General features: G+C 59.6%; 89 protein-coding genes (2 of these 89 only partly in view). 42 read left to right on the top strand and 47 right to left on the bottom strand.

The genetic code is table 11. The features are described from left to right. Positions 1–160 carry the 3' portion of a DUF4442 domain-containing protein gene (locus tag J3364_RS02005; protein ID WP_349556272.1) on the top strand. It extends 398 nt beyond the left edge of the window, so the window shows 160 of its 558 coding nt (coding positions 399–558); its start codon lies beyond the left edge, outside the window; it ends in the stop codon at positions 158–160. A 200-nt stretch (positions 161–360) separates the two neighbouring features. Here J3364_RS02005 and recQ read toward each other — a convergent pair whose 3' ends face one another. Further along, positions 361–2,205: a DNA helicase RecQ gene (gene recQ, locus J3364_RS02000; protein ID WP_349556270.1), complete on the bottom strand. Its 1,845-nt coding sequence runs from the start codon at positions 2,203–2,205 to the stop codon at positions 361–363. A gap of 234 nt (positions 2,206–2,439) precedes the next feature. On the opposite strand from recQ, the gene J3364_RS01995 reads away from it, so the two are divergent. Genes J3364_RS01995 through J3364_RS01980 form a run of 4 tightly spaced genes read left to right on the top strand, consistent with a single transcriptional unit; the run spans position 2,440 to position 5,212 of the window. Further along, positions 2,440–3,633, top strand: a complete 1,194-nt coding sequence (locus tag J3364_RS01995) for a 1-acyl-sn-glycerol-3-phosphate acyltransferase (RefSeq protein WP_123634520.1) — start codon at positions 2,440–2,442, stop codon at positions 3,631–3,633. Between the two features lie 7 nt (positions 3,634–3,640). Next, on the top strand, positions 3,641–4,291 hold the full coding sequence (locus tag J3364_RS01990; RefSeq protein ID WP_349556268.1) for an acyl carrier protein phosphodiesterase: 651 nt from the start codon (positions 3,641–3,643) through the stop codon (positions 4,289–4,291). Between the two features lie 22 nt (positions 4,292–4,313). Further along, positions 4,314–4,979, top strand: a complete 666-nt coding sequence (locus J3364_RS01985) for an alpha/beta hydrolase (RefSeq protein ID WP_349556266.1) — start codon at positions 4,314–4,316, stop codon at positions 4,977–4,979. Between the two features lie 29 nt (positions 4,980–5,008). Further along, positions 5,009–5,212, top strand: a complete 204-nt coding sequence (locus tag J3364_RS01980; RefSeq protein ID WP_123634523.1) for a hypothetical protein — start codon at positions 5,009–5,011, stop codon at positions 5,210–5,212. Here J3364_RS01980 and J3364_RS01975 read toward each other — a convergent pair. Further along, positions 5,165–6,613, bottom strand: coding sequence for a TrkH family potassium uptake protein (locus J3364_RS01975; RefSeq protein ID WP_349556263.1), 1,449 nt, complete (start codon positions 6,611–6,613; stop codon positions 5,165–5,167). The two genes, J3364_RS01980 and J3364_RS01975, sit on opposite strands and share 48 nt — an antisense overlap. Before the next feature lie 252 nt (positions 6,614–6,865). Here J3364_RS01975 and J3364_RS01970 point away from each other — a divergent pair, with 252 nt between their 5' ends. Further along, positions 6,866–7,612: a DUF1223 domain-containing protein gene (locus tag J3364_RS01970; RefSeq protein WP_349556262.1), complete on the top strand. Its 747-nt coding sequence runs from the start codon at positions 6,866–6,868 to the stop codon at positions 7,610–7,612. Positions 7,613–7,622: 10 nt separating this feature from the next. On the opposite strand, the gene J3364_RS01965 is transcribed toward J3364_RS01970, so the two are convergent. The 3 genes from J3364_RS01965 to J3364_RS01955 all read right to left on the bottom strand — a co-directional run bounded on the left by J3364_RS01965 (position 7,623) and on the right by J3364_RS01955 (position 10,367). Continuing rightward, positions 7,623–8,162, bottom strand: a complete 540-nt coding sequence (locus J3364_RS01965) for a hypothetical protein (protein ID WP_349556260.1) — start codon at positions 8,160–8,162, stop codon at positions 7,623–7,625. A gap of 198 nt (positions 8,163–8,360) precedes the next feature. Then, on the bottom strand, positions 8,361–9,230 hold the full coding sequence (locus J3364_RS01960) for a diacylglycerol/lipid kinase family protein (RefSeq protein ID WP_349556258.1): 870 nt from the start codon (positions 9,228–9,230) through the stop codon (positions 8,361–8,363). Between the two features lie 111 nt (positions 9,231–9,341). Then, positions 9,342–10,367 (bottom strand): adenosine deaminase, encoded by a 1,026-nt coding sequence (locus J3364_RS01955; protein WP_349556256.1) that lies wholly within the window; start codon positions 10,365–10,367, stop codon positions 9,342–9,344. Positions 10,368–10,596: 229 nt separating this feature from the next. Between J3364_RS01955 and J3364_RS01950 the strand changes: the two genes are divergently transcribed. Continuing rightward, on the top strand, positions 10,597–12,231 hold the full coding sequence (locus tag J3364_RS01950; RefSeq protein ID WP_349556255.1) for a M28 family metallopeptidase: 1,635 nt from the start codon (positions 10,597–10,599) through the stop codon (positions 12,229–12,231). A gap of 78 nt (positions 12,232–12,309) precedes the next feature. Here J3364_RS01950 and J3364_RS01945 read toward each other — a convergent pair whose 3' ends face one another. The 7 genes from J3364_RS01945 to proA form a co-directional block, all read right to left on the bottom strand. Then, positions 12,310–13,977: a phosphoethanolamine transferase gene (locus tag J3364_RS01945; RefSeq protein ID WP_349556254.1), complete on the bottom strand. Its 1,668-nt coding sequence runs from the start codon at positions 13,975–13,977 to the stop codon at positions 12,310–12,312. A gap of 39 nt (positions 13,978–14,016) precedes the next feature. Further along, complete coding sequence (locus tag J3364_RS01940) at positions 14,017–15,780, bottom strand: ArnT family glycosyltransferase (RefSeq protein ID WP_349556253.1); 1,764 nt, start codon at positions 15,778–15,780, stop codon at positions 14,017–14,019. Positions 15,781–15,786: 6 nt separating this feature from the next. Further along, the gene (locus tag J3364_RS01935; protein ID WP_349556251.1) at positions 15,787–16,428 is read right to left on the bottom strand and encodes a TVP38/TMEM64 family protein; all 642 of its coding nucleotides are present in this window, start codon (positions 16,426–16,428) and stop codon (positions 15,787–15,789) included. 29 nt (positions 16,429–16,457) lie between these two features. Further along, positions 16,458–17,192 (bottom strand): glycosyltransferase family 2 protein, encoded by a 735-nt coding sequence (locus J3364_RS01930; RefSeq protein WP_349556249.1) that lies wholly within the window; start codon positions 17,190–17,192, stop codon positions 16,458–16,460. A gap of 285 nt (positions 17,193–17,477) precedes the next feature. After that, positions 17,478–17,948: a DUF1499 domain-containing protein gene (locus J3364_RS01925; RefSeq protein WP_349556247.1), complete on the bottom strand. Its 471-nt coding sequence runs from the start codon at positions 17,946–17,948 to the stop codon at positions 17,478–17,480. A gap of 285 nt (positions 17,949–18,233) precedes the next feature. After that, positions 18,234–19,292: a type I restriction enzyme HsdR N-terminal domain-containing protein gene (locus tag J3364_RS01920; RefSeq protein ID WP_349556246.1), complete on the bottom strand. Its 1,059-nt coding sequence runs from the start codon at positions 19,290–19,292 to the stop codon at positions 18,234–18,236. A 314-nt stretch (positions 19,293–19,606) separates the two neighbouring features. Beyond that, entirely contained in the window at positions 19,607–24,865 is a 5,259-nt protein-coding gene (proA, locus tag J3364_RS01915; RefSeq protein WP_349556244.1) for an anti-phage protein ProA, read from the bottom strand. A 428-nt stretch (positions 24,866–25,293) separates the two neighbouring features. On the opposite strand from proA, the gene J3364_RS01910 reads away from it, so the two are divergent. Beyond that, positions 25,294–26,016, top strand: coding sequence for an ion transporter (locus tag J3364_RS01910; RefSeq protein WP_349556242.1), 723 nt, complete (start codon positions 25,294–25,296; stop codon positions 26,014–26,016). 138 nt (positions 26,017–26,154) lie between these two features. Here the strand turns inward: J3364_RS01910 and J3364_RS01905 are convergent, their stop codons facing one another. The 3 genes from J3364_RS01905 to J3364_RS01895 form a co-directional block, all read right to left on the bottom strand. Next, entirely contained in the window at positions 26,155–26,727 is a 573-nt protein-coding gene (locus J3364_RS01905) for an NADPH-dependent FMN reductase (RefSeq protein ID WP_349556240.1), read from the bottom strand. Between the two features lie 81 nt (positions 26,728–26,808). Next, complete coding sequence (gene ycaC, locus J3364_RS01900; protein WP_349556238.1) at positions 26,809–27,429, bottom strand: isochorismate family cysteine hydrolase YcaC; 621 nt, start codon at positions 27,427–27,429, stop codon at positions 26,809–26,811. Between the two features lie 75 nt (positions 27,430–27,504). After that, positions 27,505–28,374 carry a pirin family protein gene (locus tag J3364_RS01895; RefSeq protein ID WP_349556237.1) on the bottom strand — a complete coding sequence of 290 codons (870 nt, stop codon included), beginning with the start codon at positions 28,372–28,374 and terminating at the stop codon, positions 27,505–27,507. Between the two features lie 114 nt (positions 28,375–28,488). Between J3364_RS01895 and J3364_RS01890 the strand changes: the two genes are divergently transcribed. Then, positions 28,489–29,412: a LysR substrate-binding domain-containing protein gene (locus J3364_RS01890; protein ID WP_349556235.1), complete on the top strand. Its 924-nt coding sequence runs from the start codon at positions 28,489–28,491 to the stop codon at positions 29,410–29,412. Positions 29,413–29,442: 30 nt separating this feature from the next. Here J3364_RS01890 and J3364_RS01885 read toward each other — a convergent pair whose 3' ends face one another. From J3364_RS01885 to J3364_RS01860, 6 genes are all read right to left on the bottom strand, one after another. After that, on the bottom strand, positions 29,443–29,901 hold the full coding sequence (locus tag J3364_RS01885) for an AtaL-like protein (protein WP_349556233.1): 459 nt from the start codon (positions 29,899–29,901) through the stop codon (positions 29,443–29,445). Then, the gene (locus J3364_RS01880) at positions 29,891–31,093 is read right to left on the bottom strand and encodes a low temperature requirement protein A (protein WP_349556232.1); all 1,203 of its coding nucleotides are present in this window, start codon (positions 31,091–31,093) and stop codon (positions 29,891–29,893) included. The genes J3364_RS01885 and J3364_RS01880 overlap by 11 nt, the downstream gene beginning before the upstream one ends. A 162-nt stretch (positions 31,094–31,255) precedes the next feature. Next, positions 31,256–32,122, bottom strand: coding sequence for an HAD-IC family P-type ATPase (locus tag J3364_RS01875; protein WP_349556230.1), 867 nt, complete (start codon positions 32,120–32,122; stop codon positions 31,256–31,258). 323 nt (positions 32,123–32,445) lie between these two features. Beyond that, complete coding sequence (locus J3364_RS01870; RefSeq protein WP_349556229.1) at positions 32,446–33,363, bottom strand: pirin family protein; 918 nt, start codon at positions 33,361–33,363, stop codon at positions 32,446–32,448. 273 nt (positions 33,364–33,636) lie between these two features. Then, complete coding sequence (locus J3364_RS01865) at positions 33,637–35,103, bottom strand: malate:quinone oxidoreductase (RefSeq protein ID WP_349556228.1); 1,467 nt, start codon at positions 35,101–35,103, stop codon at positions 33,637–33,639. A gap of 199 nt (positions 35,104–35,302) precedes the next feature. Continuing rightward, positions 35,303–36,211 carry a LysR family transcriptional regulator gene (locus J3364_RS01860; protein ID WP_349556226.1) on the bottom strand — a complete coding sequence of 303 codons (909 nt, stop codon included), beginning with the start codon at positions 36,209–36,211 and terminating at the stop codon, positions 35,303–35,305. A 162-nt stretch (positions 36,212–36,373) separates the two neighbouring features. Between J3364_RS01860 and J3364_RS01855 the strand changes: the two genes are divergently transcribed. Together J3364_RS01855 and J3364_RS01850 are read left to right on the top strand one after the other, a co-directional pair. After that, on the top strand, positions 36,374–37,456 hold the full coding sequence (locus J3364_RS01855; RefSeq protein WP_349556224.1) for an alkene reductase: 1,083 nt from the start codon (positions 36,374–36,376) through the stop codon (positions 37,454–37,456). A gap of 55 nt (positions 37,457–37,511) precedes the next feature. Continuing rightward, a complete protein-coding gene (locus J3364_RS01850) occupies positions 37,512–37,841 on the top strand; it encodes a putative quinol monooxygenase (RefSeq protein WP_349556223.1) in 330 nt (109 codons plus the stop codon). Positions 37,842–37,966: 125 nt separating this feature from the next. Here the strand turns inward: J3364_RS01850 and J3364_RS01845 are convergent, their stop codons facing one another. The 9 genes from J3364_RS01845 to gbcB form a co-directional block, all read right to left on the bottom strand. Then, a complete protein-coding gene (locus tag J3364_RS01845; RefSeq protein WP_349556221.1) occupies positions 37,967–39,577 on the bottom strand; it encodes a BCCT family transporter in 1,611 nt (536 codons plus the stop codon). Positions 39,578–39,822: 245 nt separating this feature from the next. After that, positions 39,823–40,608, bottom strand: coding sequence for an electron transfer flavoprotein subunit beta (etfB, locus tag J3364_RS01840; protein WP_349556219.1), 786 nt, complete (start codon positions 40,606–40,608; stop codon positions 39,823–39,825). Next, entirely contained in the window at positions 40,598–41,899 is a 1,302-nt protein-coding gene (etfA, locus tag J3364_RS01835; RefSeq protein WP_349556217.1) for an electron transfer flavoprotein subunit alpha, read from the bottom strand. Before etfA ends, etfB begins: the two co-directional genes overlap by 11 nt. Further along, complete coding sequence (locus J3364_RS01830) at positions 41,899–43,845, bottom strand: (Fe-S)-binding protein (RefSeq protein ID WP_349556215.1); 1,947 nt, start codon at positions 43,843–43,845, stop codon at positions 41,899–41,901. Before J3364_RS01830 ends, etfA begins: the two co-directional genes overlap by 1 nt. Positions 43,846–43,898: 53 nt before the next feature. After that, complete coding sequence (dgcA, locus tag J3364_RS01825; protein WP_349556213.1) at positions 43,899–45,962, bottom strand: dimethylglycine demethylation protein DgcA; 2,064 nt, start codon at positions 45,960–45,962, stop codon at positions 43,899–43,901. 132 nt (positions 45,963–46,094) lie between these two features. Then, positions 46,095–46,646, bottom strand: a complete 552-nt coding sequence (locus J3364_RS01820; protein WP_349556211.1) for a DUF5943 domain-containing protein — start codon at positions 46,644–46,646, stop codon at positions 46,095–46,097. A gap of 2 nt (positions 46,647–46,648) precedes the next feature. Beyond that, the gene (locus J3364_RS01815) at positions 46,649–47,626 is read right to left on the bottom strand and encodes a dipeptidase (RefSeq protein ID WP_349556209.1); all 978 of its coding nucleotides are present in this window, start codon (positions 47,624–47,626) and stop codon (positions 46,649–46,651) included. 216 nt (positions 47,627–47,842) lie between these two features. Continuing rightward, positions 47,843–48,985, bottom strand: a complete 1,143-nt coding sequence (gbdR, locus tag J3364_RS01810; protein WP_349556207.1) for a choline metabolism transcriptional regulator GbdR — start codon at positions 48,983–48,985, stop codon at positions 47,843–47,845. Positions 48,986–49,417: 432 nt separating this feature from the next. Beyond that, a complete protein-coding gene (gene gbcB, locus J3364_RS01805; protein WP_349556205.1) occupies positions 49,418–50,545 on the bottom strand; it encodes a glycine betaine monooxygenase reductase subunit in 1,128 nt (375 codons plus the stop codon). Between the two features lie 291 nt (positions 50,546–50,836). Here gbcB and gbca point away from each other — a divergent pair, with 291 nt between their 5' ends. Beyond that, on the top strand, positions 50,837–52,108 hold the full coding sequence (gene gbca, locus J3364_RS01800) for a glycine betaine monooxygenase oxygenase subunit (RefSeq protein WP_349556203.1): 1,272 nt from the start codon (positions 50,837–50,839) through the stop codon (positions 52,106–52,108). Between the two features lie 165 nt (positions 52,109–52,273). On the opposite strand, the gene fdhA is transcribed toward gbca, so the two are convergent. Beyond that, complete coding sequence (gene fdhA, locus J3364_RS01795; protein ID WP_349556201.1) at positions 52,274–53,473, bottom strand: formaldehyde dehydrogenase, glutathione-independent; 1,200 nt, start codon at positions 53,471–53,473, stop codon at positions 52,274–52,276. A gap of 144 nt (positions 53,474–53,617) precedes the next feature. Between fdhA and J3364_RS01790 the strand changes: the two genes are divergently transcribed. The 8 genes from J3364_RS01790 (at position 53,618) to purU (ending at position 64,095) form a co-directional block, all read left to right on the top strand. After that, a complete protein-coding gene (locus tag J3364_RS01790) occupies positions 53,618–54,652 on the top strand; it encodes a GlxA family transcriptional regulator (protein WP_349556199.1) in 1,035 nt (344 codons plus the stop codon). Between the two features lie 196 nt (positions 54,653–54,848). Further along, complete coding sequence (glyA, locus tag J3364_RS01785; RefSeq protein ID WP_349556198.1) at positions 54,849–56,111, top strand: serine hydroxymethyltransferase; 1,263 nt, start codon at positions 54,849–54,851, stop codon at positions 56,109–56,111. A gap of 84 nt (positions 56,112–56,195) precedes the next feature. Beyond that, complete coding sequence (locus J3364_RS01780) at positions 56,196–57,578, top strand: L-serine ammonia-lyase (protein WP_349556196.1); 1,383 nt, start codon at positions 56,196–56,198, stop codon at positions 57,576–57,578. Between the two features lie 219 nt (positions 57,579–57,797). Beyond that, on the top strand, positions 57,798–59,051 hold the full coding sequence (locus J3364_RS01775; protein ID WP_349556195.1) for a sarcosine oxidase subunit beta family protein: 1,254 nt from the start codon (positions 57,798–57,800) through the stop codon (positions 59,049–59,051). Between the two features lie 13 nt (positions 59,052–59,064). Further along, positions 59,065–59,367, top strand: a complete 303-nt coding sequence (locus tag J3364_RS01770; protein ID WP_349556193.1) for a sarcosine oxidase subunit delta — start codon at positions 59,065–59,067, stop codon at positions 59,365–59,367. 10 nt (positions 59,368–59,377) lie between these two features. Next, positions 59,378–62,398 (top strand): sarcosine oxidase subunit alpha, encoded by a 3,021-nt coding sequence (locus J3364_RS01765; RefSeq protein ID WP_349556191.1) that lies wholly within the window; start codon positions 59,378–59,380, stop codon positions 62,396–62,398. A 49-nt stretch (positions 62,399–62,447) separates the two neighbouring features. After that, positions 62,448–63,110, top strand: a complete 663-nt coding sequence (locus J3364_RS01760; protein ID WP_349556776.1) for a sarcosine oxidase subunit gamma — start codon at positions 62,448–62,450, stop codon at positions 63,108–63,110. Positions 63,111–63,228: 118 nt separating this feature from the next. Continuing rightward, positions 63,229–64,095, top strand: coding sequence for a formyltetrahydrofolate deformylase (purU, locus tag J3364_RS01755; protein WP_349556189.1), 867 nt, complete (start codon positions 63,229–63,231; stop codon positions 64,093–64,095). 30 nt (positions 64,096–64,125) lie between these two features. Here purU and J3364_RS01750 read toward each other — a convergent pair whose 3' ends face one another. The 4 genes from J3364_RS01750 to J3364_RS01735 form a co-directional block, all read right to left on the bottom strand. After that, complete coding sequence (locus J3364_RS01750; RefSeq protein ID WP_349556187.1) at positions 64,126–64,704, bottom strand: peroxidase-related enzyme; 579 nt, start codon at positions 64,702–64,704, stop codon at positions 64,126–64,128. Between the two features lie 38 nt (positions 64,705–64,742). Next, complete coding sequence (locus J3364_RS01745) at positions 64,743–65,897, bottom strand: alcohol dehydrogenase catalytic domain-containing protein (protein ID WP_349556186.1); 1,155 nt, start codon at positions 65,895–65,897, stop codon at positions 64,743–64,745. A 41-nt stretch (positions 65,898–65,938) separates the two neighbouring features. Continuing rightward, on the bottom strand, positions 65,939–66,106 hold the full coding sequence (locus tag J3364_RS01740; protein WP_349556185.1) for a hypothetical protein: 168 nt from the start codon (positions 66,104–66,106) through the stop codon (positions 65,939–65,941). A 95-nt stretch (positions 66,107–66,201) separates the two neighbouring features. Beyond that, on the bottom strand, positions 66,202–67,383 hold the full coding sequence (locus J3364_RS01735; RefSeq protein WP_349556184.1) for an NnrS family protein: 1,182 nt from the start codon (positions 67,381–67,383) through the stop codon (positions 66,202–66,204). Positions 67,384–67,500: 117 nt separating this feature from the next. On the opposite strand from J3364_RS01735, the gene J3364_RS01730 reads away from it, so the two are divergent. After that, complete coding sequence (locus J3364_RS01730; RefSeq protein ID WP_349556182.1) at positions 67,501–67,875, top strand: SirB2 family protein; 375 nt, start codon at positions 67,501–67,503, stop codon at positions 67,873–67,875. 61 nt (positions 67,876–67,936) lie between these two features. On the opposite strand, the gene J3364_RS01725 is transcribed toward J3364_RS01730, so the two are convergent. From J3364_RS01725 to J3364_RS01715, 3 genes are all read right to left on the bottom strand, one after another. Next, entirely contained in the window at positions 67,937–70,606 is a 2,670-nt protein-coding gene (locus tag J3364_RS01725) for a nitrate/nitrite transporter (RefSeq protein ID WP_349556180.1), read from the bottom strand. Between the two features lie 353 nt (positions 70,607–70,959). After that, positions 70,960–71,613, bottom strand: coding sequence for a two-component system response regulator NarL (gene narL, locus J3364_RS01720; protein ID WP_349556178.1), 654 nt, complete (start codon positions 71,611–71,613; stop codon positions 70,960–70,962). Positions 71,614–71,667: 54 nt separating this feature from the next. Further along, positions 71,668–73,530, bottom strand: a complete 1,863-nt coding sequence (locus J3364_RS01715; RefSeq protein WP_349556177.1) for a histidine kinase — start codon at positions 73,528–73,530, stop codon at positions 71,668–71,670. Positions 73,531–73,769: 239 nt separating this feature from the next. On the opposite strand from J3364_RS01715, the gene J3364_RS01710 reads away from it, so the two are divergent. The 11 genes from J3364_RS01710 (at position 73,770) to J3364_RS01660 (ending at position 86,317) form a co-directional block, all read left to right on the top strand. After that, a complete protein-coding gene (locus J3364_RS01710) occupies positions 73,770–75,053 on the top strand; it encodes an MFS transporter (protein ID WP_349556175.1) in 1,284 nt (427 codons plus the stop codon). Positions 75,054–75,142: 89 nt separating this feature from the next. Continuing rightward, positions 75,143–78,892: a nitrate reductase subunit alpha gene (locus tag J3364_RS01705; protein WP_349556173.1), complete on the top strand. Its 3,750-nt coding sequence runs from the start codon at positions 75,143–75,145 to the stop codon at positions 78,890–78,892. Continuing rightward, the gene (gene narH / locus J3364_RS01700; RefSeq protein WP_349556171.1) at positions 78,889–80,448 is read left to right on the top strand and encodes a nitrate reductase subunit beta; all 1,560 of its coding nucleotides are present in this window, start codon (positions 78,889–78,891) and stop codon (positions 80,446–80,448) included. Before J3364_RS01705 ends, narH begins: the two co-directional genes overlap by 4 nt. A 10-nt stretch (positions 80,449–80,458) precedes the next feature. Further along, positions 80,459–81,199, top strand: coding sequence for a nitrate reductase molybdenum cofactor assembly chaperone (gene narJ, locus J3364_RS01695; protein ID WP_349556169.1), 741 nt, complete (start codon positions 80,459–80,461; stop codon positions 81,197–81,199). A 17-nt stretch (positions 81,200–81,216) separates the two neighbouring features. Then, positions 81,217–81,894, top strand: a complete 678-nt coding sequence (narI, locus tag J3364_RS01690; RefSeq protein ID WP_349556167.1) for a respiratory nitrate reductase subunit gamma — start codon at positions 81,217–81,219, stop codon at positions 81,892–81,894. 51 nt (positions 81,895–81,945) lie between these two features. After that, a complete protein-coding gene (locus J3364_RS01685; RefSeq protein ID WP_349556165.1) occupies positions 81,946–82,755 on the top strand; it encodes a peptidylprolyl isomerase in 810 nt (269 codons plus the stop codon). A gap of 171 nt (positions 82,756–82,926) precedes the next feature. After that, complete coding sequence (moaB, locus tag J3364_RS01680; RefSeq protein ID WP_349556163.1) at positions 82,927–83,490, top strand: molybdenum cofactor biosynthesis protein B; 564 nt, start codon at positions 82,927–82,929, stop codon at positions 83,488–83,490. After that, positions 83,490–84,755: a molybdopterin molybdotransferase MoeA gene (locus J3364_RS01675; RefSeq protein WP_349556161.1), complete on the top strand. Its 1,266-nt coding sequence runs from the start codon at positions 83,490–83,492 to the stop codon at positions 84,753–84,755. Before moaB ends, J3364_RS01675 begins: the two co-directional genes overlap by 1 nt. Beyond that, positions 84,721–85,461 (top strand): Crp/Fnr family transcriptional regulator, encoded by a 741-nt coding sequence (locus J3364_RS01670; protein ID WP_349556159.1) that lies wholly within the window; start codon positions 84,721–84,723, stop codon positions 85,459–85,461. The genes J3364_RS01675 and J3364_RS01670 overlap by 35 nt, the downstream gene beginning before the upstream one ends. A 33-nt stretch (positions 85,462–85,494) precedes the next feature. Continuing rightward, on the top strand, positions 85,495–85,923 hold the full coding sequence (locus J3364_RS01665) for a putative zinc-binding protein (protein ID WP_349556157.1): 429 nt from the start codon (positions 85,495–85,497) through the stop codon (positions 85,921–85,923). Then, positions 85,916–86,317, top strand: a complete 402-nt coding sequence (locus J3364_RS01660; protein WP_349556155.1) for a ribonucleotide reductase subunit alpha — start codon at positions 85,916–85,918, stop codon at positions 86,315–86,317. The genes J3364_RS01665 and J3364_RS01660 overlap by 8 nt, the downstream gene beginning before the upstream one ends. Positions 86,318–86,488: 171 nt before the next feature. Here the strand turns inward: J3364_RS01660 and moaA are convergent, their stop codons facing one another. The 3 genes from moaA to J3364_RS01645 all read right to left on the bottom strand — a co-directional run bounded on the left by moaA (position 86,489) and on the right by J3364_RS01645 (position 88,756). Further along, on the bottom strand, positions 86,489–87,490 hold the full coding sequence (moaA, locus tag J3364_RS01655) for a GTP 3',8-cyclase MoaA (RefSeq protein ID WP_349556153.1): 1,002 nt from the start codon (positions 87,488–87,490) through the stop codon (positions 86,489–86,491). A 9-nt stretch (positions 87,491–87,499) separates the two neighbouring features. Further along, on the bottom strand, positions 87,500–87,757 hold the full coding sequence (locus J3364_RS01650; protein ID WP_349556151.1) for a MoaD/ThiS family protein: 258 nt from the start codon (positions 87,755–87,757) through the stop codon (positions 87,500–87,502). A 195-nt stretch (positions 87,758–87,952) separates the two neighbouring features. Further along, positions 87,953–88,756, bottom strand: a complete 804-nt coding sequence (locus J3364_RS01645; RefSeq protein ID WP_349556149.1) for a cation diffusion facilitator family transporter — start codon at positions 88,754–88,756, stop codon at positions 87,953–87,955. A 360-nt stretch (positions 88,757–89,116) separates the two neighbouring features. Between J3364_RS01645 and J3364_RS01640 the strand changes: the two genes are divergently transcribed. From J3364_RS01640 to J3364_RS01630, 3 genes are all read left to right on the top strand, one after another. Continuing rightward, entirely contained in the window at positions 89,117–90,700 is a 1,584-nt protein-coding gene (locus tag J3364_RS01640; protein WP_349556147.1) for an FMN-binding glutamate synthase family protein, read from the top strand. A gap of 85 nt (positions 90,701–90,785) precedes the next feature. Then, entirely contained in the window at positions 90,786–92,558 is a 1,773-nt protein-coding gene (locus tag J3364_RS01635) for a thiamine pyrophosphate-requiring protein (protein ID WP_349556145.1), read from the top strand. A gap of 88 nt (positions 92,559–92,646) precedes the next feature. Then, a complete protein-coding gene (locus J3364_RS01630) occupies positions 92,647–93,840 on the top strand; it encodes a pyridoxal phosphate-dependent aminotransferase (protein ID WP_349556143.1) in 1,194 nt (397 codons plus the stop codon). Between the two features lie 170 nt (positions 93,841–94,010). On the opposite strand, the gene J3364_RS01625 is transcribed toward J3364_RS01630, so the two are convergent. The 3 genes from J3364_RS01625 to J3364_RS01615 form a co-directional block, all read right to left on the bottom strand. Next, a complete protein-coding gene (locus J3364_RS01625) occupies positions 94,011–95,024 on the bottom strand; it encodes a zinc-dependent alcohol dehydrogenase family protein (protein ID WP_349556141.1) in 1,014 nt (337 codons plus the stop codon). A gap of 256 nt (positions 95,025–95,280) precedes the next feature. After that, positions 95,281–98,910 (bottom strand): bifunctional proline dehydrogenase/L-glutamate gamma-semialdehyde dehydrogenase PutA, encoded by a 3,630-nt coding sequence (putA, locus tag J3364_RS01620; RefSeq protein WP_349556139.1) that lies wholly within the window; start codon positions 98,908–98,910, stop codon positions 95,281–95,283. Positions 98,911–99,103: 193 nt separating this feature from the next. Beyond that, positions 99,104–102,601, bottom strand: coding sequence for an NAD-glutamate dehydrogenase (locus J3364_RS01615; protein ID WP_349556137.1), 3,498 nt, complete (start codon positions 102,599–102,601; stop codon positions 99,104–99,106). Positions 102,602–102,847: 246 nt separating this feature from the next. On the opposite strand from J3364_RS01615, the gene J3364_RS01610 reads away from it, so the two are divergent. The 3 genes from J3364_RS01610 to choxAB all read left to right on the top strand — a co-directional run bounded on the left by J3364_RS01610 (position 102,848) and on the right by choxAB (position 106,782). Then, positions 102,848–103,291, top strand: a complete 444-nt coding sequence (locus J3364_RS01610) for an Lrp/AsnC ligand binding domain-containing protein (RefSeq protein ID WP_123636554.1) — start codon at positions 102,848–102,850, stop codon at positions 103,289–103,291. Between the two features lie 328 nt (positions 103,292–103,619). After that, the gene (locus J3364_RS01605) at positions 103,620–105,113 is read left to right on the top strand and encodes a flavin-containing monooxygenase (RefSeq protein WP_349556134.1); all 1,494 of its coding nucleotides are present in this window, start codon (positions 103,620–103,622) and stop codon (positions 105,111–105,113) included. A 7-nt stretch (positions 105,114–105,120) separates the two neighbouring features. Continuing rightward, positions 105,121–106,782 carry a cholesterol oxidase gene (choxAB, locus tag J3364_RS01600; protein ID WP_349556132.1) on the top strand — a complete coding sequence of 554 codons (1,662 nt, stop codon included), beginning with the start codon at positions 105,121–105,123 and terminating at the stop codon, positions 106,780–106,782. A 30-nt stretch (positions 106,783–106,812) separates the two neighbouring features. Here choxAB and J3364_RS01595 read toward each other — a convergent pair whose 3' ends face one another. Beyond that, positions 106,813–107,730, bottom strand: a complete 918-nt coding sequence (locus tag J3364_RS01595; RefSeq protein WP_349556131.1) for a LysR family transcriptional regulator — start codon at positions 107,728–107,730, stop codon at positions 106,813–106,815. A 133-nt stretch (positions 107,731–107,863) separates the two neighbouring features. On the opposite strand from J3364_RS01595, the gene J3364_RS01590 reads away from it, so the two are divergent. From J3364_RS01590 to J3364_RS01575, 4 genes are all read left to right on the top strand, one after another. Next, positions 107,864–109,321 carry an NAD-dependent succinate-semialdehyde dehydrogenase gene (locus J3364_RS01590; protein ID WP_502882469.1) on the top strand — a complete coding sequence of 486 codons (1,458 nt, stop codon included), beginning with the start codon at positions 107,864–107,866 and terminating at the stop codon, positions 109,319–109,321. Positions 109,322–109,348: 27 nt separating this feature from the next. After that, positions 109,349–110,626, top strand: a complete 1,278-nt coding sequence (gene gabT / locus J3364_RS01585; RefSeq protein WP_349556129.1) for a 4-aminobutyrate--2-oxoglutarate transaminase — start codon at positions 109,349–109,351, stop codon at positions 110,624–110,626. Between the two features lie 316 nt (positions 110,627–110,942). Next, positions 110,943–112,226, top strand: a complete 1,284-nt coding sequence (locus J3364_RS01580) for an NAD(P)/FAD-dependent oxidoreductase (RefSeq protein ID WP_349556127.1) — start codon at positions 110,943–110,945, stop codon at positions 112,224–112,226. Between the two features lie 187 nt (positions 112,227–112,413). Then, positions 112,414–113,928, top strand: coding sequence for a Na+/H+ antiporter NhaC family protein (locus J3364_RS01575; protein WP_349556126.1), 1,515 nt, complete (start codon positions 112,414–112,416; stop codon positions 113,926–113,928). A gap of 504 nt (positions 113,929–114,432) precedes the next feature. Here the strand turns inward: J3364_RS01575 and J3364_RS01570 are convergent. Further along, positions 114,433–115,164, bottom strand: a complete 732-nt coding sequence (locus J3364_RS01570) for a glutamine amidotransferase-related protein (RefSeq protein ID WP_349556124.1) — start codon at positions 115,162–115,164, stop codon at positions 114,433–114,435. 51 nt (positions 115,165–115,215) lie between these two features. Next, on the bottom strand, positions 115,216–115,343 hold the 3' portion of the coding sequence (locus tag J3364_RS01565; RefSeq protein ID WP_349556123.1) for a glutamine synthetase family protein. The gene runs 1,222 nt beyond the window's last position; the window shows 128 of its 1,350 coding nt (coding positions 1,223–1,350); its start codon lies beyond the right edge, outside the window; it ends in the stop codon at positions 115,216–115,218.

The following is a 115,343-nucleotide window of genomic DNA, read 5'->3' as shown; positions in this document are numbered from 1 at the left end:
CACACGCCAAGCGATCCAGGCGGATGCGGACACCACCGGCCGGGCGGCCTTTACGCTGGAAGGCGAACTGAAAGACGAATCCGGCACCCTGGTCGCCCGTTCAGTAGCGCATTACCGGGTGCGCAAGAAAGGATTTGAGCAAGCCATTGGTCACCCGTAGGTTGGGCTGACGCAGGAAGCCCAACAGGCGTTTTCGCAAAAACGAAGCCAGTGCCCGACGGTTGTGGCCAGTCGCCAGAAATGGATGGTGCCTCAGAGCGGCGCGCAATCCGGAAATATTGAGATGCCTGGACATGATTTGTTGGGCTTCCTGCGTCAGCCCAACCTACAGTCAGCCCACGCAGGATTGCCAGGTAAAGCTCAGTCCAGCGTCCCAAGCACCTCTAAAAACTTCTCGCCGTATTTTTCCAGCTTCGCGGCGCCGATACCGCTGATTTCGCCCATGGCCTCAAGATCCCGGGGCTTCTGGTCCAGCATGGCGAGCAGGGTGGCATCGTGGAAGATCACGTAAGGAGGGACGCCCTGTTCGTCGGCCAGCTCCTTGCGGCGGGCGCGGAGTTTTTCCCAGCCATCGGGATCGCTGACCACCAGCTGGCGTTTGCTGCCACTGGCGCTGCCTTTGCTGGTTTTCTTGCGTTCCGGATCTTGGCGCAGCCAGACCGTTTCTTCGCCCCGCAGAAGAGGGCGGCAGTGTTCGGTCAGGCTGAGCGCGCCGTAGCCTTCGGCATCCGCCTGCAACGAGCCATTGGCCACCAATTGCCGGAACACGCTCTTCCATTGCCGGGCTGACATATCGGCGCCAATGCCAAAGGTGCTGACCTTGTCGTGCCCCATGCTGCGGATGCGTTCGTTATCGGCACCGCGCAGCACGTCGATCAGGTAGTTGACGCCGAATCGCTGGCCGGTACGGAACACGCAGGACAGCGCTTTCTGCACGGCCACTGTGGCGTCCCAGGTTTTCGGCGGCTCAAGGCAGGTGTCGCAGTTACCGCAAGGGTCCGGCAGTTCATCGCCGAAGTAGCGCAGCAGAACCTGACGGCGGCAGTCCACCACCTCACAGAGCCCCAGCATCGCATCCAGCTTCTGACGCTCGACGCGCTTGAACTGATCGTTGCCCGGCGAGGACTCCAGCATTTGCCGCAGTTTGATCACATCTTGCAGGCCGTAGACCATCCAGGCATTGGAAGGCGCGCCATCTCGTCCCGCGCGGCCGGTTTCCTGGTAATAGGCTTCGATGCTTTTGGGCAGATCGAGGTGGGCGACAAATCTCACGTCGGGTTTATCGATCCCCATGCCAAAGGCGATGGTGGCGACAATGATGATGCCGTCTTCCCGCAGGAATCGCTCCTGGTGCGCGGCTCGCGTATCCGCCGGCAAACCTGCGTGGTAGGGCAGTGCCGCATAGCCCTTGTCGCTCAGCATCTTGGCAGTAGCTTCCACCTTGTTGCGCGACAGGCAATAGACGATTCCGGAGTCGCCCTGATGTTCCTCTTTAATAAATGCCAATAACTGTTTGTTGGCATTGTCTTTCTCAGCGATTCGATACTGGATGTTGGGTCGATCGAAGCTGCTGACGAAGTGACGGGCGTCGGTCAGATGCAGACGCTCGGCGATTTCCTTGCGGGTGCGCTCATCCGCCGTGGCGGTCAGGGCGATCCGGGGAACAGCCGGGAATTCCCGCTCCAGCATGTCCAGGGACAGGTAGTCTTCCCGGAAGTCATGACCCCACTGGGACACACAGTGCGCTTCATCGATGGCGAACAGGGACAGCGGCGCCTGGTGCAATAACTGCTGCATGCGCGGCTGGAGCAACCGTTCCGGCGCGCAGTAGAGCAGGTCAAGTTCTCCCTGGACCAGCGCATTCTCGATATCCCGGGCTTCGTCCGGCCACTGGGTGGAATTCAGGAAGGCAGCGCGAATTCCGGCCTGGTTCAATGCGGCCACCTGATCCTGCATCAGTGCGATCAGCGGAGATATGACAATGCCCACACCCGGCCTCACCACGGCCGGCACCTGGTAACAAAGCGATTTACCGCCGCCGGTGGGCATCAGTACCAGGGCGTCTTCGCCCTGCAGCAACGCCTCGACCACGTCGCCCTGGAGCGGCCGGAAATCCTCGAAACCGAAGGTGTCGTGCAGCACCGTCTGGGCACGGGCTTTGAGGCTTTCGGGATCGGTGGCCGGTGGCGTTTCGGTCAGGGTCATAAAGTTTCTGGGCGGCAGATGAATGGAAGGCGAGCAGGATACCAGAGACGGGGCCTTTTTCTCACCGTCGGGGACGGTACAATGTCGCCCTTTGATCTGGCGCGGTAGAATGGCGCCACCTAAACTTGCCGACAGGCCTTTGACTCGGCGACCTGAACGTCGCTCACCCAAGGCCTTGGCATGGATGGGCATAGCCAACGGTTATCGCCCCAAAAAATATCCAACAAGGACACCATGCAGGATTTTGATGCAATTCGGCCGTACCGGGATGATGAAACCCCGGATGCCATCAGCCGCCTGGTCAACGACCCGGAGTTCCTGACGCTTATCGGCCGCTTCAAGGCGCCCACCATGACCCGTCTCGCGCCCGCGGTGACCCGCTTCTGGATCAGCCGCTGGCTGAAGCGCGAGTTCGGCAGTGTGGATTCCATTGGCAGCCTGCAGGCTCGCCTTAACCCCCTCGTGGGTCAACTGATCGAGAGAACCACCACCCGGCTCAGTCATTCCGGACTTGAAGGGCTGGATAAGGACACGGCCTACGTGTTCATTTCCAACCATCGGGACATTGTATTCGATCCCATGGTGGTCAATTACCTGCTACATGAGAACAAGCAGCAGACCACGCGCATCGCCATCGGCGACAACCTGCTCCAGAACCGGCTGTTTGCCGAGATGATGCGACTCAACAAGAGTTTCGTGGTCAAGCGCAACATGTCGAGCCCGCGGGAGATGCGGGACGCCTACCAGACGCTGTCGGCGTTCATCCATCATTCGATCGAGGACAACCAGAGCATCTGGATCGCCCAGCGTGAAGGGCGCGCAAAGGATGGCCTGGACCTGACGGATCCGGCGATCATCAAGATGTTCTACATGAGCCAGAAGAAGTCCGGCATCAGCTTTGCCGAATCGATGAACCGACTTCGCATCGTGCCGGTTTCCATCGCCTACGAATACGACCCCTGCGATGTGCCCAAGGCGCGCGAGCTGGAGGCTCGTGCCCGCACCGGCTCCTACCAGAAGCACGCCGATGAGGACACCGATCAGATCGTGCAGGGCCTGACCGGATTCAAGGGCCATGTGCACGTGCATTTCGGGGCGCCCATCAGCGACTCGCCGGATTCGGCGAAAGAACTGGCCGCGCGCATCGATGAGGACATGCATCGCCATTACCACCTGCACGCCTCCAATCTCATCGCCTACGACATGAGCCAGGTGAACCAGCTCAGTCATCAGACGGAACCCCAGGTCCCGGAAACCATCGAAACAGCAGAGGCCTGGTCACCGGCGGATATCGAAGCCGCGCGGTCTGAACTGGAGCGGCGCCTGGGTGCCGTGGACCGGGCATTACATCCTTTCCTGCTGGCGATGTACGCCAACCCGGTGAACAGTATGCTGAAAGCCCTGGCGCCGCCGCTGACAGACGGCTGATCCGGTCATGAACCACCTCGCGCACCTGTTTCTGGCCCAGCCGACAACGCCCTCACGCGTCGGCAATCTGCTGGGGGATTTCGCCCGGGGTGTGGATACCGAGGCGCTGTCGGCGCCGGTTCGTCATGGCTTGCAGAATCACTGGACGGTGGACGCCTACACCGACCAGCATCCGGAGGTCCGGGCCTCCAAGGCCCTGTTCTCGTCACGCCGTCGGCGTTTTGCGGGCATTGCGCTGGATGTTCTGTACGACCATTTCCTGATTCGCCACTGGGGCACCTTCGCGGCGATCGATTTCGACGCCTTTGTGGCCGGGGCCTACGCCGACCTGGAAGCCGGCGAGCACCTGATGCCGTCCCATATGGCGACGGTGGTCGGACGGATGATTCGTCACGACTGGTTTGATGCCTACCGGAATCTGGAGCAGGTGGGTTTCGCGCTGGACCGGATTGCCGGCCGCATCCGCTTTGCCAATCGCTTTGACGGTGTCATCGAAGAGATCCGGGCCCATGATGAAGAACTGGAGCGCCATTTCCTGGAGTTCATGCCCGAGCTGATTGCCCACGTGCAAAGCCGCCAGACGGAAACACCGATTGAATCCACCGCAGGTGAGCCCTGGCACTGGATTCGATACACTGCCGACGATTCCCAATCCTGAAAACAGACGCTGTGAGGTAATTGTGACCACACTCAAGACCATTGAACTCGAAACCCGGCCGAATCCCGATGCCGCCGTCATCTGGCTGCACGGCCTGGGTGCCAGCGGCCACGATTTCGAACCGGTTGTGCCGGAACTGCGGCTGCCGCAGGACGCCGGTATCCGGTTTATCTTTCCTCACGCGCCCAACCTGCCGGTGACCATCAACGGCGGCATGCACATGCCGGCCTGGTACGACATCAAGGCAATGGACATCGACCGCACCGTTGATGAAGCGCAGCTGCGCAAATCCGCCGATGCGATCGTGGAGTTGATCGAGCAGGAGATCGCCCGGGGCATCGACAGCAAGCGGATCGTCATCGCCGGCTTCTCGCAGGGCGGGGCGGTGGCCTATGAAGTGGGGCTGAGCTATGACAAGCCACTGGCAGGTATTCTGGGCCTGTCCACCTATTTCGCGACCGCCCAGTCCATCAAACCGTCCGAGGCCAATCGAGGCATCCCCATCCGGATCTACCACGGCACCCACGATCCGATGGTGCCCGAAAGCCTGGGCAAAAAGAGCGTACAGACCCTGCAGGACATGGGCTACGACGTCAGCTACGAAACCTATCCGATGGACCACAGCGTCTGTCTGGAGGAAATCCTGGATATCGGTCAGTTCCTCAGCAAGCACCTTAACCTGGGCTGATTGCCGTGTTTTTTCGCCGACGTTCTAGAATGACGCCACAAAAAGTGATTGTGCGCGTCACCATCCTGGCGCTGCTGATCATGCTGGCGTCGGCGATTTCCAAGGGCGTGCTGTTTCATTCGGTGCTGGCGCCGGACGAGACCGGCCGCCAGCCGATTGAGAAGGCATCCGCGGACAAGGCGGTGTCAGGTTCGCCAGAAAGCCGGCGAGAAGAGGATAATCACGCTCAGTAGCTCCAGACGCCCCAGGATCATGCCGGCGCTGAGAATCCACTTGGCGGCGTCCGGCAGGGACGCGAAATTGCCGGCGGGTCCGATCACCGGGCCAAGGCCTGGCCCCACATTCGTTAGCGCCGTAATGGACGCGGTCAACGCCGTGGTGAGGTCCACGTTCATCAGCGACAGGCACAGCGTCATCACCGCCATACACATCAGGAACACAAAGACGTAGGCAATCATCGACGCGATGATCTCGTCACTCACCGCCCGCCCGTTAAAGTTCCGGGTCAGCACCGCGCGAGGGTGCAACAGGCGCCGGAACTGCTCCCGCAATACCATGAACGACAGCTGGAAGCGGAAGATCTTCATGCCGCCGCTGGTCGAGCCGGAACAGCCGCCGATAAAGGTCAGGAAGAAAAACGCCACGCTGGTGAACGAGCCCCACTGCAGGTAATCCTCCGAAGCGTAGCCGGTGGTGGTCACGATCGACGTTACGTTGAACAGGGCGGACACGAACAGGTCCACCGGATGCTCCTCGTGCATCCAGAGCCGGTAAACCGTCATCACCAGCGCCGCCACCACCAGTAGCCCCAGGAACGCCCGCACCTGCTGGTCGCGGAACAGGACCCAGTGCTGGCCATGCAGCTCCCGCACGAACAGGAAGAACGGCATGCTGCCCAGAGCCATAAAGATCGAGGATTCGAACAGGATCAGGTTGGAATCGAACTGGCCCATCGACTGATCGGAGGTGGAGTAGCCCCCGGTCGAAATCGTGGTAAAGGCATGGTTCACGGCATTGAACAGACTCATGCCGGAAGCCCAGTAAATGAGGATGCAGGCCAGCGTCAGACCACAGTAGACAAACAGCAGGCCGCGACTCAGGCTCTTCATCCGCGGCAGCGCTTTTTCCGTCCACTCCGACGATTCCGTCGCGAACAGGCGCATACCACCAATCCCCAGGAAAGGCAGGACGGCCACGAACATGCCGATGATCCCGATGCCGCCGATCCACTGGATGATCGAACGCCACAGCAGGATGTCCGGCGACATGGCGTCCAGGCCACTCAGCACCGTGGAGCCGGTCGTGGTGATGCCCGAGAAACTCTCGAAAATGGCATCTGTCATCGACAGGTCCAGGTTGCTGTAATACAAGGGCAGGGCGCACAGGATAGAGATGATCAACCAGCTGCTGACGGTCAGCACGAACATGTACCGGGGCTGGAGGCGATGCGAACGGTTGCGGGTCAGCAGAATGCCGATGACGGCTGCCGCGAGGACACCGATGGCCGGATAGGTAAATGCGGTCGTGTTGGCGCTGGCATCACCCAGAAACAGCACGGCAGGAATGGCCATGAAGATGCTGAGCAGCACCATCATGATGCTAACGATATAGGTAACGGGAGACAGGTTTCTCATTCAGAACAACGTCATTCCATGAACGGCCGGCCGGTCGCGATGCGCGAAGGGTACCTTCAAGCGCCGCGAAAGGCGAATGTTGTCATAATCCTAGTCAATAAGGGAGGCCATGACCGCTGTTTTCATGTTTTCCATCGAAACTGACCGGCAACAGGTTTCCGGGGAACCATCCCGGTCTCTGTGACTCGAACCAGAAACATACGGTACACACCGCTTCGCCCGGCAGAAATGACAACGTTCGAGGCCACCGCCATGCCATTGTCCCGACGCGTTTTAATCCAGGGTTTCCTGGTTCCTGTTCTTGCCTTCAGTCTCTCCAGCGCCGTGGTCGCGGAGCCGGTTAAACGCTGGGAAAGTGGTTCTGAATCAACGGATACCATTGAACTCTTCACGTCCGAAGGCTGCAGCAGCTGCCCGCCAGCAGACCGCTGGCTGTCATCCCTGAAATCCAGGCCCGGTGTGTTCCAGTCCTTCATCCCGCTGGCTTTCCATGTGGATTACTGGGACTACATCGGCTGGAAGGATCGTCTGGCCGATCCGGCCTTCAGTGCTCGCCAGCGGGATTATGTGGTCGCAGGGGATGTCAGCCAGGCCTATACGCCGGGCATCGTCGTTAACAGCCACGAATGGCGTGACTGGTTTCAGGGGCACCGTGATTGGCAGTCCACGCCAGCCAATGTAGGCAAGATGACCGCCACACTGGACGGTCAGGAGCGGCTGACGGTGGCGTACGCGGGGTATCAGCCGGGGCAACGGCTCAATGTGGCCTATCTCGGGATGGGGATGAAGTCCGAAGTGAAAGCCGGAGAAAACCGGGGCCGCGAGTTGACCCACGATTTTGTGGTGCTGGGTGTGGCTCACCCGGAAGGCGGGTCACCGTGGTCGGTCACCTTGCCGCCCAGGCCCCAGGCCGGGCAGGCACGCACCGCGCTGGCTGTCTGGGTGTCACCGCCGGACAGCCCGGAAATCGTCCAGGCTGTCGGCGGCTATCTGGATTGATGGCGTCGGCTTACATCGGCAGACGATCGGCTTTGTCCAGGAATGCCCGGGCCTCATCCGGAAGTACCTTGACGTCGAGGTGACTGTCGACGCGGGATGACCGCATGCGCACTTCGACAGGGCTGCTCTGACTGGCAATATACTGCAGCGTCGATTCATCCAGGTTGGCCACGCCGTATTCAGTGTGGGCACACCCGTAATCATTGCAGGTCATGTCCGCGCCCTGCCAGGTCAGCGGCAGGGTGACCGGCTCGCCGTTCCGGCTGAATTGCAGCTGGTCCCAACGTTTCCAGTCTTCGGAATTGACCAGCAGGTTGATCTGATAGGCCTTCTGGCCGCTCTGTTTATCGATAGACGCGGCGAAGAAGTAGTCGGATGGCGACGGAAAGCCGGTAAAGGGCTGATCGTACAGCTCCGAAGTGACGAGGATCTGGTCCTGGAGGTCATCCGTCGCGTATTTGACCGAGATGCCATCGGTCGTGGTGGTGGCACATCCGGTAAGCAGGCCTGCAGTCAGCAAACCCAGGCCTAACAGCGTGTTGCGTTTCATTCGTCGTTCCCTCTCTGTCTTGCAGACATCGCCTACATTATACGGCGCGCGCCGGCTCACAGACGATGGTTGAAAGTGCTCATGTAAGAGACGCTATGCTCGCGCGACCCGACGTTTTATTGAAGTGGCGAATTCGACATAAAAGGTGTCAGAAATGCCAAACCGAACCCGCAAATCTCATTGGCGGTCGTGAAACGCTCAGGTCGATACCACCTGTTCACAGATCACGTTCAGGCAGCCGGGTTGGCAGGTCACATCCAGTGGTGTTTTGCCGGCCACGTCACCGTCGGCCGTAACGGTCTTGGGCTTGCGGGTGACCACGCGGCACCAGGGGCTTTTCAAGTGCACGACCGTATCGGTGTGCCCGGGCGAGCGACGCAGGATACGCACTCTCAGGAAGGTGAGCAAAAGCCGGAGCAACGATCGGGGTTTGACGGCGACAATATCCAGCTGGCCATCGTTGGCGGAGGCTTCAGGAATCTCATTGCCGCCGCCAAAAAACGCCCCGGTTGCTACCGCGATCGATAACCAGCGCCCGGCGACGGTGCCGTTCTCACACTCGATAATGGCCCGGAAACCCCGTTTGTCCGTCACCCGGCGCAGTAATGTGGCAACGTAACTGAAGCGCCCCAGGAGCCGCTTGGTCTGACCGGACGATTCCCGCACCGGCCAGGTTCCCAGACCGATGTGGGCGACATTCAGAAAAATCTGGTCGTCAAAACGGGCCACATCCAGCCAATGCGTTTTACCGCTGGCTATCAGTTCACACAGGGCGACCGGATCTTCGGGCAACCCCAGATTGCGGGCGAAATCATTGGCGGTCCCGGAGGGCAGGATGCCGAGGGTGGCACCGGTGTCCAGGCACAGGGCGGCGGCGCGGTTGACCGAGCCATCACCACCGGCGGCCAGCACCCGGTCACCGGATTGCACCCGCTGCATCCACCCCTGATCCTCCAGGTCGCAGGTTTCCAATCCGGTCACGCCCACGTCGGTGAGCCGTTGAGACCAGAAATCGGCACCGCGCTGGCCGTCGCCCGCCTTGGGATTGGCTATTAACCAGGTCGTCATGGTGTCCTTACCCTCACTGGCCGGGATCGTCTGAAGTGGTACCCATCCTTTATAGAGGAGCCGGCCCCTGGACGCCATATCCACGACAGGGACGCCGGCTTCGTGGAAGGATCAGTGACCGGTGTGGGCCTGCCAGACGGCTTCGACCCGGGCCAGCGCCGCCTGCTTGTCGGCGTCGCTCAACCAGCTCCCTTCAAAGCTGTTTCGTGCCAGTTGCACGACTTGCCCGGGCGTCAGGTGAAGATGCTCGATCATGGCGTGGAAGTTGGCGTTGACGTAGCCGCCGAAGTAGGCGGGATCGTCTGAGTTCAGCGTGACGTGCAACCCTTTTTCCAGCATGGTTGGCAAGGGATGATCATCCAGCGTGTCGACGACGCATAGCCGGAGGTTGGACAGGGGGCAGACCGTCAGTGTGAGGCCTTTCTCGACAATCAGCGCCGTGAGCTGTTCGTCTTCCAGGGCCCGGTTACCGTGGTCTATGCGTTGAATTTCCAGTTGCTTGATGGCCTGCCAGACGTAATCGGGCGGGCCTTCCTCCCCGGCATGGGCGGTGACCTTGAGCCCCAGGTCCCGGCAACGTTTGAACACCCGCTCGAACTTCTCCGGCGGATGGCCCATTTCCGAGGAATCGAGTCCGATGCCATCGATTCGGTCGAGGTAAGGTGTTGCCAGCTCCAGCGTCTCGAAAGCACTGTCTTCACTCAGGTGACGCAGGAACGAAAGAATCAGACGGAAGCTGATCCCCAACTTGTCACGCCCATCGCACAGTGCCTTGTAGATGCCATTGAACTGGATCTCGAAGGCGATGCCCCGTTCCAGGTGGGCCTGAGGATCGAAGAACACTTCGGTATGGATGACGTTATCGGCCTGGCAATGCTCGAGATAGGCCCAGGTCAGGTCGTAGAAATCCTGTTCGGTCAGCAGAACCGACATCCCGCTGTAGTAGAGATCCAGGAATTCCTGCAGGTTGTTGAACTGGTAGGCCTGGCGCAACGCCGCTTCGTCCGGGTAGGGAAGGCTCACACCGTTGCGGCGGGCGAGGGCGAACATCAACTCCGGCTCCAGGCTCCCTTCCAGGTGCATATGGAGCTCCGCCTTGGGCAGTTTGTCGGCGAGGGCGAGAGTGGACTCGGTCATACCATTTCCTTGAAAGCAATTTTCGAAAACCTTATCACAGTCGCTCAAGCCGCGTCCCAGCGGGCTCGGACGCTGATTAGCCGATGCCATGTGAATGTTTAATTTTTGCACTCGGCCATTTGCGTCTACGCTTTTTTAACAGCACCGAAGGACGTAGTGGTGCCAGCGCGGCAAGGGAGGCCTTGCGCTGCCCTTGCCGGGATAAAAACTCCGAGGAATGGAGAAAAAAATGAAACTGGCTATATCGAATGTGGCCCTGGGACTGGGGTCATGTCTTCTTGCTTTCAACTTGCAGGCAGCGCCTCAGCTGCCGATCGATCAACCCTCCACTAGCGACCTGCTGAACCGCTTCTGGAGCCCGGATCACCTGGGTTTCTTTGAATGTCGCGCCGGCATATTGAACAGCACGCCGTTTGGGCTGCCACGCTGCATGCAGGTGGAGAACATCAAGTATCACGAGCAGATGTTGTACAGCATCGCCCAGGCCAACGACGGCAATCGGGCGGCCGGTCTGCCTGGCTACCAGTCGTCCGTGGACTATGTGAAGTCCACGTTGGAAAGCGCGGGTTACGATGTGACCGTACAGACGTTCCCGTTCACCGCGTTCTATCCCGAAGCCGACGGCGAACTGGCCGCAACGGCGCCGACGCCCGAGAGCTATGTCTGGGAGGAGGACTTCAACTACCTGTCGCAGACCGAACCTGGCAACGTGAATGGCCCCGTCGTTCCGGTTGATCTGGACCTGGGCGCGGGGAACGCGTCGACCAGTGGCTGTGAGCCTGCGGATTTCGCAGGCTTCCCGGCAGGGGCCATCGCGCTGGTGCAACGAGGCGCCTGCAACTTCGGCCTCAAGGCCGAGAACGCCGCAAACGCCGGCGCCGTTGGCGTAATCATCTTCAATCAGGGCGACACGGAAGATCGAACCGGTCTGATCAGCGCCACCCTGGGTGAAGACTATTCCGGCGGTATTCCTGTGTTCTTTGCAACTTACGACAACGGCGTAGCCTGGGCCCAGACCGACGGCCTGGAACTGAACATGGTCGCCAACGTCGTGCGAGAGCAAACCGAAACCTACAACGTCGTGACCAATTCCCGGCGCGGTGATTCGGATAACGTCGTGATGGTTGGTGCCCACCTGGACTCGGTCTACGACGGTGCTGGCATCAATGATAACGGCTCTGGGTCTTCGGCGCTGTTGGAGTTGGCGCTGCAAATGAAACGGGCGCATCCGCGTAATCAGGTTCGCTTTGCCTGGTGGGGCGCGGAAGAAGCCGGTCTGGTGGGGTCGACTTACTACGTCGACAGCCTGTCGGACGAGGAAAAAGGGCGCATCAAGGCGTACCTGAACTTCGACATGATCGCCTCGCCCAACTTCGCCTACTTCATCTACGACGGCGATGGTTCGGACTTTGGTCTTGAGGGACCGCCCGGATCGGCTGCCATCGAAGGTCTGTTTGAGGAGTACTTCAGTCTCCGCGGACTGCCGTCCGAGGGCACGGAAATCGATTTCCGCTCTGATTACGCGGCTTACTTCGACAACGGCATTGCCTTCGGTGGCCTGTTCACCGGCGCGGAAGTGCTGAAGACACAGGAGCAGGCCGACAAATTCGGCGGCGAGGCGGATGTGGCGTTCGACCCCTGCTATCACGCCGCCTGCGACGACATCACCAATCTCGATGACGAGGCGTTTGAAATCAACGCCGATGCCGTCGCCTTCGTGACCAGTTGGCTTTCCCTGTCGACGCGCCTGATCGATGACGAGATCGAAGCCGCTGAGTCCTCAGAAAGCACCCTGGGAGCCCGGGCACTGTCGGTTGAACAGGCTCACGACGTCACCCACTGGGGGAATCACTGGATTAAGTAATTCTGGAGGATGTATCAAACGAGGGGCGCCTGTTTAGGCGCCCCTGTTTTTCTTTCGTCTGTACGTTTTCCGGTGGGTCTAATCGGACTGAGAGGGGGCCGATGACGCGTCTTTCTGCTCCCACTCTTCCGGTACCAGGGATGATTGAAGAATATCCAGCTTGGGTTTGTAGACGTCCGTGCGAACTTCAAGCATCCCCAGGATGGTATGGAAAACGTTGTCCTGGGAGAACCGGTCATCCTGGTGCTGCCGCAGCTTGGCGATGTCCACACTGTCGTAGCTGCTGCCAAACCACATGACGGCCGGCACATGCTTCTGCTCATCCGGTGCGATCATGTACGGCAATCCATGCAGGTAAACGTCATATTCTCCCAGGGATTCACCATGGTCGCTGAGGTAGAACATGGCCGTTTCAAATTCAGGCGTGTAACGCTTCAGGACGCCAATCACCTGGTCCAGAAAGTAGTCCGTGTACAAAATGGCATTGTCATAAGCATTAATGATTTCTTCCTGACTGCATTCCTCGAGCTGACTCGTTTTACAGACGGGCGTATACCGCTCAAATTCCTTGGGATAACGCTTGTAATAGGCTGGCCCGTGATTCCCCATCTGGTGCAGCACGATAAAAATGTCGCCCTTGGGGTGATTGCGGATGTAATCGTCCAGTCCGGTCAACATTCCGGTATCCCGGCATTCCTCGCCGCTGCACTCCGGGTTCAAGTCGGACGATTTATAACTGTGGTATTCGACCCGGTCGGCCACGCCTTTTGAGCTGGAGTTGTTGTCCAGCCACAGGACGTTCGCGCCCGACTTGGCCAGCACATCCAGTGCATTGGACGTGCTGTCCGCTTTTTCTTCGGAATAGTGATCCCTGTCCAACTCGGAAAACATGCAGGGCACCGAGACCTGCGTGGACGTTCCGCAAGACCAGAAATTACTGAAGTTGACCAGGTTTTCCTCTTTCTCAAGGAAGGGATTGGTGTCCCTCTTGTACCCGTTGAGCGAGAAATGATCGGCCCGTGCTGTTTCACCCACGACCATGATCACCAGCTCACGGTCCTGATCTTCCGGCGGAATGTGGGCATCGTCGCCAATCGATGCAAATGCCCGGGGAGCGGTTTCAACATAGCGCCCGGCAAATTTGATCGTCGAGTAGATGTAGAACGTGGGGTTGGCGTAGTAACGAAGAATCTTGTGCTCGCGGAAAAAAGACGCGTAATAGTTGCCCAGGCTGACAATCAACACGGCGGCCAAGGCCAGCGATCCGCCGAACATCTTGGCTGAAGACAGAAGATCCTTCTTGAAGGGCACCGGCTTGATTTGTACCCGCCAGACGAACAGGGACGGCAGGACGCCCATCAGAACCACATAGGCCACCAATCGCCAGGAAAACAGATCGCCGGCTTCGTCGACATTGGTGTGCACGACATTACTGAGCATGTCGGCATCGATCACAACGTTGTAGCTGTCCATGAAATAGGCGGCAAAGGACGACAGCATCAGCAACAGGATCAGAATAGGGCGGGTACTTCGTCCAAAGCAGACCAGCGACAGCAGCAATACCAGTGCGGCCGTGAACACGACGGCAATCGACGCAAGAAAGGGCGCTGTGGACCAGTCCAGCGGATAGACCTTGGTAATGTTGGCAAAGAACTGCTGATTGCCAACCAGCATCAGGAAAACCGAAACCAGCAGGATCAACTGGAACTTGGTCATCGTTGGCGAGAAAAGCCTGGAACGCGCCATAAATACCCTCGTCTGAAAATCTAGGTTCGTGCGGCTTCGCTAGTCCAGCCATCGACCCGGGTTGGGTGTGGTGAATACTTTGCGCTTGTCCGGATTGGGCGCCGGACAGGTCGGCGTCATCGCATCCCGCGACAGCAATATCCACGTTTCACTGTGCGCCACTCCCATGGATTCGCCGTCCTGCATTCGGAAGCAGTCCAGTTTTTCGCGACTTGAAACCAGCACATAACGGTGTTCGGCAGCTTTCATCCACTGCCAGGCGGTTCGTTCCTGAACCTGGGGAGGGTTGAAATAGCCAAACTGCGTCACGTCCATTTTAGAGAACAAGATGAACTGTTCCTTAAATTCGATGAGCCCAAGTTCCGCATCGGGTTCACCAGCGACGGTACTCTCCACATTGGCAAGCACATTTCGGGGCGTACGGAACGGTTCGAGCACCGAATAGCCCCAGGTCGACAGCAGCGCCCATGTCAGCGACATTGCAACCAGCAGGCGCAAAAGTGCGTGTTGCTTGCGCAGGAAAAACAACGAGAGCAGCCAGATCAGACCGGCCACAATCAACACGCTGCCTGCTTCGTGCAGCTGCCCAAGATCCTTGGTGTAATCCGCAGCTTTCTCGACCAGTCTGGGTAGATTGCACCAGGCCAGCACGCCGACCGTGATCAGCACGACCCCAAGCAGCGCCTGCAAGCCACCCATCAGGGGGCGGAACCAGCGTGCGAGCGGGTATCCGGTGTACATCACCGACAGGGACAAGGCGAACATCGGCAATGCCGGCAGAATATAAACGCCTCGTTTGCCCGGGCTCATGCTGAAGAAGACGACGACCAGAACAATCCAGCCCAGCATAAGGAAAACACCCGGCTCGTTACGCCAGGCCTCCCGAAGACGGCCCAGGCCCGCAAGGAGCATCAACGGTAACGGGAACCAGAGCGATGGAATGACGTTGGCAATGAAGTAATACCAGGGTTGGATGTGCCCCCAGGAGTGCGCATAACGCTCGGCGGTCTGCTTGAACAGAATGTTGTCGCGATACTGCATGAACATCTCAGAGCCGCTGGCGTTCACATACAGCACCATCGGCACGAGCCAGGCAGCGGCCACCAACAGCATGACCACCGGTCCCAGCAGGCAGGTCCAGGTTGGCGAAACGGCCAAGGCCCCTTTACGGCGCCACGCCAGGTAAAATACCGGGATCATCATCAGTGCCGGCAGGAACCCGACGCCCTTGGTAATGATGCCCAATCCCATGAACGCCCAGGCCACAAAATACCAACCCCAGGCCGGCCCGGCCAGGAAGTGGCGCAGCAGGCCGTAGCAGCCGATGGTGATCCAACAGGCCACCATCATGTCGATCTGGGCGCTTTTAGCCTGCACGATGAACTGCGGCACCAGAAGCAGCAGGAGCATCGCGTTGCGACCGACGCGCACATTCCAGAGGCGGGCCCCCAGATCAAAAACCAGGAATGCCGTAATCAGGCCACAAATCGCGTTGGGAAGCAGGAAGCCGGCTTTCAGACTGCCGGTGAGCCAGTAGAAAAAGGCAATCGACCACATGAAAACCGGCGGCTTGTCCGGGTAGGGCTCGCCGCCCCGCATGGGAATGAGCCACTGGCCGGAATCGACCATTTCCCGGGCGACTTCCGCAAATCGCGGCTCGTCGGCCGGCCAGGGAGAGCGGAGCCCAATACCCAGGAAAATCAGTACAGTCGCAAAGGCCAGCAGAAACCAGACAACCCGGCTGTATTCATCGCTGGTGAGCGTTTCATAGATTTGCTGCGACAGGGAGACAGAACGATTCATGGGACTTCACAGATCCTTTGTAACCAGTTCACCGATTTGACGGCTGCTGCGGGTGCGATAAAGGTAAATGCCGATGATGGAGGCGACGATAAACAACACGATGCTGAGAATCATCTTGCGGTGGTCGGATACCCCGATACCGGCGCCCAGTAGAGCAAACACCGCCATTTGAGGGATGTAGCCGACGAAACTGCCCGCCAGGAATGGCAGTAGCCGAATGTGCGTCGCGCCCGCCAGGAGATTGGTGATGAGGTTACTGCCCACCGGGAGAAGCCGGATCATCAGGACTTTCAGGGCCGTCCTGTCAGCCAGCATGACCTGAACCTTGTCCAGGCGCTTGCCGAAACGACGTCGAGCCCAATCGCCGACCAGAAAACGGGAGACCAGAAAGCACACCATAGCCCCCAGGGTTGTCAGCAGCGTCGAAACCGCCATCCCGATCCAGCCGCCCAGCGCGTACCCGAAGACAAAGGCGAGAACCTGACGGGGCCCGCCTGCGGCGGTGTAAACAATCGCAACCGCTGACATGAGCAGGAAAGCGGGCCAGCCTTCGTGGGCAAGGTAATCCGCCACCCATTGGCTATCGGCGATATGGACAAGCCAGTCCTGCTGCACGACAAACGCAGCCAGCGCCATCACGATCACCATGACGGACACTTTTTTCAGAAAACGCATGGCTAACCGGCCTTTGTATCATCAACACGGGCAATAACCGGCACCTTGGCGCGCCGCTGCAGCCACATGACACCGAACAGATCGACAATACCCACCCACACCCGGTTCCAGGCAGAGTATTTGGACTGGCCACGCTGGCGATCGCGGTGACTGACCACCACCACTTCGATATCGCCGCCCTGGCTGCGAATCAGCGCCGGCAGGAAACGGTGCATGTGGTCGAAATAGGGCAGAGACAGGAACGTCGAACGAGGGAACAGCTTCAAACCGCAGCCGGTATCCGGACAGCCGTCATGGAGCAGGGCGTCCCGCACCCGGTTGGCAAGCTTCGACTGGAACCGTTTCCAGGCGGTGTCCTTGCGCGCCTTGCGGTAGCCGGCAATGCAGAAAATGTCGTTTTTCATGGTCTTGGCACATTCGATCATCGCCGGAATATCCGCCGGATCGTTCTGCCCATCGCCATCCATCGTCACGATCCACTCACCATCCGCATGCCGAACTCCGGTCAGGACGGCGGTACTCTGGCCAACACTATGCAGGTGACGGACGCATTTAACCTCACAACCCAGACGCTCTCCGGTCTTGAGTGCGACGTCGCCAGTACCATCGGTGCTGCCGTCGTCAACGACAATCACCTGAAAAGGTACAACCCCGTCAACCGCCCGATGGATTTCCGCCACAAGTGGGTCAATATTCTCACTTTCATCCTTGGCAGGAATGACGACAGAAATTTTCAAAGCGGAAACTCCAGAGTCTTAATAGAACGAATCAATACAACAAAATGGAAACGACATGAGGGGGTTGTGCGTGGATCCTGCCACAGCAGAGTGTTACGCAGCACCAGCGCGCCTAGGGTAACCCCGACAATATCAAAATAAAGTCAAAGCCACCTAAAAGGTCAACGTATTGGCGGCTGCTGACAAAACGGAGTGAAGTTTAGGCGGGTAGCGTTTAATTTTACAGTCACCGAAGTCATGAATGTTGTAATTTATAGCAATCTGAAACGATTGGCCTGCCAGACTTCATTCTATGGCCGTCGTTTGGGCCGCATCCCGAACCAGTCCGGCGTTCTGCAAATTCATGCGCAGGGTCTCGACCCGATCCCGGTTAACCCCCAAATCATAGAGCCCGAGCAGTGACTGGGAGCGTACCTGAAGATGGTGCCCATCCTCGGTCACCAATATTTCCAGGTAATCCGGAAACCCAAACACATCGCTGTAGCAAGTGATCTGCGCGTAACCAAATCGGGCGTTATCCAACGTCGCACCGGGTAGATCGAGGGCCACCGACAGAATCCTTTTCCAGGCATTTTCAGTCAACGGTCCGGTCAGGGGCATACGAGGCACGTTATACAGGGATACCGAAGACTCGCTCGATACACAGTTGAGAAACGGCGTGCACCCATCGAGTTCAAAATCGGTCCCGGTCGGGGGAACCGTTCGCGTGGCACTGCATCCGGCCAGAAGAAGCAGCGCGCATAATGCGGAAGCCATGTGTCGCATCGCTGAGAACATACCTTGTTTGAAAAGTGGCTTACCCAGTGTGATAGCAATAGAGAGCTATAGAGGTACGACGACAAGCTCGGGCTGTATCTTCGATTTATTGCTCTTGGCGAGAGAGAGTAGCAGAGGCGGTTAATTAGAGCACCGCCGGGTAGGACCGGAGGATGATATGGGTTTCTATCCAAATATGGTATTTAACATAATATACATTATGCGCAGTACAGTAATTGAACGGCGACTAACTGGCGATCTTTTTTGCCGATTTGGACCCCGAGGCTACTCAACATACCCCCTGGCTGTCTCCAGCAATTCTTTTTCGTGTTGGAATATGTCGTTCAAGGTCTCAATTGGGTATCGCGTTTCGTTCTTGTCGCCATCGAATATCCCAATGTACTTCTGAGACCGGTTAAAGTGCATCCGGCATAGTGGCTTGCGGTTATTATCATCGATCAGCACTCCGCAGTAACTCTTAGTGTCACGCATCACCACTCTCTCAGGATCGATAGTCTTACGGACAATCGCTTTTACCAGGTTGTAGCCTTCGACTTCATCCTCGGTTGTTATGATTCCGTTGTCCGAGGCTTCCTCAACCTCCTCCATGTCATCAAGAGGATCCGAGTAACGATTCATAGCGCTTTGTAGCCGATCATTTATCTGTTCATTCAGAAACTGATTGATGGCTTTTTTTATGATTGGTTTGAAATCGCTTTTGACCGATTGAGTCAGCTTGCCCTCATATACCGAAGCGGCCAGCAGCTTGATCATGTCATCACTTGGATCCCGCAGCTCCTGCTGCAGTACTTTTTTGATTTGATTGGAAAACTTCATTTCCCCCGCAGAATTGAGCACATCCTCGAGGTCAAATTTTTCCTTGGTTAGCTTCTTGAGTTCCGGTACCAGGCTTTCGTCGAGATTTTCGAAGTCAAGCTCTAAGAATGGGCGCTCATCCATCTTATTGGTCGCATCCAGATCACTGAAGAACTCGTAAACAGTTCCGTTGGTCAGAATCGCAATGCGCGCGGAGGTCACAGAGAAATATCGGTAGAGCTGAGAGGCGTGTTTTAACTTGAGCGGTTCGCCATATTTTTTGGCCTCAACGAGTATCTGAATTTCGCCGTCATGCTTGATAGCGTAATCGACCTTCTCCCCTTTTTTGGTGCCAGTATCCGCGGTGAACTCGGGCACCACCTCGTTAGGATTAAAAATGTCATACCCCAAAACCGAATGAATAAAGGGCATGACAAGAGCATTTTTAGTTGCCTCTTCAGTATTCAGTTGATCACTAACTTTTTCTATTTTTGAGACTAGATCGAGTATTTTTTCTTTGAATTCCATATTTTTCTCCAACCCATGAATAGGAATAAAGTTAGTGAGCTGTCCGGAATTCGTCAATAATGGTTCTGGAGGCTTGGTACTTTGTGTAGTCCTGTAGACATAGTTATACGCTACATGCGTGAACCATATTTGTATTCAGCGGGTGCAAAAGCCATACAACGATTGAGTGCACGATAAAATTCGCTGACAGGGGGTCGGTTTTAATATCTGTAACCTGTGTGTGAGCTAAGCCGGGTTACATCAAATATTCAGATTCTTGAATCAATCTAAATTGACATACCCCGATCCACTTTTTCGCCTATTCAAAACTCTGCTTAAGACGTGCCCTCTTCATCAACAACTTGATCCGGCCGAGATTTTTCGCGCGAGAGCGCCAAATGTTCAGTCAAAACGGCATCCAATTCCTGAATGGCTTTGTGCTTATTCGTCCACCAATCAGTGGACCACACTCTAAACAACGTCCAACCCAGACCTTCCAAGACACCTTGGCGGATCTTGTCCCGTTCTCGGGCATAGGCCGAGCTGTGGTACATAGCACCGTCACACTCTACGCCCGCCAAATAAATTCCAGGCTTATCGGGGTGAACGATGCCCATGTCGATGCGGTAAGCGGAAACACCGATTTGGGGATGCACGGCCCAGCCCTTTTCCTGCAAACCTCTAGCAACAGCCACCTCGAAGGGAGATTCAAAATCGCCCATGGAACCATGCACTGCAGAACCCAGCGCGGAGGCGCCGCGCTCGGCATATTCTAGGAAGTGCTTTAGGTCTGCCACAGCGCGAGCTTGAGTACGGGCCAGATCAATACGTTCTGGCGGCATGGTGGAGAACACCATCATCTCAGACCGTGCGCGGGTCATGGCTACGTTCAACCGGCGCTCCCCACCAGTTCGGTTGAGCGGACCGAAGTTCATGGTAACGTGGCCGGTTTCATCCGGGCCGTAGGTAATGCTGAACAGAATCACGTCCCGTTCATCACCTTGTACTGTTTCCAGGTTCTTCACGAAAACTGGTTCCAGCTCATCTTCGGAGAAGGCCCACTCGATGCCCGGATCTTCCGATCTAGCTTTGTCCAGCAGATCCTCAATCAAACTTTGCTGCTCGGTATTGAACGTCACCACACCAATAGATTGGTCGCGAATTGCGGAATCCTCCGACGTCAGGCGACGAATAATCTCAGCGACAATCGCTTTGGCCTCCCCTTGGTTATGACGGGCCTTGCCGCGCGCATAGAAACCTTCCGGTTTCACCAATGACACGCCTTTGTCCGGATGCACCGGCGCCGGGAAGGTAATCAAAGAGCTGTCATAATAGCGGCTGTTGGAGAAGGCAATCAGGCTTTCCCGCCGGGAACGGTAGTGCAGGTTCAGTACACGCTGTGGAATACTGGCACCGATCAGTTCATCCAGAATACTTTCCAAATCCCCCTCACCATCAATGTCGCCATCTGGGTCATTATCGGAGCGACCAAAGAAATTGGTGGGCGGCATCTGTTTCGGATCACCGGCTACAATCACCTGCTTGCCACGTGCCAGAGAGCCTACTGCGTCCCACACGGTGATCTGAGAAGCTTCATCGAAAATCACCACATCGAACTGCGCTTGCCCCGCAGAGAGGAATTGTGCAATCGACAACGGCGACATCATCAGACATGGTGCCAGCGTTGTTATCACATCGGGGATTGTTTCTATCATTTCCCGAACAGGCTTGTGGCGCATCTTCTTCTGCAACTCATGGGCCAGCACCCCCCAAGAAGATTTCTTGCTGGTGGTCTCCTGATCCGGGATCTCCCCCGCTAGATTGGCCGCAATATATTTCGCCGTCAGATCACTGAACTGCGTATCCAGCTCCCGAAAATTATGAATAGCTGCCTCGTGTTCTGGAGAAGAAAAGGTGCGTAACACTTCATCCTCACCGATCACCGCGGACGACCACCAACTGCAGTATGCGGCGTCAAATACTTCTTCTACTTGATCTGGGGGGACTGAACCATTTTCGATGGCATCGACTAGCGGACCAAGTTGGTAATCCAGTGCCTCGGAGCGACGTCGTACCCAGGCACACCAATCGCGCAAAGCAATATGGTTGTCCACAATCTCTTTACACTGCATGCCGATAGACTCAAGGGCTGGCACGTCATCAGGCAAACGACTGTCCAGTGAGGCACCGATCAGCATTTCGAATTTTTCTTTGTGGGTGTTGAACGAATCAAGCGCCGCCTTGAAGTCGTTAATAGTCAGTCCCACTTGAGCATCAGGTGCCAACAAGTCGTTGGCATCGTAGAGCAGTGTGCGAATCTTACTGCGCAAAGCTGCGAGTGATTCCGCATCATTCGCTAGCTTGCCAACGGCAACACGAGCCCGGGAACCAAGCTCCTTTAGTGCAGCCATGGCATCGGGGTCCGAATTATAAGAATCCCATTCCCTCAGGCCTTTCAGCAGACCATCGAGACGATCAATATGGCTACCGGTCTCCCGCAATTGCCTCAGCACAGGAATGTCATTGGTTGGGTCAGGATCACCCTGTGCCCCGCCCTCACGCATCTGCTTGACGACTTTACGCTTGGCAAACCAGCTCTTGGGCCACCAGCTGCCATTCGCTTCATCCCAGGCCTGCCCCAGCGCAGTCGCATCCAGCTTCTGCCAGGCCAACGCCTCAAAGGGACAGCTCAACTTCGCCTGGATCTCGATATAGGCTTTCAGTTGAGTAACGGCCTCTTCCAACGCCTCCAGTCGATCCGTTGCATCCGGCTCCAGCGCGAAAGACGCGTGCTTACGATAGGCATCCAGCAAAACCTGGCCGCACTCCGCGATGGCAGTTAGCTTGGGCAAGTTCACGACTCCCAAGCTGCACCCCATCGACTTCTCCAATGATGTCAGCTTCTCGGTCAGCTGCGCCCCACTTGCTTTCAGGCTACGCGCAGCCCCCACGACCTCCTCTTCCCATTGAGGCCGCCACTCGAAATTGCTGATCAACCCCAGAGGGTGGTCCGCCAAACTACCCACTGCCCTGGCCTGAACAGCCAATAACCCAGCCATTTCACGCAGCTTCTGCAGTTGCACTTCGTCATGATAGTCTGCGTTTGGCCAACTCAACTTTACCTTGGCAGCCAGATCCTCATCACGCACCTTCACACCGATAGCATAGTGTGCCGTCAGACCATTTCGGTGCCGTTGATGCAACGCATTCACTACTCGGTTCAGGCGGTCACGCAATGCCTTTAGGCGTTCCGCCTCGACTTTCCAGTCACTGATCGCGGACTTGGAGGCGCTATGCCAGGACGTTCGTAGCTGATCCAGAACATCCGCCTTCTTGGCTTTGTTCGAATGAAGCTCCAGACAGAACTGTCCCAGGCCAATATCCTTGAGACGTCGATGCACCACTTCCAGAGCGGCGGTCTTTTCAGATACAAACAACACCTTCTTGCCTTTTCCCAACATATGCGCAATCAGGTTGCCAATGGTTTGGCTCTTGCCGGTGCCGGGTGGGCCGATGATGACGAAATCCTTGCCTCGATCTGCTGTGGCGATCGCCGCCATCTGAGAGGAGTCCGCCGGAAGCGGCGTCAATAGGTCTGCGGGAGTGTATTCCCGGTCAATCTCTTTGGGATCAACAAACCGAATATCACTTTCGTACGCGTCACGTGGCGTATCCAGCAAGTGACGTACAACCGGACTTTCTTTCAGGGCTTCGGAACGGTCAACCAGATCCTTCCACATTAGGTACTTGGCAAAGGAAAAATGGCCCAGAACCGTTTCTTCAACAACCTCAAAGCCTGGGACGTCTTTGATAGCATGGCGTACCCGGTTCCAGATGCCAGCCACATCCACACCACTTGCATCCTCAGGCAACGCACCGCTTAGACCATGGATTTCGATACCGAAGTCCTTTTTCAGCAACTCCAGCAAGGTGGTATTAAAGCGGGGCTCATCGTCATTGGCTACCATCTTCACGCCACTGCGCACAGACTTCCGCTCCAGTGAGACAGGTAACAAAATAAGCGGTGCACGATAGCGGCGATTATCCTTGTCTTTGGGTTTCCACAACATAAACCCCACCGCCAGGAACAGCGTATTGGAACCCCCCTCCTTCAGCGACGTCTGCGCTTTGCGGTATATATCCACCGCGCGTTTGTCCAAGTCCTCTTGGGTCAACTCCACCAGCACCTGCTTCTTGGCTAGCGCATCACGGGCATACACCTCTTTCAGTTCTTCCCCGGTGCGCTGCCGGTGAATATCCGAATCCTGATCTTGGTTTTTTAAATGTGGGAAAGGCGCAATGGAAATTCGAGCTCCCGTCGCCAACACATCCTCCAGCTCCCCTGGGTCAGCGCACACTAGTGTCAAACTACTTTTGTTCGGCTTCTGATTTAGCAGTGGGTTACGCGCTGACAGATCCAGCAGCTTGCGCTGCCAACGCTCCAAACGACCGCCCGGCGTATCGTCTGGCAAATCCGCTTCCACATGCACATTTGCTGAGGGCAAATCTTGCGGAGCCTCCTCCAACCCAGGCTCGATGACCTCCACCAAATCCGCAGATTCGCGCCCCCCTGCAACCTGTGTCTTAAGGCCAATCGGATTAATGCGATGTGCCCGAGCCCGGCGAATATCAATGGCAGCAACAAATTCGCTGTCCTTGTCCAGTGCTACCTGCTTATTCCCGTCCTTCACCGCCTGGGAGAATGGCGGTGCGGGGTGATTGGTCAGGAAGGTGGATTCAATTAGGATCAGCTCTTTCAGGGGAATGCGCTGACGCAGGGTTTCCGCTTCATCGACCACCACACTGGAAAGGTCTTCCTTATCCAGCCATAGACCGACCAGTGCATGCCCCCGAGTAAGAATCACTAACGGGTTAAGTTGGGCCTGTTCCAGAGCGGCCGCAAACAACAAAGTGGTATCCAAGCAAGTCGCCACTTTTGCGCTTTCAATTTGGCTGGGCAAGCGAATCTTCTGGCCATTGCTCTCGAAGCTGGCCGGCGGCAGTGCATACCCCACCTGCATTTTCACGATGGCAGAATAAATAGCCGATGCCATCAACCACACTTGCTCTCGGCTTCCGGATTCATAGCCGTTGATACTGCCGGACTTGCCTGCCTTACGAAGAATCTGACTGGCCTGTCCCAACAAGCGATCCACCGTAGGATCGTTCGGCGTGCAAAAAGCGGCCAGCAACTCAGGAATATAGGTAGCACCGCCCCACTCGTTGTGGGCCAACAACTCCACTGGAATCGCCGATTCTGCAAGGCACAACTCATCCTGCCAGACTTGGATCGTCACCGTACCGCGCATGGATTCCGTCAGCCCCAGCAGGAAACCGCCATCCAATTCCAGATCACGATCCTTCATAGCCAACGAACTACCTGCCGCCAGGCGATCCACTGTCCATGTTTTTGCTTTTACAAAGGCCGGAGATGCCTCCAACATCACCGTCAGGTCTGACAAATCCTGCTCTTCATCCAAATTCTCGACCTGCAATTCTCGCAGCACGGCAAAAGCGCTCTGGTGGCAGGCAAAGTTAATTTTTTCCACCAGTGTGGTGTGGATTTTGGTTTTTGACGTTTCCTGGTCAGACATACTCTTCCCTAAAAAACTAATATTGATTGTCATGAAGTCTTATTCTGCGGGACGGTGCCACTGTCTGCGATTAGTCCGCGCAATCTTGCCAGATGCTCCAAAGTTCTTTCACCCGAACAATCGTATGTCCCTACTTGGGCGCACGAGAAATCCGCCATCTAATTCTGATTGCCGATAACTCCACCATGAGTCATTAGGGTGACTGTCGAATCACCCGCACCAAATAACGTTCCTTGCCGAAATATCGCACAGTTTTTCTTACAACGCAGAGGAGCGCTGCTGTCAGCAATTCTTTATAGTGCATTCTCGTGTGTCGTTGTGGAGAGAAACGCCCAATTATTGTTATCGGTCAATCGCAACTACTGGCATGCATCAAAGACTTCTGGAAACATATTCAGTTTATGTCGCAATAATAGGCAGAGGGCGCCATGAGCACAACTCGACAGACCTCTCGACGGCCGGGCCAAATCCAGCTCAACCGGCTGCTTGATCATCCTGCATTCGCCACGGGGGTTACGCTGCTGATTGTGTACTCTGTGCTAAGTTTTTCGCTCCAGACGTTGCCTGATCTGGCTCAGGAGGACCGGCAGTTCTTGCGTTATTCGGAATATGCGGTAGTCGGAATCTTCACTGCGGAATATTTGGCTCGGCTGTATGCAGCGGAACGGCCGCTGCGGTTCATCTTCAGCTTTTTCGGGATAATCGACCTGCTCGCCATTCTGCCCTTCTACCTGACCTTTGCGATCGATCTGCGGACACTTCGTATTCTGCGTTTCTTCCGATTGCTACGGATACTGAAGCTGGCTCGCTACAGCCAAGCCCTCCGTCGTTTCGGACGTGCGGTCCTGGTCGCGAAAGAGGAGCTGGTCTTGTTCACCCTGGCGAGTGTCATGCTCCTGTATCTAGCCGCCGTTGGGATTTACTATTTCGAGCACCCGGCTCAGCCAGAGGCCTTCGGATCGATTTTCGACTGCCTTTGGTGGGCTGTCGCCACGCTAACGACGGTCGGCTATGGTGACGTTTATCCGATCACCATGGGCGGCCGGTTATTCACGTTCGCGGTCCTGATGGTGGGCTTGGGGATGATTGCAGTCCCCACCGGGATATTGGCATCAGCTTTGTCTTCCGTTCGACAGGTGCCTAATCAGTGAGTAATGGCAACGAAGGAGCCTCCCTGAAGACGCATAATTGCGATTCTATTGAAAATGGCTGATGAATCGCGCATTCACCCAGTTTTACCACGGCTCTAGCATGCTAATTACGATATTGACCAGAAGAAGTTTTCGTCACTACTCACTGCTGCGCATCGGCTTCAATGCCTCCGCCCACTTCAACAGTTCCTTGAGCAGCACTTCGGCCGATTCTTCATGAGGCTTTTCCGGTTGGAAGCGACCGTTTTCATCAATGAGTGTCCATGGCATCTGAACCATCACCCCTTCAAACATCGGCATCATCTTGACCGCCGTTACCCATTGCTTGGCCAACTGGGCTGAACGTAAACCTCCGGACACGCCGCCGTAGCTGACGAAGCCTGCGGGTTTGTAATTCCACTCGGAATACACGTAATCCAGTGCATTGGTGAACGAAGGCGGTGGGCAGAAATTGTATTCAGGGAGTACGAAAATGTAGGCATCCGCCTTGGCAACGCTTTTGGACCAGGCCTTGGTGTGGTCGTGTTCGTATTTTTGCATCTTGGGGTGATTGGGCTCGTCGTAGACCGGCAGCTTGAAATCCGCCAGATCGACAAGTTCGCATTGGAAGAGCTGTTGTTTTTCCGCCCACTCATAAAACCATTTTGCAACGGCCGGCCCGACCCGTCCCGGGCGCGTGCTGCAAATGATGATCTGCAGTTTCAGGCTCATCTTGCCACCTCTTTACGGTTCGTTTCTGTTGTCATTCTGACGAACATGCCCACGTTCCCTGTGGGCGCTACCGCGAACAGGCTACTTCTGCTGCGAAGCGAAGCTCTGCATCAGATTCGCGTAATGCGGCAGATGGCTCGCCAGAATGCCTCCAAAGCCTTCGATGTTATTGCGCCAGTCCCGATGCAGTTCGCCGGCGACGCTGAACCAGTTCATCATCTGGGCGCCGGCCGCCTCCATGCGGCTCCAGGCCGCGTCGCGGGTGACGCTGTTGAACGTCCCCGAGGCATCGGTGACGACAAACACATCGTACCCTTCTTCAATAGCAGACAGCGTCGGGAATGCAACGCAGACATCGGTTACGACGCCGGCAATCAACAGCTGTTTCTTCCCCGTTGCTTTCACGGCGTTGACGAAATCCTCGTTATCCCAGGCATTGATCTGACCGGGCCGCGGGAAATACGGCGCATCGGGGAATGCCTCTTTGATCTCGGGCACCATCGGACCATTCGGGCCGTCTTCGAAGCTGGTGGTCAAAATGGTGGGGATACCAAAAAACTTGGCGATGTCGGCCAGCGCCAGCACGTTGTTCTTGAAGTCGTCCGGGGAAAAATCCCTCACCAGGGAAAGCAGCCCCGCCTGATGATCAACCATCAACAGGGCCACATCGTCTTTATCCAGTCGCTTGTAAGTAAAGGCCATCACTTATCTCCTTGTTTTCCTGATTATGTTGTCGGCCGGTCGTTTGATCGGCATGGGTCGCCATCGGGCCTGGGCCTAATGGCGCAGCTCACCGAATTTCCCGCTTTGAAAGTCGGAAATGGCTTGCTGGATCTCTCGGTGTGACGTCATGACGAATGGCCCCTGCCCGACTACCGGCTCATCGATGGGCTCGCCACTAAGCAGAAGCACGTGCGCCTCGTTGTTGGCCTCGAGGGTCAGTCCTGAGCCGGAGCGTTCCAGGCACGCCAGTTCAGCGTCTCGCAAGACATCTGCTCCGTTGATCTGAATCGTTCCTTTCAGGGCGACAATCAGCGCGGTATGCCCTTCCGGGACGTCCAGCTCGATGTGGTTTCCGGGTTGAATGACGAGATCCCAGACATTGATGGGAGTGAACGTCTTCGCGGGCCCTCGGTGTCCCTGGAAGTCGCCTGCGATCACGCGAAGCTGTGCGCTTTGGCCGGCCGGCGATACAACTGGGATCTCGTCATGCAAGAGCGTTTGATAGGCCGCAGGCGTGCTTTTGTGCTGGGCCGGCAGATTGACCCAGAGCTGAACCATCTCCAGGGTTCCGCCCTGCTCGGTAAACGCGCTGGAGTGGAACTCTTCATGCACGATGCCAGCACCTGCCGTCATCCACTGGACGTCGCCCGCGCCGATAAATCCACCGGCGCCCGACGAATCGCGGTGCTCCAGTTCGCCCGCATAGACCAGCGTCACCGTCTCAAAACCGCGATGCGGATGCGGCCCGACACCTCTGCGCTCGTGACCACGGGAAAACGTGGCCGGCCCGGCGTAGTCCAGCAGCAGGAATGGGGAAATATTCTCTGCCCCCATGCGGTTGTAGGAGAGGAGCGAACGCACGGGAAAGCCGTTGCCAACCCAATGGCCCTGCGGCGGACTATAGATGGTCTTGACCTGTTTCATCGGCCCCTCCGTTGTGTCGTGGGAAACATCGTCCAAACCACGATAGACCTCGACGACTGGGCTGAGTAGGCATTAAAACTTATACTCAGCGTTCCATAGATAGGACGGCGATATATGCAGGACCTGAACGATCTCTACTACTTCGTCAAAGTGGTGGAACATGGAGGCTTCGCGCCGGCGGGACGCGCTTTGGGGCTACCGAAATCAAAGCTCAGTCGCCGTATCGCGGCACTGGAACATCGCCTGGATACGCGTCTGATCAACCGGTCAACTCGGGTCTTTACCGTTACGGAGCTGGGCAAGGAATACTATCGCCACTGTCAAGCGATGCTGGTGGAAGCGGAGGCCGCCCAGGAAGTCATCGATCGGTCCCGGTCCGAACCCAAGGGGTGCATCCGGATGAGCTGTCCTCCGGGGTTGATCTATTTCCTGGTGGCGCCCCTGGTGGTTCGGTTCATGACGCGCTATCCGGAAGTGAATATTGAACTGGATGCCACCAGCCGGCGTGTGGACGTGATCAAGGAAGGCTATGATCTGGCCCTTCGGGTGCGCTACCCACCGCTGGAGGACAGCGGATTGACGATGAAGGTATTGAGCCAGAGTCCACAGTGCCTGATGGCGGCGCCCTCCGTTTTCGAGCATCACCCCAGGCCAACGACGCCAGAGGATCTGGCGCGCCTGCCAAGTATCGATTTTGAGCAATGGAATGGCCAGCACGTCTGGTGCCTGGACGGCCCTGAAGGCGCGTCGGTTCAGATTCATCATCAGCCCCGATTGGTCACCGACGATGTGTTTACCCTTCGGGAAGCGGCGCTGTCTGGCCTCGGGGCCGTCAAGATGCCGATGATTGTTGGCGGGCGCGACTTGATCGAGGGCCGTTTGGTCAGCGTGTTACCGGAGTGGCGACCACGCGGCGGTATTTTCCACGCCGTCTTCCCGACTCGCCGGGGCCTGCTGCCGGCCATCCGAACCTTTCTGGACTTCCTGTCGGAGTCTCTGGACGACGTGGATTTCAGGATTCCGCAAAACACCGATTAGACAGACGGCCGGCACCGCCTTCGCCACCGACTAGTTGAGGGTCACGCGATCACGGATGATCCGGATCGTGTCGATGTCCATGGTGACGTAGGCCTGCTGGACAAACAGGTCGTATGGCAGTTCGTCGCCAATACCTTCCACATAGCGGGCACAGTAACGAAAGCGAACGAACAGGGCGTCGGGCTCCGGCTCCTCGATCGTCATCGTCAGACTGCCCCCGGCAACGTCTGCCGTTGGAATAATGTCGTACTGCACGCTGTGCTGTCGGTCGAAGGTCACTACGTCATGAACCACGACGCCGGGCAGCTCCAGTCGACGTTTCAGTCGGGTGTCGGATTGCCACTCCAGGTCGAACTCATCCAGTCCGACAACGAACCGGTGGGGTTCAGTGGCTCGCAGGGCGATACCGTCCCAGAGCTGCGCCCGGGTGATGTTCGGGATACGGTCGTCCGTCAGATCATTAACCTGCACCACGTGCTCAAACTGCATGCCCTTCCCCTCCTGTTTTGGCGCCGCAGGCCTGTATGTTCCTCGCGCCGACCCCGATAGCCAAAGTCAGGGCGATCCCCCACAACGGCATGAACAACGTTGCCACCAGTATCAACACCGACACGCCAAGCAGGATATGGCGCCCCGCATGGCTCAGTACCAAACGGTCCCTGACGAACCAGAGTCCCATCAGATACAGGCTGACAGGAACGGATATGGCGTACAACGCGATCCGGTAGCTGGTTCCGGATTCTCCGGTCAGCACATCCACCATGGCGGCGATACCCGCACCCACGGCAGCGCCGGCCATGTAGGTCACCAGGTGGCCATACCCCCAGACCAAGGCCAGGGACAGGCGTTTTTGGGCAATGTGCTCTTCCTTTGAAAAATAGGCCCACCACAACGAAAACACGATAACGAGCGCCGATCCCGCAACGCTCAGCAAGTCGAGATCCAGATGCCCGACGTCTGCGTGCTGCAGCGCCATGGCGGCTGCCAGCAAGGTTTCGCCAAGGACAATCAGGTTCAGCAGCCCATAGCGTTCAATCAGGTGATGACGATGCCAGGGGGTTGTCACATGGCTCTCGGCGTAAACGGGGACCGACAACTCCAGCATCGCTCCCAGGGCATAGAGACTGAACAGAAATGTCGGAGGCATCGGCTGGGCAAGCATCAACCCGACCCAGAACACCTGGACCAGCGCAATACCGCCGGCATACCGGTAGGCCGTCTTCCGTCGATCGGAATCGTGATAAGCGGCACGCAGCCAGAACAGGACCATGGCGATGCGCATCACCACAAAACCCATCACGATCATGTCGATGCGCGTGCTCTCGAAAAATCGATGAATCCCTGCCGCCATGATCAGCGAACCGGCCATCATCACCATGGTCAGCAGTCGGTGCAGGCTGTCATCGTTGTCATAGGCGGACGCATACCAGGTGAAGTTCATCCAGGCCCACCAGATCGCAAAAAACGAGGCCAGAAAGCTGACAACGCCCTCCCCGACGTGACCAGACGCAATGGCGTGATGCAGTCCGGCGGCCGCTGAGGCAATGGCAATGACAGACACGAGATCAAACAGCAACTCGAGTGGTGTCGCCGCTCGGTGGGCATCCTGATCATCTCTTGGGCTCAGTGGACGCAGGCCAAAGTGCCTTAAAGGTAGACGCGGTGAAGCCGGGTTTGTCATTGGAATCCATGCGCAAAGGTGGTGACTTGGGCCAGCAAAGCCTTCAGGGAGGGCGCGTCGGCGATAGAAAAGCGACAATCCGAGTGACGGCCGCGCCCATTCATCCGTAAACATAACGGACGGCATTCACGGGTAACAGCCATTTCTTGTGAACACAGCGTTCTATCGATAGCACGATAGCTTTCGGGTGATCGCAAGACCCAGCGTGCCTTCAAAAATAAGTGGCAGACAGACCAATAGCCCCCCGATTACAGCGATCAGCCCGTCGTCCCAATGCAACGGATGCAGGTTCAACAGCGCCGATATCTCGGGAACCTGGATCAGGATGAACGCAGAGACCACGGCGAGGCTCGCCACCAGCCGCGCGGTTCCGCTGCGCAGTCGACTCAGCACCGTCGTGATCCCCACGTTGGCGACAATAAGCGCAGCCAGTGCCATCGCACGGGCATGTTCCACATCCAGCCCACTGCCAAGGGCGCGATCGTAACTCCAGTAGACCAGCGCCGTCACAAGCACGCCGGTCACGATGATCACGGCCGTTTGCTCGGTATTGAAGAACCTTAATCGCCCTTTCGGAGGCTGCCGCTGCAGCACACCCAGGCCCGGGGCGGCTTGAAAGACAAGCAGCGCAGTGGGATGGATGATCAATTCCAGCCACACAATATGAATGGGTAAGTACAGGATCGGGAAGCCCAACAGAGGAATCAGGGCCGCGGTCAGGACCAGTGGTATGTGGACCATTAACAGATACTGGAAACTCAACTGCAGATTCGAAAAAAGCTGGCGCCCTTCTTCGATGGCCCCCACGATGGTCCGGAAGTTGTCGTCCATCAAGACAATGGCGGCGACTTCCCGCGCGGCCCGGGTGCCACGCTCGCCCATCGCGATTCCGACGTCGGCCACCTGTAAGGCCGGCACGTCGTTGACACCATCCCCGGTGACGGCCACCAGCTCCCCTTGACTCTGAAGGTGTTTCACCAATGCGAGCTTTTGAGCGGGCCAGAAGCACCAGGGCTTCCGTATGGTCACCGGTAAACCAGAAAATCACACTGGTGCCGAGCAGGAACCACAGCATCGGATCGCGCAGGGTGTCTTTCAGCAGTTGCTGCCAGCCACTATCGGGCGTTTCAACAATGAGGTTGGTGCCAAATCGTTGTCGGCTGTTGAGGAGGTCCGGTAATGAGAGGCTCTGCGTTTCTTCCGGTAAAAAGGGAAGGCGATCTTCAGGGATGATTCGGTTCATGGCCGCACTATGCACAGGTACTCTGGAGATGGCCAATATGTATCAGCCAAGCGCCCTGCCCGCGTTGCGCCACGTCAACTCCCTTTTAAATAGCCAGCCACGGTATCCATCAGGATCCCGGCAAAGGAATGAACTCGTCTTCGTCTCCCGGAACCAGGGGAAACCGACCGGCTTTCCAGTCGGCCTTGGCCTGCTCCAGTCGATCTTTGCGGCTGGACACGAAGTTCCACTCCATGAATCGCGGAGCAAACGGCTCGCCGCCGATCACGGCGATGCGGGATTCTTCGCCCGCTGTGATCTTAATACCGGACTGAGAGCCGAAAATGGCCATCGAATGCTGGGGAATAGCGGTCTCTCTGGCCTTCAGGGATCCACTGGCGACGTAGACGGCGCGTTCGGTAGCCTCCGGCAAAACGAGCGACTGGCCTTTCTGCAGATGGGCTTCCACGTACAGCGTCTCTGAGAGGGTCTTCACCGGTGATGTCGCATCGTAGGCCTGCCCCATAATCACGCGGACGGGTACGCCATCTATATCCAGAGCGGGAATGTCCGCGCTTGGGTAATGATAGAAAGCCGGCTCGATCTCTTCCCTGTCCTCCGGCAGCGCCAGCCAGAGTTGCAGACCATGCAGGTTGTGGTCGGTTGCGGTGACTTCCGGTCGCTCGCGTTCCGAGTGGACAATCCCCTTCCCGGCCACCATGAGGTTGATATCACCCGGCCGGATCGGCTGAACGCTGCCCAGGGAATCCCGGTGCAGAATTTCACCCTCGAACAGATAGGTCACAGTCGCCAGGTTGATGTGGGGATGCGGTCGAACGTTGATGCCAGAACCGGCCGGAAAGCGGGCTGGCCCCATATGGTCGAAGAAGATCCAGGGCCCGACCATCTGGCGCTCACGGGTCGGCAGGACGCGCCGGACAGAAAAACCGCCGAGATCCTTGTCCCTGGGCTGGATCATCAGCTCGATGGCATCACACGAATGATCGGTTTGACAGTCGGCCGTGACCGATTCGCTGAGGTTGCTCATGGCTGTCTCCACACAGTCTGTTTACCAGGGACGAGAAGTTCTGACAGATCTCAGTAAACATAGCGTAAGGCGCTAGTGAGCAATAGTCATAGAATCTGAACACAACGTTCCATGAATGGGACAAAGGGAGTGTTTCGAGGAGAAGGGTCAATGCCTTTGGAATGGTTCGGGACAGTCTGACAGCGATCGAAAACGAATCCCCTGTTTTGAGAGCTCACCAAAGCCGGACACGTCACGGTGGGTCCGGCTTTTAAACATTTACGGGAGCAGCGTTCAAGCGTCGGCCAGCGTCCACTTGATTCCCAGGGTCCCGTTCACCGAATCCCGGATTTCACGATAACGATCCGGCTCGGTGATCAGTGTCTCCAGGTTGTCCTCCGGGAACATCTCTTTCAATTTCCCGCGGGCGGCTTCTTTCTTGAAGACGGCGGGCAGCATTTGCTCGAGACAACGCAGCATCACTTCAGGGGACACCGAGGCTCCCGGCGATGCCCCCAGCAGCGTCCCGTAGGTCTTGTCGCTGGAGACCAGAATCTCGGTGCCCATCTGCAAGTCGCCGTCCCGAATGATCTGCACGCGCTGGCCGGCATCCACCGCTTTCCACTGGAATTTCTTGCTCATGCCCGGAGCAAATTCCTCCAGTTCCTCGAACATGCTCTTCTCGCCTTTGAAGGTCTCTGAGACCAGATACTTCACCAGCGGAAAATGCTCAATGGCCACGTTGAGCAGTCCGGGAATGTCGTGCAGGCGCATCGAACGCAGGTAATCCAGGAATCCGCGGCCTTTTTCAAGAACGGGCTTGAACGATGCGAACGGACCGAACAGCAAGTAGTGCTGTCCGTTCGACACTCGCAGATCCAGGTGCGGCACCGACATGGGAGGCGCGCCCACCTTGGCCTTGCCGTAGGTTTTCGCGCGGTATTGATCCGCCTGTTCCTTGCTGATGGGGGCCTGCAGGAAGCGTCCACCCACGGGAAAGCCGGTGAACCGGCTCCGGAAGGGAAGATGGCTTCTCTTCAGAATTGGGAAGGCGCCACCGCCGGCACCCACGAACAGGACATCGGCCTTGTGCCGAACTGAACGACCGCCCTGCTCTGTCTCCACAAGCCAGCTGCCGGACGGGCTTCGATGCACCCGCTTCACGTGGGTGCCGTATTCAATCTTCACACCCAATTCATTCACGGCATACGCCGCCATTTGCTCCGTCAATGCCCCAAAATTGACGTCTGTACCGGTCTCGATGACCGTAGCGGCCATCTTCTGCTGCCGGGGGCGACCTTCCATCAAGTACGGAATCCAGCTCTTGATTTCATCGAAATCTTCCGAGAATTGCATTTGCTCAAAGAAATGATGAGAGGACATTTCCTTGAACCGCAGTCGCAACTCATCAATGGACGATTCGGAAACAATCGTGCAGTGTTTGGTCTGGTTGATGACCGACCGGGGGTCCTTGATGGCCCCTTTCTTGATCAGGTATGCCCAGAACTGTTTGGCCACGTTGAACTGGGCGTGGATCTTCAACGCTTTCTCTACCGAAATCTCTTCTTCATCGACCGGGGTGTAGTTGAGCTCACAATTCGCTTCATGACCTGTGCCTGCGTTGTTGAAAACCCAGGAGTTTCCAGCACCGGGGCCGTCGAGTCTTTCCAGAATGGTGACATCCAGTTCTGGGGCCAATTCCTTCGCCAGCGTGGCAAAGGTGGTGCCCATAATCCCTGCACCAATAATGATCACATTCATAGGGTCTGCTCACTTATCTGAGATGGTCTGATTTCTGCCGGAAACGTTTGTTTTAAAACTACCATGCCTGGGCCTGCCACCGATAACTTACGGGGGGCTCTCTGTTTTTGCCTTTAATCTGTTTTTGCCTTTAATAAGTGAACGTCGGGCTTTCGAATCTGAGCCCTGGACGCCCCGGCGTTCGCCCTGCTGGTCTCGGTTATCCCGCCAATGTGGCCTGTATCTGCTGCCGGAGCCAGGCCCTGAGCGGATCTTCATGGGTCCGTTGGTGCCAGGTTTGCAGGATGTCCACCTCAGGCAGTTCGATCGGCACTGGATAACGGACCAGATCCGGCATTCGCCGGCACGCTTCCTCGGCGACAGAATGCAGGCAGGTGATCAACAGGTCACTGCCTTCCACCAGCGACGCCGGTGACATGAAGCTTGAGAGTCCCGCAACCACATGGCGTTTTCGGCCCTGCTGCTCGAGCGCCTTGTCGACGATGCCGTCCAGGTCTCCCGTTAAGGTGGTCACCAGATGGTCGCAGGCGAGAAACGTCTCCAGATCCAGTTTGCCATCCAACGTCTGGTTAGTGCGGCTCGCCAGCACACAAAAGCCTTCCGAATGGATCTTCTGCTGGTAGAACGTCTCCGGCAGTTGATCGAAAAAGCCGGCAATGGCCAGGTCGCAAGCCCCGGTCTCCAGTTCGCTCCTGGGCAGTCTGCCGCGGGTATTGTGGAAGACCAGTTGGAGATTGGGCGCCTGATCCCGAACGATCGGCAACAGCTTGGGGACCAGCAACTGCTCGATGTAATCCGTGCTGTAAATCCGGATGCGGTCGTCGCGCATCAAAAAGCTTTGTTCGTCGCAATAGTCGTAAAACGATTCCAGTGAGCGGATCAGTTGCTGCACCAATGGCGCAAGCTGATGTGCCCGGGGCGTCGGTGTCAGTCCGCGGGGCGCCCTCGCAAACAGCGTGTCATCGAACTCGGTCCTCAGCTTGGCCAGCTTATGGCTCAACGCGGGTTGGCTCAGGTGCATGCGCTCGGCTGCCGCTGAGACGCTTCTCTCCTGATAAAGCACCTGAAACAGCTTCAGCAGATTGAGATCTTTGACCGTGATATTCACTTTTCGAATCTCTGTTATTCAAACAAGCCATTTAATTTATAACACGGTCTTCTCTACCATGGCGACCTGTTGATTAGGATGCGCTCTTTTTCCGGACAAGCGCCTCATATCGTCATCTGTCTCTGATGGCTCGATTCCTCCATCCGCTAACGAGAGGTTGAAATGACTGATCTTTTTTCCCCACTACAGCTCGGTGCCTTGACCCTGAACAATCGCGTGCTGATGGCGCCGCTAACTCGCCGCCGGGCCGACGCCGACCACGTACCGACCGACATGATGGTCGAGCACTACGCCCAGCGAGCCTCTGCCGGCCTGATCATCGCGGAAGCCACCATGGCCATGGAGGGAAATTCGGCCTTCTGGCGTGAGCCGGGGATCTATTCCGAAGCTCAGGTGGCTGGCTGGAAGCGAGTCACCGACGCGGTTCATGCCAAAGGCGGCAAGATCTTCCTCCAGATCTGGCACGGCGGTCGGTCCTGTCATCCGGTTTTGAACAACGGTCGCGTTCCGGTCGCGCCTTCCCCGATTGCGATCACCAGTGACGAGGTGCATACCCCGGAAGGCAAGAAGGCCTATACCGTGCCGCGCGAACTGGGTGATGACGAAATCCCGAGCATCGTCGAGGGTTTCCGCACTGCCGCCGAAAACGCCAAACGTGCCGGCTTCGACGGCGTCGAAGTCCATGGGGCTAATGGCTACCTGCTGGACGAATTCCTGCGGGACGGATCGAATCACCGGGAAGGCCCCTACGGCGGCCCGATCGAGAACCGGGCTCGTTTGCTGCTCGAAGCCATCGAAGCGGCTTCCGATGTCTTTGGGAGCGATCGCGTAGGCGTGCGCTTGTCGCCGCTGAACAGCTTCAACAGCATGAAAGACAGTGATCCGGTGGGTCTGGTGACCTGGCTGGCCAAACGCCTGAACGACGCCAACCTGGCGTATGTTCACCTCATGCGTGCGGACTTCTTCGGCGAGCAACAGGCCGACGTCGTGACCCCGTTTCGCGAGCTCTACAAGGGCAATCTGATCCTGAACATGGGATACAGCGGTGAGGAAGCCGGTTCGGCGATTCAGGCCGGTCAGGCCGATGCCGTGGCCTTCGGCGTGCCGTTCCTGGCCAACCCGGACCTGCCCGCCCGCCTGAAAGTCGGTGCCGAATTGAACGAGCCGGATCCGAACACCTTCTACACTCAGGGTGAGGAAGGCTACATCGACTACCCGACCCTGGAAGCCCTCGCCGAGGCTTGATGCAAGACGATACAACGGGGGCTTCGGCCCCCGTTTGTCGAAGGAGAAGACCGAAATGATTCACGTCATTGCGACAATCGAAGTGCAACCCGGTCAGCTAGACGCAGTGATGTCAGAGCTGCTGAAGGTTCAGCCCATGGTGTTGAACGAGCCCGGATGCTGCAAATATCAACCGCTTGTCGATGCGAAAGTGGACCTGCCCCTGCCGGTGCGCCATCGCGAAGACACCATCACGGTCATCGAACAGTGGGCCTCACTCGCACACCTGGAAGCCCATATGGCCGCGCCGCACATGAAGGCCTACAAGGAAGCCGTGGGGGACAAGGTAAAGGACGTGAGCCTCCAGTTACTGGAGAAGAACACCCCGGGCCATCGGCAAGGCTGAGAAATAATCAGGGTAACAAGCAACTTTAAATAATATTTATATATAGCTGTTATAATTGAATTAATGATATCGGAAACGAACATAAAAGCCGGGAGAGTCAAAGACCGCCTCTCCCGGCTTCGCGATCAGGCCTGGGCCTTACTGTAGCCCAGTTTCCTGGCGTCGCGTGCCAGGCCCATGTACAGGCTGATGCACATCAGTATGAGGATAACGGCAAACGGCAACCCGGCCGTCACCGCACCGGCCTGCAGTGCTTTCAACGCCTCCGACCCGCCGCCAAACAACAGCGCAGCCGCAATGAGGCCTTCCATTGTGGCCCAGAACACGCGTTGCGCGACGGGGACGTCTTCCTTGCCGCCCGCGGTGATGCCGTCAATCACCAGCGACCCGGAATCCGAGGATGTCACAAAGAAGACCAGCACCAGAACGATCGCCAGGAACGAGATCATCGACGTCATCGGCAGGCCTTCCATCATCTGGAACATGGCCAGCGGGACTTCAGTCAGCCCCTGGGTCAGGGCGCCGGTACCGGCCTGGATTTGATCGATGGCATCGCCACCAAAGGCCGTCACCCAGACACCGCAGACGATCGTGGGCACGACCAGAACGGCGAGCATGAATTCACGCACGGTCCGCCCCTTCGAGACGCGAGCGATGAACATGCCCACGAAAGGCGACCAGGAAATCCACCAGGCCCAGTAGAAAACCGTCCAGCCGTGGAACCAGGCTTCATCGTCACGCCCGACCCAGTTGCTGAGCGGGCCGATGTTCCGGATGTAAGAACCGAACAGTTCGATGAGGTTTGAGAAGAAGCCGGTGATTGAGCCCAGCGCAATCACCGCGACCAGCAGAATGAACGCAATGATCATGTTGATGTTGCTGAGCAGTTTGACACCGCCTTCGAGCCCCCGGACCACGGAAAATATCGCAATCGAGGTGATGAAGGCGATCAGTGCGATCTGGGTGCCGATGCCGTTCTCCACGATGCCCAGGTAGGCCAGACCACTGGCCGCTTGCTGCGCACCCAGACCCAGCGACGTGGCGAGACCGAAGATCGTAGCCAGTACGGCCACAATATCGATGGCGTCGCCGATCGGGCCCCAGGTCCGACTGCCAAGAATCGGGTAAAACGCGGACCGTACCGTGAGAGGAAGTCCCTTGTTGTAGGCGAAGAAGGCCAGGGACAGACCGACAATACCGTACATGGCCCAGGGATGAAGGCCCCAGTGGAACATCGTTGCACCCAGGGCCAGCGACTTCCCTTCTTCGGTCAACGCCGCAACGCCCAGGGGGGTGCCATACCAGTCGGTGTAATAGGCAACCGGTTCAGCAACGCTCCAGAACATCAGGCCGATGCCCATACCGGCTGCGAACAGCATCGCAAACCAGGACATGGTGGAAAATTCAGGCTTCGCCGTCTCCCCGCCTATGCGGATTTTACCCACCGGCAGGAATATCAGGGCGAGGCAGAAGACCACGAACAGGTTGCCGCCGGCCATGAACAGCCAGTCAAAATGCGCAATCGCCCAGTTTCGGGCGTCGAGCAACATGCCATTGGCGGCTTCGGGGGCCAGCAAGGTACCGATAACGAAGATCAGGATCAGGACGGCACTGATACCAAACACCGGATTATGGATGTCGAATCCGGCAATTTGGATATTGTCCTGCCCGATCTGGTAGTCGACGTCATCGTAGGGACTGTCGACATCGACCGCTGGTTTTACACGTTCGGTCATGAGGAGACTCTCCAGAGTATATCGTTATTATGGGGTTCTTGTGGGAACCGGAGGTCATCTCGAATAAGCCCGCAGGGCCGGTGTTCGGGTCGCAGCGATCGTGAGTCCGGCTGATTCGATCTGTTCCGGTATCACTGATGGTATGGAATTGGGAGCCGGCACAGATTCCCAGCTGCGACATGGATGGGTGGTTGCGTGTCTTAAAACGGCAATGGTGTTTGCCGGCTTTCGTTGTGGTGCCTCAACTAGCGCACCACACCTTCCGAGATCAGCAGCTCCATGATGGCCGTCGCCTTTTCCTGGTCTGTTCCTTCCCGGATGACGGATCCACCCTGGCCCTGGGGCTTTGCGGTAGCCGCCTTGAATCGATCGGCGGCGGACTTGGCCTTGGCCACGTGCAAGCGTTTGGGGCGGGGCTTCGCCGGAGCGCACGTCCATTCCTGGCGGGCCTGATCGACCGGTGCGTCGGTGATGGCATCAACCAGCCGCCCCCGTCGGGCCGCCCCGAACGCGTATTGCCGTGCGTCGGCCGCCGCACTGTCGACGGTTGCAATGAACGGCAGCGGGACGCGCAACAGGCGGCGCTGGCCACGCGGCAGTGCCTGCAACACCTCGGCACGTCCGCCTTCCACCTTCCGGATATCGGCAATGTGGGACACCAGCGGCCAGCCCAGTTGCTCAGCCAACAGGTAGGGCACCATGCCTGATGCTTCGCCCTGCTCCGCATGGATGCCCGTCAGGACAATGTCGAAAGAGGCTCCTTTGAGGTATTCGAGGAGAACCGGTACCGCATCCGCCTGTTCGTCGGCGTTCAGCAGCGTGATTTCCGGCAGGCCCATGCCCAGATACTGATCCAGACCGCCCTCCCGGTCTCCATCACCCACATGGATCACCCGGGACGTAGCACCCGCCATCTTCAATCCCAGCTCAACGGCGCGTGCATCCTGGCTGGCCCGTCGGGAGCGACCCGACTTGGGGTGTTGCCCGTTGGATACCAGTGACGCCACTTTCAGGTCGGGATCAGGCCACATGACGCGCCTCCTCTGTCATATCGGTGGCCGCATCATCCGATGCGGTGTCGGGGCTGCCCTGCCGCGCCTCCGCGAGGCGCAGCAGCTCGCCAAGAATCGCCTGGCTGTCGCCGATAACGCTCAGGTCGGCCCGCTTGATCATGTCGCAGCTCTCGTCGAGGTTGATGGCGATCACCTTGTCACACTGGCCAATACCCTGCAGATGCTGGATGGCGCCGGAAATCCCCACAGCCACATAGACCCGGGCGGTCACCCAGGTCCCGGTCGCACCAACCTGCCGGCCGCGGGGCATGTGACCATCATCCACGGCCACACGGCTGGCACCTTCGGTGGCACCCAACGCCGTCGCAACCGCGTGGAACTGATCCCAATCCCGGATGCCGTTACCTGCAGAGAGGATGAACTCCGCTTCGCCAAGGGCGATCTTGCTCGGATCCACATCAACCGGGCCGAGATCTTCGATCAAGGCGCTGACGTCCGGGATGGCATCGAGCTCAATCGGTTTGGCTTCGTGCCGCGTCTCGTCGACCGGCAACGCGCATTCCTCGGCCAGAAGCAAGACTCGCGCCGTAGGACGGTGCCAGTCGGTCCGTTGGGTGCCGCCCCGGCACACGGTCTGTTGTGCATCCACTTTCCAGGCGTGGACCGCGGGCCGTTCGCCCAGGCGCGCCGACAGACGCGATCCCAGGTCGGCGCCGCCGTGGATGGAATCCGGGAACAGCCAGAAGCGCGGCGCCAATTGGGACTCAACCGCTTCCAGGACCGCCAGTCTGTGTTCCGGGCAATAGCCCGACAGCGGCCGGCCGTTCAATTCGGTCAATGAAACCAACCGGTCGGCCCCGGCCAGTTCGAAGTTTGCTTCGCGGGCTTCGCCCAGGGCCACCGCCACCACGGCGCCCTGCTCTTCAGCCGCCTGGGCCAGCAAACGGGCCTGCCCCAGGATGTCCCTGTCGTGGCTGCTGAGACGCCCCGCCACCAGGTCCACCACGACCGCCACATAGAAGTCCGGATTATCGACCCGGTGCAACGGAAGCTCGACCTCGGCGCCGGTGGAACGCCCCCGGCCACCTGACGATGAGCCGGAAGCGCCACCGGACAGACCGGCACTGCGATCGATGCGCCTGATGCCTTGGGGTCCGATAAAACCCACCGCATGCGGGTTCTTTCGCAACAACCCCGTGGGGCCCCGTGTCGGCCCGTTCTGGGCCGCTGCCAACATCTCGTGTTCCGGATGAAGCCGGTTCCGCAGGATCCATTCCATCCGGGGATTGCGTCTTGGCGTGTCGCTCATCAGTGAACCTCCTCCGCCAGGGACGGCCTGGCCGTCGAGGTCGAAGCCGACTCGGCTGCATCCACCATCAGGCCCTCAGCCACCAGCTCCGCCAGGTCGCGGATCTCGGGCCGGGGCTCGACCACCCCTTCGAGCATGGCCGTGCACTGCTGGCACGCCACGGCGATGGTCTCGGCCTCCACCTGGCGGGCATCGTCCACCCGCATGTCCGCGATGCGGTGTTCGCCCGGGATGTCCGTAATCGGCGCGCCACCACCACCGCCGCAGCAGCGCGAGCGGTAACCGGAGCGTTCCATTTCACTGACCTGGATGCCCAACGCGGCCAGCAACGCCCGGGGCGACTCGTATTCCCCGTTGTAACGACCGAGATAGCAGGGGTCGTGATAGGTCACGGCGCCGCCCTTGAATCGATCCAACTGGATGCGGCCCTGCTCCACCAGTTCGTTGATGAATGTGCTGTGATGCATGACGTCATAGTGACCGCCGAAATCGCCGTATTCATTCTTCAGCACATGGAAGGCATGGGGATCGGTCGTTACGATCCGACCAAAGCGGTATTTGCCCAGCGTGGCGATGTTGTGTCGGGCCAGCGTCTGGAACGTGGCATCGTCACCCAACCGCCGGGCTACGTCGCCCGAATCGCACTCTTCGTTGCCGAGGACCGCAAAGTCCACATTGGCCGCTTTCAGGATCTTGACGAAGGCGCGCAGGATGCGTTGGCTGCGCATGTCGAAACAGCCATCGCTGACCCAGAACAGCACATCGGCTTCCTGCTTGTCGGCCATCAGCGGCAACGCCAGATCCGCGGCCCAGTTCATCCGGCTGTCGGGCTCGTAGCCCCCCGGGTTGTCCGTGGCGATCAGGTTATCCAGCACCTCGGCGCCCTTGTTCGGCGTTTCGCCGCGTTCGAGCGTCAGGTGTCGGCGCATATCGACAATGGCGTCGACGTGCTCGATCATCATCGGGCACTCCTCGACGCAGGCCCGGCAGGTGGTGCAGGACCAGAGCGTCTCGGCACTCACCAGACCGTCCACGATCGGTTGATGAGGGCTACCCTGGGCCTGCCCGACATCGCGGCCCGGGTAAGGGCTGCCGGCATAATGCGCATCGGTCCCCCCGGCCAGACCCACAACCATGTCCTGAATCAGCTTCTTCGGATTCAGCGGCTGGCCGGCTGCGAACGCGGGGCAGACCGCTTCACAACGCCCACACTGGACGCAGGCATCGAATCCCAGCAGCTGGTTCCACTTGAAGTCTGACGGTTCGGCGACGCCCAACATGCCGTCCAGATCGACCGGTTTGAGACCGGTTGAACGGCCACCGCCAAAACGTTCCGGACGACGATGGAAGGCCAGATGCAGGGCGCCGGCAAAGGCGTGCTTCATCGGACCGCCCCACCCCATGCCGAACAGCAGCTCGGCCAGACCCAGAGTCACGCCGATCAGCAGCACGCCCGTCAGCACCCAGTGGCCGAAGTTTTCAGGGAGCACGTCGGACGCCAACAGGGTCAGCAGGAAGAACGAGGCCGAAAACGTGAGCAGACTTTTCGGCAAACGCATCCACGGCCCTTTCGACAGGCGCGCCGGTGGGTTGCGGCGGCGGAGATAAACGAACACGGCGCCGGTAAACATGATGATCGTGGACACCAGCAGTGGCAGGGTCAGCCAGCGGCTGTCCAGTCCGAACACATGCACCGGGATGATCAGCAGCATGGACAACACGAAGCCCCCCGCGGTGGCGACGTGCGTATTGGACATCGCCTTATCGCGGGCCACCACATGGTGCAGGTCCACCAGATAGCGGCGCGGCATGGCCATGAGCCCGGCGATCAACCGGACCGGCTCAGGACGGCCCGCACGCCACAGCAGGATGCGCCGGAGCGCACCGACCGCGAACAGGACCAGCGCCATGATTACCAGGGCGGGAAGCAGCCATTCAGGAAGCATGGAATACCTCACTGGATCGAACTTGAGTTAGCGAGCCTCCGAATCCGGGGCTCCTAGAGGTCCTTGCACAGCCGGAGCGCATCATAGATCGCCGCATGGGTGTTGCGCTGGGAAACGCAATCCCCCAGACGCCACAGGATCATCCCGCTGGCGGCGTTCTCCAGGACGGGCTGGGCCTGGCAGGCGTACAGGGCCTCCACGTCAATCTGCCCCTTGTTGATCGAGCCGGGTTTCAACGCGTAATACAGCTCTTCATTGGGACGCGTGCCGTTCTCGATGACCACCTGGTCGACCACCCGTTCTTCCCGGTTGCCGGTGTACTCGTTCTCCAGCACCGCGATCTTCTTGTCGCCCTCGGCGTAGACCTTTTCCAGAACCAGATCGGAGCTCATGATCACTTCCTGCTCGTACAGGCTTCGGTAGTAGGTCGGGAACGTGGTGCCCCCGATCCCGACGCCCGGCTTGATGTCGTCTGTGACCAATTCCACCTGGGCGCCCTTCGACGCGAGGTAGTCGGCGGCCGACATGCCGGAGAATTCGCAGATGGTGTCGTACACCAGGACATTTTTGCCGGGTTCCACCTGGCCACTCAGGATGTCCCAGGAGGACACCACGAGACCGTCGTCATAGCCCCACTCTGGGTTCTGCTCCATGAACGGCACGCCGCCAGTGGCCAGGATGCACACGTCCGGCTGGAAGTCCCGCACCACCGACGCATCTGCGGAGGTATTGAATTGCAGCTTCACACCGAGGCGGTCCAGCTCCAGCGCGTACCAGCGGGTAATGCCGGCTATCTGGTCCCGCTGGGGCGCCTTCGCGGCCAGGGTGATCTGGCCACCCAACTCGCCGGCCTTTTCGATCAGGGTGACGTCATGGCCCCGCTCGGCCGCCACGCGGGCCGCTTCCATTCCGCCAGGCCCGCCCCCGATCACCAGCACCTTGCGCACCGGCCCTTCGGTTTTCTCGATGATGTGCGGTAAACCCAGGTGCTCCCGGGATGTCGCTGCGTTCTGGATGCACAGGACATCGAGCCCCTGGTACTGGCGATCGATGCAGTAGTTGGCTCCGACGCACTGGCGAATCTGATCCACCTGGTTCATCTTGATCTTCGCAATCAGGTGCGGGTCGGCAATGTGAGCCCGGGTCATGCCCACGAAGTCGACGTAGCCTTCCTGCAGGATGCGCTCGGCCTGGTTCGGATCCTTGATGTTTTGGGCGTGGATGACCGGCACATCGACCACTTCCTTGATGCCCGCCGCCAGGTGCAGGAACGGCTCCGGCGGGAAAGACATGTTGGGAATGACGTTCGCAAGGGTATTGTGGGTGTCGCAACCGGATCCGACGACGCCGAAGAAGTCCAGCAACCCGGTATCGTTGTAGTACTTAGCGATCTGCTTCATGTCCTCGTGGTTCAAACCATCCGGGTGGAATTCGTCGCCACAGATGCGCAGGCCGACCGCAAAATCGCGCCCCACTTCTTCCCGGACCGCCTTGAGCACTTCCATACCGAACCGCATCCGGTTCTCGAAAGTGCCGCCCCACTCGTCCGTCCGCCGGTTGACCCGGGGTGACCAGAACTGGTCGATCATGTGCTGGTGAACGGCCGACAGCTCAACACCGTCCAGGCCGCCTTCTTTGGCCCGGCGGGCCGCCTGGGCGAAGTCGCCGATGATCCGCCGGATTTCCTCTTCCTCGATGGTCTTGCAGGTCGCGCGATGAACCGGCTCCCGGATGCCGGACGGCGACATCAGGTTGGGCCAGTTTTCACCGTCCCAGCGGGACCGCCGACCCATATGGGTAATCTGGATCATGATCTTGCCGCCATACTTGTGCACGGCATCTGCCAGATTCTGGAAATGCGGAATGATGCGATCGGTCGACAGATTGACCGAACTCCACCAGCTTTGCGGACTGTCGATGGACACCACGCTGGAGCCCCCGCAAATGCAGAGACCGCATCCCCCCTTGGCCTTTTCCTCGTAATACTTGACGTAACGATCCGTGGTCATGCCCCCATCGGTGGCGTAAACCTCGGCGTGGGCGGTACTGACCACCCGGTTACGAATGGTCAGCTGGTTGATGTTCAACGGTCGAAAAAGCGATTCAAACTGGGACATGATCTCTCACCTGCGTCCTGTCCGGAGGTAGGCGTGGGCCAACCGACTCCCCCAATCACGCGTGCGGGCGTGATCGAAGCAGCGAATCGGATGGCCTCAGCGCCGGACTGTCTCCGGTTCCGGAAACCTGTTCTAGTTGATGGTCTCGAGGGTCGACTTGGGCGTCACTTCGAACACCCCGTACTCGACACCCTCTTCCGCGGCACTCTGCGTCTGCCGGGCCACCGTGCGGACGTCATACCCGAGGTCCTGCGCGATCTGATCCATGGCACCGGCAAACCAGCCGGTAAACATGTAGTCGATCTTCCGGCCGACCTTGCCGTAGTGGTAAACGAACGCCGAATGATCCAGGCGCACCCGGGCCTCCCCGCGGGCGATATCGATATGCTCAATCGTGAACAGTCCCCAGCCGCGCTGGGACAGGCGCTTCATGTAGTGATCGAACACCGCCCGCCCTTCAATGCAATGCAGGGCCGCTTCCCGTTCGCACCAGTGCCAGGCGGATTTGTAGCCCGCCTTATAGAGGATCTCGGCATAGCGTTCGGGACCGATTTCTTCTTCTACGGCCTGATGGTTGTTGATGAAGAAATGCCGCGGCACATAGAGCATGGGCAGCGCATCCGTGGTCCAGATGCCGGTTTCGCCATCCACGTTGATGGGCATTTCAGGTGCGTGCGTCGCCATAATTATTCTCCCCAGACCTGGTTGAGAACGCGCAGCCAGTTCTCGCCCATGATTTTCCGGGTCAACTCCTCGGAAAAACCATTGCGCAACAGCGCTGCCGTCAGATTCGGAAATTCGCCGATGGTGCGGATGCCTTCCGGGTTCACGATCTTGCCGAACTCCGTGAGGCTGCGGGCATAGCCCTTGTCGTGGGTAAGCCAGTCGAAGAAGGCCTTGTCCTGCCCCTGGGTGAAGTCGGTACCGATGCCGACCTGGTCTTCACCGACGATATCGATCACGTAGGCGATGGCCTCGACGTAGTCGTCGATGGTGGCGTCCGGCCCTTTCTTGAGGAACGGTGTGAACATGGTAACGCCGACAAAACCGCCCCGCTCGGCAATAAACCGCAGCTCGTCGTCGGACTTGTTACGGGGATGCTCTTTCAGGCCGGACGGAAGACAGTGGGAGTAGCAGACCGGCATGTTGGACTCGAGGATGACCTCCTCCGACGTCTTGCTCCCGACGTGGGACAGGTCGCACAGAATGCCGACGCGATTCATCTCGGCGACCACTTCCCGGCCGAAGCCGGACAGACCGCCATCACGCTCATAGCAACCGGTGCCGATCAGGTTCTGGGTGTTGTAGCACATCTGCACCACGCCCACACCGAGATCCTTGAAGATCTGGATGTAGCCCAGCTGGTCCTCGAACGCGTGGGCGTTCTGAAACCCCATGATGATGCCGGTCTTGCCGAGCTCCTTGGCTTTTCGGATGTCGGCTGTGGTCCGGACTTTCATGACCAGGTCGCTGTTGTCTTCGATCAGCTCGTTGACCGCCACGATGTTATCGACCGTCGCCTGGAAATCCTCCCAGACGGAAACGGTGCAGTTGGCGGCCGTCAGCTGGCCCTTGTGCATGTCCTCGAACAGTTCTCGACCCCATTTCGCAATGATGAGGCCATCGATAACGATGGCATCCTGGTGCAATTCGGTTGCGTTCATGTCGGCACCCCGGTGGCTGTTTGGTTGACCCTAGACGCAGTGTATCCATGGCCTGTGCCGCCAAATTCACTGGAAGCGACAGCGCAAACACCAAAATCGGCAGCGACGTCGAATGAGAGACAGGACCGGCAGGATCGCCAGCGGTGAGGAATCGCCCAACAAAAAAGGGGGCCAAAGCCCCCTTTGTGTCCCTGACGGGATGTTCGTTTCGTTCAATCAGCCAGACGCGGCGACGGCATCGCCAAACGGCAGCGGGTCAAACATGAAACTGACCGCCCCATAGGAGGGTTCCGCCTGGGCCAGTCGCAAAGCAGCGTTGGATGAACTTGGCAGCGCCTCCACCGTCTGGCTGGGCGATTCCAGTCGCTTGAACGACCAGACCGCAGCCCGCTCCTCCTTGGGCGAAATGCCAATGTACTTGCGATAGCAGCGACTAAAGTGCGGGGCCGACACGAAACCGCACATTGAGGCCACTTCGATGATCGAATACGTGGTCTGTTTGAGCAGCTGCCGGGCTCGGTCAAGTCGCAGTTTCAGGTAATAGCGGGAAGGCGTGCAGTTGAAATGCTTCAGGAACAGCCGCTCCAGTTGCCGACGTGAAATACCAACGAAGCTGGCCAGTTCCTCGAGCTCGATGGGCTCCTCAATGTTGGCGTCCATCAGTTCCGTGACCTCGGCCAGCTTGGGCTGCGCCGTGACCAGCAGACGCCGCAGCGGAGTGCGCTGGGTTTCGTTGTCCGGGCGAACCCGATCACAGACGAACATGTCGCAGATGGCATTGGTGAGGGCCTTGCCATGCTGGCGGGTGATCATGCTGAGCATCATGTCCATCGGCACGCTGCCGCCGGTACAGGTCATGCGATCCCGATCGAGGGTGTAGAGATGGTTGGTGCAATGGACCCGTGGGAACCGTTCCTGCAGTGAGGCGAGACACTCCCAGTGAGCGCTGCAATTGTAACCGTCCAACAATCCGCCACTAGCCAATGCATAAGCGCCGGTGCACACCGCTCCCAACAGAACCTTTTTCTGTGCCTGAATCTGGAGCCAGTGCACCTCTTTGGAACCGAAACTGCGGGTGATATCGACACCACCGACCACAATGACGATATCAAACACCTTCCTGTCTTCGATGGATCCATCCGGAGAGATTGAAATGCCATCGCTGGCTTTCACCGGCTCGCCGTCCTGGGACAACAACTGCCACGTATAGAGCTCGGTACTGGTTAACTGATTGGCCATGCGCAACGGCTCTATCGCCGACGCCAAAGCCACCAGGGTAAAGTGATTGAGCAGTAGAAAACCAACCCGGTACGGCTCTGAACCCACTGTTTTCTCGTTGGAAACAGCATTCTCTCTCATCGATGAACCCCTATTATCTGTATTGCATACCGTCCTTCTGGTCAGCGGGGGCCGAACTGAGCTCGGGTCGACTAACCACCTTTTACGCCTTGGTGGATCTCCAGAAGATGGGTCATCTCACCTGAAGCGATTCCTTAACATCTTGTACGGGTCATGAGCAGTGTGGCCGGCGTTTGTCAGTCGTTCCGGACACTGGCTGCCTCGATTCTGTTTAGCAGTTTCTGTTCCAGCTTCCTGGCAATGCCATTTATTGTTATGCGACGGATTGCCGCGCCGGATTAGAGAACATATTACGGCCAGTGACGCGTGCGCAACTGTTCAAAAACGTCGGATTGACCCTTTTTTTCGTACTAAAAACGACACAGGGGTTGCAGAACCGTCGATGACGCCGACGGTTCTGCAAGTGGGCGCTGGGAGCGATTCGACCAAGGTCTAACCGTCGATGCTCAGATTGGAAGTTGGGGTACTGCAGCAGGAAAGGATATAGCCGTCGTTCAGATCTTCCTCGGTGATGCCGCCATTGTGCTGGATGTCGACGTCACCGGAGGTCTTGCGCACCTTGCAGGTGCCACAGATACCGACACCACAGGCCTTGGGTATGTTCAGCCCCAGGCGGCTGGCTGCGGCATGGACGGTTTCGCCCGGCAGCACCTGAATGCTGCGGCCTGAAGCCTCGAAGTCCACGGTAAAGGTATCCGCGTCCTTGTCTTCCTCGGCCTGCTTGACGGCGAGCTCGGCCTGCTCGAGCGCATCCTGGCTGGCCTCCTCGGGCGTCGCGCCGAACGATTCCTCATGGTAATAGTCCATGTCAAAGCCGTTCTCGATCAGGAGCTTCTTGACGGCCCGCATGTAGGGCGTCGGCCCACAGCAGAAAATCCGGCGATTCAGGTAATCCGGCGTCGCCAGCTTGAGCTTGGCCTCGTCCAGGAATCCCCGATAGCCGTTCCAGGCCTGCCCGATTTCAGTGCGCTCACAAATGATGATGAGATTGAAGTTGGGCACCCGTGAACACATGTGTTCGAGCTCACGGCCGAAGATGATGTCCCGCGGGGTTCGGGCACTGTGAATGAAGGTAATGTCCACATCGGCATTGGTGTCGAAGAGCCAGCGGGCCATCGACATCATGGGGGTAATGCCGACACCGCCCGAAAGCAGCAGGACCTTTTCGGCCGGGTGATCGATGCAGTTGAAGTTCCCGACCGGCCCGTGCACGGCCAGCTCGTCGTTTTCCTTCAGATTGTCGTGCAGCCAGTTGGACACGTACCCGCCCGGCACCCGTTTTACCGTGATGGAGAAGCTGTAGGGCACCGAAGGGGAACTCGAAATCGTATAGGAACGCATGATCTGCTCCCCATCAATCTCAAGCTCGAGGGTGACAAACTGCCCCGGCTTGAAGAAGAACATGATGGATTGCTCAGCGTTGAAGCAGAACGTTTTGACATCCCATGTTTCCTGTATAACCCGGACACATCGGACCAGATGGCGCCCGTTGGCCCACACCCGGGTGTTGAGCGCATGAAACTGGGCAGAGGGATCAGTGGCTTCGGTAACGCTGGTCATGGATCGTTTCTCCATCTTCGGTGAATGGCACCCGTGGAACACTGCGAATCCATTCTGGGGAAAACCCGCCGTCTCGGGTTAGCCATTTACGACATGGACTTGATCAACTTCTCCAACCTTTAACTCTCGCCCTCTCCTTTGTCCCTGACCGCGTCGAATTAAAAACGGACGATGTCGTAAACGGACAACTGACGCAGGCACCGCCATTCGAGAATGGATTCACCGACATTCCGGCGCCGGGGGGCACACCGCGGCACGTGCTGACTTCCACCATTCCGAGGACACACCGCAATGACCGAACAAGACCTGCTCAACATGACGTACAGCAATATCGAGGACGCCCGGCGGGAGATGAGTCAGACACTGAACGAACGCTCCCGCCAGCTGTCCCTACCGCGGGCGCTCTACAACGATCCCTTCCTGTTCCGCATCGACATGGAAGAGGTGTTCATGAAGGAATGGCTGTTTGTCGGCATGACCTGTGAAGTGCCCAAACCCGGCGCCTACATCACCGTCGAAATCGGACAGAACCCGGTGCTCATTGTGCGCGACCGGGACAATCAGGTACGGGCCTTCCACAATGTCTGCCGCCACCGCGGGTCGCGCGTCTGCACCGCCGATAAGGGGCTGGTCGCTAACCTGACCTGCCCGTATCACCAGTGGACGTATGACCTGAAAGGCAACCTGCTTTACGCCGGTACCGAAATGGGAGACAGCTTTGACAAGAGCGAATTCGGTCTGAAGCCCGCCCACTGCGAAACCGCTGGTGGTTTTATCTATGTCTGTCTCGCCGAGGGCGAGCCCCCTGAAATCGATGACTACCTGAGCGAATTGGATGCCTACATGGATCCGTACGACATGGAAAACGCCAAGGTGGCGGCGGAATCCACGCTCGAGGAGAACGCCAACTGGAAGCTGGTCATCGAGAACAACCGTGAGTGCTATCACTGTTCCGGCTCTCATCCAGAGCTGCTCCGAACCTTGTTGGAGTGGGACGACACCACCGACCCACGAGCCACGCCCGAGTTCAAGGAGTACTACGCCCGCCAGGCGGCAGAATGGGACCGCGAGCGGATTCCGCACAAACACGTTGAATTCGGCCTGCAGAACCGCATCGTCCGCATGCCGTTAAAAGAAGGCACAGCCGTCATGACCATGGACGGCAAGCCCGCCTGTCGCAAGAAGCTGGGCCGAATCCAGAATCAGAACCTGGGATCCATGCGCATCCTTCACCTACCCAATTCCTGGAATCACATGCAGAGCGATCACGCGATCGTCTTCATGGTCCAGCCGGTATCGGCACAGAAAACATTGGTGACCACCAAATGGCTGGTCCACAAAGATGCCGTTGAGGGTGTGGACTACGACGTCAGCCGACTGCGCTACGTCTGGGACCAGACCAACAAGCAGGACCGGGAACTGGCCGAGCAGAACCAGCGCGGCATCAATTCGATCGCCTACCAGCCCGGCCCCTATTCGCAAACCTATGAGTTCGGGGTGATCAACTTCCTGGACTGGTACACCGAGACGGTTCTGAAAAACCTGATTCACGACAGCCTGTAACGCTGCTTTTGTCGGCGCGCCAGCCCCCTGGCGCGCCGCTATCGATCCCCATCACACACCGCTTATCTTCGATAACGCCCGCAGGCTGGTACGGCTTACTTCCGACAGCCGGGCACAAAAAAGCCCGCGCTGCACGCGGGCTTCTTTCCTGTTTACCTGAGGCCGTCAGGCCGCGACCGAAGCATGAGGATCGATCACGAACTTCTTCGCGGCGCCGCCATCAAAGTCGGCGTAACCCTTCGGTGCCTGGTCCAGACTGATCATCTGTACGTTCACCGCATCGGCGATAGCCACCCGATCGAACAGGATGGCCTGCATGAGCTGGCGATGGTATTTCATGACCGGGCACTGCCCCGTATGGAAGGAGTGGGATTTTGCCCAACCGAGGCCAAACCGCATGCTCAGGGAACCTTGCTGCGCGGCCGCTTCGGCGGCACCCGGGTCTTCCGTCACGTACAGACCGGGAATGCCGATTTCGCCACCGGCACGGGTGACCTGCATGGCCGAATTCAGCACCGTGGCCGGCTGCTCGTGATGATGGTGGTGTCCACAGGCATGCGCCTCGAAGCCCACGCAGTCGACGAAGCAATCCACTTCCGGCTCACCGACGATCGATTCGAGCATATCCGGCAGATCGCCGTCCTGCTTCAGGTCGATCGTCTCGCAACCGAAGCTGCGGGCCTGGGCCAGACGCTCATCGATCATGTCACCGACGATCACGCAGGCCGCCCCCAGCAGTCGGGCGCTGGCCGCAGCCGCCAGTCCCACCGGACCGGCGCCGGCAATATAGACGGTGGATCCCGGCCCCACGCCCGCGGTAACGCAACCATGGAATCCGGTCGGGAAAATGTCGGACAGCAACGTCAGGTCCTTGATCTTCTCCATCGCCTGATCCGGGTCAGGGAACTTGAGCAGGTTAAAGTCGGCGTACGGCACCATCACATACTCCGCCTGACCGCCAACCCAGCCGCCCATGTCGACATATCCGTAGGCGGCGCCTGGACGAGCCGGATTCACGTTGAGGCAAATACCGGTCTTGCCTTCCTTACAGTTGCGGCAGCGGCCACAGGCGATGTTGAAAGGCACAGACACGATGTCCCCCTCGCGGAGGAATTCCACATCGCGACCGCATTCCACGATCTGTCCGGTGATTTCATGGCCCAGAACCAGGCCCTGGGGAGCGGTGGTGCGTCCGCGCACCATATGCTGGTCGGAACCGCAAATGTTGGTGGTCAGCACTTTCAGGATAACGCCGTGATCACAGCGGCGATTGCCCAGGGCGAGCTGGGGAAAAGCGATGGATTCGACGGTGACATGACCGGGGCCTTGATAGACGACGCCACGGTTGGATGCGTTGTTGGTCATTTGATCTTCCTTCTATATGGACTGTTGTGGTGGAAGAGTTCCTCCCCTACTCTAGGTTTCCTGTGATTGGGCTCATGCCTGAATGCGACAGCTTTGATCGCGCAACAGACACATCCTTCCAACTGCGGTGATGGAATGTCGCCTATGGCCACCCAACAGTCCGGAACTCCACCCTCGTCCTCACCGGGCATACCGTTGATCGACACCCCCCGGCGCGTCGCCTTTATCCTTCGTGAGCATTTCTCCATGGTTGCGTTCACGGCAGCCGTGGACACCCTGGTGACAACCAACCTCGTCACACCGGAGCCCGTCTTCGAACACATCACCATCGGGGTCGCGTCGGGCACGGTACTCAGCGATCTGGGCATTGAAGTCTCAACCAGCACAACCCTCGACCATTTCCGGATCCATGCGGATCGGATCGACATGCTGGTGGTGTGCGGCGGGTATCGGAGTCCACTGGAGGTCACGCCCCGCCTTCTGCACGCCCTCAAAGCTGCCGAGCAGCAAGGCATCCGGATCGCGGGCTTGTGGAACGGTGGCATCGCATTGGCCCAGGCAGGCCTGCTGAACGGTCGGGAGTGCGCGCTGCACCCGGACAACCATGCCTACGTCAAAGAGCATTTCCCGGCTATCAGCGTGTCAACGAACGCGTACGTGATTGACGGCGCCTACGCTACCTGCGCCGGCCCGGTCAGCACGCTGGAAATGATGCTGAAGCTGATTGGACAGATGCTGCACAACGCCCAGATCGTCCGCGCTGTCCGGGAAATACTGAGTTGCGACCAGGTGGCCGAGCAGGTGGGGCCAATGCCTTTGAACGTAGGCGATGACCCGACCTTCCCGGCCGCCGTGCAAACCCTGCTGGCGTTAATGCGGGCCAACATTGAAGAACCGCTGTCCCTGACGGAACTGGCCGAATGTGCCGACATCTCACGGCGTCAGATGGAACGCCTGTTCCAGACCCATCTCGATACGACGCCGTCCCGCCACTATCTGGAACTTCGGCTGGTCCATGCCCGCCGCCTGCTGATGCAGACCAACAAGACGATCCTCGACATCGCCCTGGCCAGTGGCTTTGTCAGCAGCAGTCACTTCAGCAACTGCTTCCGGGATTACTACGGCATGGCGCCGACCGTGGCTCGCCATGAACGGGACGAAAAAGACAGCACCGACTGACCGAGCTCCACCCTGCCCGCCCATTCCTGCCGCGGCTTCCGGTCGCAACCTATTCAATCTCCTGACCGTCCTGTCGCAAATCCTTGCCTGCGTGTCGTGCCAGAGCAGATCGGCCTGGCCGCAAAGGCCTACTATTTTCGAATCACGTCACGCCTGGCTCTTCAGGTTCCAACCCAAACAACAGGATTCAGGACGCATGTTCGACAAAAGCCAAACCATTCACGTTTACGACGAAGCCCTCTGGGCAGCCATGCAGGACGAAGCGGCCCGCCAGGAAGACCACCTGGAGCTGATCGCTTCGGAAAACTACACCAGCCCGCTGGTGATGGAAGCCCAAGGCTCCTGCCTGACCAACAAATACGCCGAAGGCTATCCAGCCAAGCGCTACTATGGCGGCTGCGAACACGTCGATCGCGTCGAGCAGTTGGCCATTGACCGCGCCAAGAGCCTGTTCGGCGCCGACTACGCCAACGTCCAGCCGCATTCCGGTTCCCAGGCTAACGCCGCGGTCTATATGGCCCTGCTGAACGCCGGTGACACGGTCCTCGGCATGAGCCTGGCCCATGGCGGGCACCTGACCCACGGGGCTCATGTCAGCTTTTCGGGCAAGCTGTACAACGCCGTTCAATACGGTCTGGACGAAGCCACCGGGGAAATCGACTACGACCAGGTCGAGGCGCTGGCCCGGGAACATCAGCCGCGCATGATCGTCGCCGGTTTCTCGGCCTATTCGCGGGTTGTTGACTGGGCCCGTTTCCGCCAGATTGCCGACGAGGTGGGCGCCTACCTGATGGTGGATATGGCCCATGTGGCCGGTCTCGTGGCCACCGGTTTCTACCCCAACCCGCTGCCCCATGCCCATGTGGTCACCACCACGACCCACAAGACCCTGCGCGGCCCACGCGGCGGCCTGATCCTCAGCAAGGGCCAGCCAGACCTGGAGAAGAAATTCAACTCGGCGGTGTTCCCGGCCGGCCAGGGCGGTCCGCTGATGCACGTGATCGCCGCGAAGGCCGTGGCCTTCAAGGAAGCCGCTGAACCTCAATTCCATGCCTATCAGCAACAGGTGGTGATCAATGCCCAGGCCATGGCCGATGTCTTCATTGAGCGCGGCTACGATGTGGTATCCGGCGGAACAGATAACCACCTGTTCCTGCTGAGCCTTGTCAAGCAGGGGCTGACCGGCAAAGCCGCCGATGCGGCCCTGGGTGACGCCCACATCACCGTGAACAAGAACGCGGTGCCGAACGATCCGGAATCGCCATTCGTGACCTCAGGTCTGCGTATCGGCTCGCCGGTCGTCACCACGCGCGGCCTGGGTGAGTCGGACTGCCGGGCGCTGGCCGGCTGGATCGCCGACATCCTGGACGCCATGCAGCAGGGTGATGCCACCACGACCATCAGTGAGGTGCGCGAGAAAGTCAGCCAGCTTTGCCGGGATTTCCCGGTCTACCGCTAGCGCCGCTGCGCAGCCATCAGTCGCTCTTATCGGTCTAAACTGATAGGAGCGGCAACCTTTCATACACCCATAAAGGACGTTGCCATGGCTATCAGTCTTTTCGATATGTTGAAGATCGGCATTGGTCCGTCCAGTTCCCACACGGTCGGGCCTATGGCTGCCGCACGACGTTTTGTGCGGGGTCTGGCCAAGAATGGCCGGCTCACCGACGTCGCTCGTGTCGACATCCAGCTATTCGGCTCGCTCGGTGCCACCGGCAAGGGCCACGGTACCGGGCCCGCTGTCCTGATGGGGCTGGAGGGGCATCGGCCCGACCGGATCGATCCCGAGATGCTCCAGCCCCGGGTTGAGACCATTCTCAGCGAGGGGAGACTCAGCCTGAACGGGGAGCACAGCATTGCCTACAATGACGCCGAAGACCTGACCTACCACCGCAAGGAAACCCTGCCCTATCACCCTAACGGTATGCGGTTCACAGCCTTTGATGACACGGGCGCCGTGATCCGCGAACGCACTTACTATTCGGTAGGCGGTGGTTTTGTCGTGGATGAGAAGGCGGCCGGGGCCGACCGCATCGTCGAGGACCAGACGCCCTTACCCTATCGGTTCAAGACCGGCGCCGAACTGCTGGAACAATGCGACACCCACGACCTCTCCATCGCCGAAGTGATGATGGCCAACGAGCAGGTCTGGCGGTCGGAGTCCAAAGTCCGTGATGGCATCCTGCACATCTGGCAGGTCATGCAGGAGTGCGTCCAGAACGGCATCCGCAATGAAGGCACACTGCCCGGTGGCCTCAAAGTCAAACGCCGCGCCGCCTCGTTGCACAGCCTGCTGATGGCCGCGGACCGGAAGGATCTCATCTCGCCCTCCCTGAGCGCCATGGACTGGGTCAACCTCTATGCCCTTGCCGTCAACGAAGAAAACGCGGCCGGTGGGCGCATGGTGACGGCGCCAACCAACGGCGCCGCCGGCATTATCCCGGCGGTGTTGCATTACTACTGGAACTGGTGCCCGGAAGCCGACGAAGACGGCGTAATCCGCTTCCTGCTGACCGCCGCCGCCATCGGCATCCTGTTCAAGGAAAACGCCTCCATTTCCGGCGCGGAAGTGGGCTGTCAGGGCGAAGTCGGCTCCGCCTGCGCCATGGCCGCCGCCGGGCTCGCCGCCGCGACGGGCGGCTCGCCGCGACAGATCGAGAACGCCGCAGAGATCGGCATGGAGCATCACCTCGGTCTCACCTGCGATCCCATCGGGGGGCTGGTCCAGGTGCCCTGCATCGAACGCAACGCGGTGGGCGCCGTCAAGGCTATTAACGCCGCCGTAATGGCGCTGCGCGGAAACGGCGAGCACTTCGTGTCACTCGATAAAGTCATCCGCACCATGCGGGACACCGGCCGCGACATGCTCGACAAGTACAAGGAAACCTCCCGCGGCGGTCTCGCCGTCAACGTCATCGAGTGCTGACCACCCTCCATTGCCGGCCATCCCTGGCCGGCATCCTCAAATCCTCAGCCACCCTGTCGCAAATCCTCACGGTCGTGTCGCGGTCAAGCAGATGGGCCGCCGGACGCACACATACTATTTCTACATGTCAGCGCCATCGCGGGCCGGCCGCCCAGAGAACCGGCGCTGATTCCAAATAAGCGAGCCAGACTTGACCACCGTCTTTACTAGGAGCCAGTCATGCAGAAATATTCCGGATTCGGGCTGCTGAAACACGCCCTGACCTACCACGAAAACTGGCAGCGTGTCTGGCGTAACCCTAAACCCAAGCGCAAGTACGACGTCATCATCGTGGGTGGCGGTGGTCACGGCCTGGCAACGGCCTACTACCTGGCCAAGGAACACGGCATCACCAACGTGGCGGTGGTTGAAAAAGGCTACCTGGGCGGCGGCAACACGGCGCGTAACACCACCATCGTCCGCTCCAACTACCTGTGGGACGAAGCCGCCCTGCTCTATGAGCACGCGATGAAGCTCTGGGAGGGCCTGTCCCAGGACCTCAACTACAACCTGATGTTCTCCCAGCGCGGCGTGCTGAACCTCGGCCATACCTTGCAGGACATGCGCGATATCCAGCGCCGGGTCAACGCCAACCGTTTGAACGGCATTGACAGCGTCGCACTGGACACCCAGGGGGTGCAGGACATCGTGCCGATCATGGACTGCAACGCGAACCGGCGTTACCCGGTGCTGGGCGCATCCTGGCAGCCCCGTGCCGGTGTCGCCCGGCATGACGCCGTCGCCTGGGGCTTTGCCCGCGCCGCCGATGCCATGGGCGTTGATTTGATCCAGCAGTGCGAAGTCACTGACATCGTCACCGAGGATGGGGCGGCCGTTGGCGTAGAAACCAAGCAGCACGGCGTGCTTCGTGGTGACCGCATCGGTTGCGTCGTGGCCGGGAACTCCGGTGTGCTGGCCAAGATGGCCGGCTTCGAGCTGCCGGTGGAATCGCATCCCCTGCAGGCGCTTGTCTCCGAACCGATCCGCCCCATTCTGGACACGGTGGTCATGTCGAATCACGTCCACGGTTATATTTCCCAGTCCGACAAGGGCGACCTGGTGATCGGGGCCGGTATCGACGGTTACAACGGCTACGGTCAGCGGGGCTCCTATCCCACGATCGAACATACGCTCCAGGCCATCGTGGAAATGTTCCCGATCTTCAGCCGGGTGCGCATGAATCGTCAGTGGGGCGGCATCGTCGACACCTGCCCGGATGCCTGCCCGATCATCTCCGATACGCCGGTTGAAAACCTCTTCTTCAACTGCGGCTGGGGGACCGGCGGCTTCAAGGCGACACCCGGCTCCGGTCACGTCTTTGCCAGCACGCTGGCCAAAGGCAAGGCCCACGAACTGGCCAAGCCCTTCTCCATGTTCCGGTTCCATAACGGTGCGCTGATCGACGAACACGGCGCTGCAGGCGTCGCCCACTAACGGAGGACATTCCATGTTTTATATCTACTGTCCCTATTGCGGCGAGCACCGGGAAGAAGAAGAGTTTCATGCCAAGGGCCAGGCGCACCTGGCTCGCCCGGCCGATCCGGATGTCTGCAGCGACGAGGAATGGGGGAATTTCCTCTACTTCCGCTCGAATCCCCGCGGCCTGTACCACGAGCTCTGGGTCCACGCCATAGGCTGTCGCAAATTCTTCAACATCGCCCGCGACACCCAGACCTACGAGATCCTGGAAACCTACCGGATCGGCGAGTCGCCGAGCCTGTCCCAATCCACCGAACAACTGCAGTCCTGAGAGGCGAACCATGACCCAATCCAACCGTCTCCCGCGCGGCGGCCGTATCGATCGCAGCCGCCCGCTGACCTTCCAGTTCAATGGGCAGACCTATCAGGGCTTTGCCGGCGACTCTCTTGCCTCCGCACTGCTGGCCAACGGGGTCGACGTCATCGGTCGCAGCTTCAAGTACAGCCGCCCGCGCGGCATTGTGGCCGCCGGAGCCGAGGAACCGAATGCGGTTTTCCAGATCGGCGCCACCGAAGCGACCCAAACCCCCAACGTCCGGGCCACACAACAGGAACTGTTCGAAGGACTGGTCAGCCACCCCACCAGTGGGTGGCCGAACCTCAAGTTCGACTTCATGGGGGTCATGGGGACGATCCTGGGGCGGATGCTGCCGCCGGGCTTCTACTACAAGACCTTCATGTTCCCGCAGGCCGCCTGGGACACCTACGAGAAATACATCCGCAAGGCCGCCGGTCTGGGGCGCTCCCCCCGTGAGCCGGATGCGGACATCTACGATCACCTGAACCAGCACACTGATGTGCTGGTGGTGGGCGCCGGTCCGGCCGGCCTTGCGGCCGCGCTTTCGGCGGCCCGTTCCGGCGCGCGGGTCATTCTCGCCGACGAACAGGCTGAAATGGGTGGTTCGCTGCTGGATGGCGGCGATACCCTGGACGGCCAGCCCGCCGCGAAGTGGCTGAAGGCCACACTGGAAGAGCTCGCCAGCTACGACAACGTCCTGCTGCTGCCCCGCTCCACCGTCAACGGATATCACGATCACAACTTCCTGACGATTCATGAGCGGCGCACCGACCATCTCAGCGATCGCGCGCCGGCTGGCCAATCCCGCCAGCGTCTGCATCGGGTGCGCGCCCAGTGGGTCGTCCTGGCGACCGGCGCCCACGAACGGCCGCTGGTGTATGGCAACAACGATCTGCCGGGCTGCATGCTCGCGTCCGCTGTATCGACCTACATCAACCGCTACGCCGTGGTTCCAGGCCAACGTCTGGTGCTGATGACCACCAACGACAACGCCTACCGGACCGCCTTCGACTGGCAGGATGCCGGGCGTGAGGTGGTGGCGATCGTCGATACCCGCCAGGGTGCCGCCGGTGCCTGGCAAGCGGAAGCCCGCCGGCGGGGCATCAAGGTCCTGACCGGCCATGCCGTGATTGAGGCGCGGGGACGCAAGCACGTCCAGGGCGCGGTCGTCAGCGGACTCAGTGCCGATGGCAGTCAGGCACTCGGCAGCGACCAGGTGCTGGTGTGCGACACCATCGCCACCTCCGGCGGCTGGAGCCCGGCCGTGCATCTGTCCTGCCATACCGGCAGTCGCCCGATCTGGGATGACGATGTGATTGGCTTCGTGCCGGGGAAAACCGTTCAGAAGCAGCTGGTGGCGGGAGCCGTAGCCGGCCACTTCGGCCTCAACGAATGTCTGGAAGAAGGCGCCAGCCTCGGGGCCCTGGCGGCCACCAATGCCGGCTTTACCGCGGAACCCGCGGCCGTGCCTGCGGCGGAAACCCGCCCGGAAACCCGACCGATGGCGCTGTTCTGCGTGCCGCACCACAAGCGCAACAGCCGTGCGCCCAAACAGTTCGTGGACTTCCAGACCGACGTGACCGCTGCCGCCATCGAGCTGGCCACCCGGGAAGGTTTCGAGTCCATCGAGCACGTCAAGCGCTACACGGCGATGGGCTTCGGTACCGATCAGGGCAAGCTGGGCAACATCAACGGCATGGCGATTGCCGCCAAGTCGCTGAACCAGACGATTCCGCAAACCGGCACTACCATTTTCCGGCCGAACTACACCCCGGTGACCTTCGGCGCCATCGTCGGTCGGCATGTGGACGACCTGTTCGATCCGAAGCGCTACACCGCCATGCACGAGTGGCACGTCAAACACGGCGCCAAGTTCGAGGACGTCGGCCAGTGGAAACGTCCCTGGTATTACCCGAAGCCGGGTGAAACCATGCAGCAGGCGCTGAACCGGGAGTGCCTGGCCACCCGCAACAGCATAGGCATTCTCGATGCCTCAACGTTAGGCAAGATCGACATCCAGGGCAAAGACGCCCGGGAGTTTCTCGGCCGGGTCTACACCAACGCCTGGGCCAAGCTGGCGGTCGGTAAATGCCGTTACGGCCTCATGTGCCATGAGGACGGCATGGTATTCGATGATGGGGTCACATCGTGCCTCGGTGAAAACCACTTCCTGATGACCACCACCACCGGCGGTGCGGCCGGCGTTCTGGAATGGCTGGAACTCTACCACCAGACCGAGTGGCCGGAGCTGGAAGTCTACATGAACACCGTCACCGACCACTGGGCCACCATGACCATCGCCGGACCGAACGCACGCAAGCTGCTGGCGGAGCTGACCGATGACATTGATCTCGACCGGGATACCTTCAAGTTCATGGACTGGCGCCAGGGCACCGTCGCCGGCGTACCGGCTCGGGTCTTCCGCATCTCGTTCACCGGTGAGCTGTCCTACGAAATCAACGTCCAGGCGCATTACGGCCTGCACGTCTGGGAAAAGCTCTTCGAGCACGGCGCCAAGTATGACCTCACGCCCTACGGCACCGAGACCATGCACATCCTGCGCGCCGAGAAAGGCTTCATCATCGCCGGACAGGACACCGACGGTTCGGTGCATCCCTACGATCTGGGCATGAGCTGGGCCGTGAAGGAAGACAAGCCGTTCAGCTTTATCGGCAAGCGCGGCATGAAGCGGGAAGACTGTGTACGGACCGATCGCAAGCAGTTGGTCGGCCTGAAGACCCTCGACCCGGGCATCGTCCTGCCGGAAGGTGCCCAGGCCGTGGATGACCCGAACCAGCCGAAGCCGATGCGGATGCTGGGCCACATCACTTCCAGCTATTACAGCGCCAACCTGAAGCGTTCGATCGCCATGGGTGTGATCCGCAACGGTCACAACCGTGAAGGCGACATCGTCTACTACCCACTGGAAAACGGCCGCGTCGTCGAGGCGGAAATCTGCGGCACGATCTTCCTGGACCCGAAAGGAGAGCGTCAAAATGTCTGAAGTCACCAACACGGCTGTCGAAACGGCCGTTACGCCTGGCGTCGCTTTGATGGATCAGCAACCGGACAGCACGGTACCGGCCCGCAGCCCGCTCCATCACGTTGCCCGCGCCCAGACCGGTCAGACTTCCGCGAACGCGCGGGTTTTCATCTGGGAAGAGGCGCTCAAAACCCATCTGGTGCTCCGGGGTAACGCCGAGTCCGCCGGCTTCCGGGACGGCGTGAAGGCGGCGACCGGCCTGGACCTGCCTGACGCACTGCAAAGCCAGTCCAAAGGCGACTGGTCGCTGAGCTGGATCACGCCGGACGAATGGCTGCTGGTCGGGCCCGGGGACCAGGCCTTTGCGATGGAAAGCCTGCTTCGGAAGCACCTTGACGGTCACTACGCCGTCATCAACGTCGGCGGCGGGCAGTCCATCGTCCGCCTGTCGGGTGCCGAAGCCCGGTCGGTCCTGATGAAAAGCTGTCCCTACGACGTCCATGACCGCAATTTCCCCGTCGGCAAAATCGTGACGACGGTCCTGGGCAAGACCCAGGCGACGTTACGACGCCTCGGAGAGAGCGACTGGGAGCTTGTCGTTCGTCGCAGCTTCGCCGACTACATCTGGCGCTGGCTGCTGGATGCCGCGGGTGAATACGGTGTGCATGTTGGACCACTGCTCACCGCCGTCAGGGGCCAGGCCAGCCAGAAAGCCGACGCCAGCACCGTGTAGACCGGGTTTTCGAAGACCGACCTCGTCCACCCGGAGGCGGCGCAGAGTAGCCGGACTCCGGGTGAATGCCTTACTGACAACAACGGCCTGCTGAAGAAAACCGGAAGGTATCAACGCCATGACCGCACATGAAGATCTCTGGATACTCACGGCCCAGTGCCCCAGCCGACTGGGCACCGTCGATGTGGTGACCCGTAGCCTCGCAGAGACTGAGAACTATGTCTTTGCGATGAATTCCTTCGACGATCGCGCCACGGAAAGCTTCAGCATTCGCGTCGAACTCCGCCCGCTGGGCGGCCAGCAGTCGCTGGATCGCTTTTGTCAGGTGTTCGAGGACCGGGCCGCGGCTTTCGACATGCAATGGGAGCTGAAAGCACCGGATCATCGCCCGCGCGTGGCGATCCTGGTGTCGAAATACGACCACTGCCTCAATGATCTGCTCTACCGCTATCGCAAGGGCGAACTGGCGATGGACATCCCCCTGATCATCTCCAACCACCCGGATCTCAAGCCGTTGGCGGATTGGCACGGTATCCCCTACTTTCACCTGCCCATCACGCCCGACACCAAACCCCGACAGGAGGCCGAACTCTGGCAACTGATTGAGGATCACAACTGTGAACTGGTCGTGCTTGCCCGGTATATGCAGGTCCTGTCGCCGGAACTGGCCGCCAGGCTGGATGGCCGTGCCATTAACATCCACCACTCCCTGTTGCCGGGATTCAAGGGGGCCAAGCCGTATCACCAGGCCTGGGAAAAAGGCGTAAAGCTGGTCGGTGCCACCGCGCATTACGTAAACGACGATCTCGATGAGGGTCCCATCATCACCCAAGGCGTGCAGTCGGTGGATCATGGGCACTACCCAGAGGATCTGGTGGCCAAGGGGCAGGACATCGAGAGTCAGACCCTGGCTCGGGCCGTGCGCTACCACATCGAAAAACGGGTGTTCCTGCACGGCAACCGGACCGTGGTCTTCCCCGATTGAGCCCGTTCGCCCAGGGTGGCGCTCAGGCGGTCAACGCCCGAACGAATAGAACTCCTCGTTCGGGCGCATGTTGCTGACATTGGCGATGCGGTTGGACATGCCGAAGAAGGCCGAGATGCCTGAAATATCCCAGATGTCGTCCTCGCTGAAGCCATGCGCTTTCAGCGCATCGAAATCGCTCTCTTCGACCTGCTGGGCATTGCGGGACACCTTCATGGCGAAATCCAGCATCGCCTTCTGGCGATCCGTAATGTCCGCCTTGCGGTAGTTGGTGGCAACCTGGTCGGCGATCAACGGGTTCTTCGCCCGAACCCGAAGAATCGCGCCATGGGCGATGACGCAGTACTGGCATTCATTGGCACTGCTGGTGGCAACGACGATCATTTCCCTTTCCGCCTTGGTCAGGTTACCGGGCTTTTCCATCAGGGCATCGTGATAGGCAAAGAACGCGCGAAACTCATCCGGGCGGTGTGCCAGGGCCAGGAACACGTTGGGGATGAATCCTGATTTCTCTTGAACGGCCTCGATGCGCTCGCGGATATCGTCAGGCAGTGTTTCGAGTTCAGGTACGGGGAAACGGCTGATGTTCTTGTTGGCTGTGTGTTCCACGTTGTTCTCCATCGGGTGGACGAATCGATACAGGGGGCTCAGTGAGTCCGCGCAAACGGCTGGCCATACTCAGGCCACTCGGAATCCGGCACGATCACAATCTTGCCCAGGTAACCGCTGCCCCGATTGACGAAATAGCGCTCCGCGTCGTGCAGGTCCGATAATTTGAAGGCCGCATGCAGGACCGGTTTGAGCTGGCCGCCGCGGATCCAGTCCACGAGTTGTTCCGCTTCCTCGCGTGTGCCGTGAGAGACGCCGAAGATCTGGACCTGGTAGAGGTAGATTCGCGTCCACATGATTTCCGTGACGTTATCGGCGCTGGCGCCCGCAATGCTCAGCCTCGGATAGTCCTGGCGCGAATTCATATCGAAAATCATGGCGTCGATGAAGTGATTGGTCATCTCACCGCCCGCCAGATCCATCACGGCATCCAGCGGCGCGCCGCCGGTCACTTCTTTTACTTGCTCCTCGAACCGGCTCATGTCGGATCGGTCCAGCACCGCCTCGGCACCCAGGGCTTTCAGTTCATCGGCCTTGCTTTGTTGGCTCAAGGCATACGGGATGGCGCCGACAATGCGGCAGAGTTGAATCAGTGCCGTGCCGACACCGCCGCTGGCGCCGGTTACCAGGACCTTCTCCCCGGCCTTGATCCGGGCCGACGTCATCATGTGATACGCCGTCTGGTAGGAACACATGCCCATGGAAGCCAGTTCGGCATCCGCGAGTTCCGGGTTGGGAATGTAATGGAACTGATCGGAGGGCAAGGCAACGTATTCCGCGTAGCCGCCGTCGGCCCCGTGGCCGTAATAATCCGGCGTCAGGTTGATGTCCCGCCGCTCGTCCGCGTAGATGTTGAAATCCAGCAGCCCACGCTCGCCAATCCGGGACTCATCGACGCCCTCACCCACGGCGACCACGTGTCCGACGATGTCCGCCCCCTGGATGCGCGGGAACGTCAGCGTCGGCTTGCCCCCCATCGCAAAGGATGTGACGTCGCCTTTGTCCTTGGTGGGATAAAGCCCCTCTCGCGCCTTGCGATCGGTGTTGTTCTTGGCCGTCGCCGTCACTTTCACCAGCACTTGGCCCGGTTGGGGTCTCGGCGTCGGCACGTCCTGATAGACCAGTTTGTCCACGTCGCCGTGGCCGGTCAGCACCATCGCCTTCATCATTCCCGGAATCGCACCTTCATTCATATTGAGTTCCCCTGTTCGATATGGAGGATGACGGCATTGCGTTATCTGGAAACCTTATCAAACCCGATGTCAGATCGCCTATCGGCGATTGCAAACCGGCCGATTCGCTTTGCAATGATTAACGGCAGGCAGGCTACCGCCGCAGCCATCAGCGCCAGCCCATCCGGTGGCAGGACACGGCGACGTTCAGAGGTGAGAATTCGTTTCATGGGCCGGTCGGCCTGATGGCACCCGAAGGCGTTATCGTCTGTTTAGCAGATGACGCGGGTCACCGGGTTGCTCCATATCAATCTCCGCTCAGGGATCATCCCGGAAGACCATCGCTCCGTGGCCGCATCAGGATCCCGGCATAGCGCAGCAGGAACAGGGCGAACGCCAGCATCCAGAGCAGACCGCTCAGCATGACGCCGGACTGCCAGGCAATACCCCCCAGCGCGGTCACCACGCGAACCACGGCCGCTGCCTGGATGGCGAGAAACGCAACGACCATCCCCCGCGGCAGTGTCAGCGGGCGACCTGTGTGACCGAGCGACACCCGCGCCATCACACCGAGGATCAGGCTGGCGACAACCCCAAGGCCGGCGGCATGGGTCCAGACGCTGGCCGGCCAGCCGAAGAGTGAACTCCCTGCGAACAGGAGCAACGCCACCGGTATCCAGAGCAGCGAAAGGTGCAGGATCCACAACAGCGGGTTGCGTGTCACCAGCCAACCTTTCCAGCCGGCAAGGCGCGCCAGCATCAGCGCCGCCGCAACCAGGGCCGTGACCATGGATCCCCACCGTGCGCCTGAGAGGACCATCAACGACAGCCCCAGCATGGCGGCGACCTGAAGCGCATCAAGCGTCGGTGCAACCCGGATCGTTGTCGCCTCGTCCCGACCCTGTTGCCGCAGCCAGCCTGTCGAGAACGCGGGAGTAATCCGACCGCCGATAATCCCGGAGAGCGCCATGGCCAATACCAGCGCACCGGACACAAAGACCGGGTTGAAGGTGCGGACATAGGCGATCTGCATGAACCACAGCAGCCCGAGAACCACTAGAAGCATCAACTGCCGACGTTGACGTGCGCGCCAGATGCGCCAGCCGGCGTCAGCCATGACCAGCGGAATGAACGCCAGGTTGACACCCTGGACCAAAGCCTCGGGCCAGCCCTCCCCCAGCGCCAGCAGCAGGCGCCCGGCCAGCCAGACCAGCCACAGCCCCATCAGGCGAAGCCCGTGGGTGCGCTCGGTCTGTGTCCAGACGCAGGCTGCCGTCAGCAGGAATCCGGCAATAGCGGCGGAGAGGAAGCCGAACAGCATTTCATGCCGGTGCCAGGCCAGGGGTGGCAGAGCCAGCGGCAGGTCCAATCGGCCTGTCACGACCGCCACCCAGAGCGGAACCCAGAGCAGCGCCATAACGGCAACGGACAGGAAGAAGATCCTGAACGGATAGTTGAACAGCTGCCCCGGAGAGGCGGCATCGAGGGATACAGACTGGCTTTGCATGGCACGACATTCCATCGTTGACTCTGTAGCCAGACTAAAGGTATTTCCTTTATTTTAAATACACCTCAATGAGTACACTGACATACCCCCGATGACAGTGGACGCCAGGAAATCACCATGTCGCTCCATATTCTCCTGAAAACCATTCATGTTACGGCCGCCTGCCTGACGGCTGGGCTGTTCACACTCCGTCTGGGCCTAGATGCCCTTGACCGCCCGGGTTGGCGTCACACGCCACTGAGATGGGTGCCACACCTCAATGACACCATCCTGCTTGCGGCCGCTGTTGGCCTGCTGTTCGTCACCGGATGGATGCCCGGCGTACATGGCTGGCTGACGGCAAAGATCCTTCTGCTGGTGGGCTATATCGTAGCCGGGCGCTTCGCCATCAAACCGATGTACAGTCGAAACACCCGAATCGTGGCGGCCATCCTCGCCCTTGGGCAACTGGCCCTGATTTTCTGGCTGGCCATCAACAAGCCGGTGCTGTAGTGAATGTGGGGGCAAAAAAAGGGCGCCCCGAAGGACGCCAAGGTCTAACCCGTGCGTACCCCTAGCACGGATAGGGGGCATTGCGCCTGGAGTAATACCACCAGGTCAGCAGCATGCAACTGGCATAGAAGACGATGAAACTGATCAAGGCGGTGGCGACGCCGCCGGTCAGGTCAATGGACGTGCCATAGGATTTGGGAATGAAGAAACCTCCGTATGCCGCGATGGCCGAAATGAAACCCAGCACCGCCGCAGATTCCTTGTTCGCCGCCTTTTCGGCCTGGGCCTTGTCACCTTTGCCCGCCTCACCCATCAACAGTTCGCGGAAGATGATCGGCACCATGCGGAAGGTGGAGCCGTTACCGATACCGGAGGCCGCAAACAGCACCAGGAACATCAGGAAAAAGCCCCAGAAATTACCGCCGCCCGACTCGCCTGGCAGGAAGCTAAGCACGCCAAGGATACCCAGGATCATCACCGCAAACGTCCAGAAGGTTACGTTGGCGCCCCCCAGTTTGTCCGCCAGAATCCCTCCGACAGGCCGGGTCAACGCGCCGACAAGCGGACCCAGGAAGGCGAACTTGACCGGATCGACGCCCGGGAACTGCATGCCCGACAACAGCGGGAACCCGGCGGCAAAGCCGATGAAGCTGCCGAACATGCCCAGATACAGCCAGCACATACGCCAGTTATCCGCGCGGCGGAAAATCACCGCCTGATCTCGGAAACTGGACTTGGCATCGGCGATGTCGTTCATACCAAACCAAGCCGCAACCGCTGCAATGACGATCAGGGGGACCCAGACGAAGGCCGCATTCTGGAGCCACAGCACATCCCCGGCGTTGCTGCCCGTGACCACGTTCAGGCCGTCGCCTGCCCAGTCACCAAATACACTGCTGGCGATGACCAGGGGGGCGAGCAACTGCATACCGGACACGCCCAGGTTGCCGAGGCCGGCATTCAGGCCCAGGGCCGCGCCTTTCTGGGACTGTGGGTAGAAAAAGCTGATATTCGCCATGCTGGAGGCAAAGTTGCCGCCACCAAAGCCACACAGCAGTGCCAGGATCAGCATGACCAGGTAAGGCGTTCCGGTATCCTGGATGGCAACGCCGATCCACAGGCAGGGCAGGAGCAGCGATGCCGTGGAGATGGCGGTCCAGCGCCGCCCCCCGAAAATCGGAACCATGAAACTGTAGAAAATGCGCAGAGTGGCCCCGGATAGCGCCGGCAGGGCTGCCAGCCAGAAGAGCTGGTTGGAGCTGTAATCGAAGCCAAGCTTCGGCATCTTGACCACCAGGATGCTCCAGATCGTCCATACTGAGAAGGCCAGGAACAGGTTGGGAATCGAGATCCACAGATTACGGCGGGCAATCTGTTTGCCCTTACTCTCCCAAAACTCCGCATCTTCCGGGTGCCATTCGTCGATAACCAGGCCGGACGGGGTGGACAGCTCGGGAAGGTCGGTCTTCTCCTCCTTCTGTTTCCATTCCAGACGCTCGGCGGAACGTATCGCGTGGTGCATCCAGGTGAGCGCCGCGGCTACGATCACGAACAGCAGCATGAAGCAGCTCTGCCAGATGCCGAGAACGTCGTTGAGCATCCCGAAAGTCAGTGGCATCAGGAAGCCACCGAGGCCGCCAATCATCCCGACTACGCCGCCGACAGCGCCAACGTGGCGTGGATAGTAGACCGGAATGTGCTTAAACACAGCCGCTTTGCCCAGGGACATGAAGAAGCCCAGAACAAAGGTCACGACGACAAACACAGGTAGGCTCATCGCCATCCGGAATCCGATGTCGCCACGAATGCCCAGGATTGTATAGTCGGTGGGCGGATAGCTGAGCAGAAAGGTGCAGACGACCGACGCGATCAGGGTCCAGTACATAACCCGCCGGGCACCGTAACGGTCGGACAGCCATCCCCCGAGGATACGGAACAGCGACGCGGGCACGGTATAGAGAGCGGCAATGATACCGGCAGTGGCGATATCCAGCCCGTAGACTTCAATCAGGTAGTGCGGCAGCCACAGCGCCAGCGCCACGAAGCCACCGAACACGAAGAAGTAGTAAAGTGAGAAGCGCCAAACCCGGAACTCGGACAACGGGGCCAGTTGCTGCCGGATCGTTTCCCGGCTGCGGGTTTGGCGCTCGGTCGCAAGAGGGTCTTCCCGGGCGATGATGAAGAAGACGACGCCCATGATGGCTAGCACCGTGGCATAGACCTGGGCGGTCCCCTGCCATCCCAGGGCCAGGAGCAGGAAAGGCGCGCCGAAATTGGTCAGGGCAGCCCCCACGTTCCCGGCCCCGAAGATACCCAGCGCGGTCCCCTGCCTGGACGGCTCGAACCACGCAGCGGTATAGGCCACCCCAACGATGAATGACCCACCGGCCAGACCCACACCGAGAGCGGCAACCAGGAGCGTCGTGTAGCTATCGGCAAAGGTCAGCAGGTAAACGCAGGCGGCCGTCAGCAGCATCACCATCGAAAACACACGACGCCCGCCGATGCGGTCCGACCAGATGCCCAGGAAGAAGCGACTGATCGAGCCCGTCAGTATGGGCGTGGCCATCAACAGGCCGAGCTGGGTTTCGGAGAGCCCGAACTCCTGTTTCAGTCGAAGACCGATGATGGAGAAGATCGTCCACACCGCAAAACAGAGTGTGAACGCAAGCGTTGATATGCCAAGGGCCCGATACTGGTCTCCTTTGGCAGGGATTACTGATGTCGCCATATTGTTCTCCAGATGGCTTTCAGAGAGTTATGGCAACTGTAGAGAGGGCACCGTAAACGGAAATTGATATTTCTCAAGCCGCACCCGCCACCTCCCGTCCAACCTGGGAGATGCGCGCGCACAGGTTAATATTTCTTTTTATTTTCAGATGCTTAGAGGTATATACCACCGATTGGGTAAGGCCTAAGAAGGCGGGATTCATCGGAGGTATCCCGCTTTTTCTTCAGCGGTCCGGCGGCGGTGCGGGCAGCCACGCCTGGCTGTATTGCGCAACCGCCGGTGGGAGGGGTCAAAGTGCATATGCGGCAGGTACCTCTGGACGCACGACGACGTCCAGGATTGAGCGTAAGGTCTTACCTCACACCCACTTCAACCGCCCAGACAGCCACCTCGACCCGGGAACGCAGGTTGAGTTTCTTGAGCAGGTGCTTGACGTGAACCTTGACGGTACCGTCACTGATATCGAGGCGCCGCCCTATCATCTTGTTGGAAAGCCCATCGGCAATCAGCTTGAGAATATCCCGCTCGCGGGGGGTCAGGCTCTCATAGTCCGGCTTTGCCTCAACCGGCGCCTTCTGTGAGCGCAAGGCCTGGGCCAGGAGCGTTGTCAATTTGTCGCTGATCACCATCTTGCCGACGGCCGCCTGCTTGAGCTGATCGATCATGTCCAGCGGTTCCATGTCCTTGAGCAGGTAACCGTCCGCACCGGCCCGGAGCGCGTCCACAACATCGTCCTCATGATCCGATACCGTGAAGATGACGATACGCGAACTGATGTTCTCGGCGCGCAGCTGCTTCAGCGCCTCGATGCCGTTCATATCCGGCATGTTGAGGTCGAGGAGGATGAGATCGGGTTCAATCTCCAACGCCTGTCGGACGCCGTCAGGAGCGTTGCTGGCCTCCCCCGCCACCGTCATGGCCGGCTCCATTTCGATCAGCTGCTTGATGCCCTGGCGTAACAGCGGGTGATCATCGATCAGCAGGATGCTTGCAGGGACGTCGGTCATAGATGCTCCAGGCTCTTTCATTTGCTCGTTTATTATCGATTCACGGCCACCACGTCAGCCGGCCGAGACCTCAGAGGACATTACGTGGCGACTCTTCGGAACGAAGGTTAACAGGATTTCCACTCCACCGTGCTTTCGATTGCCCACAGTCAGTCTGCCCCCCAATGTCCTGGCGCGGTCCTGCATGATGATCATGCCGTAATGCTGCAGCGGCTGGTCGCCCCCCGGCAGGCCAACGCCATTGTCCAGGATGGCGACCTGTACTTGCGGCGAACGGAAATTAACGTGGACGACCACCTCGGTCGCCTGGGCGTGCTTGACCGCGTTGGCCAGCGCTTCACGGATAATCTGCAGGATATGGATCTCCTCATTGGGCGAGAGGATCCGATCGGGCAGTTCGTACTCCAACTGCACCGGGGCTCCAAGGCGTTCGGCAAATTCACCCACTGTCTGCCGTACGGCGGTGGCCAGATCCGGCGTGTCGAGCTTCAGCCGGAAGGTGGTTAACAGTTCCCGCAACTGGCGGTAGGCGCTGTTCAGGCCATTGCTCAACTCATCCAGTATTTCGGCGTGGAATGCACTTTGCTCACCGGCTACTTCCAGGCGGCTGAGCCGGGCGACCTGCATTTTCAGGTACGTCAGGGATTGCGCCAGCGAGTCATGAAGCTCCCGGGCAATCACCGCCCGTTCTTCCGCCAGCGTCAATTGCTGCTCTTCGGTGATCTGACGTTCCAGGAAAATGGCAGTAGCCAACTGGTCACAGAGCGTTTCCAACAATCGCCGTGACGACTCAGGCAATGGCTCACTCGCCGGATACCACACTTCCAGAGTGCCCAGCAGTTGGTCGTTGGTACGGATGGGCAACAGCAAGCGTCGTCCGTCGTTGCCATCGGATGGCAGGGCATCATATTGCTCTGGCGTCACAAGACAGGCGTTGCAATCGTGATCCCGGCAATAGAAAGGGCGCTCACGGGTAGCCGTGACGATCGCCTGGACAGGTTGCGGCATGTTTTTATCGTGCAGGAACAGGCGTATGGGCCCAATGCTGAGCAGTTGCTCCAGTTCCTGCAACATGGGGATGGCGCCGTTGCAGAGGTCGTGACTGGCGAAGAGTGTGCGACTGGTTCGGTGCAGCAGTTCCAGGGCCGCGTTACTGCGCTCCAGCTCCACGGTTTTCTGCCGCGTTTCCGACTCGAGTTGTCGGTAGCTGCGACTGAGCTGGCTGGTCATCTGATCAAAAGCGCTGCCCAGGCGGGAAAGTTCGTCGGAACCGCCCAGGCGGGCTTTCTGGGAAAAATCCTTGCGGGCCACGGCCCCGGCCACGTCCACCAGTCGGCCCAGCGGCTCGATCACCCGTCTTTTCAGGTCCACAAAAAGGAACAGGAAGATCAGGATGGACAGGACCAGGCTGGCGACCTGAACGACGTTCATTACCTGAACGCGGGCTTCGGTGCGTTCCTCCAGCAACAACACAAATTGGTTGATTTCGCTGACAAAGCGCTCGATGTGGTCACGTAAACCCTGCTCAAGAGCCTGCGTCGGCGTTAACGCCATTAACGGTCTGATGTCGTCTTTCCAGCGGCTGAGCACCTCTTGGTATTGCTGGTGCAGGGCATGAGCTGAATCATCCGGCAGGGTATGAGTCAGTTCCGGGGAACGGAGCCGGTCGCCAAACTCATCCACTTGCCGGGACAAATCGTCCCCAGAACGTGTTGCACCCGCGCGGTCGAGCTCATAGACGTCCGAAAGCAGGCCGTAACTGTGCAGGCGCAGCGACCCGGCGATATTAATCGCGGTCGCACTGCCCTGAATGCTGGTGGAAATCATCAGCGACGCCAGCATGTTGGTCAGCGCAACCAGCGTTATGGCGCCGACGAACAGTGTTATGCGGTGTACAAGTGAAGTATTGGATGCCATAGGGATTCGATAAGCCCGTCCTATCTGCCTCATGATAGCAAGTCACGTCCTTTCGTCATCCTTTGTTCCACGCAAACGACGCCCCGCCAAGTGTGATCTACCTCCAATGGCTAACCGCCTACCCCCTGCGGTCATCTCTCTTAAGATTCGTTGCACTCCAATTCCCGCACGCGAAAACTGAATAGGTACAGGAACATCCGACACCCCAGATCCATAGGCGGTGGAGCGCCAGTAATGCAATGAAAGCACCGCAGATACGAAAAGACACACTGCTGTCACTAACAGGTATCCTGCTGCCCAACTATGTCGCCTTCTTTGTCGCATTTGGCTGCTGGACGCTACTTGCGGTGATCGGGGTTCATATCCGGACGCAACTGACCCTGACCGACGTCGAGTTCGGAACCCTTCTGGCGCTCCCCGTCCTTTCAGGCGGTCTGTTGGCCATCCCGGCTGGCATCGCCACGCAAAGGTTCGGCGCCAGACGTGTGATGCTGGGATGTCTGGCAGGACTGGTGCCGGTGCTGGCGAGTCTGGGCCAGGTCGAGAGCCTGTGGGCCTACTTTCTGGTCGCCTGCGGACTCGGTCTGGCAGGTGGGACGTTCAGCGCGGGCCTTCAGTTTATGTCCAGCCGTGCTCCGCCCCGGCATCGCGGACTGGTGCTCAGCCTCTTCTCCACAGGTATGCTCGGAGCCGGGTTCAACTACTACCTGGTCTCGCTAATACACGAAGCCTACAGTTGGCGTTCAGTCTCCACAGCCTACATCATTCTGCTGGTGTTGGTGACGCTCCTTTACGCCCTCCTGACGGACAGCGATCCGCCGGCAGCGGATCGGTCGCGTCAGAGCCGGATCAGGGATCAACTATCGCTGCTCCGGCATGCGGATGTGCAACTGCTGTGCGTGCTTTTCGCCCTGAGCGGCGGTGGAATACTGGCCCTGACACTGTGGCTGCCGGATTTCATCAGCGCCAGCCTGGGTCTGCCGCTCAATACCGGCGCCCTGCTGGCAACGGGGTTTATTGTCCCTGCCTCCGTTTGCCAGGTGCCTGGCGGCTGGCTTGCCGACCGCCTGGGAGCGGTCCCGGTTTTACGTCGCGCCCTGGCGGCGTCCCTGCTTCCCGGGCTACTGCTGTCCTACCCCAGCATGTCGCTGGACGTCGAAGGTGCCACCCACATCCTGCACCTGCAGTTTGGCTGGTCCATCATGGTTGAAGTGAGTTTAATCACCCTGTTGGGCATGCTGTTGGGAGTCGCCTTTGGCAGCCTGTTGCGACTTCTTGTGGAGCTCCAGCCGGATCACGTTGCCTTTACCGCCGGCCTGGCGTTGCTGTCCGTTTGCCTTTCCGGCTTTCTCCTGCCGCTGCTGTTCGCGATGGCGAATCAATGGATTGGTGTTCGCAGTTCTGCCTTCATGCTCCTTTTCGGTTTCTCGGCGCTAACCCTCCTTGCACTGACCCTCCATAGCCGACGGCATATGCGCCACCGGCTGCTAAAGGGGGATAAGATTCTATCCCCTTGGGGGTAGAACCCGGCTATGTCGGGGTAACCACGCAGATTCCAGGGTTTTTCCTGTTCACAATGAGTGTCGTGCAATAACGATCTCGGGGAGAGACCATGAGTCATCTGATCGATAAACTGAGTTACTTCAAGAAGAAGCGCGAGCCCTTCGCCAACGGCCATGGCGAGACTCATGCCGTCAACCGCGATGCCGAGGACGGCTACCGCGGCCGCTGGCAGTACGACAAGATCGTACGCTCCACCCACGGCGTGAACTGCACCGGCTCGTGCAGCTGGAAAATCTATGTCAAGAACGGCCTGGTCACCTGGGAAACCCAGCAGACCGACTACCCGCGCACCCGCCCGGACCTGCCTAACCACGAGCCCCGCGGTTGCCCGCGCGGCGCCAGCTACTCCTGGTACATGTACAGCGCCAACCGCCTGAAGTACCCCCTGGCCCGCAAGCACCTGCTCAAACTCTGGCGCGAAGCCAAGGTCCGATACAGTGACCCGGTGGAAGCCTGGGCCTCCATCGCCGAAGACCCGGTCAAGACCGCCGAATACAAGACCCGCCGCGGCATGGGCGGCTTCATCCGCTCCAGTTGGGACGAACTCAACGAGCTGATCGGCGCCGCCAACGTGTATACCGCCAAGACCTACGGCCCGGATCGTGTGGTCGGCTTCTCGCCGATTCCCGCCATGTCCATGGTGTCCTACGCCTCCGGTGCCCGCTACCTGTCGCTGATCGGCGGTGTCTGCCTGAGCTTCTACGACTGGTATTGCGACCTGCCGCCGGCCTCCCCGCAGACCTGGGGCGAGCAGACCGACGTACCGGAATCCGCCGACTGGTACAACAGCGGCTACATCATCGCCTGGGGTTCCAATGTGCCCCAGACCCGGACCCCGGACGCGCACTTCTTCACCGAAGTCCGCTACAAGGGCACCAAGACCGTGGCCATCACCCCGGACTACGCTGAGGTGGCCAAACTCTCCGATGAATGGATCAACCCCAAGCAAGGCACCGACGCCGCCCTGGGCCTGGCCATGGGCCACGTGATCCTGAAGGAATTCCACGTCGACAACCCCAGCCCCTACTTCACCGACTACGTGCGCCGCTACACCGACATGCCGCACCTGGTGATGCTCGAACCACACGAAGACGGTGGCTACGTACCGGGTCGGTTCCTCCGTGCCAGTGACCTGGTGGACGGTCTGGGCGAGAGCAACAACCCCGAGTGGAAGACCGTCGCCATCAACGAGAACGACGGCAGCCTGACCGCACCCAACGGCTCGATCGGCTACCGCTGGGGCGAGAAAGGCAAGTGGAACCTGAAGCAGAACGCCGGCGGTGAACAGCAGGATGTCACCCTGCGCCTGTCCCTGACGGAGGCCCACGACGAGGTGGTCAAGGTCGCCTTCCCCTATTTCGGCGGCATCCAGCACGAGCACTTCAAGCACGTGGAACTGCGTGACACCCTGACCCACAGCCTCGGCGCCCGGAAAATCACCCTGGCCAATGGCGAACAGGCCCTCGCGGTGACCGTATACGACCTGATGATCGCCAACTACGGCATCGATCGCGGTCTGGGCGAAGATGACGGCGCCACGTCCTACGACGACAACGCCCCCTACACCCCGGCCTGGCAGGAAACCATCACCGGTGTGCCGCGCGACAAGGTCATCCGCATTGCCCGTGAATTCGCGGACAACGCCCACAAGACCCGCGGCCGTTCCATGATCATCGTCGGTGCCGGCATGAACCACTGGTACCACATGGACATGAACTACCGCAGCCTGATCAACATGCTGATCCTGTGTGGCTGCATCGGTCAGAGCGGTGGCGGCTGGGCCCACTACGTCGGCCAGGAGAAGCTGCGCCCGCAGACCGGCTGGCAGCCGCTGGCGTTCGGTCTCGACTGGCAGCGCCCGCCGCGCCACATGAACGGTACCTCCTTCTTCTACGCCCATTCCGGACAATGGCGCTACGAGAAGCTGGGCGTGGACGAAATCCTCTCCCCACTGGCGGACAAGTCGAAATTTACCGGCAGTCTGATCGACTACAACGTACGCGCCGAGCGCATGGGCTGGCTGCCCTCCGCGCCCCAGCTCAACCGCAACCCGCTGACCATCGCCGCGGAAGCGGAAAACGCCGGTCTGGATGTGTCCGATTACGTGGCCCAGTCCCTGAAGAACGGCTCCCTGGCATTTGCCAGCGAGGATCCCGAGGCACCGACCAACCATCCGCGCAACATGTTCATCTGGCGGTCCAACCTGCTGGGTTCCTCCGGCAAGGGGCACGAGTACATGCTCAAGTATTTACTCGGCACCAAGAGTGGTCTGCAGGGCAAGGACCTGGGCGAAACCGGTGGCGTCAAACCGCAGGAAGTCAAATGGCATGATGAGGCCCGGGAGGGCAAGCTCGACCTGCTGGTAACCCTGGACTTCCGCATGTCTACCACTTGCCTGTACTCGGACATCGTCTTGCCGACGGCCACGTGGTACGAGAAAGACGACCTGAATACCTCGGACATGCATCCGTTCATCCACCCGCTCACCGCGGCTACAGACCCAGCCTGGGAAGCCCGTAGCGACTGGGAGATCTACAAAGGCATCGCCCGCGCTTTCTCCAAAGCCGCCGAAGGACATCTGGGTGTTGAGAAGGACGTGGTCACGCTGCCCTTGCAGCACGACGCCCCGGCCGAGCTGGGCCAGCCGTTCGACGTCAAGGACTGGAAGAAAGGCGAGTGCGAGCTTGTTCCGGGCAAAACCGCGCCTAACTTCGTCACCGTAGAACGTGACTACCCCAACACCTATGCCCGCTTCACCTCCTTAGGCCCACTTCTGGAGAAACTCGGCAACGGTGGCAAGGGCATCAGCTGGAACACCGAAAAGGAAGTGAACTTCCTGCGCCAGCTGAACTACCAGCACATAGAAGGCGCCAACGCCGGGCAGCCGAAAATCGAGAGTGCTATCGATGCCGCTGAAGTCATCCTCACCCTGGCACCGGAGACCAACGGCCAGGTGGCGGTGAAAGCCTGGCAAGCCCTGTCTGACATGACTGGCCTGGACCACACTCATCTTGCGACCAACAAGGAAGAAGAAAAGATCCGCTTCCGCGATGTAGTGGCCCAGCCGCGCAAGATCATCTCCAGCCCGACCTGGTCGGGACTCGAGGATGAGCATGTGTCCTACAACGCCGGCTACACCAACGTCCATGAGCTGATCCCCTGGCGCACCCTGACCGGCCGCCAGCAGTTCTACCAGGACCACGAGTGGATGCGCGCCTTTGGCGAGAGCCTGTTGGTCTACCGCCCGCCGATCGACACCAAGGCCTCCGGCCCGATGCTGGGCGTCAAGCCCAACGGCTTCAAGGAGAAGGCACTGAACTGGATCACCCCGCACCAGAAGTGGGGCATTCACAGCACCTATAGCGAAAACCTGCTGATGCAGACCCTCTCCCGCGGCGGCCCGATCGTGTGGATGAGCGAGGACGACGCCCGCGAACTGGGTATCGAGGACAACGACTGGATCGAACTGTTCAACCTCAACGGCGCCATCACAGCCCGAGCGGTGGTCAGCCAGCGGGTCATGCCTGGCCTGGTGATGATGTACCACGCCCAGGAGCGCCTGGTGAGCATCCCTGGTTCGGAAATTACCGGCACCCGAGGAGGTATCCATAACTCGGTCACCCGTGTGTGTCCAAAACCGACCCATATGATCGGCGGCTACGCCCAGTATTCCTACGGGTTCAACTACTACGGCACGGTCGGTTCCAACCGGGACGAGTTTGTCGTGGTGCGCAAGATGAAGAACGTCGACTGGCTCGACGGCGAAGGCCAGGACGAAGTACAGGAGGCCGCCCAATGAGAATCAGATCCCAAGTCGGCATGGTGCTCAACCTCGATAAGTGCATCGGTTGCCACACCTGCTCGGTCACCTGCAAGAACGTCTGGACCAGCCGCGAAGGCATGGAATACGCCTGGTTCAACAACGTCGAAACCAAACCGGGCATCGGCTACCCGAAGGAGTGGGAGAACCAGGACAAATGGAAAGGCGGCTGGCTGCGCGACAACAACGGCAAGATCCGACCGCGTATCGGCGGTCGCTTCCGGGTACTGGCGAACATCTTCGCCAACCCGGACCTGCCGGAAATTGACGACTACTACGAGCCGTTCGACTTCGACTACCAGCACCTGCATACCGCCGGTGACAGCAAGCACCAGCCGATCGCACGGCCCAGGTCGGCGATCTCCGGCAAGCGTATGAAGAAAGTCGAATGGGGCCCGAACTGGGAAGAAATCCTCGGCACCGAGTTTGCCAAGCGTCGCAAGGACAAGAACTTCGACCAGATCCAGGCAGACATCTACGGCCAGTTCGAAAGCACCTTTATGATGTATCTGCCCCGCCTGTGCGAGCACTGCCTCAACCCGGCGTGCGTGGCCTCATGCCCGAGTGGCGCGATCTACAAGCGCGAGGAAGATGGCATCGTTCTGATCGACCAGGACAAGTGCCGGGGCTGGCGGATGTGCGTCTCCGGCTGCCCGTACAAGAAGATCTACTTCAACTGGAAGACCGGCAAGTCCGAGAAATGCATCTTCTGCTACCCGCGTATCGAAGTGGGCCTGCCCACCGTGTGCTCGGAAACTTGCGTGGGTCGCATCCGTTATCTGGGCGTGCTGCTGTATGACGCCGACCGCATCGAGGAAGTGGCCAGCACTCCGGGCGAGCAGGACCTGTACGAGAAACAGCTGGAGATCTTCCTCGACCCGTTCGATCCCAAGGTGATCGAGCAGGCCCGCAGGGACGGCGTACCGGACAGCGTCATCCAGGCCGCCCAGCGCTCCCCCGTCTACAAGATGGCAGTGGACTGGAAGCTGGCCCTGCCACTGCATCCGGAATACCGCACTCTGCCCATGGTCTGGTACGTGCCGCCCCTGAGCCCGATCCAGTCTGCCGCCGAGGCCGGCAAGATCGAGTTCGAAGGCGTACTGCCGAAGATCGAGAACCTGCGTATTCCTGTCAAGTACCTGGCCAACCTGCTCACCGCCGGTGACGAAAAGCCGGTGCTGCGGGCGCTCAAGCGGATCCTGGCGATGCGTTACTACAAGCGGGCGGAAACCGTGGACGGTGTCGAGGACCTGTCACCGCTGGAGGCCGTCGGGCTCAGCAAGGCCCAGGCCGACGAGATGTATCGCTACCTGGCCATTGCCAACTACGAGGACCGCTTCGTCATCCCCACGACGCATATGGAGCTGGCGAAGGAAGCCTTCCCCAATCGCGGCGGCTGCGGCTTCAGCTTTGGCGACGGCTGCACCGGCGGCGACAGCGAGTTCAGCCTGTTCGGCGGGCGCAAGCAGACCACCAGCATGGTACAGAAGCTGAGCACCGTGAAACAGGTCGACCCGAAGCAGCTGCAGGACTGAGGAGAACAACATGCAAACCCTACGTGTGATCGCCCGCCTGCTGGAGTACCCCACGGCGGAACTGCAGGCGGCCCAGGACGAACTGGTGGCGGCGGTCTTGGCGGACGACCGCCTGCCGCCCCAGCAGAAGCACGCCCTGCTCACCTGCATCGAACGGCTGTGTGTCGGCAACCTGATGGACCTGCAGGAGAACTACGTGTCCCTGTTCGAACGCGGGCGTTCCCTGTCGCTGCTGCTGTTCGAGCATGTCCATGGCGAGTCCCGCGACCGCGGCCAGGCCATGGTGGACCTGATGAACCACTACGCCGAGGCCGGCCTGGAGCTCGACGTGCGTGAGCTGCCCGACCACCTGCCCCTTTTCCTGGAGTATCTCTCCACCCGCGGCTGGCAGGAGATCCGGACCTGGCTGGAAGACATTCACCACATCCTGGGCCTGCTCGCCGAGCGCCTGCACCAGAGGGAGAGCTTCTACCAGTTGCCCTTCGACGCGTTGCTGACCCTCGCCGGCCAGGCGCCGGATCGGCAGGAACTGGCCACGTTGGTCGCCGCTGAAGAACGGGACGACACCCCCGAAGCCCTGGACAAGGTCTGGGAAGAGGAGATGGTCAAGTTCCTCGACGACCAGGGGGAATCCTGTGGTAACAGCAACTTCGTCGGCCAGCGCCGGCAGGAGCTTGACCAGGTTCAACGTGTCCACCTCAGTGACGAGCTGATGCAGGACGCCATGAAACAGCAGATTGGTGGCGCCTGAGGCGCGGGAGAACAACCATGGACTACTTGAACACACTGCTCTTCGGAATCTACCCGTATATCGCCCTGTCAGTGTTCGTTATCGGCACCTGGGCGCGCTATGACACGGCCCAGTTCACCTGGAAAGCCGGCTCCAGCCAGATGCTGGCCAAGGGCGGGATGCGGGTGGCCAGCAACCTGTTTCACGTCGGCATCCTGGTGATCCTGTTCGGTCACATTGTCGGCCTGCTGACGCCCCACTGGGTCTACGAGCCCTTCATGAGCGCCGGAACCAAGCAGGTGATGGCGATCGTCGTGGGTGGCGTGGCGGGTGTGGCCTGCCTGATCGGCGCCGCGATGCTGACCTACCGTCGCCTGACGAATCCGCGTGTGCGGGCGGCCGGCAGCGTCGCCGATATCCTGATCATCGTGATCCTGCTCATCCAGGTCTCGCTGGGGTTGCTCACCATCATCCCCACGCTGGGCCATCTGGACGGGCATACCATGCTGCTCTTCGGATCCTGGGCGCAATCGATCTTCACCTTGCAGGGCGGCGCCGCCGATTACATCCGGGACGTGCACTGGATCTATAAAGTCCACATCTTCCTGGGGCTGACGATTTTCGTGCTGTTTCCCTTCACGCGGCTGGTCCATGTTTTCAGCGCTCCCCTGGAGTACCTGGGGCGCCGTTACCAGGTTGTCCGTCGCCGTATCTAGTCGCCCAACCCCGAACAACCGGGAGCTTCGGCTCCCGTACGGAGCAAACCAATGAACCTGATCAACGCCATCGACGTCAGCGACCTCAAAGAACACCCGTTCCCGGCGGTCCGGGTCGCCGGCGAGGAAATCCATGAAGACCGCATCGCCACGGAACTGCAGTATCACCCGGCGGATGAGATCGGGGAGGCCTGGCATCACGCCGCCTGCAGCTTGGTGATCCGCGAACTGCTGCTGCGCAAGGCCGTCGGGCGGGGTATCGGCGACGACCTCGACGAGGAGGAACGCATCGCGGCGTTGATTGACCAGGTCATCGACGTGCCAGAACCCGACGACGCCAACTGCCGGCGCTTCTTCGACGCCAACCCGGACCAATTCCGCACGCCGACGCTCCTGGCGGTCAGCCACATCCTGCTGGCTGCCGCGCCGGACGATATTGTCGCCCGGTCCGAACAGGAAGACACCGGCAGGCGACTGATCGCCAGCCTGGCCGACGGTCGGGCCGACTTTGCCCGGCTCGCGCTGGCCCACTCCGCCTGCGAATCCCGCAAGCAGGGCGGACAGTTGGGGCAGATCGCCAAAGGCCAGACCGTAGAGGAGTTTGAGCGCGTCGTCTGGCGACTGCCGGAGGGGCTGCACCTGCAGTTGGTCGAAACTCGCTATGGCTGGCATGTGGTTCGGGTCGACCGGCGGATCGAGGGACAACCGCTGTCGTATGAACTCGCCAAATCCACCATCCGACGCTATCTCCAGGAGAAGGTCACCCGGCGCTGGCTACGGCAGTATATCCAGACGCTGGCGCTGGAATACGGCGTCGAAGGTGTTGACCTGGAACTCCCCGACTCGCCGCTGATGCAGTAGGGTTTCCCGCCCTGATGGTCCGCCCCGGTGAATGCGATTCCACCGGGGCCTTCCCCGCCCGGATATACCCCAATACACCCACCCAAATACCCCCTCTGGGGGAGCGAACAACGTGCCTCCCCGCCGTACCATGGAAGACAGTAGAAACCTGATTTCCCGGAGGATTCCCGTATGTCCCATGCCTCGGCTGACAGCCCGTTCCAGTCACTGGATATCGCCATTCTCACCGTCTCGGATACGCGAACCCTGGCCAACGACCAGTCCGGCGATACCCTGCAACGCTGCCTTGAGGAGGCCGGCCACCGACTCACCGAGCGCCGGCTGGTGAAGGACGACATCTACCAGATCCGGGCCGTAGTGTCGGACTGGATTGCCCGCGCCGACGTGCCGGTCGTGCTGGTCACCGGAGGCACCGGGTTCTCCGGTCGCGACAGCACACCGGAAGCGCTTCTGCCCCTGTTCGACAAGGTGGTTGAGGGTTATGGAGAACTGTTCCGGCACCTCTCCCTGGCCAGCATCGGCACCTCAACGATCCAGTCACGGGCGGTCGCGGGACTGGCGAACCGGACGCTGATCTGCGCCATGCCGGGCGCCCCGCGCGCCTGCGCTTTGGCCTGGAACGACATCATTGGGCCCCAGCTTGACAGTCGTCACCGCCCCTGCAACTTCGTCGGCGAACTGGTCGCCCGACGGGACGAGCACTGTGCTTCACGGTCAGAGGGGGAGCCGGCCTGATGAGCGACTGCATCTGTGATACCGAAAGCCCTGCGGCCCGCGACGGCAAGCGGATGAACATTCTGATGCCAATCTCCGCCGTGCAGGCGGCTCTGGAACGTGAAGCGGAATGCCTTGCGGGTATCGAGAAATTGCCACTGGCCCTCTGTCGGGGTCGTATCCTGGCCTCATCCATCACCGCCCCCCTGTCCGTGCCTCCCCGAGACAACAGCGCAATGGATGGTTATGGCCTGCGACTGGCCGATCTGGACGATAGCGCTGAATTGCCCGTCTCCCAACGAGTGCCGGCGGGCGTGCTGCCCCCGGCACTGCAACCGGGTTCTGCGGCCCGTATCTTCACCGGTGCTCCGTTGCCGGCAGGCGTCGATACCATCGTTCCGCAGGAACAGGTGGAGCCGGTGGGACCGGATCGCATCCGGATCAACTCGTCCCCAACCCGTGGGCAAAACATTCGTCGCGCCGGCGAAGATGTCGAGGCCGGGAACCTGCTCCTGAACGAAGGGACCCGCCTGGAAGCTCCGGAGATGGGGCTACTGGCCAGCCAGGGGCTGGCCGACATCAACGTTCGCACACGCCTGAAAGTCGGCATCCTGACCAGCGGCGACGAGGTCGTATCGCCCGGTCAGGCGTTGGAGCCGGGACAGATCTACAACGCCAACGCCTTCTCGCTGCGGGGTGCCCTGGAGCGCCTTGGGTGCGATGTTGGGCCCGTCATCCAGATTCCCGACAACCGGAAGGTAACGCGCCTGGCCCTGGAACAGGCCGCCCGGGACCACGATCTCATTATCACCAGCGGTGGCGTCTCGGTTGGTGAGGAGGACCATGTTCGCCAGGCGATCAGGGAATTGGGATCGCTGAGCCTATGGGGCGTGGCGATGAAACCCGGCAAACCTTTCGCTTTTGGTTACGTCGGGACAACGCCGATCATTGGCTTGCCGGGCAACCCCATGGCCGCCCTGCTTACATTGGAAGTCCTTGCAGGCGACTACATTCGACGGCTGATGGGCCTGGCCATGCAGCCGATCATCCCCATCCGCGTGCACGCCGGTTTCAGCCGGACGCGAGCCATTCCCAGGCAGGAATACCTGCGCGTCAATCTTGAGAACTGGCGGGGCCAGTGGCACGCCACCCTGTCGGGATCACAGGGGTCCGGACTGTTGTCCGTCGCCTGCCGCGCGGACGGCTACCTGATCATTCCGCCCTATCAGGCGATCATTGAAGGAGCGCAATATGACTTTGTCCATCGCGACCAGTTCTACCGCTGACAACATCGTCCATCACGCTGCATTCTGCGGTGACGATGCGACAGAGGCGTTGCGCCGTCATGCCCTTTTCAACCACCTCAGCGATCGGGATTTCCGGGCTCTGTCGATGCGTGTCCGGCGGATTAACCTGTCCCCACACGAACTCATCTACAGGCAGGATACCGAAGCCCATCATTTCTATTTCGTGGTATCCGGGCAACTGCGTCTGTACCGCCTGGACTACTCCGGGTTCGAGCGCACGCTGGATAGCCTGACAGCTGGCGACTGCCTGGCGGAGGTCATGATCTATGCCAATCCGGCGCGTTACGCCTGCTACGCCGAGGCTCTCAAACCCAGCCTGGTACTGAGTATTCCTATCGACGCCTACCGGGCGTTGATCCGGTCAAGCACCGACTACGCAGAAAACGCCCTGGCCCACTTCGCAGCGCGAGCCGTTTCCCGTTTCCACGACCTGGAAATCATGACGGTGCAAAGTGCAAGGGAGCGGGTCATCCGCTACCTTCTGGACCTGCTACCGGCCGACGCCAAACAGGAGAGCGAAATTGAATTACCACTGCCCAAGTGTCTCATTGCCTCGCGCCTGGCCATGCAGCCGGAGACCTTCTCGAGGCAACTCAATGAGCTCAAGAATAATGGCCTGCTACAAGTTTACGGCAGCCGCCTGGTGATCCCAGACGCCCGGCGTCTGATGCAGCTCAGCCGATAGGAAAAACGCACCAGAAAGCACTCGGGAGGAGGAATGACGACAGCAAGCGAACCCCGCAAGAACCGCCCTTTGATCTACGCCTGCTCGGGATGCTCCGACGTCGCCCAACTGGCAAACAACGCCGCGGTGCATCTCGACCATGCCGGCGCATTTGAGATGTCGTGTATTTCCGGTGTCGGCGGGAAGGTCAAACCGCTGGTCAATGTCGCACGGTCCGGCCGGCCGATCACCGTCATCGACGGCTGCCCCCTGCACTGCGCCAGCGCCTGCCTCGAGAACATCGGGGTACACCCGGGGCGCCATATTCGACTCTACGAGTACGGCTTCAGGAAACATTACGGCCAGAGTTATGGCGAAGACGCCGTGGACGACGTCTGCCAGCTGGTCCTGACCGGCAATCTGGATAGTGATGCCAGGAAACAGCCCGGCCATACGACAAACGAGAGAACGACCAATGATTGAAAGCTACCGCGACCTGATCGAGGCTGCCGATACCCAGCCTGAGCCCCAGCGTTTCCTGTTCGTGTTCTGCCGGGCCGAATTGCCTGAAGACGCCTCGGTCGAAGAACAACGTCGATTTGACCGTGGTGAAGGCGGCACACTGAGCCCGGTCATCTGCGTCGACAAGCCTCTGCAAGACGTTCGCCATTTTGAAGCACTGGTTGAGGAATCCCGCGCCACCGGTCAGGACTGGGACGTGGTCTTCGTTGCGGCGATGTCCGGCCGTGGCGGGCAGGCGCCCACTACCGATGAGGCACAGCAACCGCTGACGATGATGGTGGAGACGATACGGTTGGGGAATGTGGGGAATTACCTGGCGTTTTCGCGGGAGGGGGAGTTGCTGGCGATCGGGTGATGGACAGTCAGGTATCCGATAGGCGCTTCCCCCTCTCCCCCGCCCTCTCCCTCGAGGGGAGAGGGCGGGGGAGAGGGCGTGTACGACGTAACTTTTGGAATACTGGGACTTTTGCAACACCCTCTTTGGCTTCGGAGCAGCCGTCAGGCTGCGGGATAGCAACGACCGAGCTCACCCGCCCGTCATGTTCATAAACCGCAGAATCTGCACGTCCCCGTCACTGCTGAAGTGATGCCGCTCCGGCTTGAGGTCCATGGCCTTGATGATGGTTTCGCGCAGTTTGCCATCACCTTCCGGATAGCCTCGCAGCACGCGCCTCAGGTCCACCGAATGCTCATTGCCCAGACACAGCAGCAAGCGGCCCTCGACAGTCACCCGCACGCGGTTGCAGGTGGCACAGAAGTTATGGGAATGGGGAGAGATAAAGCCAATCCGCACCGGGCTGTCCGGCATGCGGAAATAACGGGCCGGACCACCGCTGTCGTCGGTAGTGGGAAACAGGTCGTGGTAGCGGCTGATCCGGGCACGGACTTCATCGCTGCTGCACAGGCTTTCGCCCCGATCGTGGTCGGTGATCTGACCCAGCGGCATTTCCTCGATAAAGCTGATGTCCACCTGCTTGCGCCGGGCAAACGCCACCAGATCAAGGATTTCATCGTCGTTGCGGCCTTTCATGATCACCGCATTCAGCTTGATGCCCCGGAATCCGGCATCGCGGGCGGCATCGATGCCGTCCAGGACCCGGTCCAACTGGCCGGTTCGGGTGATCTGCAGAAATCGCCCGGCATCCAGCGTATCCAGACTGATGTTCAGCCGCTGCAGACCGGCTTCGCGCAGTGGTTCGGCCAGTCTCGACAACTGGTTGCCGTTGGTTGTCATGGCGAAGTCGCGCAGGCCGAGACGACCGATCTCCCCCACCAGATCCAGGATGTCCTTGCGGACCAGCGGCTCGCCGCCGGTGAGGCGAATCTTCTCGGTCCCCAGGCTCTGAAAGGTTCGCGCCAGGCGGGCAATCTCCTCGAGGGTCAGCACCTGCTGGCGCGGCAGGAAGGTCATGTCCTCGGCCATGCAGTAGACGCAACGGAAATCGCAGCGGTCCGTCACCGACAGGCGCACGTAGTTGATCGTGCGGCCAAAGCGGTCCTTCAAGGGCTGAATCGTCTTTGCGGGCATAGCCTCCCCTTAGCCGCCGGTCACCGGCGGGAACAGCGCCAGCTCGTCTCCGGGCATCACGTGATGGGGCATTCGCACCATGGTCTGGTTAACGGCCGTCATCAGCCGCACATCTTCGAGGGCTGTCGCCAATCCGGGAGACTGTTTCAGCGAATCCACGATGGCAGAGAGCGGCATTCCGTTGGCGGGAAGCTCGTAGTCAAATCCGTCGATGCCCGACAACTCCCGGAGCTGGGCAAAAAGGCGAACGGTGATGGAATGTGTCATAACGGGGCGTTCGGTGATGGTTGGAAAGTCCCATTGTTGCAGGCGTCCAACCATCGGCCGATACCCCGCTTGGGGTAGGCTGGCGGATCATTGGTGACATAACGAATGCGACCCACAGGCCGGACCGGGCGACTCCGGTGGATCAGTCCATTCAACACGGCTCAAGTTCGCCAGGGTACCGGGCTTAGGTAGATTTTATGGCTTCACTTTAGAGCCGGCGTCCGAATCGCAATGGTCGTCGGTTCCAGGCCCGCAGCAGCCACCCTTTTTCTGTGGTTTGCCCGATGTCGAGCAGCTTGAACCCTCGGGTTCGGCATCATCGATTGAGCAGGAGTCATCCGCCGGGACAACCGTCGCACCCGGAACTTCGATGCTGTCGTCACTATCCGCCCGTTTCCATTCGCGCCAGGCTTCGGTGAGCACCTGCCAGGCCGAATGAAGGAACAACACCGCGATGGCCAAGCCTACGATCACGTCCGGCCACGGGGTTCCGGTATAGGCAACCAGGCCCGCGGCAATAATGACACTGGTGTTGGCGAACAGGTCATTCCTGGAACACAGCCAGGTCGAGCGCATGTTGAGGTCGTCGCTGCGGTGTGCATTCAGCAACAGGAAGCAGGCGGTGTTGGCGACCAGTGCAACGAGGGCGATCGCGCCCATCCACTCAGCTTGGGGAACGATCCCGAGCAGGCTCTTGTTGATGGCTTCGATAATAACCATGACACCGAACAGCAGCATGAAGATGCCTTTCACCATCGCTGCGCCGGCGCGGGTGCGGGCGCTGCGATGCAGGGCGTACAAGGTCAACGCGTAGACGGTGGCATCGCCGAACATATCCAGCGAGTCCGCAAGCAGCGCGGTGGATCCGACCCATAGCCCGCCGAAAAACTCGAACAGAAACATGGCCGTGTTGATGGCGAGAACGATGTAGAGCACTCGTCCCTGCCGCCCTTTCAGTTCAGCCAGTTCTCCTGCTTTGTTCTCGCAACAGCTATCCATCCAAACACCCTGATCCGATACACATTGTTTAAAACAATAAAGGTTGTAGTCGTTACAGGGTCAAGCGAAAACGCTGCGGTGCCGGCGAGGCCGGAAGTCTCCATAGCCTCGCCGAAGTGATGATCAGAAAAGCCGCATTAATCCGCCTCATGCTTAGTGGGCGGCGTACGGATCCGCTCACACGGGATACCCTGGAACCTCCACGCTAGGATGTAGAGCCGATCGTGTCGACACCATACCGCTGGCGGGCCACTCAGTGGTGGGATGAATTTATCGTCATGTTCCTTAACGCCTGAGGATTTGTTAGACAACCGCCGGATGATCCATGCTGGTAGCTTCTACAGGCACTTTGAGGGGCACATGCTTGGCTTCCCAAGATTGATCTACACCTTGTTTGTCGCGGCAACCCTGTTGCTTGGAGTGGCACTCTCAATCTGGAATCCATACGGGCTCATCCCCTGGGCCATACTCCCCCTGCTGGCCGTGGTCGGCGCTTTCGATCTTCACTCGAAACATAATGTGCTGCGCAACTACCCGATTCTGGGCCACTTGCGGTACCTCTTGGAATTTGTCCGCCCCGAACTCCGGCAGTATTTTTTCGAGTCCGAACAAAGCGGTCGCCCGTTCAATCGCGAGCAGCGGGATATCGTCAACAAACGAGCCGACGGGCAGAGCGACACGGTGCCATTTGGCACCCGGCGCGATGTCGAGGGCGCGGGCGCCGATTTCGCCCAGCATTCCATTGCGCCCAAGCAGGTCGATCCTACCTACGGGCGGATCAAGATAGGCGGGCCGCAGTGTTCAAAACCCTACAATTCCTCGCGGTTGAACATTTCCGCCATGAGCTTTGGCTCATTGTCCAGCAACGCCGTTCTGGCCATGAACAAGGGCGCCAAACTGGGCCACTTCGCCCAGGATACCGGCGAAGGTGCCATCAGCCCCTACCACAAGGTGCACGATGGTGACCTGATCTGGGAAATTGCCAGCGGCTATTTTGGCTGCCGCACGCGCGACGGCCGTTTCGACAGCGACGAGTTCGCCCGGAAAGCCTCGGACAACCAGGTGAAGATGGTCGAGATCAAGGTCTCCCAGGGCGCCAAACCCGGCCACGGCGGACTGCTTCCCGGGGTCAAGGTCAATCGGGAGATCGCCAGGACCCGGGAAATCGAAGAAGGCAAGGACTGCCTCTCCCCGGCCCAGCACCCTGAATTCGATACCCCCGTCGGCCTGCTTCGATTCATGCAGCGCCTGCGGGAGCTCTGCGGCGGCAAACCGGTCGGCTTCAAGTTGTGCCTGGGCAAACGCGACGAATTCATGGGCATCTGTAAAGCGATGCTGGATTCCGGGATACAGCCGGACTTCATAACCATCGACGGTGCCGAGGGCGGCACGGGGGCCGCACCGGCGGAATTCGAGGATTTCATCGGGACGTACATCAACGAAGCCCTGCCCTTCGTCGACAACTGCCTGAAGGGCATTGGCAAGCGCGATGACATCGTCGTGATCGCCAGTGGCAAGGTCGCAACGGGCTTCGACATGGTCACCAAGCTCGCCCTGGGCGCGGACATGTGCAACGCCGCCCGAGCGTTCATGTTTGCCGTCGGTTGCATCCAGGCCCAGCGTTGCCATACGGACACATGCCCGACCGGCGTAACGACTCAGAACCCGGCCCGTTCAAAATCCTTGGACGTGCCATCCAAGGCCTTGAGGGTGCGCAACTTCCACAACGCCACCGTCCAGTCCCTGCTCGATATAACCGGAGCCCTGGGGCTGACCTCGCCGGACCTGCTCGGTCCCGAACACATCTATCACCGCCCCGAATATGGCCCGGCCTGTACGTATCGGGAAATGCATCCCCGGGTGGCCACCGGCGACTTTCTATCCGGAGCATTACCATCCGACTACGCCGCGGATTGGGAAAAAGCCAGTGCCAGCCGGTTCTAGCGTCGATCACGATCCCTGCGGCAGACCGGTTTTCGATCACGCCTTGTGATCCTCTAAGCAAACCGACTGATCGATTGGAGGAGTCATGACACAGACAGTAAGCGATTTTATTGTTGAACGCCTGAAGACCTGGGGAATCGGCAGGGTTTACGGCTACTCGGGTGATGGCATCAACGGAATGATGGCCGCACTACGCCGGGCCGAGCCCGACATTCGTATGGTCAAACCCCAGCATGAGGAGATCGGGGCCTTTATGGCCAGTGCCCACGCCAAGTTTACAGGGCAAGTCGGCGTGTGCATTTCCACCTCCGGTCCGGGAGCGGTCCATTTACTGAATGGGCTTTACGATGCCAAGAAAGATCATATGCCGGTACTGGCCATTGTTGGCCAGCAGTCTCGCGCAAGCCTGGGTACCGATTACCAGCAGGAAATCGACCTGACGTCGTTATTCAAGGACGTTGCCGGCCATTACGTGCACATGGTGTCCGATCCCGTCCAGGCAAGGCATCTCATCGACCAGGCCATCCGCATTGCCCTGGCACGACGGACCGTCACCACCATCGTCGTACCCAACGATGTCCAGGATCTGGAAATGGAAATGCCGTCAGCCTCCCACGGCGCTGTTTACTCCGGTGTTGGCTATCGCAAGCCGGCCTGGCTGCCGGCTTCCAACGATCTCGACGAGGCTGCCGCCATACTCGACGAGGGGCAAAAGGTGGCGATTCTGGCCGGCGCCGGCTGTAAGCATGCTGTCGACGAGGTTATGGCGCTGGCCGACAAGATCGGCGCCGGGGTCGCCAAGGCCTTGCTCGCCAAAGTCATTGTCCCGGACGATCGTGACTTCGTGACCGGTACGATGGGACTCCTGGGAACACAGCCCAGCCAGATGCTGATGGATAACTGCGATACGTTGCTCATGGTTGGCACTCGTTTCCCCTATGCAGAATTCCTGCCTCCTGAGGGTCAGGCAAGAGCCATACAGATCGACATCGATGCCGAAGCGCTCGGACTTCGCTATCCCACCGAGGTCAATCTACACGGGGATGCGGCGGCTATCGTCCAGGCGTTGATCGAACGCGTGTCCCTAAAAGAGGATCGCAGCTGGCAAGAAAAAATCATCGAGGAAACCCGGGATTGGTGGGCATTGCTCGGCAAACGAGCCCAGACTTCCGCGTCGCCGATCAACCCCCAGTATGTGTTCTGGTCACTCAACCAACAACTCCCGGATAACGTCATGCTTGCCTGTGATGTCGGTTCGGCAACCAACTGGTATGCCCGTTACCTGAAGATTGGCAGCGACATGATGGGATCGGTGTCAGGCGGACTGGCGTCGATGGGTAACGGGGTCCCCTACATCCTTTCCGCCAAGTTTGCCTACCCTGATCGTCCCGGCGTGGCGATGGTCGGTGACGGCGCCATGCAGATGCTCGGCAACCAGGCCCTGATCGGCATCTCACAGTACTGGCAGGAGTGGGAAGATCCCCGCTGTATCGTTCTGGTCCTTAACAATCAGGATCTCAATCAGGTCAGCTGGGAGCAACGCATCATGGAAGGCGATCCCAAATACGAAACATCCCAGGACCTTCCCGATTTTGCGTACGATCAGTACGCGGAGATGCTCGGTCTCAAGGGTTTGCGCATGGCTCAGCCGGAGGATGTGGATCGCGTCTGGGAAGAAGCCCTCAACGCGGACCGCCCCGTCGTCATCAATGCTTACGTCGATCCGGAAATCGGCCCTCTGCCCCCACACATCAATTTCGATCAGGCCAAGGGATTCATCGCCTCGATGATCAAGGGCGATCCGTCAGCCTATCGCATGATGAAGCAGTCCCTGAAACAGTTGGCGGCCAAACACTGACATTGACAGCCACGATCCGCCACCAGAGGCTGTCAGCTCCGGGGCGACGCGAACGTCAATGTTACGCACATCAAGGGAGGGCAACCGTATGCAAAAGACCACCCATCATTTCGCCCGGCGCGTCAATGATCTATCGGAATCTGCCATATTCCGCGTTGGCGCTCGCGCAAAGGCCTTGACTCATGACGGTCACGACATCGTCAGATTGGATGCTGGCGAACCTGACTTCAACACGCCTCAAGGAATTATCGATGCGGCAAAACGGGCCCTGGACGACGGCTTTACCCGATACACTGAAATTGGTGGCTTACCGCAATTAAAGGACGCTATCCAGCGTAAGCTCGAGATCGAGAACCACCTTCACTACAGTCATGAGCAGATCATGCACACCTGCGGTGCCAAGCAGGGCCTTTTCAACGCGTGCCTGTCGCTGCTTGGACCGGGTGATGAGATTGTGATCCCGACACCTCACTGGGGGACCTACCCGGCCATTGCAGAGATCGCCGCTGCAAGGATCGTCAATGCCACCACTCATTACGAAGACGGTTTCGTGTTGACTCCGGAATCGCTCGAGTCGGCTCTCACTGACCGTACCCGTGTTCTCATTCTCAACAGCCCCAATAATCCAACCGGTCAGGTGTATAGCCGTGAGGATCTGGCGGCATTGGGTAATGTGCTTTTGAAATACCCAAACGTCGTCATACTGTCTGACGATATCTATGAACATTTGCGGTTTTCTGACGAGCCCTACACCAACATCGTCAATGTCTGCCCGTCATTAAAGAATCGCACGGTCGTCATCAATGGGGTGTCCAAGGCCTATGCCATGACCGGGTGGCGAGTGGGCTTCGCGGCCGGGCCTGAAGATATTATCCAGGAGATGCAAAAGCTCCAGGGCCAGACAAATTCGCACACTGCTGCTGTCTCACAAGTCGCGGCGACGGCCGCTTTAAATGGGGGGCTCGACGAGGTTAAAAAAATGACGCAGGTGTTTTCCGACAGAGCTCGCCAGGTTGCCGATGGCCTGAAGAAGATAGAACGGATCAAATGCCTTCCTGCTCAGGGCAGTTTCTACTGCCTGCCAGACTTCTCTCCCGTCATCGAATCCCTGTCTGACGTTAACGATGATCGGGAATTGGCCGATTGGCTGTTGGATGAACTGGGCATTGCCATGATCCCCGGCTCTGCGTTCAATGCACCGGGACATATGAGACTTTCTTTCGCGGCGAATGACCAATCCATTCAAAAAGGTCTGGTTCGCCTGAAGCAGGCTTTTGCGTAACCAGTTTCCGGCGGCGGCAAGGACGCCGATGCACGTCTTACACAGAACGCCAGTCAGACACCCTCACGACGGGTTTCGCAGGGACCACGTTGATCGTGGTTCATACTATCCCATAAAAAGACCCGCCGCTTTTTCCAATGAAACGTATGGCGGGTCTTTATGCTCAACGGCTACCACTCAACACAAATCTTGCCGAAATGCTGGCCACTTTCCTGATAGCGGAACGCATCAGCCAGTTGCTCGAAGGGGAAGGTGCGGTCAATCACCGGTCGAATCCCGGTCTGGTTCAGGGCGGCGACATACGCCTGTTGCTGGCGGCGGTTGCCTACAATCAGGCCCTGTAGCCTTGCCTGTTTGGCCATCAGCGCCCCGGTGGGAATGTCGCCCTGACGGCCGGTCAGCACCCCGATCAGTGCGATGTGACCGCCCACGGCAACCGCATTGATCGACTGGGCCAAGGTCCCTGGGCCGCCCACCTCCACGACGTGGTCGACGCCTCGTCCGTCGGTAAGATCCTGAACCGCGCTGCCCCACTCCGGCGTGGTGCGATAGTTGATCAGGTGATCGGCACCCAATTCCTGAACCCGCTTGAGCTTGTCATCCGAGGACGACGTGGCAATGACGGTAGCTCCCATCGCCTTGGCAATCTGAATGGCCGCGATGGATACGCCGCCAGTACCCAGCGTGAGCACGGTATCCCCGGCCTTGATTCCACCATTCACGACAAGGGCTCGCCAGGCGGTCAGGCCGGCCGTGGTGATGGTGGCCGCTTCTGCATGACTCCAGCCTTCAGGTGCATGGGTGAAGGCCGTCGCCGCCCTAACCACCTGCGTGGCTGCAAAGCCATCGATACCGTCACCCGGCGTTCCCGCAAAGTTACCGACGGACGGAATGGGTGCGCCATCCAGCCATTGCGGGAAGAAACCGGAAACCACGTGATCTCCGATGGCGAACTCGGTGACGCCGTCACCCACCGCCTCGACCACGCCGGCACCGTCGGACATGAGTACCCGCTGGTCGTCTGACGGAATCATTCCAGCGGCCACCAGTAGATCGTGGAAGTTCAGGGAACTGGCCTTGATGGCGACGCGGATTTCTTCTGGACCGGGTTCGCCCGGATCCCGGGATTCGATGGCTTCGATTCGATCAAATCCGCCCGGGGCATTCAGTACCATGGCTTTCATTCCAGAGCCTCCTCTCCTGTCGGGTTAGGGCCGTTGGCCAACGTTTCCCCGCTCGCCGGGAACGTCGACTTGACCGTCATCGATCATGGTACGTCACCTGACGCCACACCGATTGCCGGATACTCCATCAGGTTTGCGGCTCCGTGTTTTCGGTCAATCGTTGCCAACCTGAATAAATAGCGATGCTTGTGAAAGAGCAGATGCCCACAAAAAAGCCCGGATGCGGAACATCCGGGCTTTCTCCTGCCGTGTCGATTTATTCGGACGCGGCGATCAGACTGGCGTTACCACCGGCTGCGGTGGTGTCTACACACAGGTGACGCTCAAGCACGAAGCGCTGATCCAGGTTCTGCTCGGTGATCAGTGGGATCAATACCCCATCGCGCTGGGCCAGTGCCAGGCGGTAGTCTCGCAGGACTGCCGTTTCTGCGACGCTGACGACGGCGTCAAAACCGTTGGCTTTGGTCAGCGCCTCCGCTTCCAGGATGCCATTCACTCCAACGATCGGCAGTTCGGCCTTGGCGGCTTCGGCCACCGTCTTCTCGACGTCCGGCGCCACAACCACGACCTGATTGCCTTGGGACAACGCCACGCCGGCCTGCTTCAAGGCGGATTCCGCGTCCGGCCCCAGGCACAGGATGACGCCGCGGGCGTAATCCGTCAGGCGGTTCAGCTCACCGGTCGGTCCCGGCAGATCCTCGGAATGACCATCCAGTGGCGCCGGCACGTCACCGAAGATCGGCTTGAGCAGGTCTTCGCGTCCTTTGGGCTTGGTGGCCTTCTGGCCTGCGGCCTGATCGATCAGCTTCTGCAGTCCTTTGGCGTCAATGCGCTTGGCGCTGTTGTCCAGCGGCTTCTCGATCTTCTCGTTCTTGAGGAAGCGACGTACGTAATGCGGACCGCCTGCCTTGGGGCCGGTGCCGGACAGACCTTCCCCACCGAACGGCTGGGAACCGACGATGGCACCGATCTGGTTGCGGTTGACGTAGGTGTTGCCCACCTTGATGCGGCTGGCAATACGCTCGACCCGGCGATCCACCCGGCTATGAATGCCGAACGTCAGGCCGTAGCCCTTGGCGTTGACCGCATCCACGACCTTGTCGATGTCCTTCGCCTGGAAAGTAGCGACGTGCAGGACCGGACCGAAGATTTCCTCTTCCATCTCCTCAATACCGCTGACCTTGATGACCGCCGGTGATACGAAACGGCCTTTCTCCGGCACGTTCATCGTCTTCAGCAGCTGGCCCTTCTTGTCGTACTTGGCGCAGTAGTCGGTGATCTTCTTGTGGGCGTTGTCATCAATAACCGGACCGACGTCCGTCGACAGCAGCCACGGATCGCCGATGCCCAGCTCTTCCATCGCGCCGTAAAGCATTTCCAACAGGTGATCGGCGATGTCCTCCTGCACATAGAGCATACGCAGCGCTGAACAACGCTGGCCGGCACTCTGGAAGGAGGACGCCAGCACGTCACGCACCACCTGTTCCGGCAGCGCCGTGGAATCGACAATCATGGCGTTCAGACCGCCGGTTTCGGCGATCAGGGTGGCGTCCGGCGCCATGTTCTCGGCCATCTTGCGGTTGATGTTCTGCGCGGTTGCCGTTGAGCCGGTGAAGCACACGCCGGCAATGCGGGCGTCAGAGGTAATCGCCCCGCCCACGGTGCTACCGGTGCCCGGCAGCAACTGCAGAGCGTCTTTCGGGATGCCGGCTTCGTGCATCAGTTGAACGGCGCGGTAGGCCAGCAGTGACGTGGACTCGGCCGGCTTGGCGATGACCGCGTTACCGGCGGCAATGGCGGCCATGATCTGACCGGTGAAGATCGCCAGCGGGAAGTTCCACGGGGAGATACAGACCATCGTCCCGCGGGCGTCGCCAGCATCCTTGTAGCGGATCGCTTCATTGGCATAGAACTGGCAGAAATCCACCGCCTCGCGAATCTCGGCGACCGCATCCAGCAGTGACTTACCCGCCTCCCGAGTGGTTAGCGCGAACAGCTCGTGGGCGTGTTCTTCGTACAAATCACCGACCTTGCGCACGCATGCAGCGCGCTCCTCGACCGGTTTGGCCGACCAGCTGTTGAAGCCATCCTGGGACGCGTTGATGGCCACTTCCACATCGGCGTCCGATGAATAGGTGATGTGGCCCACCAGATCTTCCGGATCCGCCGGATTGCGAACCACCTGGACTTCAGCGCCGACCGGCTCGCCGGCGGTAATCGGGCCGCCTTTCCAGCGATGGGTCTTGAATGCACCGCGGCCCTGCTCGATCTCCTCGATGGTGACCGGGTCGGTGATATCCCAGCCCTTGGAGTTGCGGCGCTGCTTGCCGAACAGATCGGCCGGCCGCACGATCGCCTTGCTGGAGATGTTTTCCCCCATGGACTCGACCGTATCGATCGGGTCCTTGGCGATTTCTTCCGGGGTGATCCGGGTGTCGACAATCTGGTTCACGAAGGAGCTGTTAGCGCCGTTTTCCAGAAGACGACGTACCAGATAGGCTAGCAAGTCCTGGTGGGCACCCACCGGTGCGTAAATACGGCAAGGCACGCCACTGTCCTTCAGCACCTGATCGTGAAGGGATTCACCCATACCGTGCAGACGCTGGAATTCGAAGCGATCTCGATCCACATCCTTGGCCAGTTCCAGAACCGCGGAAACAGAATGCGCGTTGTGGGTCGCAAACTGCGGATAGATGCGGTCGGTCATGCCCAGCAGCTGTTTGGTACACGCCAGGTAGGACACGTCACTGCAGGCTTTGCGGGTGAAGACCGGGAAGCCGCTCAGGCCCATGACCTGGGCGCGCTTGATCTCGGCATCCCAGTAGGCGCCTTTCACCAGACGGACCATGATGCGGCGGTCCAGCTTGGCGGACAACGCGTAGAGCCAGTCCAGCACGTGGGACGCCCGCTTGCCGAAAGCCTGTACGACCACACCGAAACCATCCCAGCCGGCCAGTTCCGGATCGGACAGGATCGCTTCGATCACGTCGAGCGACAGGTCCAGGCGATCCGCCTCTTCCGCATCGATGTTGAAGCCCATATTGGCTTTGGCCGCTTTTTTGGCCAGCTCCAGGGCGCGGGGCATCAACTCGTTCATGACGCGCTCTTTCTGGCCGTATTCGTAACGGGCCAGCAAGGCGGACAATTTGACGGAAATGCCGGGGTTGGTCCGCACATCGCCTTTGCAATTCTTGGCAATCGCGTCGATGGCGTCGGAATAGGCGTTGTAGTAGCGAACGGCGTCTGCATCGGTCCGCGCGGCTTCGCCCAGCATGTCGTAGGAGTAGGTGTAGCCACGGGCCATGTAGCTCTTGCCGTTGTCCTGGGCTTCTTCAATATCGCGACCCAGCACGAACTGGCGCCCCATCTCTTTCATGGCCTGGCCAGCCACCGTACGCACCACGGGCTCGCCCATGCGCTTGACCATTTTGCGCAGGGTTTCGCCCACGGTCTGGCGCTCGGAATCCTTCAGCAGGTTGCTGGTCATCAGCAGGGCCAGCGTGGTGGAGTTGATCAGGCCGGACGCGGCCTTGCCCACGTGAGCGCCCCAGTTCCCGGAGGTAATCTTGTCTTCGATCAGCGCATGGATGGTGGTGTTGTCCGGCACCCGCAGGAGCGCTTCCGCCAGGCACATCAGCGCAACGCCTTCCTTGGTGGTCAGACCGTATTCGGCAAGGAACTTCTCCATGATCGTGGGGCGCGCGTTGCTGCGAACATCACGCACCAGTTCGGCGGCGCGTGCAGTAATCGCCTCACGCTCGGCCTTGGACAGCTGGGCGTCAGCAATCAGCTCACGGATGACTTTATACTCGTCAGCCAGGTAGTACTGGCGGATCGCCTGGCGGCTCTCAATGAGCGATGGAGTCGTTGATTGCTGCGGTTTCATAGCTGTCACCTCGTCATTGTTCGTCTCTCGTTGCATTCTACCGAGAGAGACGGAGTCATTTTTCCTGTTAAAACCATTTGCATGCGACGGTTTATCTTTTTTCGACCTTTTACATCGCTGCATTTCCTGGACAAAAAGTTAAAAACAGGAAATGTGGCCTTTACCTGTATCAGAGCGTGCCATTGATCGTGTGTCAGGCCACTTCAGCGCCCAGTTCCCGCAGGACTCCGTGAGCAACAGAAAATACTGCACAATCAATGACATTCGTCGCCTGCATATCCGCCAGCATCTGTTGCCAGCGTTGTATCTGCGTTTGCTTCACGTCGTGCCAGACGGCAAGCAACTGTTGAGGCGTTCCCGCCTTGTCACTGGTATGGAAAACACTGGCGGTCAGGTTGCGGAGCTGATGATCCAGCTCATCCCGGTAATGACTGGTAGCAAGTGACTGCCAGTGCCCCTTGGCACGGAAGGCCCGCATCTGACGATCCAGCCACGTCAGTTTCAGACCCTCACCCAGTGAGAAGTAGACTTCAGCCACTGCAGACAACGGCTGATCGAACTGTCGCGCAACCTCGATGATGTCCAGCAGCCAATAGCGACTCTCTATCGAGGCGCAGTTGGCGGCCAGATTATCGGGTACGGACTCGTCTACATAATAAGCATAGCGCTCTTTCCAACGACTTTCCGGGATCACCGCCTGAAGCGCTTTGACCGAGGTCACCACCTCGGCGAGCGACGGCGAATAGCGCGCCTCGCAGGCGGCGGCGTCCAGCCCTTCGGGCCGATTGCGCAAAATCCAGGTGGTGCTGCGTGTCACCAGCCGGATCAGATCCCGGAACAGCTCCAGTTGCACGCTGGACGGAATCTGGCCATCCAGCGCTTCGATCGCGGCCCATTGGGCGTCTACCCCATAGATACGCATGGCAATGCGGTAGGCGATCACCACTTCGTCCATATCCGCTCGGGCGGTGTGCAGGATTCGGTCGATCCACGTGACGCCCATCCGGTTGATCAGGTCGTTGGCCAGCTGGGTGGCGGTAATATCCGCACGCAGCGGGTGATGGTGGATCGCGTCCGGGAAGGTCTCGCGCATTGAGGCGGGGAACGCACTGAACAAGGCATCCAGGAAGCGGTCGTCCAGAACCCGAGGCGACGCCTGCAGGGACTGTTCCAACTCGAGCTTGGCGTAGGAAATCAGGACGGCCAGTTCCGGTCGGCTCAGTCCACTGCCATGCTCGCGGCGCTCCTGCAGGGCCTCATCGTCCGGCAGAAACTCCAGTGCCCGGTCGAGCCGGCCATCGGATTCCAGGCGCCGTATCAGGCGTTCGCACTCGTCGAGGCCGGCCATACCGCCCGCATCGGCGATACTCAACGCCATCGCCTGACGGTAGTTGTTCTTGAGCACCAACTGAGCCACTTCCGGGGTCATCTCGCGCAACAGGCGGTTGCGCTGGTCCATGCTCAGCGCACCGTCGCGGACCTGCGCATTGAGCAGGATTTTCATGTTCACTTCGTGGTCGGAGCAGTCGACGCCGCCGGCATTATCGATAAAGTCCGTATTCGCCGCGCCGCCACGACGGGCAAAGTCGATACGCGCCCGCTGGGTAAAGCCCAGGTTACCGCCCTCGCCCAGCACCCGGCAACGCAGCTGATTGCTGTCCACCCGGACCGGGTCGTTGGTTTTGTCGCCGACGTCCTCATGGGATTCGCCCGGTGCCTTGACGTAGGTGCCGATGCCACCATTCCAGATCATGTCCACGGGGGCTTTCAGCAGCGCACTGATCAGGTCGTTCGGGGCCATGCGGCCCGCTTTAATGCCCAGCGCCTTGGCCATCGGCTTGGAGACGGGAATGGACTTGAGGGCGCGCGAGAACACACCACCGCCCTCGCTGATCTTCGCGGCGTCGTAGTCCGCCCAGCTCGAACCCGGCAGTTCGAACAGGCGCTGACGTTCCGTGAAGGAAGTAGCCGCGTCCGGATTCGGATCGACAAAGATATGCAAGTGATTGAAGGCGCCGACCAGTCGGATCTTGTCCGACAGCAGCATGCCATTGCCAAACACGTCGCCGCCCATGTCCCCGATGCCAACGACGGTAAACGGATCGGATTGGGTGTCGATGCCTTTCTCCAGGAAGTGCCGCTTCACCGATTCCCAGGCACCACGGGCCGTGATCCCCATTTTCTTGTGGTCATAGCCCTCGCTGCCACCGGAGGCAAAGGCGTCACCCAACCAGAAGCCATAGTCGCCCGCCAGACGGTTGGCGATGTCCGAGAAGGTGGCCGTTCCCTTGTCAGCCGCAACAACCAGGTAGGGATCGTCGTCATCGTGTCGCACGACCGCTTCCGGCGGGACGATGGTGCCGGCATCCAGGTTATCGGTCAGATCCAGCAGGCCACGGATGAAAGTCTGGTAACAGGCGATGCCCTCTTCCTGCAGCGCCGCCCGGGAGGAATCGGCCGGCGGCTGCTTGACGATAAAGCCGCCTTTGGCGCCCACCGGGACGATAACGGAGTTCTTCACCTGCTGGGCCTTCATCAACCCAAGAATTTCTGTGCGATAGTCTTCCGCGCGGTCCGACCAGCGCAGGCCGCCCCGGGCCACCGGTCCCGCCCGCAGATGCACCCCTTCCACCCGGGGCGAATAGACGAAGATCTCGAACCGTGGGCAGGGCTTGGGTACATCCGGGATCGTCTGAGGGTCGATCTTGAAGGACACGTACGGCTTGAACTGCCCGTCTTCCTGCTGGTAGAAATTGGTTCGGGAGATCGCCTTGATCAGCACGAAGAAGCGCCGCAGGATGCGATCGTCATCCAGGCTCTCAACGCCTTCCAGGGCGGCCAGGATCGCCTGCTCCACCTCCGCTTCCTGCTTTGCACGCTTTTTGGGTTTGGCAATGTCCGGCTGGAATCGTACCTGGAACAACCGGATCAGTTGGACGGTAATGTCCACGTGACGACACAGGGTCTCCGCCAGGAAATGCTGACTGAAACCAAAGCGCAACTGCTTGACGTAGCGTGCGAAGGCTCGCAGGACGGCCACTTCACGCCACCCCAGCCCCGCCACCAGGATCAGCCGGTTGAACGTGTCGTTCTCGGCGAAACCGTTCCAGATTTCCCGGAAGGCCTCCTGCAGAAGGCCCCGGATGGCGTCATCTCCGGCGCTCGCCGGCTCGCCCAGCACTTCCACGGTAAAGTCGCTGATACCAAACACCTTGCCGTCGCTACGCTCGATCACGTAGGGATGCTCGTCGAGCACGCGCATGCCCAGGTTTTCGAGCAGGGGCACCACGTCGGAAAGAATCACCGGCTTGCCGCTGCTGTAGAGCTTGAACGACAGGGTGTTGCCGTCCTGATCCCGGTCGGCGTGGAAGCGCATCGGCACATCGGCACTGACGGCAATGGACTGGAGCTCGGCCACATCGTTAACAGCGGCCGCGCTGGAGAAGCGGTTCCGATAGCCCGTCGGAAAGGCGTTGGCGTAGAGCGTACCGTTGAACTCGCCCATTTTCTTGCCAAAAGCGTCCAGAAGCCCTTTCCGGAATTCATCATCCCAGGAGCGCGTCTGCGCCATCATGCTGGAGACCATTTGCCGTAATCGGGCCCAGCTTTCCGCATCCTGGCGGTCGTCTTCCATGGCGGCGGCGAGTTGTTCAAGCAACGTGTTCGGGGATGGCGGTCGGCTGTCTGTCATCAGGCATCTCCGGAGAAAGCCGGTGAATATAAGGGGTGAAGCCAGGCGTCTGCGCGGCAGAGATCGCTGGGCTGCGAACGCCTCTCTGTGGACGCTCTCGCCTGACGCGCTTTTTACCGCGCAGACTCATAGCCCACAGTATAGGCAATCGCCCGAAGTCGCTTTACCCATTTAGTTTTATTGCGCAGCCGGTTTGTTTATATTTAGCACCCTCGCTAGCCATAAATCTTACCGGGACGAAACATCATGGGCGAACTGGACAGAATTGATCACTCCATCATGCGCGAATTGCAAAAGAACGCCCGGATCACCGTAACAGAGCTGGCTTCCCGGGTCGGTCTGTCCAAAACGCCCTGCCAGGTCCGCATGCGGCGCCTGGAAGAACAGGGCTACATCACAGGCTATACGGCGATGATCAACCAGACAAAACTGGGCCAGAGCCACATCGCCTTTGCGCAGGTCACCCTGAGTGACACCAGCAGCAAATCCCTGGCGGCATTCAATGAAGCCATTCGGCAAATGTCGGCGGTGGAGCAATGCCACATGATCGCCGGCAATTTTGACTATCTGTTGAAAGTCCGCACCCGGGACATGGCCGAATACCGCCACGTCCTGGGTGAACAGATCTCCGCCCTGCCCCATGTCTTGCAAACCAGCACCTTCGTGGTCATGGAAAACGTCAAGGACTGAACCGGGCGACCAGCGCCGATTCAAACACCCCTTCGAACGTATTCGCTGCACACTTCTCCATATAGATATCCTTGGAGCGGCTCAGTTCCAAACAACTGGGCCGTTCCCAAGTGGGTCCGTCCGACAGTTCCGTGCCCCACGGGAATCCCGACCCCGTACCTGCCTCCCGCCCTTGAGTTCCGCCTTAAAGCGACTCCTGCCGCTGCGAAATGACACCGCCTGACATTGACCGAAAAAAACGATTCTGTGGCCTGTTGCACCATCGTCAGCGGAATGAAACCGGCCTACGCTTGCAGGATCTAATAATAAAGATTGAGGAACGAGACGTATGGGCGACACTACGCCACATATCGTGATTGTCGGTGCGGGATTCGGCGGCCTGGGTATGGCCATCCAACTCAAGAAAGCCGGGATCGAGAACGTGACACTGCTGGAAAAAGCGGACAGCGTCGGCGGCACCTGGCGCGATAACACTTACCCCGGTGCTGCGTGTGATGTGCAATCTCACCTGTACTCCTTTTCTTTCGAACCCAAAAGCGACTGGACCCGCAAGTTCGGGCTGCAGCCGGAGATCCGGGCCTACCTCGAGCATTGCGCCAGCAAGTACGGCTTGCGGGAGCATATACGCTTTAACACCGAAGTCACCGGCGCACAGTTCGACAAGACATCCGGTACCTGGACTATCGAAACCGCCGGCGGCGAATCCATTTCCGCGCAGGTGCTGATTACCGCCTGCGGTCAGCTGAACCAACCGGCGACGCCGAACATTGAAGGCATCGATCGTTTTCAGGGAAAAGTCTTCCACTCGGCCCGCTGGGACCACGACCACGACCTCACTGGCAAGCGGGTCGCAGTGATCGGTACCGGCGCCAGCGCCATCCAGTTCGTGCCGCAAATTATCTCGAAGGTAACCTCCCTCAAACTGTTCCAGCGATCCGGTGCCTGGGTCCTGCCCAAACCGGACCGGCCGTTCACCGGACTCGAACAATGGCTCTTCGGCCACTTTCCACTGGTCGACCGCAGCTACCGCAACCTGATCTACTGGCGCAATGAGAGCCGGGCCCTCGGCTTTACCCGTTTTGGCTTTCTGCTGAACGCCTTCAAGTGGCTCGCAAAGCGCGAAGTGCGACGGCGGGTTCGGTCTCCGGAAAAGCGGAAGAATCTGATTCCGGATTACCCCATCGGCTGCAAACGGATCCTGATCTCCAACGACTGGTATCCGGCCATTGACCAGGATCACCTTGAGCTGATTACTGATCCCATCGATCGCGTTGAACCCGATGCCGTCATCACGAAAGACGGCACCCGGCACCCGGTCGACACCCTGATTTTCGGAACGGGCTTCAAGGCCACGGACTTCCTCACGCCCATGGCCATCACCGGTCTGGACGGGTTGGACCTGAACGACGCCTGGCGGGACGGCGCCGAAGCCTACAAGGGCATCAGCGTGGCCGGTTTCCCCAACCTGTTCATGCTGTATGGCCCCAACACGAACCTGGCGCACAGTTCCATCGTGTTCATGCTGGAGTCCCAGATTCATTATGTGATGCAGTGCGTGAACAGGCTCAACGATCCCGGCCTACACTTCATGGACGTCAAAGCCCAGCGTCAGCAAACCTATAATGAGGGTGTCCAGAGAGCGCTGACCCACAGTGTCTGGGAGGCCGGGTGCAACTCCTGGTACAAGACGGCCTCCGGCAAGAACACCGTCAACTGGCCCGGTTTCACCTTCAGCTATCGCCTGATGACACGCAAGCTGGACCTGCAGGATTACGAGCTGTACTCCAGACCCGCACACGGTGAGCCACTGACAGAACAGTGAGAGAGACATGAATAATAACTACGACTATGACTTCATCATCATTGGGTCCGGATTCGGTGGCAGCGTCAGCGCCTGCCGCCTGAGCGAGAAAGGCTATCGCGTGCTGGTGGTTGAACAGGGGCGGCGCTGGACGCCGGAAAACCTCCCCAAGACCAACTGGAAGTTCTGGGATTATCTGTGGCGCCCGGTGGCCGGTCTCAAGGGCTTCCTGAGCCTTCGTCTGTTCCGCCACGTCATGATTCTTCATGGCAATGCGGTGGGCGGTGGTTCCATCACCTACGCCCAGACCCTGCTGGTACCGCCGGATTCGGTCTGGCGCGAGGGCAATTGGGCGGGCCTGGATAACTGGGAAGAGGTCATGCCGGAGCACTACGCCAGGGCTAAACAGATGCTGGGCGTCACCCGTAACCGGCGCCCGGCGCTGGCAGACGAAAAACTCAGGGACATGGCCCGGGTCGCCGGCGTGGAAGACAGCTTCTACTACACCGACGTGGGCGTGTTTTTCGGGGATGACAACGATGCCCAGGGTACCGAATATCCGGATCCCTACTTCGACGGCGAAGGCCCCGCCCGCAACTCCTGCATTGCCTGTGGCGGCTGCATGGTGGGCTGTCCCTACAACGCCAAGAACACGCTGGACAAGAACTATCTCTACCTGGCTGAGCGCCGTGGCGCTGAAGTCCGCGCCGAAACGCAGGTGGTGGACGTCAAACCCCTGGGCAGCACGGACGGCGCGGACGGGTACGAAGTGATCACGGTGCCCACGTTCGCCCGTGGCCACAAACCGGAAACCCGCATCACCGCACAACAGGTCATCGTCTCCGGGTCGTCGCTGGGCACCCAGGAACTGCTGTTCAAGCTAAAAGACAAAGGCTCCCTGCCGAATATCTCCGACGATCTGGGCAACCGGGTCCGCACCAACTCCGAATCAATCCTGGGCGTGCGCTACCCTGGCACTCACGAGGATCTGTCCAAAGGCATCGCCATCGGGTCCGGCATCTACATCGACCAACATACTCACATCGAGGCGGTCCGCTACCCGGACGGTTCCAACCTGTTGAGCAGTTTGCTGACGGTGCTGACCGGCGGTCGCCCCGGACCGGTGCGCATCCTGTACTGGCTCGGTGCCGTGCTGCGCCTACTGATCAAGCGTCCGATAGCCGGTTTCCGCAGTCTGTTGCCCTGGCGCTTCTCGCGGGAGACAGTCATCTTCCTGGTGATGCAGACCATCGAGGGGCATATCAACATGCGTTGGCAGCGACCCTGGTACTGGCCCTTCTCCAAGACGCTGACCAGCCACGGGGATCGCATCCCGACCTTTATCCCCGAAGCCAACGCCTTTACCCGGAAGGCGGCCGAAGCCACCGGCGGCGTGGGCCTGAGTTCGTTCTCCGAGATCAGCTTCAACGTCCCCATGACAGCCCACTGCATGGGCGGTTGTGCCATGGCCGACAGCCCGAACCGCGGTGTGATCGACGCGCAGAATCGGGTGTTCAACTACAAGAACCTGTACGTGGTGGACGGCTCGATGCTTTCAGCCAACCTGGGGGTCAATCCCAGCCTGACCATTACCGCGCTGGCGGAACGGGCCATGAGCTTTATTCCGCCCAAGAACGCTATTGCCGTTGAAAGTGAAGCAACCGAGGAAGCGCCCGCAGGCCTGAAATAACCCTCGCCAAACAGACGGGAACGTCCCTGCTCAGGGACGTTCCAGCAGTTCCATGAATAGATCCCGCGCCCGATTGGCCCGGCCGTGGGACCGGGTAATGGCCGTGACCTCCAGCGCATAGTGTTTGGTGTCCGGCACCAGCGCCTGCAGCTCCCCATCCGCCACCTGTCGCTCGACGTAGCTGTCCGGCATAAACCCGATGTAGGCGCCGGAGAGAATCATGGCGAGACGCGCCTCGTAGAAATACGAAATCGCTGCCTTGTTCATGTCCGCCAACTGCGCCCCCACTTCGGGGCTGGTATGAATACCCGCGTGAACCACCTTGCTGCCCAACACCCGGTCCAGCAGGTCACGAGACGGAGCCGCATCGAATAGCGGGTGGGTACGACTGCAGTACAAGTGGCATTGATCCACGTAAAGCGTCTGGTAATCCAGTCCAGACAGCTGCCGATGCAGCGGAATAAATCCGATGTCCGCCTCGTCGTTGAGAATCATGCGTTCGATGTCGTTGAGGGCTTTGACGTCCAGCAAGACGTTCACACCCGGCGCGGTCTCGGAAAACCGCGCTATGGTTTCCGGCAGGCGAGACTGGGGGTCCATGCAAATGGCGTCGCTGGCGATGACTCGCAGCTCGCCCGTCAACGAGACGTGCAGCGCGTTGACGCCGGAGCGGAAGCTTTCCAGGGCCGAGAACAGCCCCTTCATCAACTCGTAGACTTCGATCCCCTCCTCGGTCAGCGAAAAGCCGCCCCGCCCTCGGCGGCACAACTTGAGATCGAGTCGCTCTTCCAGATTGGCGATGTGGATGCTGATGGTCGACCGCCCAATGCTCAGCTCGCTCTCGGCCGCCGCGAAGCCACCACACTCGACAACCGCCTCGAACACCTTGAGCAGCCGGATCTCGTAATCCCCGACCTGGCCCAGCTTGACCTTCAGATCCTTCTTCATTGTTTGACTGCTCTCAACCTATAGATCGAAACATACTCATTTATCACACATACACGCCGGATTACCATCTCCCCATTGCCATATATCCGTGAGCTCAGGCAGCTCGCCAACCCGATGGGACACTGTTATGACGCTGAAACTGGATCATCAGGACCTGTTCCGCCAGCAGGCCTACATCAACGGCCAGTGGGTTAACGCGACCAAAAACCACACGTTTCCGGTCTTCAACCCCAGCACGGGCGACAAGATCGCCGACGTGCCGGACCTCGGCGCTGAGGAAACCGCGAGCGCCATTGATGCCGCCGATGCCGCCCTCAAGCCCTGGCAGGCTCTGACCGCCAAACAGCGTGCCGCCCACCTGCGCCGCTGGTTCGATCTGATCATGGCCCACCAGGACGACCTCGCCCGGATCATGACTACCGAACAGGGCAAGCCGTTTGCCGAAGCCCGCGGCGAAGTCGCCTACGGAGCGTCGTTCGTGGAGTGGTTCGCCGAGGAAGCGAAGCGCATCTACGGCGATGTGATTCCAGCCCATGGCGATGACAAGCGACTGGTCACTATCAAGCAGCCGATCGGTATCGTCGCGGCCATCACGCCCTGGAACTTCCCCATTGCGATGATCACCCGCAAAGTGGCGCCGGCCCTGGCCGCCGGCTGCACGGTGGTCATCAAACCGGGCGAGGACACGCCATTGAGTGCCCTGGCCCTGGCCGAACTGAGTCACCAGGCCGGTATCCCCGCCGGCGTCATCAATATCGTGCCCACGCTGCAGGCGCCGGAAGTCGGCCGCGTGCTGTGCGAGGACAGCCGTGTTCGCAAGCTGTCGTTCACCGGCTCGACCCCGGTGGGCAAGCTGTTGATGCGCCAGTGCGCGGATACGGTCAAAAAGGTGTCGCTGGAGCTGGGTGGCAACGCGCCCTTCATCGTCTTTGACGATGCCGATGCGGACGCCGCCGTCGCTGGGCTTATCGCTTCCAAATTCCGCAATGCCGGCCAAACCTGCGTCTGCACCAACCGTATCCTGGTGCAGGACGGCATTCACGATGTGTTCGTTGAAAAGCTCAACGCGGCGGTACGCGAGTTGAAAGTCGGTGACGGCTTTGGTGACGGCATCACCATAGGCCCGCTGATTAACGATAAGGCGGTCGCCAAGGTCCGGGGCCTGGTGGACGACGCCCTTTCCGCAGGCGCGACGATCACCCAGCAGGATCCCAACACCCCGGACAACCCGAATTTCTACCCGCCGACCGTGGTGACCGGCGTCACCCCGTCCATGCGGATTGCGCAGGAAGAGATCTTCGGCCCGGTGGCCACGGTATTCCGCTTCACCGATGAGGACGAAGCGGTGGCACTCGCCAACGACACGCCGTTCGGACTGGCCGCCTACTTCTACAGCCGCGACATCGGCCGGGTCTGGCGCGTGGCCGAGGCCCTGGAATACGGCATGGTCGGCATCAACGAAGGGCTGATCTCCACCGAGTTGGCGCCGTTCGGCGGCATCAAGGAATCCGGCATCGGGCGCGAAGGTTCGCGCTACGGCATCGATGATTTTGTAGAAATCAAATACCTGTGTATGGGCGGCATCCGCTAAGCCCGGTTATTGAAGGAGACACACGCTATGTCCAACCAATCCCTGCACGATCGCCGCGCCCGGGCCATGGCCCAGGGCCAGGGAGCCCTGCATCCGGTCTATGTCGACAAGGCACTGAACGCGGAAATCTGGGATGTCGAAGGCAATCGATTCATCGACTTCGGCGCCGGTATCGCCGTGAACAACACCGGCCATAACCACCCGAAGATCCGGGCCGCGGTTCAGGCCCAGGTGGAGCGCTTCAGCCACACCTGTCTGATGGTGACGCCCTACGAGTCGGCGGTGGATCTGTCCGAGAAGCTGAACGCGGCGGCGCCGGGCGACACGCCCAAGAAGAGCATCTTCGTAACCACCGGCGCCGAGGCGGTGGAGAACTGCGTGAAGATCGCCCGCTCCTACACCGGGCGGCCCGGCGTGATCGCGTTCAATGGCGGCTTCCACGGTCGGACCAACATGACCATGGGACTGACCGGCAAGGTGAAGCCCTACAAGGCGGGCTTCGGACCGTTCCCGAGTGAGATTTTCCACGCGCCCTACCCGAACGCCTACCACGGCATCTCGATGGCCGATTCACTGGCGGCGCTGGACGACCTGTTCACCTGCGATATCGAGCCGAACCGCGTTGCGGCGATCATTATCGAGCCGGTCCAGGGCGAAGGCGGTTTCTACGCCGCTCCAACGGCCTTCATGCAGGCGCTGCGCACCCTGTGTGACCAGCACGGCATCCTGCTGATCGCCGACGAGATCCAGACCGGCTTCGCCCGCACCGGCCGAATGTTTGCGACGGAATACGCCGGCATCGAACCGGACCTCATGACCATGGCCAAAGGCATTGCCGGCGGCTTCCCGATTGCTGCCGTGGTCGGCAAGGCGGAGATCATGGATCAGCCGGGCCCGGGCGCGTTGGGTGGCACCTACGGCGGCTCCCCCATCGGCTGTGCCGCCGGCCTGGCAGTACTGGACGTGATTCAGGAAGAAAACCTGATCGAGCGCGCGGTCGCCATTGGCGAACGCATGACCGATCGTCTGAAGCAGCTGCAGAGCCGTTTCCCGCAGCGCATTGGCGAGGTCCGCAACCTGGGCGCGATGATTGCGATGGAGCTGGTCGTGGATGGCGATGCCAGCAAGCCCGACGCCGAATTGACCAAGGCCCTGATCGGCGAAGCCCGCCAGCATGGATTGATCCTGCTGTCCTGCGGCATTCGCGGCAACGTCATTCGTTTCCTGCCAGCACTGACCATCAGTGACGATCTGATTGACGAAGGTATGGATCGCCTGGATGAGGCATTCGCGGCCCTGAGTTAATCCTTCCGCCGGCGCTTCGGCGCCGGCTTTTTTATCCCCGCCAGCAAGACGCCAACGCCGAAAAACAGTCGGCACACCCCCTGTTCATTCTCTGCTCAACTCCCTGGCAGCCCTTGCGCGCACCGCTTTTGCGCATGATCGACACCCCTTATTCCACGCTGCTTCAGCCCTGCATTACTTGCTCTCCAAAAATATACCCAGGGGGGTATATCACGGGATTGTCACTTCTCCGTAACGTTGTATCCAAGCCAACACTGAACCGGCGAGCCGTCAGAACAGCCGGTCAAGATTCAACGATGTTTTCGGGAGCAACACCGTGCTTACAACGTCACATACCAACTCCTATTACGCGGCGTCCGCGAACGACAAGACCGTTCGTCCGACCCTGCAGGGTCACATCAAGGCGGACATCTGCGTCATTGGCGCCGGCTTCACCGGCATGTCCACCGCCCTGCACATGGCCGAGAAAGGCTACAAGGTAGTGGTCCTGGAAGGCAGCCGTATCGGGTTCGGCGCTTCCGGGCGCAACGGCGGGCAGATCGTCAACAGCTATAGCCGCGACATCGACTTCATCGAGCGCCATTACGGTGAAAAGGTCGGTGCCGAGATGGGCAGGATGGCCTTTGAAGGCGGGCGCATCCTGCGCCGCTTCGTGAAGGACTACAACATCCAGTGCGACCTGAAAGAAGGCGGTATTTTCGCGTCCTGCAACAGCAAGCAGTTCGATGAACTGGTCGAGAAGAAAAAGCTGTGGGAAGCCCACGGTCACGAACAACTCGAACTGCTGGACCAGAAAGCCATCCGCGAGCACATCGGCTCCGATCGTTACACCGGCGGCCTGATCGACCATAGCGGAGGGCATTTCCATCCGCTGAACCTGGTACTGGGCGAAGCGGCAGCCGTCGAATCCCTGGGCGGCACCATCTACGAAAACTCCCCGGCCCTGCGGATTCGTGAAGGCGACAAGCCGGTGGTGCACACCGAGGAAGGCTGCGTGGAAGCCGATTACGTGCTGGTGGCCGGCAATGCCTACCTCAAGGGTCTGCTCCCGGAGCTGGAATCCAAGGCGATTCCCTGCGGCACCCAGATCATTACTACAGAGCAGCTACCTGAAGACGTCCAGAAGCGCCTGCTCCCGAAAGACAACTGCGTCGAGGACTGCAACTACCTCCTCGACTACTTCCGCCTGTCCGGCGATGGCCGGCTGATCTACGGCGGCGGCGTCACCTACGGCGCTCGTGAGCCGGGCAAGGTCGAATCCCTGATCGTTCCGAAGATGCTCAAGACGTTCCCGGAGCTGAAGAATGTGAACGTGGATTACGCCTGGACCGGCAATTTCCTGTTGACGCTCATGCGCCTGCCCCAGTTCGGCCGCATCGGCAGCAATGTCTATTACGCGCAAGGCTACAGCGGCCATGGCATCACCTGTACCCACCTGGCGGGCAAGGTGATCAGTGACGCGATCCAGGGCCAGGCGGAACGGTTCGATATTTTCGCCGGCCTGCCCCAGTACAAGTTCCCCGGCGGTCGGGCGATGCGAATCCCGCTGACCGCCATGGGCGCCTGGTTCTACAACCTGCGAGACCAGCTCGGCTTTTGATTTCTCCTGCTGATGAGGCCCCGCTGATGAACGCCTGAAGCGTCTCTGCGCACTCAGGACTCAGTCAGAGGCTCCATAACAACAACCGTGGCGCAAAGGCGCTGACCCGGTGAAATCGAATTGCCATAAACCCCGCGGTGACGGCTCTCATCGCGGCTCCATAAAAAAGCAAGAGACGGGTAATATAATGACTGATGACACGATGCGTACCCAAAGCGGGATCACACCGGGGGATGACGGCTTGACGGACAGCCCCGGTCAGAAAACGTTCTATTCCATAGTCGGCTACGGCGCCATCCTGGCCGCCTTCGCTTATATGTCCACCTGGCATGTCGAAGGCGATTCATACGGTGTTTTGAGTTTGCTGCCGTCCCTGTTGATTGTTCTCGTCGCCGTCAAAACCAAACGCCCCCTGGAATCCATCTTCGCCGGTATCATCGCGGGCTCCCTCCTGATCGACCCCACCAACCTGTTCAGTAGTCTGGGCGAATTGTCCATGAACGTGGTCCAGAACGAGACCATCGCCTGGATCGTACTGGTCTGCGGCATGATGGGCGGGCTGATCAACATGCTGGAGCGCGGCGGCAGCGTCCTGAGTTTCGGCGACATGCTGGCCAAACGCATCAAGACCAAGCGCGGCACCATGCTGACCACATCGTTCCTGGGCCTCGCGGTGTTTATCGACGACTACCTGAATTCCCTGGCGGTGTCCGCGTCCATGAAGACGCTGACGGACCGCTTCAAGATTTCCCGTGAGAAACTGGCGTTCCTGGTGGATTCCACCGCCGCACCGGTCTGCATCCTGGTTCCGATTTCCACCTGGGCGGTTTACTTTGGTGCGCTACTGGAGGAGAACGGCGCCGCCGCTGACGGCCAGGGCATGGCGCTCTATATCGAATCGATTCCCTACATGGCCTACGGCTGGGCCGCGTTGATCGTCGTTTTCCTGGTCGCCATGGGCATCCTCAAGGACTTCGGCCCGATGAAGAAGGCCGAGGAACGCGCCAGTAAAGGCCAACCGGTTCCCGATGGCGTTGAAGATCTGGGTTTTGATACCAGCAACGTCCGTCGCACTTCTACGACTGTTGGCCTGATGAATTTCCTGCTGCCGATGGCCGTGCTGATCATTGCCAGCGTCTATTACGACATCGATTTGCTGCTGGGTGCCCTGGTGGCGTCCATCTTCACCATGGTGCTGTACTTCTGGCAGCGCCTGATGACCTTCGGCGAACTGACCGATTCCATGCTGGACGGTTTCAAGGTCATGCTGCATCCGATCGCCGTCGTATGCGCCGGGTTCATGGTCAAGGCCATCAACGATGAGCTGGGCATGACCACCTACATCATCGACACCATCACGCCGTACCTGTCACCGGAACTGCTGCCGGCGCTGGTGTTCGCCACCATGGCAGCCGTGGTGTTCTCCACCGGGTCCAGCTGGGGTGTGTTTGTGGTGTCCCTGCCGATCGTCATCCCGATGGCTCACGCCATGGACATGTCCATGCCGCTGACCGTGGGTGCCCTGCTGTCGGCGTCTGCGTTCGGCAGCCACGCCTGCTTCTTCAGCGACTCCACGGTGTTGTCATCCACCGGTTCGGGTTGCACGCCAATGCAGCACGGTCTGACACAGATCCCGTACGCCATGATTGGCGCGAGCCTGGCGTTCGTGTCCTTCCTGATCATGGGTTACGCGATCGCCTGAATTATCGCGATTTAATAGCCGGGCCTGGCGTATGCGCCTCGTCCGGCTTTTTTGTGTCTGGGGTGGTGGATTTCGGGCATTGCCTGACAATGAGTCTGTGATCTGGACTGGGAGTCTGAAACCAATGGACGCCATCGCTTCCGTCGCCTAAGAGGGCCTTCCGTGGCCGCTTATGCGACGAGGACATCCTGTCCTCTGCTCCAGCGATGGCCTCCATTGGTTTCGATCGGGCCTTGTGCAGAACGCCTGGAAGATACTGCTTGCTTGGATAGTGAGCCGAAATAATGGGCGCCTGGTGGCACCTCAGAAGCTAAAGCATCTGCTACATGCTCGAGTTGACTGGCAAATGTAGCCGACGCTTTAGCTTCGGAGGGCCCGGCAGGGCCCCGGGATATTGACACCCAAGCTGATTCAATTCGGGAATGCCGCGGAATGCAGCAGGCAAAAAAAGACCGGCTCAGAAGGCCGGTCGAAGTGGAGACAAGCGATGAATTCAAAACGGATTCAACACTTGGCGCTCTGCTGAAGGAAAGACGCCATCCAATGGGCCACCTGCAGCGAGTCGGTGTGGGCGGACTCGTCATTCAGCCCCACCAGCGCCTCATCAGCCGCAGCCGGCGGAATCGGGCCATCCCGACGTGACAACAGCAACTGGGTTTCAAACTCGACGTTGAATTCCGGATGTGCCTGCAGGGTCAGAATGCGGTTGTCGTACTGCAGCGCCGCAAACGGGCAGAAGGAGGAATAGGCGATCACCTCGGCCTGCTTGGGCTTGCTGAGCACCTGGTCCTGATGCACGGCGCTCAAGGTGAATTGCCCGCCAAGACCGTCCAGCTCCGGCACGTCTTTTTCGAGCTGATAGGTGTGCAGGCCAACGCCCCAGCCTTCAGGATACTGGCTCACGTCGGCGCCAAAGGCTTCCGCCACGATCTGATGACCGAAGCAAATGCCGACTATCGGACGACCGGTCTGGTAGATATCGAGGATCAGCTCTTTCAGGCGACTCATCCACGGTGTTTTTTCGTAGACGTTGGATTTGGAGCCGGTAATGATCCAGGCATCGTGCGCATCGGCGGCGCCCGGGAAAATGTCGTCCCGGACATCGTAGGTGGTGAAGGTAAAATCGTAGCCGGCCTGACCGAACAGTTTTACGAACATGTCGGCGTAGGAGCCGTGCTTTTCAAGCAGGTCGTCCGGTGTGATGCCTGTGGCGAGAATGCCGATTTTCAGACTCATCGGGTACTCCTGGCGTGCGGATCAGGCGCACGCGCTGTCTGGATAAAAAATTCAGAGCAGGCCCAGGTAGGCCTCGTACTCCACATCGGAAATGCGTTCGTTCAAGCGACGACGCTCCTGGCGCTTGGCTTCCGCGTAAACGCGGACAAACTCTTCACCCAGGTATTCGCGCAGGATCT

The sequence above is a fragment of the Marinobacter sp. NFXS9 genome, from assembly GCF_040148665.1.
Classification (GTDB): Bacteria; Pseudomonadota; Gammaproteobacteria; order Pseudomonadales; family Oleiphilaceae; genus Marinobacter_A; species Marinobacter_A mangrovi.
This window is presented reverse-complemented; position numbering and strand designations above follow the sequence as displayed.

Bases quoted from the DNA above. Each gene is read 5' to 3' on its own strand.
- recQ (WP_349556270.1), bottom strand. From the start codon at position 2,205: ATGACCCTGACCGAAACGCCACCGGCCACCGATCCCGAAAGCCTCAAA.
- J3364_RS01995 (WP_123634520.1), top strand. From the start codon at position 2,440: ATGCAGGATTTTGATGCAATTCGGCCGTACCGGGATGATGAAACCCCG.
- J3364_RS01990 (WP_349556268.1), top strand. From the start codon at position 3,641: ATGAACCACCTCGCGCACCTGTTTCTGGCCCAGCCGACAACGCCCTCA.
- J3364_RS01980 (WP_123634523.1), top strand. From the start codon at position 5,009: ATGACGCCACAAAAAGTGATTGTGCGCGTCACCATCCTGGCGCTGCTG.
- J3364_RS01975 (WP_349556263.1), bottom strand. From the start codon at position 6,613: ATGAGAAACCTGTCTCCCGTTACCTATATCGTTAGCATCATGATGGTG.
- J3364_RS01970 (WP_349556262.1), top strand. From the start codon at position 6,866: ATGCCATTGTCCCGACGCGTTTTAATCCAGGGTTTCCTGGTTCCTGTT.
- J3364_RS01965 (WP_349556260.1), bottom strand. From the start codon at position 8,162: ATGAAACGCAACACGCTGTTAGGCCTGGGTTTGCTGACTGCAGGCCTG.
- J3364_RS01960 (WP_349556258.1), bottom strand. From the start codon at position 9,230: ATGACGACCTGGTTAATAGCCAATCCCAAGGCGGGCGACGGCCAGCGC.
- J3364_RS01955 (WP_349556256.1), bottom strand. From the start codon at position 10,367: ATGACCGAGTCCACTCTCGCCCTCGCCGACAAACTGCCCAAGGCGGAG.
- J3364_RS01950 (WP_349556255.1), top strand. From the start codon at position 10,597: ATGAAACTGGCTATATCGAATGTGGCCCTGGGACTGGGGTCATGTCTT.
- J3364_RS01945 (WP_349556254.1), bottom strand. From the start codon at position 13,977: ATGGCGCGTTCCAGGCTTTTCTCGCCAACGATGACCAAGTTCCAGTTG.
- J3364_RS01940 (WP_349556253.1), bottom strand. From the start codon at position 15,780: ATGAATCGTTCTGTCTCCCTGTCGCAGCAAATCTATGAAACGCTCACC.
- J3364_RS01935 (WP_349556251.1), bottom strand. From the start codon at position 16,428: ATGGTGATCGTGATGGCGCTGGCTGCGTTTGTCGTGCAGCAGGACTGG.
- J3364_RS01925 (WP_349556247.1), bottom strand. From the start codon at position 17,948: ATGGCTTCCGCATTATGCGCGCTGCTTCTTCTGGCCGGATGCAGTGCC.
- J3364_RS01920 (WP_349556246.1), bottom strand. From the start codon at position 19,292: ATGGAATTCAAAGAAAAAATACTCGATCTAGTCTCAAAAATAGAAAAA.
- proA (WP_349556244.1), bottom strand. From the start codon at position 24,865: ATGTCTGACCAGGAAACGTCAAAAACCAAAATCCACACCACACTGGTG.
- J3364_RS01910 (WP_349556242.1), top strand. From the start codon at position 25,294: ATGAGCACAACTCGACAGACCTCTCGACGGCCGGGCCAAATCCAGCTC.
- J3364_RS01905 (WP_349556240.1), bottom strand. From the start codon at position 26,727: ATGAGCCTGAAACTGCAGATCATCATTTGCAGCACGCGCCCGGGACGG.
- ycaC (WP_349556238.1), bottom strand. From the start codon at position 27,429: ATGGCCTTTACTTACAAGCGACTGGATAAAGACGATGTGGCCCTGTTG.
- J3364_RS01895 (WP_349556237.1), bottom strand. From the start codon at position 28,374: ATGAAACAGGTCAAGACCATCTATAGTCCGCCGCAGGGCCATTGGGTT.
- J3364_RS01890 (WP_349556235.1), top strand. From the start codon at position 28,489: ATGCAGGACCTGAACGATCTCTACTACTTCGTCAAAGTGGTGGAACAT.
- J3364_RS01885 (WP_349556233.1), bottom strand. From the start codon at position 29,901: ATGCAGTTTGAGCACGTGGTGCAGGTTAATGATCTGACGGACGACCGT.
- J3364_RS01880 (WP_349556232.1), bottom strand. From the start codon at position 31,093: ATGACAAACCCGGCTTCACCGCGTCTACCTTTAAGGCACTTTGGCCTG.
- J3364_RS01870 (WP_349556229.1), bottom strand. From the start codon at position 33,363: ATGAGCAACCTCAGCGAATCGGTCACGGCCGACTGTCAAACCGATCAT.
- J3364_RS01865 (WP_349556228.1), bottom strand. From the start codon at position 35,103: ATGAATGTGATCATTATTGGTGCAGGGATTATGGGCACCACCTTTGCC.
- J3364_RS01855 (WP_349556224.1), top strand. From the start codon at position 36,374: ATGACTGATCTTTTTTCCCCACTACAGCTCGGTGCCTTGACCCTGAAC.
- J3364_RS01850 (WP_349556223.1), top strand. From the start codon at position 37,512: ATGATTCACGTCATTGCGACAATCGAAGTGCAACCCGGTCAGCTAGAC.
- J3364_RS01845 (WP_349556221.1), bottom strand. From the start codon at position 39,577: ATGACCGAACGTGTAAAACCAGCGGTCGATGTCGACAGTCCCTACGAT.
- etfB (WP_349556219.1), bottom strand. From the start codon at position 40,608: ATGTGGCCTGATCCCGACCTGAAAGTGGCGTCACTGGTATCCAACGGG.
- etfA (WP_349556217.1), bottom strand. From the start codon at position 41,899: ATGAGCGACACGCCAAGACGCAATCCCCGGATGGAATGGATCCTGCGG.
- J3364_RS01830 (WP_349556215.1), bottom strand. From the start codon at position 43,845: ATGCTTCCTGAATGGCTGCTTCCCGCCCTGGTAATCATGGCGCTGGTC.
- dgcA (WP_349556213.1), bottom strand. From the start codon at position 45,962: ATGTCCCAGTTTGAATCGCTTTTTCGACCGTTGAACATCAACCAGCTG.
- J3364_RS01820 (WP_349556211.1), bottom strand. From the start codon at position 46,646: ATGGCGACGCACGCACCTGAAATGCCCATCAACGTGGATGGCGAAACC.
- J3364_RS01815 (WP_349556209.1), bottom strand. From the start codon at position 47,626: ATGAACGCAACCGAATTGCACCAGGATGCCATCGTTATCGATGGCCTC.
- gbdR (WP_349556207.1), bottom strand. From the start codon at position 48,985: ATGAGAGAGAATGCTGTTTCCAACGAGAAAACAGTGGGTTCAGAGCCG.
- gbcB (WP_349556205.1), bottom strand. From the start codon at position 50,545: ATGACCAGCGTTACCGAAGCCACTGATCCCTCTGCCCAGTTTCATGCG.
- gbca (WP_349556203.1), top strand. From the start codon at position 50,837: ATGACCGAACAAGACCTGCTCAACATGACGTACAGCAATATCGAGGAC.
- fdhA (WP_349556201.1), bottom strand. From the start codon at position 53,473: ATGACCAACAACGCATCCAACCGTGGCGTCGTCTATCAAGGCCCCGGT.
- J3364_RS01790 (WP_349556199.1), top strand. From the start codon at position 53,618: ATGGCCACCCAACAGTCCGGAACTCCACCCTCGTCCTCACCGGGCATA.
- glyA (WP_349556198.1), top strand. From the start codon at position 54,849: ATGTTCGACAAAAGCCAAACCATTCACGTTTACGACGAAGCCCTCTGG.
- J3364_RS01780 (WP_349556196.1), top strand. From the start codon at position 56,196: ATGGCTATCAGTCTTTTCGATATGTTGAAGATCGGCATTGGTCCGTCC.
- J3364_RS01775 (WP_349556195.1), top strand. From the start codon at position 57,798: ATGCAGAAATATTCCGGATTCGGGCTGCTGAAACACGCCCTGACCTAC.
- J3364_RS01770 (WP_349556193.1), top strand. From the start codon at position 59,065: ATGTTTTATATCTACTGTCCCTATTGCGGCGAGCACCGGGAAGAAGAA.
- J3364_RS01765 (WP_349556191.1), top strand. From the start codon at position 59,378: ATGACCCAATCCAACCGTCTCCCGCGCGGCGGCCGTATCGATCGCAGC.
- J3364_RS01760 (WP_349556776.1), top strand. From the start codon at position 62,448: ATGGATCAGCAACCGGACAGCACGGTACCGGCCCGCAGCCCGCTCCAT.
- purU (WP_349556189.1), top strand. From the start codon at position 63,229: ATGACCGCACATGAAGATCTCTGGATACTCACGGCCCAGTGCCCCAGC.
- J3364_RS01745 (WP_349556186.1), bottom strand. From the start codon at position 65,897: ATGAATGAAGGTGCGATTCCGGGAATGATGAAGGCGATGGTGCTGACC.
- J3364_RS01740 (WP_349556185.1), bottom strand. From the start codon at position 66,106: ATGAAACGAATTCTCACCTCTGAACGTCGCCGTGTCCTGCCACCGGAT.
- J3364_RS01735 (WP_349556184.1), bottom strand. From the start codon at position 67,383: ATGCAAAGCCAGTCTGTATCCCTCGATGCCGCCTCTCCGGGGCAGCTG.
- J3364_RS01730 (WP_349556182.1), top strand. From the start codon at position 67,501: ATGTCGCTCCATATTCTCCTGAAAACCATTCATGTTACGGCCGCCTGC.
- J3364_RS01725 (WP_349556180.1), bottom strand. From the start codon at position 70,606: ATGGCGACATCAGTAATCCCTGCCAAAGGAGACCAGTATCGGGCCCTT.
- narL (WP_349556178.1), bottom strand. From the start codon at position 71,613: ATGACCGACGTCCCTGCAAGCATCCTGCTGATCGATGATCACCCGCTG.
- J3364_RS01715 (WP_349556177.1), bottom strand. From the start codon at position 73,530: ATGGCATCCAATACTTCACTTGTACACCGCATAACACTGTTCGTCGGC.
- J3364_RS01710 (WP_349556175.1), top strand. From the start codon at position 73,770: ATGAAAGCACCGCAGATACGAAAAGACACACTGCTGTCACTAACAGGT.
- J3364_RS01705 (WP_349556173.1), top strand. From the start codon at position 75,143: ATGAGTCATCTGATCGATAAACTGAGTTACTTCAAGAAGAAGCGCGAG.
- narH (WP_349556171.1), top strand. From the start codon at position 78,889: ATGAGAATCAGATCCCAAGTCGGCATGGTGCTCAACCTCGATAAGTGC.
- narJ (WP_349556169.1), top strand. From the start codon at position 80,459: ATGCAAACCCTACGTGTGATCGCCCGCCTGCTGGAGTACCCCACGGCG.
- narI (WP_349556167.1), top strand. From the start codon at position 81,217: ATGGACTACTTGAACACACTGCTCTTCGGAATCTACCCGTATATCGCC.
- J3364_RS01685 (WP_349556165.1), top strand. From the start codon at position 81,946: ATGAACCTGATCAACGCCATCGACGTCAGCGACCTCAAAGAACACCCG.
- moaB (WP_349556163.1), top strand. From the start codon at position 82,927: ATGTCCCATGCCTCGGCTGACAGCCCGTTCCAGTCACTGGATATCGCC.
- J3364_RS01675 (WP_349556161.1), top strand. From the start codon at position 83,490: ATGAGCGACTGCATCTGTGATACCGAAAGCCCTGCGGCCCGCGACGGC.
- J3364_RS01670 (WP_349556159.1), top strand. From the start codon at position 84,721: ATGACTTTGTCCATCGCGACCAGTTCTACCGCTGACAACATCGTCCAT.
- J3364_RS01665 (WP_349556157.1), top strand. From the start codon at position 85,495: ATGACGACAGCAAGCGAACCCCGCAAGAACCGCCCTTTGATCTACGCC.
- J3364_RS01660 (WP_349556155.1), top strand. From the start codon at position 85,916: ATGATTGAAAGCTACCGCGACCTGATCGAGGCTGCCGATACCCAGCCT.
- moaA (WP_349556153.1), bottom strand. From the start codon at position 87,490: ATGCCCGCAAAGACGATTCAGCCCTTGAAGGACCGCTTTGGCCGCACG.
- J3364_RS01650 (WP_349556151.1), bottom strand. From the start codon at position 87,757: ATGACACATTCCATCACCGTTCGCCTTTTTGCCCAGCTCCGGGAGTTG.
- J3364_RS01645 (WP_349556149.1), bottom strand. From the start codon at position 88,756: ATGGATAGCTGTTGCGAGAACAAAGCAGGAGAACTGGCTGAACTGAAA.
- J3364_RS01640 (WP_349556147.1), top strand. From the start codon at position 89,117: ATGCTTGGCTTCCCAAGATTGATCTACACCTTGTTTGTCGCGGCAACC.
- J3364_RS01635 (WP_349556145.1), top strand. From the start codon at position 90,786: ATGACACAGACAGTAAGCGATTTTATTGTTGAACGCCTGAAGACCTGG.
- J3364_RS01630 (WP_349556143.1), top strand. From the start codon at position 92,647: ATGCAAAAGACCACCCATCATTTCGCCCGGCGCGTCAATGATCTATCG.
- J3364_RS01625 (WP_349556141.1), bottom strand. From the start codon at position 95,024: ATGAAAGCCATGGTACTGAATGCCCCGGGCGGATTTGATCGAATCGAA.
- putA (WP_349556139.1), bottom strand. From the start codon at position 98,910: ATGAAACCGCAGCAATCAACGACTCCATCGCTCATTGAGAGCCGCCAG.
- J3364_RS01615 (WP_349556137.1), bottom strand. From the start codon at position 102,601: ATGACAGACAGCCGACCGCCATCCCCGAACACGTTGCTTGAACAACTC.
- J3364_RS01610 (WP_123636554.1), top strand. From the start codon at position 102,848: ATGGGCGAACTGGACAGAATTGATCACTCCATCATGCGCGAATTGCAA.
- J3364_RS01605 (WP_349556134.1), top strand. From the start codon at position 103,620: ATGGGCGACACTACGCCACATATCGTGATTGTCGGTGCGGGATTCGGC.
- choxAB (WP_349556132.1), top strand. From the start codon at position 105,121: ATGAATAATAACTACGACTATGACTTCATCATCATTGGGTCCGGATTC.
- J3364_RS01595 (WP_349556131.1), bottom strand. From the start codon at position 107,730: ATGAAGAAGGATCTGAAGGTCAAGCTGGGCCAGGTCGGGGATTACGAG.
- gabT (WP_349556129.1), top strand. From the start codon at position 109,349: ATGTCCAACCAATCCCTGCACGATCGCCGCGCCCGGGCCATGGCCCAG.
- J3364_RS01575 (WP_349556126.1), top strand. From the start codon at position 112,414: ATGACTGATGACACGATGCGTACCCAAAGCGGGATCACACCGGGGGAT.
- J3364_RS01570 (WP_349556124.1), bottom strand. From the start codon at position 115,164: ATGAGTCTGAAAATCGGCATTCTCGCCACAGGCATCACACCGGACGAC.